This window comes from Paraburkholderia sp. BR13439, from assembly GCF_040948805.1.
GTDB classification, from domain to species: Bacteria; Pseudomonadota; Gammaproteobacteria; order Burkholderiales; family Burkholderiaceae; genus Paraburkholderia; species Paraburkholderia youngii.
Genome location: NZ_JBFPKN010000015.1, coordinates 115,344 through 226,263, shown reverse-complemented (window position 1 = coordinate 226,263; position 110,920 = coordinate 115,344). Strand labels below are relative to the sequence as shown.

Sequence of the window (110,920 nt, the reverse complement as noted above, 5' to 3'; positions counted from 1 at the left end):
ATCGAGGTCGTCTATCAGGACCTCGCGCTTTGCGACAATCTGACGGCAGCCGCCAACGTCTTCCTTGGCCGCGAACTGCGGATCGGGTTCGGACCTATCCGCGTGCTCGATCACGCGACCATGTATCGGCGTGCGGGTGATCTGTTCAAGCAACTGAAGTCCGAGACGCGCCCGCGCGACCTCGTCAGGCAAATGTCGGGAGGGCAGCGGCAAGCGGTGGCCATCGCCCGCACGCGCCTCTCCGAAGCGAGGCTCGTCCTCATGGACGAGCCGACCGCCGCGATCAGCGTCCGCCAGGTCGCCGAGGTGCTCGATCTCATCAAACGCCTGTCCGAACACGGTATCGCCGTCATCCTCATCAGCCACCGCATGCCTGACGTATTCGCCGTCGCCCACCGGGTGGTTGTCATGCGGCGCGGGCGCAAGGTCGCGGACAAGAAGACCGAAGAGTCCTCCCCGGAAGAGGTGACTGGTCTCATCACCGGCGCCATTGCCGCTGCCTGAAACTGCCTTGCATCGGAGCCCCACATTGAACGACGCGTCGCGAAGGCCCCCCACAATGCCGCCATTGCTCGATGATCCACAGTCCGCGAGGACGCATACTCGCTGGTCGGGACTACTCGCAAGCCAGGTGTTCTGGGTCGTGCTGGCAACGATCGTTGCCTGTATCGCCCTATCGATTGCGACCTCGACCTTCGCGACCTCCGAGAATCTTTTCAACGTTACGCGAAACTTCGCCTTCGTCGCCATCGTGGCGCTGGGAATGATGGCGGTGATCGTCACGGGCGGCATCGACATTTCGGTTGGCTCGACCATCGGCATCAGCGGTATCGTGCTCTCGGTCGTCATGAACGCGGGCTACCCGATCTGGGCCGGCATCGGCATGGGACTACTGACCGCCGGGCTGGTCGGCCTCGTCAACGGCTTGCTGATCGCGTATCTCGGCATGCAGCCTTTCGTCGTGACGCTCGCCATGCTGAGCGTCGGCCGCAGCCTCGCACTCGTGATTTCCCGCAGCCGGACCATTTTCGATTTCGGCCCCGACGGCAGCAAACTCCTCGCGCTCGGCGGCGGCGCGACGCTCGGCGTCGCCAATCCGGTGTGGTTCCTGATCCTGCTTGGGCTGTTGTTCTGGTTCGCGTTCGGCTGGACGCGCTGGGGCCGCTACGTGTTCGCGATCGGCGGCAACCGTCATGCGGCGACTCTCACCGGCGTACCGGTACGCCGCATCGTTTGCAGCGTCTACGTGCTCTGCGGCCTGATGGCGGGCGTCGCGGCGATTCTCGAAGTCGGCTGGCTGGGCGCAGTCACGACAGGCCTCGGCACGGGCGACGAGCTGCGGGTGATCGCGGCCACCGTGGTCGGTGGGACCAATCTGATCGGCGGGGTTGGCAGCGCCTTCGGCACGATCGTCGGCGCGGCGCTCATCGAGGTCATCCGCAACAGTCTGATCCTGCTCGGCGTCGACGCGTTCTGGCAGGGCACGGTCGTCGGCAGCTTCATTGTGGTCGCAGTGCTCTTCAACCGGCTCGGTGGCGAGCGGCAAGGGGATTGAAGTGTCTCTGGACGCACCGGCCGCTTTCGAGCCGGTGCGCAGGACGCGGGACGCGTTACGAAGACTGTGTAAGCCGACATGGGCACCGTAGAGCCGGCGCCCAACAGGAGGAAGCTATGAAAAAACTGTGGATGTGTCTTGCTGCGGCTGGAGGACTCGCGATGCTGGCGTCCCCGGGCTTTGCGGCCGATAAGACCCTTGCGCTGGTCGTCAAGGGTCTCGACAACCCGTACTTCGACCTTATGCATCAGGGATGCGAACGGGCGAACAAGGAACTCAACAAGCAAGGCTACAACTGTTATTACACTGGTCCCGCGACCGCGGCGGACGAGAGCGCGCAAGTGCAGATCATCGACGACCTGCTGACCAAGGGCGTCGCGAGCATGGCGATCTCGCCCGCGAACGCGCCGGCCGTGGCGGAGGTGCTGCGCCGCCGCGGCGGATCGGTCCCGGTCATCACCGCGGATGCCGATCTGCTGCCGAAGGATGCGTCGCTGCGCAAGAGCTATGTCGGCACCGACAACTACGAGCTGGGCGCCAAGCTTGGCGAACAGTTGAAGATGCTGATGCCGAAAGGCGGCAACGTCTGCCTCGTGATGGGCAATCCGGCAGCGGAGAACATCAATCAGCGGGCCCAGGGCGCACGCGACGTGCTATCCGGCAAGAAAGGCGTCACCAAGCTCGCTGGCGAGAACGGCTGGCATGAGATCAGTGGCTGTCCGCTCTACGTGAACGACGACGCCGCGAAGGCGAACCAGATGATGCAGGACACGCTGACCGCCAACCCCACGGGCCTCGACGCCTTTCTGCTGGCGGGCGGCTGGCCGCTCTTCGCTCCGCAGGCCTTTTCGCAGGTCGTCGCCCCGATCATGGACAAGATCAAAAACGGCAAATTCGTGATCGTCTCGGCTGACACGCTCGGGCCCGAGCTGCAGGCGCTCAAGGACCGCAAGGTGAATGTGCTCGTCGGCCAGCGGCCCGAGGAAATGGGCTACCGCGCCGCGATGGTCATGCGTGACCTCGCGGAAGGGAAGTCCGTGCCTCCGGTCATTCACACGGGACTCGACGTCTGCACGTGGAAGAACGCCGACACTTGCCTGAAGCATTGAAAGCCGGTGACCACGGCGACGACGAAGCCGTACTTCGCGAGTCCCGGATGAAATGGCCATCGAAATGGATGAGCGCGGTCCTGGCAGTCGTCGCGGTCGCTGCACTGCTTGCCGTCCCGTTGCCTGGGCCGGTCAATCTTACGACGAGGATTGCCACCGTGATCTCGATCGAGCGACCGGATACGGTGGTTTTCGACTACGTAACGACACCCGCTCACTGGCCCCGCTGGCACCCGTCTTCGCTATCGGTAAGAGGGGCGATCGACCACTCGTTAAACGTTGGTGAACAGGTTGCGGAAGAATTTCGCGTGGCGGGTCGCCGGGGAAGCGTCCTGTGGACCGTCGCCGTACGGGACCGTCCGCGCAAATGGGCGATTGTCGGCACGATAGACGGGAAGCCAGCAGGCACAGTGAGCTACGCTCTGACGCCCGTAGCGTCCGGGACACGATTCGAGCGCGAGTTCGTGTACCGCGCACCGACACTGTGGTTTGCGGTGTTAAATGTCTTGTTCGTTCGAACGAGAATCCAGCAGGAATCCGACGAGGCAGTCGCGCGACTGAAGAAAGCGTTGGAAACAATGCCGTAGCCCGGATTTTTTCCGAATCTTTTGTTCACACACATTGCACTACAGAACCTGGAAGGCGGCGAATGCGCCGCCCGCGAATACTTGCTGGGAGAAGATCTGCCAGATGCCGCCCACTCGCACGCCAAGCATGCACATGTATTGGAGTGGATTCGCGCCAGCGCCCGGCACTGGGTAGCCATTCGGAAAGCCGGGGATGTTGCTGTGCCCCGCGCCATAGACCATGAAGGGAGCGGCGCCGGCATGATTCGCGAAATCGCCGGCGCCAACGTTAGCATTCATTCCGCAGAGCTGCTGGGCCATGGCAGGGCCGACGTGCGGATTCGGATGCCCCGGAATGCTGGGCGAAATATGAGCGCCATAGATCACCCCTCCCACGTCCTTCATGCAAAAACTGCAGCCGGTGAACTGCGTCGTGACCATCACGTCTGAGCCATCGAGACGGGTACCGTCGATGGCGCCAAAGCTGGCAGCACCCGGCGGTGGCCCCGGATTCACCACGATTCCTCTACCGGGCACGGCAGTCCAGTGCACGGCGCGCACGCTCGCTGCTGTAAAGCCATACGCGCCTGCGGGAACCGGAACCCCTGCGACAGGCACGAACATGTAGCGATCCTGGGCCGCGTCGTAGGTGAAGTAAAAGTTCACGAGATTGCGGTCTAGCGCATCCGGCGCATAGGCCGTCGAACCACGAACCATAATCTTGTTGTCCGTGAGAAACTGCAGTGGCGCGGCCGGGATAACGGTCGTCAGCAGATTTCTGCTGCCGTGATCGCGCGCATGATGTGCATCCTCTACTATCCTGGCCTTCTGCAACAGGCGGCGATACTCAGCTGCCAACAATCCGGCACCGAGCGTCGTAGCCCGATTTGCGAGCGTTGTTTCCAATGGCATGCCACAAGAGATAAATCGCGCGTCGCATTTCGCGCTGGGTCTCGTTCCCCGCGTTGTGCAGATTCTTCATCGACATCCCGTTTGAGAAATTCACGTAGCCGGCCTGGTGCGCGTTGGCCGGGGGATAGTGGTTCTGAATATAGGAACTGGCCAGAGCGTGCGCGCAGGCGTTCTCGGCGAAGGTCCCGATTCCCGAGGTTTGAATGAATCCAAGCGTGTCGTTGATCCTGACAGTCACGTCTTTCATGGCTATTCCCAAAGTGTCGTGTGCCGCAGCAAGGGTCTCGCACCGATCCGTCCGCCCTCATGCATCGCCACGGTGATTCAAACCACGTGAACGAAATCCAGGTACTTGTCCAGGATGTGAAGATGATCGCTCGGCGTCTGGATATCTTCTGTCACGGCGATCATCATCCCGTCCCTCCCCTCTCGCTTGAGGTTTTCGCTAACGGCGTCATGATCACTGGCGGTAATGGTCACCTTCGACGACCGCTTGATCCCGATGGTGGGATTGCGCTTGCCGGTATGAAACGCAAAAGTGCAGAGATCGGAGGTGGGGCCAGGCGTGAAGACTTTCCCCTTTCGCGCCTGGAAGGCCTGCTGGTTGACCAGATCCCCGCTGTGTTTGTTTTTGACGATGACATCAGCGTTGTGGTAGTCGAGCACATAGGTCGCCACATCGGCGCATCCCACCGCATTCTGAATCTGGCTGATGTTGTGATATTCCTTGCTTCCCACGTTCCAGCCGGCGATATAGAGTTCGTAGACCCTGTCACCGCCGATCAACGCGACGGCGCGCGCGAACAAAGTGTTTGTGCTGCCGCGCCAGCCCTGGGTTTTGTGGACGCCCACGAGCCGGTCGGCGAGTACGCAGATGATCGCGGAACAGGTCGACATCGTGGGAAATGCGAGCGCTGTGCCCTCTCCCGTCTGATCGTCGTGAATCGACATCACGGTCCTGGTAATCGGCATGACGTTCTCCTCGATTCCCCCTGCAATCTTCGACATCGGCCGGCCGGTAATCGCACGCAAGCCCGGGCCACTGGCGCTGCCGCGGCCGCGGGGCCGCTCGCTGCGTCAATCAGACTTCTCTTCCGCCTCGATCCAGGCTTTAGTGGGTCTGGTCCGGTTATCCGTCGCCACTACCCCCACGCATTTGAACTTGCTGTTCTCCTGTTCGAGGCAATTCTGCAGATTTTCGGCGTCCGTCGTCTTCGCATCGACCAGCATGCCGGGCGGGATATAGCCACTCAGATTCTCAACCACGGGTTTCAGGGCTTCATAGATGAGGCTGTAGCGGTTTCCCTTTTTCAAGGCCATGAAATTTTTGCGGGCCCAATAGAAAGTCCTTCGCGTCCTGAGATTGCAGGGACATGTTGTGCAGCGCCGCGTGCAGGCTGGCTGCCTGAAAACAGTACGTGACGAACTGCGAGCAGCTGATTCCCTTGCGACTCGAAAGCTTCACGCCCGTGATCCCGCGGTGCCAGGCTCGCACCGCGCGGACCAAAGAGGCGGCAGTCCAGGCTTCACCGGTCTGGTATTCATCTCCGCGCCGTCCGAAGGGAACGGTCGCCTTCACGACCTGTTGTTTCGTTTCGGCATATTTCACCATCGCAACCACCATCGGATCGTCACTGCGCGTGGCCCATCTTGCGGCGAACCACGCTGCCGCCTCGGCCACGGCGGAACTCTCATAACGATAGACGAGGTACTTGATGTCGTCGTCGGTGACCGCCAGCGCACCGACGGACTGCTGCACGACTCCCTGCAGGTTCCCCACGTCCTTGCTGTGGATGATGGTTTTTCCCCCGGCGTCAACCACCCAGATCAGCGCATGCTTCGCTTCGTCGGTACTGTCGTCGTACTCGATAATGATGTCGCCGGGGGAAAAGTCCATGTCTCGATCGACTGATCTGAACGGCCGTTGCTGTTGCGGAAATGTGTGCCTGAACTGTGTGCCTGAACTGTGTGCCTGAACTGGGTGCCTGAATTGCAGAGGCACCGTCATCGTATGCAGAGGTCGGCCTTGATCAGAATCGCCGGCTTGATCCCGCCACGCTGGACGATCTGAACCACGATTGCACGCCCCTGCCCCGCCTGCGACGAATATTCAACGGGTTCCTCGACGACGACACCTTCGCTCGCATCGATACTGTGACGAAAGCGCACCGCCTTGCCTTCCTTGGTGGTGGTCACTTTGAGTTTTCCGTTACCGATGTCTGTCACGGAATGGGTAATCTGAAATCCTGAGCATGGCGCAACCGTCCACGGTTTCGTGCCATAGACGAAGACCTGGTATAGAACCATGTCACCCGGGCCGGTAAGTGCGATCAGGGGAGAAAAGCCGTGCTCATCGTTGCTTTGTCCCAGGTGCGTATCCACCTTGCTGGAAACATGAAAGCCGAGATTGGCGAAACAGCCTGTGGCCTTTATCGGCGCGGATATGAGCTCGTTGCTGAACACCCCCGTGAGGCTCGAAAGATTGCCATCGGCAGAGTCCCAAAGCATCTGCACATCCATTCCACATTTATCCTTCATCACCGTAAGCGGCACGAAGTGATTAAAACGGTAGTTGCAGGGATAACTGGAGACTGTCTTAGGGATGGTGATGGTTAGCCCACGTTTGTTGGGTGTAGACATGTCCGCCCCTTCCGCTGAGTATCACACGGCCCGCACTTAAGCCCGGATAAAAGGATAGGTAAACTGCACCGCCCAATCAACAAGATCAGACGTTTGCGTCAAGTCGACTCCAAAGGCTGCCAGAGACGCATTTTTCCCGTTCCCAAGCGGCATACGTTCCGCATAACTTAGGCTTGTGCCGCCAGAAACGAACGACAACGCGTGCGCGTAAGCCGCGTCGCGAGAATGTTGCCGGTGCCCCCAGGCGCAGCGACACGTCGAGTTGCACGAGCGGTATGCGCCCGATCCGCCCACGTCTTCTAGCGCTCGCGCCACACCACGTCTTTCGGGCTGATCGTGTAGCGCAGCATCCTTTCGCGCGATGCTTCGAGCAGACGCGTCATCGCGGCGGACGCGGCATCCGGCTCGCGCGCAACGATCCGGCGACGCACCGCGTCATGCAGCTCGATATCTTCGCTCGGCCGCGCCGCCTGCCGCAGCAGCATCTCCGACGACCCCCGCAACGCCGCCTTGATCGCACTGCCGATCGTAATGAACATGCCGTTCTGCGACATCACGATGATCGCCATATGAAATTCCAGCACCGCTTCGCTCACCGCGCGCACATCCGAATGCGCCGACGGCGAAGCATAAGCGCTCGCCAGCTCGCGATAGCGGCGCTCGATCAGCTGAAGGTCGTCGTCGCTGCCGTGCCGCGCCGCCAGAAAGCTCGCGCGCGGCTCGAAACAGATGCGCATCTCGAAGATGTCCTCGACGATCTTCGAATCGAATTGCGCATTGAGCCGCCACGCGAGCACGTCACGGTCGAGCAGATTCCAGTCCGAAAACGGCAACACGCGCGTGCCGATCTTCGGCGTCACTTCGATCAGGCGCTTGCCGGTGAGCTGTTTGATCGCCTCGCGCACGGTCGTGCGACTCACACGGTACTCGGTGCACAACTCGCTTTCGACAGGGAGCAGATCACCAGGGCCGAATTCGCCCGAGACGATCCTCATGCCGACGATCCGCGCGACCTGCGCGGTCATCGTCCCTACGACGGGCTCACGCTCGAACATCACCCCTCCTTCGTAGACTTCCCGTGCGAACCACCTAGCCGCGCTTTGCCGCAGTCGTGACGATCACGTTCCACGAGCCCGGCTTCAGGCGCGCCGTCAGTTTCTCGCCATCGACCGAGATCTTCTCGTTGGTTGCGGGCACGACCGTCAGCGGCGCTTCACGCGTATTCACCGCCTTCATGTTCGGGTGGTGAAGTTCGAGCGCGTGATCGAGCGTGCGCTGCACGCCGAGGCCGCGCAATTCGATGCTGAGGTCCATCTCGTCGGTCAGGTGCCGGTTCAACGCGAAGATCGTCGTGGTGCCGCTCGCGCGGTCGTCGACCACGGCGGCGCACAGGTAGGCGATTTCGGAAAAGGTCTCGGCCTCGTAGGCCGGCGATTCGATCACCGGCTTGAGCACGCGGCCGTGACCGAACTTCGACGCCTGCGAGAACGGATAAAAGATCGTCTGCCGCCAGGCGGCTCCGCCCGGCTCGGTCATGATCGGTCCGATCACGTTGACGAGTTGCGCGAGGCACGCCGTTTTGACGCGATCCGCGTTGTTCATCATCGTGATCAGTGCGCCGCCGACCACCAGCGCGTCCTCGGCGTTGTAGACTTCCTCGATCAGGCGCGGCGCGCTTGGCCAGCCCGGCTTGCGCAGATCGTTGATCGAGCGCGCCTTGTACCAGACATTCCATTCATCGAACGACAGCATGATGCGTTTGCTCGAATGCTTGCGCGCCGCCACGCTGTCCGCAACGGCGGCGATCTCCTTGATGAACAGATCCATCACGTCGATGTTGCCGAAGAATTCGGCGGTCGAGTCATGACGGTTCTCGAAGTACGTGTGCAAGGAGATGAAGTCGACCTGATCGAAGCAGTGTTCGAGCACGCGATCTTCCCACGCTCCATAGGTCGGCATGTCATGGGTCGACGAGCCGCACGCCGCGAGTTGAATGGTGGGATCGACCGCGCGCATCAGTTTGGCCGTTTCGAGCGCGACGCGGCCGTACTCGTCGGCGGTCTTGCGGCCGATTTGCCAGGGGCCGTCCATCTCGTTGCCGAGACACCAGAACTTGATGTCGTGCGGCTTCGCATAACCATGTTCGCGACGCAAGTCCGACAGCGCGGTGCCACCGGGGTGATTGCAGTACTCGACGAAATGGCGCGCTTCGTCCGGTCCGCGCGTGCCGAGATTGACTCCGTACATAGGCTCGATATCGAGCTCGCGGCACCAGTCGATGAATTCGTTGGTGCCGAACTGATTGGTCTCGACCGAATACCATGCGAGATCGAGCCGCTTCGGCCTTTGCGCCTTCGGGCCGACACCGTCTTCCCAGTTATAGCCCGACAGAAAATTGCCGCCGGGATAACGGACGATCGTCGGCCCGAGTTCGCGCGTGAGCGCCATCACGTCTTTTCGATAGCCACGCTCATCCGCGTCGGGGTGATCCGGCTCATAGATGCCGGTATAGACGCAGCGGCCCATATGTTCGACGAACGTACCGAACAAGCGCCGGTCAAGGTCCGCGACGACGAAATCCCGGTCGACGACAAGGCGGGAGGTAATCATTGTGATAGGTCCTGTGGTGAGATCGCCTGCGCGTGCCGCGCGATGCGGCACGCCGGCTTTTGAGCTCGGTTGGATTCGGTGAGGTTCCGTTGAGTTCGGGTCAGGCGTGCGGCCACTACCTGGACAGCAGCTTGTTGACGCGGTCTTGCGCATCCTGTTCGACGGCGGCGATCGGCTTGCCTGAGGTCAACATATTGCTGACCTCGCTGCCGACGATCTCCTGAATCGCGAACTGACGCGGCACCGTGTTCGGCAGCGAATAGCCGGTGGACGAGATCTCCTTGATCTCCGGGCGATGCGGCAACGCGTTGAACGCCGCGCTATCGACCACCGACTGCCGCGCCGGCAGATGCCCGGTGCGGGCCCAGTCGGCGTCGTGGTCGTAGAGGAACTTGAGGAACACGAACGCGGCGTGGCGGCTCTTGTCGTCTTTCGCGCCGCCCTTGAGCATGACCCATGAGTGGCCATCGGCCCACACCGCTTTCTTCTGGAACAGGTTCGGGAACGGCACGACCTCGTAGCCGTTGTTGGCGAGCGGCGAATCGGTTTTCTTCGACAGATTGGTCAAGTCCTCGATCACCCATGTGCCGCAGATCAGCACCCCTGCCTTGCCGTTCATGAACGCCTGGTTCGACGCACCATAGTCGAGGTTCGGGGTGATGTCGCCCGCCTTCATCAGCCCATCCAGCAATTGCAGTGCGTTGGTCACGGGCTTGACGCGCGAATCGATTTTTGTCGGGCCCGACGGAAAGAGCGTGCCGTTCTGCTGATAGACCATCGTGTACAACGAGCGCGTCTGTGCAGCGCTTTCGTTGGCGATCGGCATCGTGAGGTACGGCAGCCCGGTCTTGTCCTTGAACTGTTTCGCCTGCTTCAGCAGTTCGTCGGGCGTGCTCGGCAGGATCGGCTTGCCGCTCGCGTCGACGAGACCCGCCTTCCTGAACAGATTGATGTTGATATGCCACAGCCACGAATGCGTGTCGAACGGCAACGCGTAGGTCTTGTCGTCGAACGTGACGCCGCGGCGCGCGTGATCCGTGAAGTCCTTCGTATCGATCCCCACCGATTTGAACCCGGTGTCGAGCGGTTCGACGAGCTTGCGCTTCACATAGTCGCCGAGCACTGCTTCGTGCATGACCGAGATCGTCGGTACGTCGTGACTCAGAATGCGCGCATCGATCTGCGTATAGTAAGGAGACCATTCGATGATCTGCGGCTTGACGACGATGTCTTCCTTGTTCGTCGCATTGAACTCATTGACCAGCGTCGTGATGATTCCGCACTCACCCGCGGCCTTGCTCACGTCGTTCACATTGCCGTATTCAGCGTCGCAGGCGCCGAAAAAGCGCGACAGCGTAATTTCGGTTTTGGCCTGAGCGGGAGCCGCGAGGCCGGCCGTCAGACTCAGCAAGGCAAGCAAAAGCGCACCGCGTACGAGCGATCTCTTCATGGTTGTCTCCTGTCGAATACTCGATGAGCCGCGTATTTCCGATCGACACCGCGCGGCCGCTATGGGTTACCGGAGTGACCGGTTCTTTTCAAGCAAGGCGCCGATGTCTGGAAACATCGGTGTGCCGGCGGTTCAGCGCACCGTGGTGCCCGCCACGGCGGCCACGATGTACTTCTGGAAAAACAGGTACAGCACGAAGATTGGCAGGCCGGCGAACACGGCTTGCGCCATCAGGTAGCCAATGCCCTCGGACTGCGCGAAATTGCCTTGCGTCGACGCGAGGCCGATCGTCAACGTATACATCTCCGGCTTCGACGCCGACACGAGCGGCCACAGGTAGTCGTTCCACGCGCTGAGGAAGGTGAAGATCGCAAGCGTCGCCTGTGCCGGAATCGACAGCGGCAGCACGATGCGCCAGAACACCTTGAAGCGCGACGCGTTGTCTAGCAGCGCGGCTTCCTCGATTTCGACCGGCACGGCCTTGAAGTACTGGGTCATCAGGTACACGCCGAACGGTGACGCGAGCCGCGGCATGATCAGTGCGCCATAGGTGTTGTGCCAGTCGAGCGACGCGAACACGCTATGCAGCGGAATCACGAGCGCCTGCTCGGGAACCGCGAGCCCGGCGAGGCAGACCACGTAAAGCCAGCGCTTGCCCGGAAACGTCGTGCGCGCGAAGCCGTAGCCAGCGAGCGATGCGATGACGAGCGTCAGCAGGGTCTGGCCCAGCGCGACGATCGCGCTGTTGATCAACCAGCCGCCGACAGCTGAGGTGCCGATGATGCTGGCGTAGTTCTGCAGCGTGAACGGCGGCGAGAACAGCACATCGGTATGCTGCTGCAGGAAGGCGTTCGGCTTGAACGACAGCGCGAACACCCAGACCAGCGGCGCGATCCACACGAGCGCGAGCAGCACCACGGCGCCGAGCATCACGCGCTCGCCGAGACGACCGGCCAACGAACCGCGCGAACGTTCGGGACCAGCCGGATTCGAAGCGGACTGCATTGCGGCGGTACTCATGCGGGGTCCTTTCTGCGTACGATCCATGACTGCACGGCGATACCTAGCAGCATCAGCGCGAACAGCACCTGGGCCGCGGCAGCCGAATAGCCGAACAACCATTGGCGGAAGCCGGATTCGTAAATGAACTGGACGAGCGGTCGCGATGCATTGTTCGGTCCGCCGCCGGTCAGCAATTGCGCCTGACCGAACAGCTGGAACTGGAACACCGCTTCGATCACCGCAACCAGCGCGACGGTGCGCCGGATCGACGGCAGCGTGATCGCTACGAAGGTGCGCCAACGGGTCGCGTTATCGAGCGCAGCCGCTTCGTATAACTCCTGCGGGATCTGCTGAAGCGCGGCGAGAAACAGCATCATCGGCAGGCCCACGATCCACCACACGGTGACGATCGCGATCATCGGCAGCGCCGTGGCTTCATGGACGAGCGGCACGTACTCGGGGATGTTGAGCGCGCGGCTGACGTCGGCCAGCAGCCCATGACCCGGCATCAATACCAGCTTCCAGACGAGCGTGACGATCGTCACCGACAGCACCGACGAACCGAAGAAGATCGCACGCAGCGCGGCGCAAAATCGGCCCGGCCGATTGAGCACGAGCGCGAGCGCAAGACCGAGCGCGACGAACATCGGCACGGTCATGAACACGAAGTAGAACGTGTTGCGCACGGCGCCGCGAAAGATCGGATCGGACGCGAGGTCGAGATAGTTCTTCAGGCCGATGAACTCGGACGTGCCGCCGAGCAGATCGACGTTCTGCAAGCTCAGCCACCAGCCGTACACGAGCGGCACGACCAGCAACAGCACGTAGACGATCACGAACGGCAATACGAACAGCCCGTTCGACCAGGACGCGAGGGGATAGTTGAAACGGCGCTGCCGCGCTTTCGGCAGACCGGCGTTCAGCGGGCGATCAGCAGCCATGATGCGCGCTCCCGTTGGCGTCGAACAGATGCAGATGGGCAGCATCGAGATTCATACGAAGCGGGTCGCCGGGCTGCAATTCGTACTCGCGCGGAATCTCGATGACGATCAGCTGATTGCTGGACAGGCTCACGTGCGCGAGCGAACGGTCGCCGAGGCGCTCGATGAATTCGGCGCGCCCATTGAGCGCGCCGGCCGCGTCGATCACCACATGCTCGGCGCGGATGCCGAGCGTGAGTTGGCCCGGAGGCAATCTGCCGGCCGCGATCGTGGTCGGAATCACGACGTTGTCGACCGGCAGGCGCACGCGCAAACGGCCGCCGTTTTCGCCGGCCGGTTCGACATCGATGAAGTTCATTGCCGGCGCGCCGATGAAGCCGGCCACGAAGCGCGTGGCCGGACGCCGGTAGATATCGAGTGGCGCGCCGATCTGCTCGATGCGGCCGCGGTTCATCACGACAATGCGTGTGGCGAGCGTCATCGCTTCGATCTGGTCGTGTGTGACGAAGACCATCGTCGAGCTGAGGCGCCGATGGATCCGCGCCAGTTCGACCCGGGTACGCGTGCGCAACGCCGCATCGAGGTTCGACAACGGCTCATCGAACAGGAACGCTTCCGGTTCCTTGACCACCGCGCGGCCAATCGCGACCCGCTGACGCTGACCACCCGACAGTTGCGCGGGGCGGCGCTTGAGCAGCGCATCGAGTTCGAGCATGCGGGCGGCCTCGGTAATGCGCCGGTTGATCTCGCTCGCGACGACGCCCGAGTTGCGCAAGCCGAACGCCATGTTGTCGTAGACCGTCATGTGCGGATAGAGCGCGTAGTGCTGAAACACCATCGCGACGTCGCGCCTCGCCGGCGGCAGGTGCGTGACCTCGCGGCCACCGATGCTGATCTGCCCTTCGCTGACGGCCTCCAGCCCGGCGATCATGCGTAGCAGCGTCGACTTGCCGCAACCGGACGGGCCGAGAAAGACGAGGAATTCGCCTTCATGGATGTTCAGGTCGAGACCGGTGATCACTTCCGTCTCGCCATACCGCTTTGTCACGCCGTTGAGCTGAATGCCCGTCACCGTGCCTCCTTGGGTTATGTCCCGGAACTGCCGTCTCTGTTTGTATTTGTCTGCTTTGATATTATGAAAATATAGTAATTTCGATTGCTTTAATTCGTCCAATCCCTATTTCGATATTGATCTATTCGGATTTGGTATCGGGATATGCGTTTGGAATTGCCTTCGCAATATGCAATTCAAAAACGAGAATTTGCGGCCCATGCCGAAGCGCTTTCTACGCCAAAGACAAGCTAGTCGCCCGCCGGCTTCCTTCGGACAATCCGAAGACAATATTGGAAAAACCGCATTGCGCCAGTTCTCGGTTGAAGACTGAGCGGATCAGCGGGAAGACGATTATTCAGGTTCGTCCATGAGCACTCAGGGAAGGTCGAGCGGCGCTGCTCTCCACCTTCCCCCATTCGTGGGCGCGGAACAGGAAAGGTTACCGGCGGGCTTCCGTTGCCATACGGACTGCAAGGCCCGCTAGCACTGTGCCCATCAACCAGCGTTGAAGCGTAATCCACGTCGGGCGGCTCGCGAGAAATCCGGCAATCGAGCCAGCCATCGTCGCAATGGCTGCATTCACGCAGACGCTGATCACGATCTGCGTTGCACCCAGCGCAAGCGATTGATGAAATATGCTGCCGTGCGACGGATCAATGAACTGAGGCAATAGCGACAGGTAAAGCACGGCGATTTTGGGGTTCAGCAGATTGGTGGTGAACCCCATCACGAACAGTTTGCGACGGCTGTCCACGGGAAGATCGCGGACCTGAAATGGTGAGCGTCCGCCGGACTTGACTGCTTGCCACGCAAGATAGAGCAGATACATCGCACCGCCAAAGCGGAGGGCATCGTAGGCGTAGGGTATAGCGAGAACCAGAGCGGTGATGCCGAATGCGGCACACAGCATGTAGAAGACGAAACCAAGGGCGACGCCAGCCAGGGAGATAAGTCCAGCTTGACGACCTTGGCAGATGGAGCGTGAAATCAGATAAACCATATTCGGTCCGGGTGTAAGCACCATGCCGAATGCAACGAGACCGAATGAAAGGAAATGGCTTAGATTGGGCATCGAAAACTCCAAAGTTACGCGTATCGAAGGTGGCGAATTTTCATCCGTGATTTTCCATTAGTTTTGCGGGTTGCCGCCAGCAGATGTTTTGCGAGACTCAAGCGAACGGATGCAGCTTCAGTTCGAGACCCAGGACGATGAGGAATAGGAGAAAGCAACGGCGGAAGGTTTTTGGACTGATCTTCTGCCGCATGATCGAGCCCAACCACATTCCAGCGAGAGCGGGAACGACAGCCAGCAGCGACAAGCCGATCTGGTCAATCCCGAACGCGCCATGGGCGAGCATATGAGATTCGATCTCGCGGATCTGCGTCTGTTCGTTTGCGTGGTCGATGCTGGCAGCATTGCAGCCGGGGCCCGACAGGCAAACCTCGCATTGGCGTCGGCAAGCGAGCGGATCAGTAACATCGAGTCGGATGCAGGTGCCGTTCTGCTTGAAAGAAGCCGCCGGGGCGTAGTGACCACCGAGGCAGGAGAGGCGCTCTTGCACCATGCGCGTCTGATTCTCCGACAACACAGTCTGTTGCAGGGGGAACTACGCGACTTCGGTGCCGGTGCACGTGGTACGTTGCTGCTGTACGCAAATACGGCCGCGCTTACTGGCCTCTTGCCGCACGCAGCCGGCGATATTGAACGCGCCCCCGCAATCGACCACCGCTGCGGTGGCGCCCAGTTTCGAGGAGTTACCATGCCGCTCGCCACCGCCTCCGCACGGCTCGCCGCCGATGCCCCCAACTATCTCGTGGCCCTCGAAGCCGGCCGCCATGCGCTCGCTGGCGACGAAGGCCCGCACGAAGGCGGTCAGGATCGCGGGCCTGCCCCTTTCGAATTCGTGCTTGCGGGTCTCGCCGCGTGCACGTCCGCGACGCTGCGCATGTACATGCAGCGCAAGGGCTGGCCCGACGGCGCCATCGATGTGACCACGACGCTGCACGCGGACCAGGAGCGCAACCCGTACATTCGTCGCACCGTCAACGTGGATGCGCCGCTCGACGCCACGCAACGGGCTCGACTCGCGGAGATCTGCGAAAAGACGCCCGTCACGCTCTTCATCAAGCGCGGCACGCGCATTGACACCACGATGATAGAGCGGTGAAGAGCGGACGAACGCGTACTGCAGGCTAGTTCCCGTCATTGCTCTCATATGGTCGATGCGCTTCGGCAACTGACGTTTGCATCCCAGTGTTGCCAGAACAGGGCGGCCGGCTGCATACAGCCATCGGAGGGACATACGCAAGGGATTTATTTAACCCTTCAAGTTCCATCCAATCGTGCCGCGCATCGAACAAGAGCCGCATCGGCGACAATAAAAAAAGCGCGTCAATCCATAAGCGGTTGCCTGCGTCAATCAACATCGGCTCATCAACTTCGCCGCGACATTCTCACCTTGCGTGGGGCGCATTTCTCATTCAGATTGTCGCGCCACACGATCGGGATTACCCGTCGGATAGCCGCTATGACCTTCGTCTCGTGCACGATGATTGCGCGGCCGAAAACGAGGCGGCGGATTACCTTGACCCGCCCGAGCCCGAACCGCCTCCGCCGTAACCGCCTCCGCCCGAACCGCCTGAGCCGTGACCGCCTCCACCCGGACCGCCTGAGCCGTGACCACCCGCGCCCGAACCGCCTGCACCCGAACTGCCTGCACCGTGACCGCCCGCGCCCGAACTGCCTGCGCCCGAGCCGCCTGCGCCCGAACTGCCTGCACCCGAGCCGCCTGCGCCCGAGCCGCCTGCGCCCGAGCCGCCTGCGCCCGAGCCCCCTGCCCCCGAACTGCCTGCACCGTGACCACCTGCGCCCGAACTGCCTGCGCCCGAACTGCCTGAACCCGAACCGCCTGCGCCCGAACCGCCTGCGCCCGAACTGCCTGAACCTGAACTGCCTGAACCCGAACTGCCTGAACCCGAACTGCCGGCACCCGAACTGCCTGCGCCGTGACCGCCTGCGCCCGAACTGCCTGCACCCGAACTGCCGGCACCCGAACTGCCGGCACCCGAACTGCCTGCGCCGGAGCCGCCTGCGCCTGAACCGCCTGCGCCCGCGCTGCCTGCACCCGAATTGCCTGCCCCGTGACCGCCTGCACCCGAACTGCCTGCGCCCGAGCTGCCTGCACCCGCACTGCCTGCGCCCGAACTGCCTGCGCCCGAACCGCCTGCGCCCGAACTGCCTGGGCCCGAGCTGCCTGCGCCCGAACTGCCTGCGCCAGAACTACCTGCGCCCGAGTTGCCTGCACCCGAGCTGCCTGCACCCGAGCTGCCTGCACCCGAACTGCCCGCACCCGAACTGCCCGCACTAGAACTGCCCGCACCGCGACCGCCTGCGCCTGAACTGCCGGCATTCGAGCTGCCGGCACCCAAACCACCGGCACCGGAACCGGCTGCGCCTGCGCCGGAGCTGCCTGCACCTGCACTCGAGCCACCGGCACCTGCACCAGAACCACGTCCACCCGAACCGGCCGCGCCTGCACCTGAGTTGCCGGCATTCGAACCGCTCGCACCCGGACCGGCTGCGCCTACCCCTGAACCGCCCGCGCCCAAACCGCCTCCTGCGCGAGCGCCTGCAGGCTGCCTTTGAACCAGTTGCAGTGAAGCAGAATTCCGAGAAGGTGCGCCGCGAGTATTCGGAGAAGATGCACTGCGGTGATCGAGCGAAGCGGAAGACCCGCGTGGGGCATGCTCAGCACTGCTAGTTGCAGATCCCAGCGCAGGAACTGGCGATGGTCCCGCGACATGATCGGACGCAGACGCTCGTGGCGTCGGCGATCTGGGTCCAGTGATCCCGCTCGCATGCCGCTCGATTGCTCTCACGTCCGGCGCCGAATGGCGGCGAACTTGTGTAGCGGTATAGCTTGCGTGGTCGGGCCCTCGCGCAACCGACTGCGGCGCAGCACTATCCGGAGTAGCTTTAGCGCCATGATCGGACGGAACGGAAAACGCAGGCGGGGCGAGTTCAGCACTGCCAACCGCGCTTGGGTGAGTGGGAGGCGACGGCGGCAGCGCGACATGCCCGAACCACGTCGTGTGTGGCGCTGGCGACGTAGTTTCGATAATCCCGAGCGCCTGATCATCGTCGAACCGATCGATTTGCGCGACCACACCCATGACCGCGACAGCCAACGCGCTTGCCGACCCAGCCCAAAGCGCGAGATGTCTGCCACGCGAAGGCTGTGCGGTATTGATGTCTGCATCCGGGCTACCTGCACCCGAACCCGGATGCCCGGTCTGCCTGAACATTCCAACACGCTTCGGATCGTTTCGCCTGGTCCTTCCATTCACTACGTTCATCTGCCGTCCCCTTACGGAGAGCTCATCGAAATGAGCCGCGGTTCGGCCTGTTCGCCCGCGGTTCCGTCACGGCAATGGGCAGCCGTGAACCAGCTTTTCTATCCTAAGCCTTTGAGCTATGAAAACGCCCGCCATCTTCGTGGCTGATCTGGACTAGTGGCCGGAATCGCCGTCCGGCGCACCTCTGCGAAATCCCTCCAAAGTCGGCGGCGACTCATGCAGACGGAGCATTCACTGTGCCTGATCGGTCGCATCCCAATGAAGCTATGAGATCGTGGACATAGCATGGGCATACACGGCTCAACAGGGTCCGTGCCGGGCGGGGTTGCGGTTTGTGTCGCCTTAATCACGCTTGCGTTATGAGGCACTTTGCATGCGTATCACGCAGCGACGGTCACCTGAGCGTGACGGAGACAAACCGGCGAGCATTTTGACGCTGGATCAGCACCGATATCGCTTTCTTCGCCTTTTCTTCCACTGCGCTCGCTTGCTCCCGGGATTCGATCAGCTCGCCATTGAAGGACAGGACGATATCGCCAGTGCGAATGCCAGCCGTCGCCGCAGGTCCAGTCACCTGGTCCACCATCATCCCTTCCGGAAGATCATTCGCCCGCTTCTCGTCGTTGTTCAGCGGATGCATCGTCAAGCCAAGGCGATCCGGTGCGGCGCTTGCGCTTTGGGCCGGAGGGGGATTCGACGCTGCGTCAGGGGTTTGCACGGCGCTTGGGGTTGCGCCGGGCGCGCCGACGATGATTTCAATCGTCATCGGCTTTCGGCTGCGGATCAGCGTGAGCGTCGTCTTCGTTCCGGGCTGCAGCCCGGCGGCATACTGGGACAGTTCGGCCGAGCGAGCGATCGTCCTGTCGCCAATCTGCATGATCACGTCGCCAGGCCTAATGCCACTCGCGGCGGCCGGCGTACCAGGCGTGACGACGTTGACGAGCGCCCCGGCCGGCCGTTGCAGGCCAATGGCCACCGCCAACCCAGCTCCGACGTCCTGAACCTCTACACCAAGAATGCCCGCCGGGCCATTGCTCTGGGTTTGCAACTGCGCTCGCACCTTATTCGCCGAGTTGATCGGAATCGCAAAGGTCAGGCTCGGGTACCGCTCCGCGTCCGGATAAACCTGCACGTCGATGCCGATCACATCGCCCGCCCGGTCAAACAAAGGACCGCCCGAATTGTCGGGACTGGCGGCGACCTCGGTCTCGAAAAAGGGAAAACTGCTGCCGTCGGGCAACAGGCGCGACGTGGCGCTAACAATGCCAGTCGTAACGGTGTTCTGGTAACGGTCGGGCGATCCGATCGTCAGCACCTGTTCACCGACGCGCACGCGCGACGAGTCACCAAGCTTGACGGTCGGCAGCGTCGCAGCATCGATCTGAATCACCGCAACGTCGCTATCCGTGTCGACGACGAGCACCTTGCCTTTGAACTCCCGCCGGTCGGTCAGACTGACCGTGACTTCGTCCGCCTGATCCACCACATGTGCGGTGGTCAGAATGAGGCCATCGGGGCTGATGATGAAACCGGAGCCGGTGCCCGTTGTCACGCGAGCAATATTGCGTTGCGGCTCCGGGGATTGCGGCGCGACGCCGCTGAAAAACGCGGCAATCGGATCGTGGGGGCCGATGTCCTCAGGGGGCGGCGCCGATGTTTGCTTCTCTGCAGCCGTTGCGCGGATATGGACTACAGCGGGCCCGTATCGCTCGACCATGGTGGGGAAGTCAGATGGCGTCGTGGCATTGGCCGGTGCAACCAACTTCCCCTGGGCGGACTTGGGTGAGGCGTTGTCGGCGGCGAGCGCAGCTGGCAAGAGGCACGGACAGCCGCCCAGAAGTCCAGCTATCACCGCAGCATGGAGCAAGGTGCGATTCAAGGTCCGGCGGAACACGGCGCCTCCGAGGCGGTCGTCATCGCAGCGTATCGAAGTCTGAAGCGACCAAGGCTAACAGCGATGGCGAACAGGACAGACGCTGATGAAATAATTCTATGCCTCTGGCGGCGCTCCGGTGTGACACGGCTCACCACGAAGGCAAAATCACCCAGTTCTGGCGCGCCAGAATATAGAGAATGACGTGGATGGCCGAGACAGCTCGATACAACCCAGACCAGCTACGGATTTCGCGAATCGCTTGGCCACGGACCGGTGCAATTTCGTACTTCGTGACTAAAAGCTTAGCCGTTGACCGCTCCCGCCGCGCCGGGTTGTTTGCTTTTGCGGCGCAGTTCTTCGGTCGTTTCGCCTCCGCCGTTCGGCAGCCAACCCGGCGGCTGGATCACGTGATTGATCGCGATCCACGGGCTCTTCGCGTTGACCATATCGCGAATCAGCGTGGCCCAGTGCTCGAACTCGACGACGAGCGGGTTGCGCGACGTGGTCGGCGTCACGAGACCGTACCGACACGGTTCGTCAGCGCGTTCTTCCACGTAGGTGCCGAACAGCCGGTCAAAGATGATCAGCACGCCACCATAGTTCGCGTCCAGATAATCGACGTTCGATGCATGGTGCACACGGTGGTGTGACGGCGTATTGAACAGATATTCGAACCAGCCCAGCTTGGGAATGTACGTGGTATGCAACCAGCCCTGGTACATGAGATTGAGGAACAACGTGAGCAGCACGACCTCGGGCTTGATCCCCAGCCATACGAGCGGCGCGAAGAACAGCGTCGAGCCAGTCAGTTTGCCGGTCAGGCCGAGACGATAGGCCGTTGAAAGCGTCAACTGGTTCGGCGAATGGTGCACGGCATGCGTGGCCCAGAAGAAGCGCACGCGATGCGACGCACGGTGATACCAGTAGTAGCAGAACTCCATTCCGATGAAAAGCGCGAACACCATGAGCGCGCTATTGATGCCGACCGTAAAGATGCGATGGTCGTAGACGAAGCTGAAAACTGGCGTCGCGACCGAGATCGGCAGCAGCGACATCAGCCTGCGCGCGGCCAGGTCGAACAGTGAGATCCACACCTCGTGCCAGGCAAATGGTGAGGACGCACTCTTCCTGCGGCTCAGCACGACTGCTTCGATCAGCGAAACGACAACGACGACGCCGGTGATGGCAAGAAGAAGTTTTGTGAAGGATTCCATGACGATGCCATATCGGGTGGTGGCGGGAGGTATCGTCTGCGGTGGTGAGGGGTCAGTGCATCGCATCGATACGCGCACTTTAGAGAGGGTTCGCGTGACTGGCCACGCAAAAGGTATTTCACCGTGTGTCATGGGATCACTATTCACGGGTCGCGGCGAACAAGGCGATCTGCCGCCGCTTCGCCCTCGTTGACTTCGAGAGCATCCTACCGAATTATTTCAACAAACTTACATCGTGACTGCGCGATTCTCGGCAAGACGGCACGCGTAGCCTTCCCGACTCTTTTATTCACAGACGCGAACCTGTCCCCTTCCCCGGCAATATAAGTTGCACCCTTTTGAACTAGACTTGGAAAATGGAAAATCGGGAACGGGAGCGTTAGCCATGAGTGAACCGTGCATCATCTCCGTTGCGATCACTGGCTCAGTTCCGCGCAAGAAGGACAACCCGGCTGTGCCGATCACGATCTCCGAGCAGATCGAAAGCACCCAGGAAGCGTACGAAGCCGGGGCATCCCTCGTTCATCTGCACGTGCGCGACGAACAGGAGAACTCGAGTTCCGACCGATCGAGTTTCGCCGCACTTCAGGACGGCATCCGGAAGCACTGCCCTGACATCATCATTCAGTTTTCGACAGGCGGTCGCGGCCGTTCGTTCGAGCAACGCGGCGCGATGCTCGACCTGCGCCCGGATATGGCGTCGCTCGCAACGGGCTCCGTCAATTTCCCGACTACCGTCTATGAAAATCCGCCGGACTTCGTGCGCGCGCTTGCGCAAACGATGCTCGACTACGATGTCAAACCGGAAATCGAAGTCTTCGATCTGGCAATGTTGTACAGCACGGCAGATCTCGTCCAGCAAGGGCTGCTGAAGTCTCCTGTGCACGTTCAATTCGTGATGGGTGTAAAGAACGCGCTGCCTGCGCGCCGCGAGATTCTCGAGTTCGAGGTCCAGCAACTCAAGACGCTATTGCCGGATGCAACATGGACCGCCGCTGGTATCGGACGGCACCAGTTGGAGGTCAATCATTGGACTCTTGAAATGGGCGGGCACTGCCGCACCGGTCTTGAAGACAATGTGCGCTGGGACAAGGACACGCTGGCAAAGAGCAACGCGCAACTCGTTGCACGGGTGGCCGCTTTGTGTGATGAATACGGCCGGCCGGTGGCAAGTGCGGCCAAAGCGCGCGAAATGCTCGATCTTCCCGCGAGATAGGCCGACTGGGCGGGCCACTCGCTCCCGTCCGGCGTCCGCGTAAGGCGGCGCCTGAATGCGCTACTCAACCCGACCGGGGCTCCGAGCCGTAGGTATTCGCTCAATGCTCCCGGCGTCGGCTGTCGCTACGTTTCCTGGTTTGGCAGCCCGACCGCATAATCGCGCTACGATACGCGTCGCACTTTGTCGAATCTCATACTCCGTCATGCTCGAACGCTTTCATCTCACCCTGATCCGCGAAGTGGACCGGCAGGGCTCGCTCACGGCGGCAGCCGGTGCGCTGTATCTGACGCAATCAGCGTTGAGCCATACCGTCAGGAAGCTCGAGCAGCAACTCGGCACGCCGGTCTGGGAACGTGACGGCCGCAACCTGCGCCTCACGCAGGCGGGCCAGTATCTGCTGTCGCTCGCCGATCGGCTGCTGCCGCAGTTCGAGCACGCCGAAGCGCGCATGAAGCAATACGCGAACGGCGAGCGCGGCACACTGCGCATCGGCATGGAATGTCATCCGTGTTACCAGTGGCTGCTGAAGGTCGTGTCGCCGTACCTCGCGCGCTGGCCCGATGTCGATGTCGACGTCAAGCAGCGCTTCCAGTTCGGCGGCATCGGCGCGCTGTTCGGCTACGACATCGACGTGCTCGTCACGCCTGATCCGCTGAAGCGGCCCGGCCTCAGCTTCGAACCCGTGTTCGACTACGAGCAGGTGCTGGTGGTGGCCGACGGGCATCGGCTGGCCAGCGCGCGTTACGTGGAGCCCGAACAGCTCGTCGATGAAACGCTGATCACCTATCCGGTCGACACCGACCGCCTCGACATCTACAACCTGTTCCTGCGCCCCGCCGACGTCGCCCCGCGCCGTCACAAGACGATCGAGACCACCGACATCATGCTGCAGATGGTCGCAAGCAAGCGCGGCGTGGCCGCGCTGCCGCGCTGGCTCGCCGAGGAATACGCCGACCGTATGCCGGTGGTCAGCGTGAAGCTCGGCAAGGCCGGCATCGCCAAGCAGATTTTTCTCGGCACGCGCGATGCGGATGCGTCGCTCGACTATCTGGCTTCGTTCGTCGAGTTCGCACGCAAGTCGAACTGGAAGGGCTCGAAGCCGCGGCGCTAAAGGTTGCATGTCGCGGGTCACACGCGGACCCGCGTTCCGTCATAGCGCGCGGCACGCTTCCGCGCAACGGCGACACGCATCGCTGCAATCCTGGCAATGCTGCGCCGGATGACGCGCGCATTCGTCGGCGCAGACATCGCACAGGCGCGCGCAGAGGTCGCAGAAATCGCGCATGAACTGCGTGTCGCGCGCGAGGGCCTCCGAAGTCAAGCGGCACAGCGACGCGCAATCCATGTCGAGCCGGATGCATTTTTCCATTTCATCGAGATGCCGCTCAGCGATGCACGCGGAGTAACACCGGGTACAGGCGCTCGCGCAACGGTCGAGCGCGTCAATACAGTCCTGGGGGGTCATTGCGGTTCCTTGGCACATGATGGTGCGGCAACTCCGCGGCTGCGCGCGTCAACCGTCCTCGCCCACTTCCTGCGGCTCGGGCAGATCGGGGAGCTCTTCGGTGGTTGGCGGCTCCGGTTCGCCCGGCATGTTCGGCAGGTCCGTGTCGTCGTCGTTGGCGGGCGTCTGTTGCACGGAATGCTGCGTTGCGCTCATGGTCTGCTCCTTCAGGTTTCGTTCGATATGCCTGTCAGTGAGCATGCGGCAGACCCGCGACGCGCCACGATCGGCCAGGGACGCCGATGTGGCGCATGTGCGTCATCGGATCGGCATCGGGCGATTGGTTGCCGCTCTGTCCCGAGCGCCGTTTTCGAGTGTCAGCAGGCGGCCTATGAGCTCGCCCTTGAGCTGATGCAGCAGCGACAGCTCCCCGCGAGTCGTGTCGAGCGCATCGCGCAGCAGGGGCTCGTCGCTCCGGGCGAGGCTTCCTTCCATTTTGGCCAGCGCGGATGTTCGCACCCTGATCTCGGTGCTTACGTTGATCATCTCCCCCAGCACATCTTCAATCCGTTCCGTCATCGTCTCCCCCAACCTTCGGGTTATTTACCTCACATTCGACGCGTAAGCCTCCTTTGAGCGGTGCTCCGTGAAAAAAGGCGATCACCCGACATTGCGACGTGATCGCCATTAAGCGTTTGTGGAGAAACGCTGTCCCCGAATCCGTAGGGGACGTCGCAGTATACGAACACTATGTGGCGTCGTGCTGTGTCCTTAAGTATCGAGTAACGGACACTTGCGGCCCGGCATCCCCGTCCACAACTCATGAGTTATCAACATGCGGTGCGTATGTCTGCGCGCCGCTGGCGCGACTATCATGAAGGTGGGCACGCGCTTATCATGCCCTTCAGGCGCTGCCCGGGTGTAATTCAGCGGCCGGCACAGGTAACGATGCCGGCCTTTTTGTGTCAGCGCCGTTCACCGCGTGGCCGTCAGCACGCGCACCGGAATCGACTTGGCACCCGGCACCTTGCTCTCTTTCGCGTAGTGCCACAGCGGCAGCAGCGGATTGCATTCCGGGTAATAGCCGCCGATGCATCCCTGCGGCACATCGAACGGCACGACGCTCAGCCCGTCGACGCGGCGCTCGACGCCGTCGTCCGCGATCGTCTCGAGGCCGATGCGGTCACCGTGCGCGAGCCCGCGCTTCTCCATGTCGGCGGGATTCATCAGGATCACCATGCGCGAACCCTTGATGCCTCTGAAGCGGTCGTCGAGGCCATAAATGGTCGTGTTGAACTGGCTGTCGCTGCGCAGGGTCATCAAGCGCAGCGAATCGGGCTCACGCTCGGGCATGTCCGGATCTTCGCCGATCGAAGTCGGCACCATGAACTCGGCCTTGCCGCTTTTGGTCTTCCACTTGCGCTCGCGCGCGGGCAGCGGCCGTATCACACCGCCGGGTGTCCACATGCGTGACTCGAAATCACCGAACATCTCGGGCCACGTCTTCGCCATTTCCAGCCGTACCCGAGAATAGTCGTCGCGCCACGCATCCCAGTCGACGCTCGAGCGCTCGCCGAGGGTCGCCTTCGCGATGCCCGCGACGATGAACGGCTCCGAGCGGATCGTCGGCGCGGCCGGTTCGGCCATGCCACGCGAACCATGAAAGTGCGCCGTGCTGTCCTCCATCGACACCGCTTGCGCGCCGCCCGCCTGCCGGTCGATCTCGATGCGGCTCAGGCACGGCAGCAGATACGAGCGCTGGCCGTGCACCAGGTGGCTGCGATTGAGCTTGGTCGCCACATTGACGGTCAACCCGAGCGCGGCCCACGCCGGTTCGGTGCGCACCCGGTCAGGCACCGAGCGCACGAGGTTGCCGCCGAGGTTGATCATCGCGTTGACCTTGCCATCGAGCATCGCCTCGAAGGTTTCGACGATGCTCATGCCTTTCTCGCGCGGCGGCTCGAACGAAAACTGCCTGGCCAATTGATCGAGCGGCGCGAGTTCCGGCTTTTCGGTGATGCCGACCGTGCGCTGACCCTGCACGTTCGAATGCCCGCGCACCGGCGACGGCCCCGCGCCCGGCTTGCCGACATTGCCGCGCAGCAGCAGCAGATTGCACAGCATGCGCACGTTTTGCACGCCCATCCGATGCTGCGTGAGACCCATGCCATAGTGGATCATCACCGCGTTCGCCTTCATGTATTCGTCGGCGGCTGCTTCGAGCGCGGCGCGCGGCAAGCCGCTCACGCGTTCGATGTCGTCCCAGCTCGCCGCGCGCGCGTACTGCGCGAACTGCTCGTAGCCGTTCGTATGCTCGCGGATGAAATCGACATCGAGGACGCGCGCGCCGCCCGTACTGACCGCGCGATCGTCCGCTTCGATCACGAGTTTGCAGATGCCGAGGATCGCGGCGGTATCGCCACCCGTCTTCACCTGATGGTATTGCGTGCTGATCTGCGTATCGGTGGGTGTGAGCATGTCGACCGGTGACTGCGGATTTGCGAAATGCAGCAGCCCCGGTTCGCGCAAAGGATTGAACGTGATGATCGGCACGCCGCGTTTGCGCGCGTCCTGCAACTGATGCAGCATGCGCGGGCTGTTCGTACCGACGTTCTGGCCGAAGAAGAACATCAGGTCGGTCTTCTCGAAGTCGTCGAGCGAGACCGTGCCGACGCCAACGCCAATCGCTTCCTTGAGCCCGACGCTGGTGCTCTCGTGGCACATGTTCGAGCTGTCGGGCAGATTGTTGGTGCCATACATGCGCGCGAAAAGCTGCAGCATGTACGAGGTTTCCAGCGATGCGCGGCCCGACGTGTAGAACACCACGCTGGCCGGGTCGAGCGTGCGCAGTTCGGCGCCGATCGCATCGAATGCCTGCTGCCACGACACCGGCACGTAGCGGTCGGTTGCCGGGTCGTAGCGCAGCGGCTCGGTGAGCCGCCCCGCTTCCTCGAGATCGTGATCGTGCCACTTCGCAAGCTCGCTGACAGTGTGGACCTCGAAGAAATCCGGCGTTACGCGTTTGGCCGTCAGATCCCACGCAGTGGCTTTCGCGCCGCTTTCGCAGAACTCGAACGTATGCGGATCGGCCGGCTTCGCCCACGAGCAGCTGACACACATAAAACCGTCGGGCTTGTTCTGATGCATCAGAACCTGGCTATCCTTCAGCGGTGCTTTTTCCCGAAGCAGGATCGTCGCGACCGCCTTGACGGAACCCCATCCACCCGATGCGTAGGGATATGCAGCGCTTTTTGCTTCATTGCTCATGACTCCACCCGTCTGGTCAAAAATGTCACGTCATGATGGGTCAGCACGTCACGTTCCCGGCTGCGGCGCCGGGCGGTACGGTGATTGCTGCGCCGCTGATTGCGGATGAAGGACCGGTTCGACAAGCTGTCGCTAGCCAGCATCGGCCCACTGGAAGGAGAAGATCATGACAACTGTTGCAGAAGTGATGACACGCAATCCAGCGTCCGTCGGACTCCGCCTGACCATAGGAGAAGCTGCACAATTGATGACTGAACTGAACGTCGGCGTGCTACCCGTTTGCGAGGACGGGGAGGTGGTGGGCATGCTGACCGACCGGGATATCGTGACGCGCGCGGTAGCGCTAGGAGCGTCGCCCGAGGAAACGATAGAAGGAATCGTCAGTGGTGAACCGAGCTGCGGCTACGAAGACGACGACGTCCAGGCCGTCAAGGACAGGATGGCGGACGCGCAAGTCCGCCGGATTCCCGTCGTGGATCAAAGCGACCACCTGATCGGAATCCTTTCCCTCGGGGACCTTGCCACGCGCTCCGATGACGAAATTTCTTCAACGCTGGGGGCGATTTCCACGCCTTGCGAACCGGAGCGCTAAAGCAGCAATACGCGCCGTGAACTCAACAGCCAGCCATTCGACGGGGGTGTCCGCGTCGCGTGATCTATCCCCGGCGTACGTAGTGATCGGATACGACGTGGCGCCCATCGATCCAGGCGATCGCGAGTTCCGTCGCCTGGACATGAGCGTCGTTCGGCTCCGCGAAATCGCCGTCGACGCCCAGCGTCCGCGCTTCGCCTGTCTGGTCGGTCACAATGGCTGCCGCCCTATAGCGATCGCTGTCCGCGGGAGTAACGACTGATCGGATCAGCAAACCGCGGTACTTGGTAACTTGATCGGTTTTCATAGAGTCTCCCTATGGTGAAGGTCTCTTTCATGAAGCGCTGTCGTCGTCGCGCGCGTCGCGCACCTGCAGCACACCAGCCTCGATGCGCACCGGAAACACCGCCACGTCTTCGTAGGCCGGCGGAGCCAGCACCTTGCCGGTCCTGATACAAAAACGGGCGCCATGACGAGGACATACCACTTCATCATCCTCGACGGCACCGCCAGTCAGGATGCCGCCGTCGTGCGGACAGGTATCTTCGATCGCGTAGCAGACGCCATCAAGATTGAACACCGCCACCTGTGTGCCGTCCACATCGACGCTGCGTACCGAACCCGGCGGGAAATCCGTCATCGCCGCGACTTCGACCCAGTTTGTCATGTCAAAGCATTCCCAATTGCAGACGAGCGGCTTCGGACATCCGCTCTTTCGTCCACGGCGGTTCCCACACCAGCTCGACGCGTACCGTATTGACGCCTGCCACCGAATAGACGACATCTTCGATCGTCGCCGGAAAGGTCTGCGAGACCGGACAGCCCGGCGCCGTTAGCGTCATGCGAATGGACACGTTGCCCGTATCGCCGTCGACGTCCAGACCGTACACCAGCCCCAGATCGTAGATGTTCACGGGAATCTCCGGGTCGAACACCGTACGCAACGCGTCGATCACACGCGAGCGCAGGTCGCCGTCGCCGGGCTCCGGCCCATCTGCCCGTTTCAGCCAGTCGAATGCGCTCATCCTGTTCACCTCACTTCCTCCACTAATCATTCCGTCGAGATGGTGCCGCACTCGTCATGCAATGCTGCATGGAGCGTATGCCATGCGAGCGTCGCGCACTTCACGCGCGCCGGAAATTCGCGTACACCCGAGAACACCGCGAGCTTGCCGAGGTGAGAAGACGCGTCCGCCGGCGGCGCCGTTATCATCATGTCGTGAAACGCCCCGAAGAGCGCCTCCATTTCCGATTCCGTGCGCCCCTTGAGCGCTTCGGTCATCAGCGATGCCGATGCGATGGCGATTGCACAACCTACACCCTCGAACCCAACGTCCGCCACGACGCCATCCTCGATGCGCAGATAAAGCGTGATGCGATCTCCGCACAACGGGTTATAGCCCTCCGCCTTGCGATTGGCATCCGGCAGCCGGTGACGGTTTCTCGGTCTCCGGTAGTGGTCGAAAATCACTTCCTGGTACAGGTCGCGCAGACTGCTCATTGCCCAAATACCTCCTGCACGTGCGCCATTGCCTTGACGAGTGCCTCCACGTCGGCCCGCGTGTTGTACAGCGCGAATGACGCGCGCACGGTTGCCGGCACGCCGAAGCGCTGCATGACGGGCATCGCGCAATGATGGCCGGCGCGCACCGCGACGCCGTACTGATCGAGAATCGTACCGACGTCGTGTGCATGCACGTGGTCGAGCACGAACGATAGAATGGCCGCCTTTTCGGTTGCGGTACCGATCAGCCGCAGATGTGGTGTCGCACGCATTGCATCGGTCGCATACGCGAGCAGCCCGGCCTCATGTGCGCCGATCGTTTCGCGGCCGATTGCATTCACATAGTCGAGCGCCACCGCGAGCGCGATCGCCCCGCTAATGTCCGGTGTGCCCGCCTCGAACTTCCAGGGAATGGCGTTATAAATGGTCTTGTCGAACGTCACCGAGCGGATCATGTCGCCACCGCCCTGCCACGGCGGCATCGCTTCCAGTCTGTCCGCCTTGGCGTACAGCACGCCGATTCCCGTCGGTCCATACACCTTGTGCCCGGAGAACGCATAGAAATCGCAATCGAGCGCGCGCACGTCGACAGGCAGATGTGCAACCGCTTGCGCGCCGTCGATCAGGACAGGCACGTCGCGCGCGTGCGCGGCCTCGATCATCCGCGCAACCGGGTTGATCGTACCGAGCGCGTTCGATACATGCGTGATCGCCACGATGCGCGTACGCTCGGCGATCATCTGCCGGTAGGCATCGACATCGAGCGCGCCGCTGTCATCGATCGGCACGACCTTCAACACCGCGCCCGTCTGCTCGCATACGAGTTGCCACGGCACGATGTTCGAGTGATGTTCCATCGCGCTGATCAGGATCTCGTCGCCGGGCTTCGCGAGAGGACGCACATAACTCTGCGCAACCAGGTTGATCGCTTCCGTCGTGCCGCGCACGTAAACGATTTCCTCCGCGCGCGCCGCATTGATGAAGCGCGCAATCCGTTCGCGCGCACCTTCGTACGCGTCCGTGGCGCGCTGCGACAACTCGTGCACGCCGCGATGTACGTTCGCATTTGCATGCTCGTAGTAGTCGCGCTGCGCGTCGATCACGGCCGAAGGTTTCTGGGTAGTCGCGCCGTTGTCGAGATACACCAGCGGATTGCCGTGTATGAGCTCGCGAAAAATCGGGAAGTCGCTTCGCCAACGCGCCACCGTCTCGTCGTCCGGGATCATCACAGGTTCGATCGGTTTCATACCAGTCCCCGAATGCGCTCACCTTCCGGCGTGCGCGCGAGCAGCATTTGCGTCAGTCGGTCGCGCACCGCCTCGATACTCACGTGCTCCAGACTGCTGCGCGCAAACGCCCAGATGAGCAAAGCCCGCGCCACGCGTTCGTCGATGCCGCGTGAGCGCAGATAGAACAGCTGGTTCTCGTCAAGCTGGCCAACGGTTGCGCCATGCGTGCACTTGACGTCGTCGGCGTGGATCTCCAGTTGCGGCTTCGTGTCGATCTGCGCATCGCGCGACAACAGAAGATTGAAGTTTGACTGATGCGTGTCGGTCTGCTGCGCGTGACGATGCACGATCACGTTGCCGTTGAATACGCCATGTGACGCACCGTCGAGCACCCCGCGGTAGTGCTCGCGGCTCGTTCCGTGCGGTTTCTCGTGATCGATGCGCGTGTGATGATCGACATGCTGCCTCGCGCTCGCGATATACAGCCCGTTCAGTTCGGCGCGGGCATCGGCGGCCTGCAGCCGTGTGTCGATCTGCGTACGCGAGAGTGCCCCACCGAATGCGAACGAGTGCGACGTGAAGCGGCTCGCCCGCTGTTGCGAGACGTCGACATGCGCAATGTGGAACGCGCTGCGTGCTTCATGGTGGACGCGGCAATGCTGCACGTCGGCCTCGTCGCCCGCCACGATCCTCGTGACGGAATTGACCAGATACGCGTCGTCGGAGAAACCGGCAAACTGCTCGACGATCGAGCACCGCGAGCGCCCGTCCGCCAGTACCGTGTTGAACGGATGTATCGCGAGGCCGGCTTCGTCTGTCAGGAACAGCATGACGAGCGGCGCATCGATCGCACAGTCCGGCGGCAGCAGGACCACGTAACCGTCGCTCAGGAACGCCGTGTTCAGGGCCGCGAAGCCATCGGGCGCTGCCTGATGCGCAATGACGGCTTTCAGCCGCTCCGGTATCTCACGAATGGCACGCGTGAGACTGCCGACAAATGCGCCGTCCGGCAAAGGCGGCATGCGCGACAGCTTCGGCATATGGCGGCCGTTGACGAACACGAGCCGACCCGCTGTCCCGTATGGCACGAGATCGTCGACGATGCGCTCCACATCCAGGTCGTCGCTGCGCCGCGACGTGAAATGCCATGACCGCCTCGCGATGGTCGCCACATTCGTGTACTTCCAGTCTTCGAGCCGAGTTGTGGGAAAGCCAAGCCCTTCGAATTTTTCGAACGCCTGGCGCCTCGCGCTGCGCAACCACGGAAGTTCCGCGCCGGGCAGCGTACTCGACAGGGTCTGGAAAGACTGATGGAGGTACTCGAGCGCCGGTTCACTCATTTGACGTCTACTCCTCGCGATATCACGTATGACCGCCTCGTGTCAGAACGGGTTAGGTGGCCCAGAATCCGGCCCGTTCGGCGCATCCGCATCGAGCCATCCATAACCCTTGCGCTCCAGTTCAAGTGCCAGCTCGCGCGTTCCGGATTTCGCAATACGCCCCTTTGAAAGCACGTGCACGCAATCGGGCACGACGTATTCGAGCAAGCGCTGGTAGTGCGTCACCAGGACGATTGCGCGGTCCGCATGGCGCATCTGATTGACGCCTCGCGCAACCACTTGCAACGCATCGATATCGAGCCCCGAATCGGTTTCGTCGAGAATCGCGAGGCGCGGCTCCAGCACCGCCATCTGCAGCACCTCGTTGCGCTTTTTCTCACCCCCTGAAAACCCTTCGTTGACCGCGCGATGCAGCAGGCTTTCGTCCATCTGCATGAGCGCCATTTTCTCCTTCACCAGTTGCAGGAATTCCATTGCATCCAGTTCGGGGTCGCCGCGGTGCGCGCGCTGTGCATTCAACGCGGCCTTCAGCAGATACACGTTGCTGACACCCGGTATTTCGACAGGGTATTGAAACGCGAGAAAAAGCCCTTCGCGTGCACGCTCTTCCGGCGCGAGCGAGAGCAGGTCACGGCCCGCATACTGCACGCTGCCACCTGTTACGCGGTAATGCTGGTGGCCCGCCAGCACGTTGGCAAGCGTGCTCTTGCCCGAACCGTTCGGGCCCATGATGGCGTGCACCTCGCCCGCGTTCACACACAGATCGACCCCGCGCAGAATCGGCTTGCCTTCTACTTCAACGCTCAGTTTGCTGATTTCTAGCATGACCGTTGTCCCTGTCAGCCCGTGCTGCCTTCAAGACTTACGCCGAGCAGCTTTTGTGCTTCGACGGCGAACTCCATGGGCAGCTCCTTGAGGACCTCCCTGCAAAAGCCGTTGACGATCATCGACACCGCTTCTTCCTCCGAAAGGCCTCGCTGTCGGCAATAGAAGAGCTGGTCCTCGCCGATGCGCGACGTCGATGCCTCGTGCTCGACCTTCGCGGTCGGGTTTTTCACCTCGATATACGGAACCGTGAGTGCACTACATCGATCACCGAGCAGCAGCGAATCGCACTGTGTGTAGTTGCGCGCGTCCTCCGCCGAGCGGGCAATTTTCACGAGCCCACGATAGGCGTTCCTGCCGTGGCCGGCGGAAATGCCCTTCGACAGGATCGTGCTGCGCGTATTGCGACCCAGATGCGCCATCTTCGTGCCGGTGTCGGCCTGCTGATAGTTGTTGGTGAGCGCCACAGAATAGAATTCGCCGACCGCGTTGTCGCCTTGCAGGATCACGCTCGGGTATTTCCACGTGATGGCGGAGCCTGTTTCGACCTGCGTCCACGAAATCTTCGAGTCTGCTTCACGGCAATCGCCACGCTTGGTCACGAAGTTATAGATGCCGCCCCGCCCGTGCGCATCGCCCGGATACCAGTTCTGCACCGTCGAGTAGCGGATTTGCGCACCCTCCAGCGCGACCAGTTCCACCACTGCAGCATGCAACTGGTTCTCGTCACGCATCGGCGCGGTACAACCCTCCAGATAACTGACGTAGGCTCCCTTGTCCGCGATGATCAGCGTTCGCTCGAACTGTCCCGTGTTCTGCGCGTTGATGCGGAAATACGTGGAAAGTTCGATCGGGCAACGCACGCCCGGTGGGATATAGCAGAACGACCCGTCGCTAAAGACCGCGGAGTTCAGCGCAGCGAAAAAGTTGTCGGTATGCGGCACCACTGAGCCGAGGTATTGCCGCACCAGTTCAGGATGAGTCTGCACCGCTTCCGAAAACGGACAGAACACGATGCCGAGCGCGCCAAGCTTTTCACGAAACGTCGTCGCGACCGACACGCTGTCGAACACCGCATCCACCGCGACGCCCGCGAGCATCTCGCGCTCCTCCAGCGGAACGCCGAGTCTCTCGTACGTGCGCAGCAGTTCCGGATCGACATCCTGCAGACTCTTCGGGCGATCCTTCGGAGCAATCGGCGCCGAATAATACGCAATGTCCTGATAGTTGATAGGCGGGTGCTCAACCGATGCCCAATGCGGTTCGTTCATCGTGAGCCAGTGCCGGTAGGCCGAGAGGCGCCAGGCGAGCATGAAGTCGGGTTCATTCTTCTTTGCTGAAATCAGGCGGATGACATCTTCAGACACACCGCGCGGCAACGTATCCGACTTTACATCGGTCACAAATCCGTGCCGGTATTCGCTCCGGATCAGCTCGTCGATTCTCGATACACTTGAACTCATGCAGACCTCCGCTTTCAGCGTTGCGGCGGCCCGATCGCGCGCTTGGGGCGATCAAGGAATCACTGTGCGTAGCCGCTGGCCGGCTGTCCTGACGGCTCCAATTGCGTCAAACAGCGTGATCCGCCTGGCGACTGCCGTAGCCAATAGCGGATAGCCGTGCATCGGCGAGGCTGCCAATACTCTCCACGGTGTCCGGATCGCGTGCCATTGTGATCGTGATCACCGTGACATAGTCGGCAAGCCTGCTCGTGCGCAACATGATTAAGCCTCCGCGAACCGTACCTGTCTGGTCTGGTTTCACATTCAACCCTAGCACCGCGTCGCCGCTGATAAAAGAAAGACATCACTGCGCGTGTACGTTCTCGCTGCTGTCGTCAACTCGGCCTTGTCGCGGCTTGCGTCGAGGTATGACGATTGCTGAGCTTGAACTCCCGCGAAGGTGCCTGAAAAGCTACGAGATCGGTGCGGGGCCGGTGGTGTTCGCGCAAGGCGAGTCGCCCTACCATCTCGTCGCCGGTGTAGTTCTTCTGATCTTTGACACCAGAGAAGTGTAGTGCGCCGGACCCTAGGGTAGTCGAATGCCGGTGCTCGGACCGGATCACGCGTCGAGGCGAATTACCGGGAACAACGTTCCAAAGCAGCTACTGCTCTGTGGGTCGCTTCGACGATTTCCACGCACTCGGCGTGACGACGGGTGTGCTCGATCGCTGAACACTCACCGGCGCGGCTCACTTGCGCCAGATCGGCGCGAGCTTTTTCCAGCGCCGCCGACGGTGACCCATTGTCTGCAATCAGCTTCGCCAGATCGAAGACCGTGCCGGAAGACAGTTCCACGTATGCCGGGCAAGCAGCGCTGGCGGCGCCGCTGTACACCGAGAACCCCGCAATGGCAAATACGACGCGTCGTGCGACGCTTGCAGTCAAATTACTCATGGCAACATCCTGTTTGCTCCTTACTGGGCCCAAGCCGATTCGTGTGTTGTTTGTATAACTCCAGCGTCCACGAAATGGCCTGCAAAAATAGCCGCGTCAGTGCCGAAATTCCCCGCAAGCTTGCGCCTCACTTCCAACCTGGCGCTCCGTGGCCGCCGCATCCTGCATTCCCGCTCTAACTCTACGCGATGGAAGATAGGCGCGAACGCAACACAAACGCGCTACCAACGAACTAAAAGCTTACTCGGACGCAGGGTTCTGCGGGTCGATCGGGGCGCTGGCATGTTGCGGTGTCGCCCGACGTGGCGGTGCGATGAGTTTGGCGCTTAGGGGCTTCGCCGGAATGTAAGACACCGTCGAACTAGGGGAATCTACCGAATATTTCGCGCTTGCGTTGTCAGGGTACCTGATATCAAATACGGAACATCACGACGAACGGACGGGCGCGTTTTTCAGGACGCGCTTAATTTTAACCATAATATCAGCCTACCTGATATTTAACTGCCACGCTCTCACCGCTGCGCCGGCTTAGAGCGAAAGACCAGGTCGTACCCAAGATCCACAACCGCAGCTCAACAAAAAAAGCAAACAACAGGTCCGGAGATATCACCATGCAATTGAAGTCGACTCACGTCCTCATGTTCGGTGCGCTCTGCGCGCTGAGCGCAGGAGCCTCGGCGCAATCGAGCGTCACGTTGTACGGCATCGTTGACACAGGGATCGAGTATGTCTCGCACGCGAACGCGAAGGGCGATAGCGTCGTTCGCATGCCATCCGTTACCGGTGAGTTCCCATCGCGCTGGGGGCTGCGTGGCAACGAAGATCTAGGCGGCGGCTACAGCGCTGTGTTCACTCTCGAAAGCGGCTTCAACCTGCGCGATGGCAGTTCCGGACAGGGCGGCAGGTTGTTTGGACGCCAGGCGTTCATCGGCGTGAAGAGCCCGTATGGAACGCTCGCGTTCGGCCGTCAGTACACGATGACCTATCTCGCGGTCCAGGGCGCCGACATCATCGGTCCGGACATCTACGGCATGGGCTCGCTGGATGCCTATGTGCCCAACGCGCGCACCGACAACTCGATCACCTATCTCGGCTCGTACAAAGGCTTTACGTTGGGCGTGGGTTATTCATTCGGACGGGACGCTGCGGGTACCGGCAACTCGCCGGGACAAGGAACCTGTACCGGCTCCGTTCCAGGCCACGCCACGGAATGCCGCGACTGGTCCGCAATGCTCAAGTACGACTCGCAATATTTCGGCGCTGCCGCGTCGTACGAGGAGCAACGAGGCGGCGCGACAGCAGCCGCCAACTTCTTCGACGGTGTTGCGCCGACACCGCTGATCAACGCCGCGGACAAGGACGCCCGTACGCAACTGAGCGCCTATGCGCAGTACGCAGGCGCGAAGATCGGCGCCGGTTGGATTGGACGCCGCGTAGTGACCCAGTCGCCGAGCGTGCCCAATATCCGTTCGGACCTGTTCTTCCTCGGCGCTTCGTACATGGTCACGCCTGCATTCCTCCTCGATGGCGAAGTGTTTCGCATCATCAATAGCGACCACGATACCCGCGCCACGATGGGAACGTTACGCACCACCTATCTGCTGAGCAAGCGTTCGTCGGTCTATGCGCAGGCTGCATATCTGGCGAACAGTGCGAAGGCGCGCTATTCGGTCAGCGGCGGCGGGAGCGGGACCACGCCGGGCGCGGGCATGGGTCAAACGGGCGTGATGGTCGGCATCAAACACATGTTCTGATACGGGTCGAAAATGAAACGAACTTCAATTGCTGTATGCGTATCGGCCGTGTCCGCGATGCTGGCGGCCTGCGGCGGCGGTTCCGACTCCCTCTCCACCAGTGCGACGCAATTGCCTCGGCTCTCCGCCGCACAACCCGCGACGCTGTCGGGAGACTGCGCCGCGCTCGCCGCCAGGTTGACGTTTGCCAACACGACCTTCACTTCCGTCACCGACGTGCCGGCCGGAACGCTCACGGTGGCCGGAAAGTCCGTCCCCGAACATTGCGTGATCGAAGGAAAAATGAATCAACGCACGAGCGCCGTTGACGGCCGGACTTATGCGATCGGTTTTGAAATGCGGCTGCCAATTGCGTGGAATGGCCGCTTTTTCTATCAGGCCAACGGTGGTCTCGACGGCAATGTGACGCCTGCGACGGGAGTGCTCAGTGGCGGCGGCCCGCTGAACAACGCGCTGAACATGGGCTTCGCCGTGATCAGTTCGGATGCAGGTCATTCCGGGTCGCAAAACCCGCTGTTCGGTCTCGATCCCCAGGCGCGTCTCGACTATGGCTACAACGCCGTCGCTACGCTCACGCCGATGGCCAAGCAGGTGATCAGGTTGGCCTATGGCAAGGGCCCCGACCGCAGCTATTTCGAAGGCTGCTCGAACGGCGGCCGTCATGCGATGGTGGCGGCAGCCAGATCTTTCGCGGATTACGACGGCATCATTGCCGGTGACCCCGGCTTTCATTTGCCAAAGGCAGCGATTGGGGAGTTGTGGAGCGCGCAACAGCTCGCTACCGTCGCGACCGCGACGACCTCGTCCGGCATTGCCGATATCACCACCGGCTTGACGACTACTGAAAGGCAGCTGATCGCATCGAAGATCATCGCGAAGTGTGATTCGCTCGATGGTGTAGCGGACGGAATGGTCCAGGACATCAAAGCGTGCCAGGCGAACTTCAATCTGGCCACCGACGTACCGACGTGTTCGAGCAATGGGCGCGACGGCAGCTGTCTTACGGCGGCTCAAAAGCAGGCGGTTGGAAATATTTTCTCCGGGGCGAAAAACAGCGCCGGCACGGCGCTCTATGCGAGCTTTCCGTATGATGTCGGTATCAACGGATCAGGCTGGGCCGCGTGGAAGCAAGGCAATTCCATCAGCCTTGATCCGGCCGCGGCAGCCTTCGTGTTTACGTCGCCGCCGCAAAGTGCTTCGATCCTCGGTTCGATGGGTGCCTACGGTCTGAGCTTCAGCATGGACAATGATGCGCCGAAGATCTTCGCCACGAGCGGGATCTATTCCGAGTCTTCGTGGTCATTCATGACCCCGCCGAACGAGACCGATCTGAGCGGTCTGCGGAGCCGGGGCGCGAAGTTGATCGTCTATCACGGAACGAGCGATCCGGTGTTCTCGTCGAACGATACGACCGACTGGTATCAGCGCCTATCGACGGCTAGTGGCGGAGACGCAAGCAATTTCGCGCGGCTCTTCACGGTAGCGGGGATGAACCACTGCAGCGGCGGTCCGACGGCCGATCAGTTCGACATGCTGACGCCCATGGTGGCATGGGTCGAGCAAGGGCAAGCACCGAACCAGGTCATCGCAACGGCTCGCGACACCAGCAACGCGATTCCGAATAGCGAAGTGCCGACTAGCTGGGGTGCCGGGCGCACGCGTCCGCTGTGCGCCTATCCGAAGGTGGCCCGCTACACGAGTGGAGACGTGAACTCGGCGAGTAGTTTCACTTGCAGCTAAGGCACTGACTCTGACTTGGCGAGGGAATCGGCGCAGTCGGCCCCGGCCGATGCGCTGCCCCGTCCGTGCGGAACGCGCCATGCTGCTCCTTGGGCATACCTCTGTCCGCGATCATCGGGCGTGCGTTTGCGCGCCCGCACTGGAGCGCTGCCATGAAAATGCGCGAGTACAAAATCGGTTCGCCGTGGTATCAGGCCGCCTGTGCGACGCTACGCCGGGCCGTCCCATCGGGGCTGTTGTCCGGGTGCCTGTCGGCGGCGACGGCCTCGGCGGCATCCGCGGACGCATCGGGCAGCCCGCTAGCGCCGATCAATGCGGTTACCCACTCCGTGTGGCCGCAACGCGCGTTGCGCGAACGCGGCTTCAGCATCCGCCATACGGTGACCGGCTTCGCGATCCATCAGGCGGCCGCCATCTTCTGGGCATTCCTGTTCGAGCAACTCGTTGACCGGATGGCCGGCCCTGTCCCGTCACGACGGCCCGGCGTCGCCGCGCTAGCCGCCGCCGCGACGGTGGCAAGCGCGTATGTGGTCGACTACAAGGTGGTGCCCAACCGGCTCACGCCGGGATTCGAGGCGCACCTGTCGCGTCGCTCGCTCGGCAACGTCTACCTGTTGCTCGGCGCCGGCCTGCTCGCGGCCGCGCTGCTGCGGCGGCCGGATCGATGAAGACTGCGCGCGCAAAAAAAGCGACCAGCCTTTGACCGGCATGGTCGCCACAAGCGCATTTGAGAACGCTGTCCCCACGAGTCCAAGCGGAGGACAAATCGAGTATAGGAAACAGGTCCGCACCGCAGGCTGTCCGTAAGCCCTGCGTCGCGGACAGTTCTCTACGCGAAACGCGTCGCGCACCATCATCCTGCCATCTGCTCCGCCGGCACCGCCACTGAACGGCCCGCGAGCCGCTCGAATTCATCGACGTCGTGGCTGCAAAAAATCCTCAGCGCGGGACTCGCCCGCTTCGCCAGATCGCGCAGTCGGCGCTGATTGTACAGTCGTGCCGCGCGGTCCTTTTCGAGCATCCACTGATGGAAGCGCAACCCGGCCGAGCAATGCGGACGCACCGGGTCGAGCTCGCCGTTGTCGAAGTAGGCGTCGCCTGCGAGCAGCAACCAGCCGCCGTCGCCGTTCACCGCGACGCCCGAGTGACCATAGGTATGGCCTCGTAGCGGCACTAGTGCGATCTCGTTCGCGAGTTCCTCGATCGGATGCACCTTCGCGAAGCCTTCCCAGCGCTCGGTGTATTGCGGCGAATGCACGCGCCACATGTTCTGATATGACCACTGCTGCGGCCTGAAGCGCTGCCGGTCGAGCCAGGTCTTCTGCTGTGCCGCGTACTGACGCTCGCTCGCGAGCATGTGCACGGTCGCGTGCGGAAAGTCATCGAGGCCGCCCGCGTGATCGGAATCGAGGTGCGTCATGACGATATGGCGCACCTCGGCCGGGTCGAAACCAAGCCGCTCGATCTGCCTGATCGCCGTCATTTCATTCCGGAACTCGGGCTTCAGCAGCCTCAGAAAGAATTTGCCGAGGCGCGAATAGGGATCGGCGACATCGCGCAGACCGAAACCGGTATCGACGAGCACGAGCCCCGCCGAACTTTCGACGAGCAGACAATGGCAGACCAGATGCCCGCGGCGAATCAACGATTCGGGTTGCCCGTTGAACAGCATGCCGCACAACGGGCAGGTCGAAATGCAGTTCAGATGGTGCACTCTCATGCCGCACTCCCCGTCTTGGGAACTGCATTCCTGCTTGACGCTTCCGCGGCAACTGTTGCGCGGCACTCGCCGTATGCGTCATTCAGCGAACAGATCTGGCCCGAACACCTCGTAGTGAATCTTCGACTCGTGAATGTCCAGGTTTTTCAATGCGTCGTGCTGTAGCCGCATGAATGGAACCGGCCCGCAGATGTAGTAGTCGGCGTCGGGCAACAGGATCTCGTCGCGCAGCTTGCCGAGGTCGATGAAACCGGCGTTGTCGTAGTCGCGGCCCTGCACGTCGGTATCGAGCGGCGCGTCATAGAACACGATCGCGCGGAAGTTCGGCTGGGTGGCGGCGGTCTGCTGCAGACGGTCGCGCATCGCGTGCACCGCGCCGTTGCGTGCACCATGAATGAACACCACGCGCCGCTGCGGGTCCTGAATCGCGCGCTTCAACATGCTGACCATCGGCGTCAGACCGACGCCGCCGCTGATCAGTACGATCGGCGTCTTCGCATGGACATCGATGTAGAACGTGCCGTACGGCGCTGCCAGCTTCACCTCGTCGCCGACGTTCACGTGATCGTGCAGCAGCGAGGACACATAGCCCGCCGGCCGCCCGGCCTCGCCGCTCTCGCGCTTGACCGAGATCCGATAGCTATGGCCGTTCGGCACGTCGGACAAACTGTATTGCCGGATCTGCTGCAGGCCGAGCGCGGGCACATCGACGGCAATGCCGATGTACTGTCCCGGCTCGAAGTTGGCGAGCGGCTGTCCATCCTTCGGTTCGAGGATGAACGACGTGATCACGCTGCTCTCGGGCCGCTTCTCCTTGACGACGAACGTGCGCCATCCGGTCCAGCCGCCTGGCTGCGCCGCGCGCGTTTCGCGCAATTCGGACTCCATGCCCATCAGCACGTCCGCGAGATTGCCGTATGCCTGCGCCCACGCGGAGATGATGTCGTCGGTCGCGGCGTCGCCGAGCACGTCCTTGATCGCGCCGAGCAGATGTTCGCCGACGATCGGATAGTGCTCCGCTTTCACGTCGAGGCTCGCGTGCTTGTTGGCGATATTGCGCAGCACCGCGGCGAGACTGCCGGGGTCCTCGATGTTCTCGGCGTACGCGTACACGGCGCGCGCGAGCGCTTCCTGCTGCTGCCCCTGCTCCTGATGCGCCATGTTGAAAACGTTTTTCAGTTCGGGATGCGCTTCGAAGAGCCGTCTATAGAACCGTTGAATGATCGTATAGCCGTGCGCGGCAAGAACCGGGGCCGTCGCTTTTACGATGTCCCTGGTTTTCTGCGTCAGCATTTCTTTCCTCCTGCAGTAGGACGACTGGTTACCTCGCTCGTGCGCGCAGCTCGAAAAAGTGTCGATACCGCGGCGCGACTATCTGAGTCGAGTGCCTCGCTCACCTGCAAGTTCCTGGGGCATTCGCCCGCTGCTTCAAGCCTATCCAGGCGACCATGCTGCTCCAACCGATGCCGGCTGTCCATATGCCGAAGGCCACGGACACGCCGATGACGCACAGCGCGCGCACGAGGTAGGCGATATCGGCCGCCGCGCACGCCATCGCGGGCCGGCTGACGACGCGATGCGAGCCGCCCAGGAACGCTGCATGCGAGGCGATCCACGCGCCGCTCGCGACGAACGGCGCTCCGCACGCGTGGCACGGCGGATGAAAGACCCAAGTACCAACTCCAATGGAGGTCACGATGTTCATGCACAACAAAAGGCTGCAATACACGGTTCGCGTCGGCACGGCCAATCCCGGGCTTGCGAATCTGATGCTGGAGCAGTTCGGCGGTCCGCAAGGCGAACTGGCCGCCGCGATGCGCTACTTCACGCAGGCCGTTGCGGAAGAAGACCCCGGGCGCAAGGACATGCTGTTCGATATCGCCACCGAAGAGCTGAGCCATCTCGAGATCATCGGCTCGATCGTCGCGATGTTGAATCGCGGCGCGAAAGGAGAACTCGCCGAAGGGGTCGAGCAGCAAGCCGAGCTGTATCGCAAGCTCAACGGCGCGGGCAACGACAGCCACCTTACGCAGGTGCTATACGGCGGCGGACCGCCGCTGACGAACTCCGGCGGCGTCCCGTGGAGTGCCGCGTACATCGACACGATCGGCGAGCCGACCGCGGACCTGCGCTCGAACATCGCCGCCGAAGCGCGCGCGAAGATCATCTATGAACGGCTGATCAACGTGACCGACGATGCCGGCGTGCGCGAGGCGCTCGGCTTTCTGATGACCCGCGAAGTCGCGCATCAAAAGTCGTTCGAGAAGGCGCTGTATGCGATCACACCGAGTTTCCCGCCGGGCAAGCTGCCGCCGAGACAGGAATTCGCGAGCGTCTACTACAAGATGTCGCACGACGGAGCGGTGATCAACGCACCGTGGAACAGCGGCACCGGTCTCACGATAAGGACCGGTGAGCCGGCGGTGGATGGCGGCGACGGCAATGCGTCGGTGAGCCTCGAAGCGCAACAGCAAGCCGCGGTTACCGCGATGGCCACGCGTCTGCGATCCGACCCGTCGAGCGATCCGACGACCGGTGCCGAAATAGGCAGCGAAGTCCCGCGCGGCAATGAGGTCGGTTGATCGCTCAAGGCGCTGCCGCGGGTATCGTCAAGGTCCGAAAAACGTGTTGCAGAACTTGCCGGCCACGTTGCAGGTCGGTTGACCCGAAGGCTGCGCGGTGCCGGGTTCGGGCGGCGTCGCGCACGCGGCCGTCGCGGCGATCGCGAATGTCATGACGAGCGCTGTGCGCAGCGCCGGCGCGCGACGGTTTTTCGCAGCGCGCGCCGCGTCGCGGTTCGGATCGCACCTCGCGGAATTTTCGCGCTCCCGCGCATCGATGGCGCGAGGGCAGCCTTGTCGGACGTCAGGCATTGCGCCCTCCTTCAACCGCCATTCACATTGACTACGCTACGCCAAATCGGTCGCGAACGGGTTTCTTCGAATTCGCGCGAAGGCGGGGCCGCGCGTCCCGCATGGCTGTCCGCAATGTCAGAGTTTCGGACATACGCCTCTATGCACCTTCTTGGGGTTGCCGGCGTATGCTGATTCCGGCGTTTTCCGACACGTCGACAGACCGGTACGACTTACTGTCGACAACGCGAAAAACGTACGTTCCGTGAAAAATTGACCGCTCCAGGAAAGACCATGCTGAGCCCTCATGAATTTGCGGTTTTGATGCTGGTGAAGGCATCGCCGGAGTACACCGATAGAGCGCGCGAAGAATTCGACGCGCTGCTCGAGCGCCAACTGGTCGCGCTCGAAAGCACACCGTCAGGCGCGCATCGTCCGCGCGTGACGAACCACGGCGAATCGTTGCTCCAGACCCTGATGCGAAAACGTTGAGGCGGTACAGGCGCGCCGAGCGAGCGACGCGGTAGGGTCGAAACGCTGACTCACGACAACGACTAACAACAAATCGGAGGGAACCTGTGAATGCCGCGCGTAACTATAACGACGCCGCCAACGAACTGAAGCACATCGGCACGATGGTCCAGCGCCTCGAACAGCTCTTTCACCGCGACCGCGTCGACTGGCAGGGCACGGTAGTTGCAACGCCCGCTTACTGGCGCGCGCGCATCGAGGCCAATGCCGAACTGCCGCCGGCGCTGCAACCGCAAGCGCGCCTGCTGCTCGCGCGGCTCGCCACGCTCGAAGCACGCAGCGAGCGCCGTGGCCGTCGCGCATGATCGGCGCGCACCGGCGCGATCACACACTTACGCGACGAAGGACATGATGATGATGCGGACCTACGAATACCACGGGTTCACGATCGAGGTGACCGTCGAGGCGGATTTCACGTTGCGCCCCGCCGGGCGCGCGGCGGTACGCACGCGCTATGCGGCGGTGGTTCACATCTATCAGGCGGGTGCCGCGGTTGCCACGTTCTCGCCGCTGCGCTTCGACATTGCCGGCGGACGGCCATTCGACACCGAGGCCGATGCGTTGATGGGCGGATATAGCGCGGCGCGCCGAATCGTCGACGATCTGTTCGCCCATGCGGCGGATGCCACGGACTCCGCCTTGAGCGCACTGTCGAGCAGCAAAGAGCTCCGCTAGCGGGCGCTGGCGCACGATTGACCCATTGTGGGGCGTCAGGAATGGCGCATGCGGTATCCGCGAGCACCCTTTCCGTGGAGAAACGCCATGACCAATGACGCCTCATCGTTGTCGCCGTCGATTACGTCGATGATCCGCCTCGACCATATGCACGTGCTCGCCGCTTCGCACCGATACCACGCGTCCACGCCGTGGTGGCGAAAACGCGCGATCGTCAACGGCGTGTGCGATGCGCTTGAAATCCACGCGCTACTGGAGGAAGAAATTTTCTACCCGGCGCTAGACCGCGCGCTGGGCAACGACGAGACACTGACGAAAAGTCGTTCCGAGCACGACGAGATGCGCGCGACGATCGCAAAGCTGCGCGCAATGGGCCCCGAAAACGCCGCGTACGACGGGCTGTTTCTTCAACTGATCCGCGAAGTCGCCCATCACGTCGCCGACGAGGAAACCATCCTGCTGCCCGACGCCGAGCGCGTGCTGAAAAACGAACTGCAGTCGCTCGGCGCCGCGATGACGCGCCGCCGGATGCAGTTGCTCGGAGAGCGTCCGATGAACATTGCGGTGAATGCGGCGGGCACGTTTCCGATCGCCACGCTGCTACTGGGATCGACCTTATTGCTCGCGTTGCGGCGCAGCCTGCCGAGGTCACGTCGCGCGGCACGGACGCAGCGTCAATATGAGTAGCCGATGCGCGAACGACTGGCGCAAGCGGGCATCAACGATTCGCGCCGGGCGCCGCCGGCGTCCGCGCGCGCCGCTGTTTCGTCTTGTCGAGCGTGCCCGGGTCGACGAGCGTGGCCGCGACGCGGCGCGCATTCTCGGCCGCGATGTCCTGCGCGTCGCCCCACGACACGTGGCCACACGTCCCGCGTCGCTCGAAGACCGTGCCATGTCCGCCGCCCCGCTCGGTCACGAGCACGATCCATTGGAAAGCACCTTCCGAATCTCTGATGACGGTCCAGCTTACGAGGAAGTCGGCCATCTCTATCGCCTGCACACGCATGTTCGGCTCCTTCGGTCCGTTGCATCGGACCGTTTTGAGCGGAGATGCGCATTGCGCGTGCCTGGCGCGGACCGCCCGCGCGTCGCGTTGCAATCCCCGCCTCACGGCCGCTGATCCGTGTCGGACCGACGCGGGTCGGGGTCGTCGCGACTTTGCGGCGAGCCTGTCAACACCGCGGGCAGCGAAGGATTCTCCGGTTGGGTGTAGCGCGCGTGGATCGCCGCGCGGATGCGCGCGAGGCTTTGCGCGGCATCGAGCGCGCTGTCCTGCTCGATGCCGCGTGCTTCGTCGGCCAGGTCCGCGTCGCCGATCTGCTGTTCGAACCAGCGCGAATAGTCGCCACGCTGGCGATGAAACTGCCATGTCGCCGCATCGACACCCTCGGCAATCTCGACGAACAGCACGAGGTTGTGCGCGCGCAGGTTCAGCGCGTTGTGCTCGCCGCGAAAGTAAAAGCTGCGCTCGGGAATCAGCAGCCCCTCAGCGTACTTGCGACGATGCCGGCGCTTTTCCTTGCGACCGGGCTCGAGCCGCACGAGCTGCGGCGGCGCGGCGGCGCTGACGCGCCATAACAGCGCGTCGCCTTTGGCGAGTTGCGCCCCGTCGCCGCTCGACGCTGGCGGCTCACGTCCACTTGCCGCAGCAAAGCGCTGCAAGGCCGCATGCGCGCCGTCGCCCATCGCGAGCACGGTGCCGACCTGCTCCAGCAACACCGGCGATAACTGCTCCGGCGACACGGTGACCGCGAGCGCCGTTTCCAGCGCATCCGGAATCGCCTGGTTCGCGCCGGCCCATTGCGCGGGAAACACGTGATGCGCCTCTTCGAACACGAGCCAGTGCGGCCGCCCGGTGCGCGTGCGCAGACGCTGCACCTGCAACAGCAGATTCGCGCAGAACAGCGGCCGATCCGACGGCGGCACCCGCAGCAGATTGAGCGCGATGGCGGGCCGCGCCGGACGGCGCAGCAACTGCATCGCCTCGTCGATCGACGGTGCATTGCCCGCATCGCCGAGCACGAAGGTCGCATCGTCATTGTCATAGTCGCCTTCAGGATCGACGATGCACATCTGGCAGCCCGCGCCCGCGAGCCGTTCGAGCAGGCCCGCCGTCGCGGTGGACTTGCCGCAGCCCGATTCACCGACGAGCAGCACGACGCTGCCGTACGCGGGCAACGACAGCGGCTCGCTGTCCGGCGCATCACAGCGAGGGCCGAGCACGATGCGATTGCGCGGCGACGCGTCGGCGATGCTGCGCAAATCGTCGGCAACGAGGGCGTCGATCAGTTCGGCGACGCCCGCGCCCGCGACGCCGCCCGTCACGATATCGGCGTGCTTCTGCAACTCCGGCAAGGCGTTCGCGACAGTCGCCGCGAGGCCGCACGCGTCGAGCAGCGCATGGTCGTTTTCCGCGTCGCCGATACCGGCCACGTTCAGCGGCGACAGTTCGAGATCGGCGAGCGCCGCGCTCAGGCCGCTCGCCTTCGACACGCCCGGCGCCACGATCATCACCGCGTCGCCGTTGAAGATGATCCGCAACTCGAGCCCAAGGTCGCGAATCACATCGAGCGCGACATGCTCATGGGGCTTCATCGTCGCGACCAACGTCTGGCTGACACTGAAAGCGTTGGGCGCGCGCCGCCGTAACTCCGCGACGAAATTCTCCGGCGGTGCGGGCGCGAGCAGACGGCGCGCGCCATCGGCCGGGCAATACAGCACGCCGCCGTTTTCCGCGACCACGCGCGAAAACAGCTCGATGCGCGGGCAGATCGCGAGCAGGTCGTCGAGCTCGCGTCCGCTGACGAGGATCGCGTGACGGCCCGACGCGCGCAGGCGTTCGAGCGCGGCCCACGTCGAATCGGCGACCTGGCCGTCGGTGGCGAGCGTGTTGTCGTAGTCGGTCGCGAGCGCAAAAAATCGCATGGTGCACGACTCCTTCGATCGATTCATGGGTCCGTTCAGCAAGCGCTATACCTCACGACCCGCGCCCAACGGTATGGGGCTTGCTCAGGGTCCTTGCTGCAGGTCGTGTCGAAGCGGCGGAGCGCCGCCGCCAGCCTGCCCCGAGGAACCATGATGTCCATTCCCATCGATGCCGTGACCCTCGCGCGACTGCAATTCGGCTTCACGATTGCTTTCCACATCATCTTTCCGGCGCTGTCGATCGGTCTCGCGAGCTACCTCGCCGTGCTCGAAGGCGCATGGCTCGTCACCCACAAGCCCGTATATCTCGCCGTCTACCGCTACTGGCTGACGATCTTCGCGGTCGTGTTCGGCATCGGCGTCGTGTCGGGGCTCGTGATGTCGTATCAGTTCGGCACCAACTGGGCGGGCTTCGCGTTTCGCGCGGGTCCGATCGTCGGGCCGCTGATGGGCTACGAAGTATTGACCGCTTTCTTTCTCGAGTCGGGCTTTCTCGGCGTGATGCTGTTCGGCATGAAACGCGTCGGCCCGCGTCTGCACTTTCTCGCGACCGTGCTCGTCGCGATCGGCACGCTAATGAGCGCGTTCTGGATTCTCGCCGTCAATTCATGGATGCAGACGCCGCAGGGCTATGCGATCGTCGACGGACGCTTCTTTCCGGCCGACTGGTTGCGCATCATCTTCAACCCGTCATTTCCGTTCCGGCTCGTACACATGGCGCTGGCCGCGTATCTGAGCGTCGCGTTCCTCGTCGGCGCGGTCGGCGCCTGGCATCTGCTCGGCGATTCACGCAATGTCTGCGCGCGCCTGATGGTGTCGATGGCGCTATGGATGGCCTGCATCGTCGCGCCGATCCAGATGGTGGTCGGTGACCAGCACGGTATCAACACGCTCAAGCACCAGCCGGCCAAAATCGCCGCGCTCGAAGGCGACTGGCTCGCGCGTCCCGGTCAGCCGTTGATTCTGTTCGGGTTCCCGAACATGCGCACGGAGACGACCGACTATGCGCTCGAAATACCGCATCTCGGCGCGCTGATTCTGACGCACACCTGGGACGGCTCGATCGCGGGCCTCAAATCGTTCCCGCCGTCCGAGCGCCCGTTCTCGCCGGTCGTGTTCTGGGCATTTCGCGTGATGGTCGGACTCGGCATCCTGATGGCGCTGCTCGGACTGGGCAGTCTCGCGTTGCGCTATCGAAGGACCCTGTACGAAGCGCGCTGGATGCAGCGGATCATGGTCGCGATGGGGCCGGCTGGTCTGATCGCGTTGCTGTGCGGCTGGACCGTCACCGAAGTCGGCCGGCAGCCGTACACGGTGTACGGTCTGCTGCGGACGGCCGACAGTGTGTCACCGATCGCCGCGCCCGGCGTCGCGGTATCGCTCGCGAGCTTCGGCGTGGTGTACGCGATCGTGTTCGGCGCGGCCGTGGTCTTTCTGTTCCGGCTGATGGCGGCGACGCCCACGCTCGACACGCCCGGCCCCGCGAAGGACAAGCCGCATCGCAGCGCCGGCATCACACCGGGCCCAGCACAGGCACCGTCCGTCCCATCAACTCCGGGGAGTCACGCCGATGACGACAGGAACGTTTGATCTCGCTTTGGTATGGGCCGCGATCCTCGCGTTCGCGGTGCTCGCATACGTGCTGCTCGACGGCTTCGATCTCGGCGTCGGCATCCTGTTCGCGGTCGAGCACCACCGCGACGACCGCGACGTGATGGTGAATTCGATCGCACCGGTATGGGACGGCAACGAGACGTGGCTCGTGCTCGGCGGCGGCGGCTTGTTCGCGGTGTTTCCGCTTGCCTACGGCGTGATTCTGCCGGCGCTCTATCCGCCGATCATCGCGATGCTGCTCGCGCTGGTGTTCCGCGGCGTCGCTTTCGAATTCCGCTTTCGCGCGATAGGTCGCGGCCGCGCATGGTGGGACGCCGCGTTCTTCGGCGGCTCGGCGCTCGCGGCGCTGTGCCAGGGGCTCGTGCTCGGCGGCCTGCTGCAAGGTATCGAGGTCTCGGGGTTCTCGTATGTGGGCGGCTGGTGGGACTGGCTGACCGGCTTCACGATCCTGTGCGGTCTCGCGGTGATGGCCGGTTACACGCTGCTCGGCTCGTGCTGGCTGATCTGGCGCACCGAAGGTCCGTTGCACGAGCGTTGCCGGCGACACGCGCGCACGATGGCCGTCACCGTGCTCGCGCTGATCGTGGTGGTCACGCTATGGACGCCGATGCTGCCCAACTCGCTGACGGCTCGCTGGTTCCGTTGGCCGGACCTGCTGTTCACCGCCTGGGTACCGGTGCTGGTCGTTCTGCTGGCCTTTGGATTTTTCCGCAGCCTGTCCGCGCGCCGCCATCTGTTGCCGCTGCTGTTTGCGTACGGCATCTTCGTGCTGTGCTACGCGGGGCTCCTGATCAGTCTATATCCGAACCTCGTGCCACCGTCGATTTCGTTCCGCGCGGCGGCAGCGCCGCATGCGAGCCTGCTGTTTCTGCTGGTCGGCGCCGCGATCACGGTGCCGATGATTGTCGGCTATACCGTGTATGCGTACTCGGTGTTCAAGGGAAAGTTGCGCGCGGGCGAGGGGTACCACTGACATGTGGCGCCGCCTTGCGTGGTTCGCCGGCCTATGGCTCGCCGGCGTCGTCGCGGTCGCGACGGTGGCGGGTGTGTTGAAGCTTCTGCTGCACGCGGCCACGCATTGAGCGTGGCGCGCGCTGGCAGTGGGATTACCGCGGCGCGACTACGGCAACGTATAGGCGACCACGGGAGTCGCGCTGCTTCGTGCCGAGCGAGCCATGTCCGCCCGCTACCACCAGCACATACTGCTTGCCGTTGCTGTCGGCATAGGTCGATCGGCGTGTCTTCGTAAGTGGTTTCGGTCGGGTCACCCGGACCGGCTTTGTCGCCGGTCTCGATGCGCCATGCCTTCGCGCGGCGCGGCGGGCGGCCCGAGCGCGAGCCGCTTGCTCACCGGTGGCAGCAGCAGCCAGATCGCGAGCGCGACCCACACCCAAAGACGTGGCAGCAATTGCCAGAAATCGAAGCGCGCCTCGACCGCCGCCCAGATCGTCGATGCGAACAGCACGATCGCGAACACGAACAGCGCGGCACGCCGGCGCAGCCACATCAGCACGCCGGTCGCCGCGATCGCGGCCGGGAGCCGGGAGCCGCGCTCCACGCGCGGACCGGGTCGCGGGTGAGCCTTGACCTGGCGGGGGCGGCGATGCAGTTTGCGGGCTATTCATTGCCGACGCCCTTCGAGACTTCGGCGGGGCTCTGATACTGCTGGTCGGGCAGATCCTGGAGCCGTTGCAGCACGTCGTCATCGGCGCCATTGGCTTTCGCGGTTTCGATGAGGCTGTCCTTGTCGGCGGGATAGGAAGCGCCCTTCAGCGCTTTCTGCACGTCGATGAACGGGTTCAGCGGGCGCTCGCCCGTGGTCGAACGGGAATTGGTCATTTCGTTCCCCTGATGGGTTGCGTGGAAGGAAGTTCAAGTGCTGGCCGGGATGGCGCGTCACGGCGGCGCCGAGCCCGGTGCTTGCACGTCCGGCGTGTCGCGTACCGGCTGCTGCTCCGGCTGTACGTCCGTGCCGGGCATCGCTTCGGGCACGCGCGGATGCTCGTGCCTTCGCATCCGGCGTGCCTGTAGGACGCCGGGCTGCGCGCTGCGATGCGCGCTACCGGTCTGCCCGACTCGTGCCCGCCGATCGCGATACGCTCGGGCCGCTGCGCGCGTGCACCCAGCGGCCGCGTGACCCGTGGATCTGTCCCATGCTCCGTGGCCGTCAGAGCCGATGGCGTTGGTCAAGATTGGCGTGCCGCGTTAGAAAAAATCCACGCTCGCGCAGGCGTCGTTGCGCTTCAACGCTCCGACGCCAATAGCTTCCGGTACACCTCGATGTACTCGTCGGCCATGCGTGCCGCGGTGAAGCGCCGCTCGAAGGCTTCGCGACAGCGCGCGCGGTCCAGCTCGCCGATCCGGTTCACCGCATCGACGGCCTCGTCGACACTATCGACGATGAAGCCGGTCACGCCGTCGTCGATGATCTCGCGGACCGAGCCGCGGTCGAATGCGATCACCGGTGTGCCCGCCGCCAGCGCCTCGACCAGCACGAGCCCGAACGGCTCGGGCCAGTCGATCGGAAACAGCAGCGCTCGCGCGGCGCCGATGAAGCGATCCTTTTCACGGCCACCCAGCTCGCCGCGATAGCGCACATGCGGTTGCCGCATCAGCGATGCGACCTCGTGCTCGTAGTAGTCGCGATCGCCGTCGTCGATCTTGGCCGCGATTTCGAGCCGCGCGTTCGCACGGCGCGCGATCTCGATCGCGAGATCGGGTCGCTTGGTCGGCGCGATGCGGCCGACGAATGCCAGGTAGTCGGACGGCGTGCGGCTGAAGGTGTGAAGGTCGCGCGGCAGGCCGTGATGGACCGTGCGCTGCCACGCGAGTCGCGGCAGCGGCGCGCGCTGCGCGTCGGAGATCGATACCAGTGGTACGTCGCAAAACTCGCGGTACAGCGCCTCCAGACCGGGGATGTCGAGCCGCCAATGCAGCGTCGTCACGTGCGCGCAGCCGAGCCGCCTGCCGAACGGGAAGCTCGTGTAGTCGGTATGGAAGTGCACGATGTCGAAGTCGGCCGAACGTTGCACGACCTGTTCGAGCATCGCGACATGAAACGCCTGCGGGTCGGCGGTGTTCTCGAGCCCGCGCAGCGGCCGCGGATAGACGGACACGAGATGCGCGCGCGTCAGCGAGTCGCCGCTCGCGAACAGCGTGACCTCATGGCCGAGTTCGACCAGCGCCTCGGTCAGCCACGACACGACGCGCTCGGTGCCGCCATAGGCGACGGGCGGCACGCGCTCGTAGAGCGTCGACACTTGCGCGATGCGCATGCGAGCCTCCGTCGTTCTTCCGCCGTGCAGACCTCCGTCGTCGAGCATTCACCATTCCAGACGCGCGGTGGACGATGGTATGGCGCTTGCGGGTTGTCGATCGAAGCGTGTCATCCGTCCCGCTTCGATTCATCCCGTTCCACTTCGTAGAGGAGAAAAACATGAAGCGCGTTACCGCCATTGCCGCACTTTGCTGTGGGCTTGCCGCTATCCCTCATATCGCCGGCGCGCAAACCGAGGCCGCCTCGACCACGAGCGCCAATCCGCTGCCTCAGGCCGACAAGGACTTCGTGCAGGCGGCGAGCATGTCGTCATCGACCGAAATCGACGCGGCCAAGCTCGCGACGAAGAACTCCAGCGACAAGGATGTGAAATCGTTCGCGCATCACATGATGCTCGATCACACGAAGCTCACGATGCAACTGAAGATGGCTGCACCACACGGCGTCGCGGTGCCGAAGGACAATTCCGACACCACGGTGCTGGACTCGCTGAAGAGCCTGCATGGCAAGGCATTCGATCAGGCGTATATCCAGAAGGTCGGCATGCAGGGACACGAGGACGCGCTGAGCGCATTCAAGAAAGAAATCTCCGATGGCCAGAACGCTGATCTGAAGAAGGCCGCGCAAAAAGCGCTGCCTACCATCGAGGAACACTACAAGATGGCGCAGGATCTCGCGACGAAGAAGGGGGTGACGAAGTAGCGCCGAAGGCAGGTATCCGCGCCATTCGTGTAGTCCGGCAAGCAGTCCGCGCTAGAAACTCATCGCGAATCCGAACGACACGCCGTGCACGTTGCGACCGAACACGTAGCGCACCATCGCGCGCGTGCGGGTGACGATGACGGGATACCTGCTGCTATCGAGTTCCAGGCCGACTCCCAGCGACGTGAGGTCGTTGAATCCCAGCACCCCGGCGCTGTCGCCGAAGTAGTGCGAGTAAGCGGCTTCGAGCACATAGCGGACTGGCCGGTCCAGCGCGTGCCAGCCGGTGGGTGCGCGCCAGCGTGTCCATAGGCTCACTTGCTGGGCCGTGGCCGAGCCCTGAACGGCCTGCGATGAACCGCCGAAACTGCGCAGGTAAATATCTGTCGCCCGCAATTCCGCGTCGATTTCGTAGTTTTCGCGGTAGTGCTCGTAGTCGAGCATCAGGGAGCCGCCATAGCCGTAGGCATTGAGCGAGCCGTTCTCGAGGAACTGCAGGTTGCTGTCGGTGACGTGATTGAACAGCGTCTGCCCGACCTTCAGGTCACTCGACACGCGCCCGATCGTACCGTTCAGGATCGGACGGAATGCCAGTTCGTCCGTGATGCGGAAATCCCAGCCCAGGCCGACCGTGCCGCTGAAGGTGTTCCACTTGGTGGGCACCGCACGCTGCTGGGCGCCATCCGTGGCGATGAAAACCGGATCGTAGCGGCTGTAGGCGAGCGTGCCCTCCATGTACAACGGAAACGACCTGCTGAGCGTGAAGCCGCCGCCGAATTGCGTCTGCCCGAAGCCGGGATTACCGGTCAGCCCGTTATTGACCGACAGGTTGCTGGTCGTGACGTCCGGGACCGTCGTGTAGCTCATGATCGCGAGCACAGCGTCCGCGTGCTGCTTTACATTGCCGCCGATCACGGTATTGCTCGACAATTGCCCCGGCACGACCTGCGCTTGCGACGGGCAGGACAGCAGGCTCAAAGGCAGAGCGGCACCCGCGCCCAATGCGCGAAGTGACCAACGCTTCCGAAGTGCCGGCATAGTCAAACAACCTCGCCATTTGTCGACGACCAGATTGCAGACTGACTTGCAGGCTCACTTGCACGCTCACCCACGGCGTATCCAACGAGCATCATGCACTCCTGTCAGTCGGCCAATTGTGTTCGTCTTCCGCGAAGTCGCGATTCCGCTGCACTGAAACAGGTGTACGCAGTCGATGCGACTCCGGCGGGCGTTGCGCCGCTCACAGCACCTGGAAGGTCTGCGCTAGTATGTATAGAAATACCCGAAGTGAAGTTGTACGGCAATACGGGCATTTCTTCAGTCGCTTGCCTTGGCGCTCGGGCAAGGGACACCCCCCACTTCTCCACGGAGCATCGTTATGTCCACCCATTCGGTCCCGAACGACAAACCCGTCAAGATCCCCGGCCCGGATCATCCGATCACGATCGAGCAGCACCGCGCGCGCGTGATCGTGATGGCTGGCGGCCAGGTGATCGCCGATACACACGACGCGTTGACGCTGCGCGAGGCCCGCTATCCGGCCGTGCTGTACATCCCCCGCAAGGACGTGGACATGACCCGGCTCGAACGCACGGCGCACGCGACTTATTGTCCATACAAAGGCGATTGTGCCTACTTCTCGATTCCATCGGCCGGCGAGCGCGGCACCAACGCGGTGTGGACCTACGAGCACCCTTACGACGCCGTCGCGTCGATCCGCGAACACCTCGCGTTCTACCCCGACCGCGTGGATTCCATCACGCAGGAGCCGGCCGCTCATTAGGCGGACTCGCGCGGGTTATTGCCCGGCAATCCGGCGCGGCGTGGCGGTCCCTATTCCGCCACGCCCTCGCGGCATTTGACTACCGACCGACGAAACGGCACGGACTGCGATAACCCGTGCCGTTTTTTATGCTTGACGACTCGCGCGGATCACGCGCGGAATCGAAGCCGATTCACAGCGCCCGCGCGTCGAACGGATCACACCGACCTTAACAAGACCTTAAGACTTCAGTATCGCCAAATAAAAAAACCAAGGTCACGTAAATGACTTTTTTTACGGTTCAAATTCGTCCCGCTTTACCCAAATTCGTTGTTAAGCAAAGGACGAGACATGAAACCGATTACGAAATGGAAGCGTAAGCAAAACGCAATGTACGCCGCCGTCGCACTGCTCGCCGGGCTGTACTCGGCAGTCGCGACCGCAGGCGACGATCACGATCACGGCCGCGATCACGAGCGCGATCGCGCGTCGGTCAAGCATGTGCTGCTGATCAGCTTCGACGGTCTGCATGAGCAGGACGTCGCGCGTTGCATCGGCGCGAACACCTGCCCCAATCTGGCGCTGCTCGCGAAGTCAGGCACCACGTACACGAACGCGCATACACCGGGACTGTCGGATTCGTTTCCGGGCCTCGCCGCACTCGTGACCGGCGGCTCGCCGAAGTCCGCGGGCCTGTTCTACGACGTCTCCTACGACCGCACGCTCTATGCGCCGTCCGATACCAGTTGCACGGGCCCGACCGGCTGGAATGTCGTGTTCGATGAAACGACCGGCATCGACGGCGAGAACGGCGGCGCGCTGATCCATCTCGACGGCGGCGGCGCGTTCAATCCGCAGGCGATTCCGCATGCGCTCGTCAATGGCGTCTGCACGCCCGTCTATCCGCACAACTATCTGAAGACCAACACGGTCTTCGAAGTGATCAAGGGCAACGTGAACGGCGCGCGCACCGCGTGGGCCGATAAACACGCGTGGGGCTACGACTGGCTCAACGGACCGTCCGGCACGGGTGTCGACGATCTTGCGCGCACCGAAATAAATTCGATCGATCCGGATACCAATAGCTACTACCTCGACACGTACACGCACACGGAGAAGTTCGACAACTACCATGTGCAATCGCTGATCCATGAAATCGATGGCAAGGATTCGACCGGTCAAAAGAACGTCGCGGTGCCGACCGTGTTCGGCGCCAACTTCCAGACGCTGAGCGTCGCGCAGAAGGCCACGGTCGCGTCGGGCGGCGGCTATCTGGATGCGAGTTTCACGCCGGGTCCGCAGGTGGCCGGTGCGATCGCGTATATCGACGACGCGTTGGGACGCATCGTGTCCGAACTGAAGCAACGCAATCTCTATTCGTCGACGGCGATCATCGTGACCGCGAAGCATGGCCAGTCGCCGACCGATCATTCGAAGCTGGTGAAGAACGGCGATACGCTGACCAAGCTGCTAGAAGCCAACAACTATCTGGATTCGGGCGGCGCTTTTGGGCAAAACGCTACGACGAGCGGCAACCTGAACGATGGCACCGGGCTCGTCGGCACCGGCATGGTGCAGACCGACGACGTCGGTCTGATCTGGCTGCGCGATCAAAGCCAGACGGCTGCGGTCGTGAAGACGCTGAAAGACAATCTGAGCTGCAACGCGCCGGGGATTTGCGCGGACGGTCCGCAGGCGTACATCCTGTCCGGCCCGCAACTGGCGAACCGGTTCGGCGATCCGTCGCGCGGCCGCACGCCCGACATCATCGTTCAGCCGAACCCGGGCGTCATCTATACGTCGAGCAAGTCGAAGGACGAGGAGCATGGCGGCAACGCGCCCGACGACAGCCATCTCGGTCTCGTGATGTACGTGCCTCATGCGCATCATGCCGGGAAGGTCAACGACGAGCGAGTGCTGACCACGCAGGTCGCGCCGACGATCTTGCGTCTGCTCGATCTGAAGCCTGAGCTGCTGCATTCGGTCGCGATTGAAGGAACGCGTCCGCTGCCGGAGTTCGATCGCGAAGACTGAGTGCTTACTGTAGTCGACGTATTCGAGTAGCGAGCTGCGCCGCGATCGGTGTTGGAACGATCGTGGCGCGGTCGTTTTTGCCGGGGTCCAGCCGCGCGGACCTCGCGTGTCGGCGCGTGCGAGAATGGGAGCCGCCTGATTTTCGCCAAACAGGCGTGCGTCGATCGCCTGACAAGGAGCCGCGCTGCCATGAACAACATTGCTCTCGGATGCGTAGCGGTGTTGGGGCTGCTGTTATTCGGCCTCGGCTTGTCGGTATCGATGCTGCGTTTTCGCGAACGCACCACTGCGGGCTGTGCCGATGATCCGGCCGACCTGTTGCACAAGCTGGTTCGGGCGCATGGCAACACAGCGGAATACGCGCCGTTTCTGGCGGTGCTATTTCTCTTTCTGGGCGCGAGATCGCCGTCCACGGTGACGGTGTCGCTGATGGTCATCGCGACCTTGTGCCGGTGCTTGCTCGTCGTAGGGCTTGTCGCGTTTCCGACGATGGCGAAGCCCAACCCTTTGCGCTTCGTCGGTGCGATTGGGACTTATGGCGCAGGGATTGCATTGTGTTTGGCGTTGATGCGCTGAGGCGCCGTGCTGCGGATCGCCGGCGCGCTCTACCTGATCTGGCTCGGCATCAAGATGATCGTGACCGCGGCGGCCATTGTCCGCAGGCGTCGGCAGCGCCGCGTCCGGCTGGGCCGCGACGAAGAAAGGCTATTTCGTCAGCATGACGAATCCGAAATCCATCGCGTTCTACGGCAGCATCTTCGCGTTGATGGTGCCCGCGCATGCACCGTTGTAGCTCGATATCACGGTCGTGGCGCTGTCGATCGGCATTTCGTGCGCGTGGTACTGCGCGATGGCGTTGCTTGCATCGCATCCGGCGGTTCGGCGCACGCTGGTTCGCCGCAAGGCCGTGCTCGATACCGCAGCGGGTGCGTTGCTGGTCGGAGTCGGCGGGCGGATGTTGGTGGGGCGTTGAACAGCTACGGGCGCACGAAGTGATGCCGCGTTCGAACGGTCAGGCGGAATCGGCTTGCGGCGCACCGCCGCGAATCACGAGTTCCATAAACCCCGTCTGCGGATCGGGCTCCCGCGCGAACGAATAGCCCGGAACCGACACGAGCAACAACTCGACGGTCGTGCGCACCATGCACCCGCGCGCCACATGACCGCCGAACACCTGTCCGCGTGCATCAGCGATCGACATGTGCAGATGAGCGCCATCGGGCGAGACGGAGCCTGCGAGGGTCAATATTTCGAGGTCGCCGCGAATTTCCGTTGGCGCTTGCGCGCCAGCGAACCTCAATGCCGCAACGTGAAGACTGCCGATGCCCTGGACGACGAAGGCCGCTTGCAGCTCGCGTTGATGAAGCGCGTCTTCGATGGCGACGCGAAGGTCGTCGCCGGGCGAGAGCCGGAGGGGATGTGCTTGCATGCCTGGGCCGTTTGAAACGCGGTGGACGCAGGGACTTTGCGTGGATGAGGAAGTATCTCACAGGCACTTGTACGCGAGCCGCCCGCCGCAATCAAAGGCCCGCAGCCAGTTCGTCGCGCCAACTCGTAATCGGGCGCCGGCTCACGCTTTTGCTAGTCCCTTTCAACACTTCGAATTCTGTGCTTCCGTCGGTTCGCGTGAACCGGATATCGAATATCTGCGCGCCTACCTTGAGGTTTCGCAAGGTCAGCGTGTCGATCCAGGGGGGCAGCACCGGGTCGACGTACAGTTGCCTGCGCGGCGCGTCGGGCTGAAGACCCAGGATCGCATACACGAGCGAAAAAATCGATCCCGCGGCCCATGCCTGCGGCACATTTGCGCGCATGTACTGCACCGGAAAGCTCGCCTCCGTGCGCTGGAGGCCTGCAAATAGCTCGGGTAACTGGTTCAGCGCGAAATAGCCGCCTGCATCGCAGATGTCTTTCGCGATCCGTCCTGCCTCGTCGGCAAAACCATAACGCTTGAACCCTTCGGCGATGAGTCCGTTGTCATGCGGCCACACGGCGCCCTTCTGATAAGAATGCGGATTGAAGGCCGGATGTTTCGACGACAGTGTGCGCACGCCCCATCCGCTATACATGTCCGGCTTCAAGAGTCTTTGCACTACTCGGCTCGCGCGCTCGGGCGGAACGATTCCCGACCACAAACAGTGGCCCGGATTGGAGGCGATGCTCATCACCCGTTGCTTGTCGCCATCGAGGCACAGTGCGTAGAAACCAGTGCGTTCGTCCCAGAACGCGTCATTGAATCGCTCGTACAAGTCGGCGGCTTTGGCGCGCAGCCTGGATGCACGGCGCTTCTCATCGAGCAGGTCGTAGACCGCGGCCATACGAAGCCATGCGTCATACACGTAGCCTTGCAGCTCGCAGAGCGCCTTCGGTCCTTTGACGAGCATGCCGTCGGGGTACACCACGGCATCACCGGCATCTTTCCAGCTCTGGTTTTTCAGGCCGTTCGTCGAACGCGTCTCGTACTCCTGGAACCCGTCGCCGTCACGATCGCCATAGTTGTCGATCCATTTCAGGCACCGTTCGGCATTGGGCAGATGACGGATCAGCAATTCACGGTCGCCGGTGCAACACCATGCGGTATGGAGCACGATCAGATACAAAGCCGTCGCGTCCGCGGTTCCGTAGTACGGCGTATGAGGAACGAGTCCAAGCTTCGCCAGCTCGCCCCGACGCAGCTCGTGCATGATTTTGCCCGGCTCGCCGTCACGAAAGTCGTCACGCTTCGTGGCTTGTCGTGCGCCGAGCGCTGCAAGCGTGCCGCGCGCGAACCCCGAGTAAATCAGCGCCGTCTGCAGCGAGGTGATCAGACTGTCACGTCCGAACAGCGCGACGAACCACGGCAAGCCCGCTGCGGGAATCATTAGACGCCTGCCATTGACGTGCTCCGGCACGCGCAACGCCGCGACATCATCGGTAGCCTGACGAAACAGACGGTTGAAGGTTTCGTTGCTGCACTCGAGCGACGGAATCGCGCGTTTCCATTGTTCGAGCCGCTTTCCTTCGGGCGACAGTTCGCCGGCCGCGCCGCAGCGCTGCGGCGCGCGTACGGCCCGGCCGTCATCGTCGATGTCGTACTTCAAGCAACAATGCCAACGCGCGCCGGGTCGCAAGCTCACACCAAATGTGATCCGGCCGTTTGCATAAGCGCCTCGCGTGTGGCTATCGTGCACGCTCAGACTGATGCCACGGCCAAAGTGCCCATTCTGGTAACTGGTCTTCAGGTGTTGCGTGTGCTCATTCCAGGTGGTCACGACACGACCGCGACGAACCACATGCCCGGCCTTGACTTCGAAGATGTCCGCGAAATCGCTACGCACCGCGATCTCCAGATTGAACGACACCGTATGCAGGCCGTGATTGGTCATGTCGATGTCCTCGTGGACTCCACCGCCGACATGACGGGTCAGAATCAGGCTGACCGTATGTTCCTCGATGAGCCCGTCCTCGCTGTCGAGCGAACGATTCGCGAGACACGCCCGCATCAAAAAGGACTGCAGCGCTCCCGAGCTGAGCAGATCCCAAGGCTCGCCATTGGCGAAGATCGTCCAGTTGCTGATAAGACGCGTGTCCTGGAAATACAGACCCTTGCGCGACCCGCTGATGATCTGCCCGTCCGGCTGCGTGAGCAGGACCGTATGCCCCTGATGGATGGCAATCTGCGGCGGGCCAATCCTTACCTCGAGCGACATGTCAGTGCCCTCTAAACGACCAGGCGAAATTGCGCATTGCACTCAGGCTTCCACATGGATGTTTCGGAACCTTCATGTGATTAGAGACAGCAACACTCGCGCCGCCTTCACTCAGGAAAGGTACGGGGTGCACCGCGCGTGTTCGGGACCGCGTTATGCTGCCGGCCTCCATTCAAATCGGAGAGGTGGTGGTTGCCTTGCTCATCACCGTTGTCGGTGTACCGATCGCAGACGATCGGGCTCGTCGTGCTCCACCGGAAAACGCCGCGCGTAAATCGGGGCTATGGAGGAGGTGGGCAGTGGGATATCAGCGCACATCAAAGTCTGCGACAAAAATTCCCGCTGAAGCCCATTCCACCGTCGCACTACGCGCTACCAAATATCACAAAGTTTGACGCAACCGGTTGTCGCCGCAAATCCAATCGATTTGCGGAAACACAATGTCTGCTCGAAACCCGCAGCTCAATGGTCCGCTTCGCCAGTGCGCCGACCGCCCGCCAGCCGCTGTAGTGCGCGGTTGCTCAGGTAGTTGCATGTTCGAGAGCATCTTGCGCCGCTGTATCGAGGAGCGGTCTGCGCGCCGGGCTCGGGGGCCAGCTATCGCCCCACTCAGCCGGTATGCGCCGAATTTGCGCGACAGTGAAGCAGTTGCCGGAGGATGACCCAGCGCGTGACGACGAACCCGAGCGCCGCGGTGTACACGGCTTTCAGAATAACGAATCCGGCAAAAGAAAGCCCGGCGGACCCTAGCAAAAGGAACGTCGCGGACATGAGTGCGGTGATCACGGCGGCGGCAACAACACCGATCACCAGCCCGAAAGACCAGGCTTTGCTTGGCAAATGCGCGAGCACGCCGCTCTCCGCGAAGACCGTGTCGCTCCCTGTGAGCCGACCGGCGCGAAACTCCCCGCGCGCCGCCGGTGTGACAAACAGGGATACCAGCAGCGACAGCACGACGGACGTCACTGCGATATCGATGATGATGCCACTGTCTCCGAAGAGCGGCACGAATGCCATCCGCCGATTGCCGAGCCACGTAATAGCCGGGTTGAGCACGGCATTAATGACGGCGCAGGCCGCGCCTTGTGCGCGGATATAGGATTGGACAGGCTGCATCATCTTTCCACGCAGGTTAAAGCCGTCCTTGGCGCTGAGCTGAGCCGAATCCAGCTGCCTGTCCAGGCCGTTTTCCATGCTAGCGGTCAGGAGTATACTGCTCCCAAATTCGCGGCAGAGGAATGCTGAACATGAGTTGCGATTTTGAAGCATTGTTTGGCGAGATAGTGGGGAGAGGAGCGCAAGCCACGGTGTATGCGAAGGGAGAGCACGCGGTAAAACTGTATCGCGAAGGTTATCCAAAGAGGAACGTCTTCAGCGAAGCGTACATCATGGCGAATCTGGAGCTCGTGAATTTCCCCGGGCCGATGATTTACGAAATACTCCTCGTAGACGGGCGATATGGTTTACGCATGGACCGGGTAAAAGGCGAAGTGATGTCGGAGGAGTTCCGCGATCCGGCGCGCCGCGATCCGGTGCGATGTAAAGACACGCTGGATGTTCTTGTGGCTCTCCAGTGCCGCTTGCAAAAGTATGACAAGACTGGGTGGATGCCGGATCTCAAACAGCGTTTTCACGACGACTTGGTGATTAACGACAGGCTTTCCGCTGATCTCAAGAAAAACCTCCTGGGGGTTCTGGGCGGTCTGCCGGATGGTCAGGCGTTATGTCACTGCGATTTTCATGCGGGCAACGTTTTTTTTGACGGCGCGAAGTACACGGTTATCGATCTGCTCCAGGTCAGCAGGGGCGATCCGGCGGCGGATGCCGCTTGCTCGTATGTAGCGTGGAGTTTTACCGGTACGGAAATCGCCGAATACTATTTGAACAGGTATTGCGGTGAATCAGGGATTTCCGAGAAAAGCGTTCGGCAGTGGCTCAGGGTGTATGCTGGAACGCTGTTGGGACAAGTGCCTGAAAAATTTACACCGATTATAGAACGGTTCATCGCGGGTTCGTGATGGCGCGCAGCTGTACCCCGAATCGTTTCGCTTTCGGGTCTACCTGTAGAGACCAGTGGCATGAGCCTGCGCGCAGGGATGTACACGCGGTCGTAAGTCATCCCATTTCACGGATATCCACAGACATCACATATTGATCGGCTTCGCGCCTGCCACATTAACCTGCGTGTGTTCGGCCGGCATCAAACTGAGCTTTTTACAGCCATCCTCTCGGCCATCCACGCTTTCAGCGCCTTCACACCTGGTTGAAGCTCGTCCGCATCGGGGTGTACGAGATAGTATCCCTCGCACAACGGCAACGCTTTTCCAAACGGCTCCACAAGCGAACCCGCAGCAAGCTCGCCTTCCACCAGAATCGCACTGGTCAGGACGACCCCTTGCGCACGCACCGCGGCGTCGATCGCCATCAACGACTGGTCGAACTCAATGCCGACGATCGCCTCGATCTGCTCATCGGCAAGATTGCTGAATCGTGTCAACCACGCCCTCCAATGAGGATGCAGCGTGTTGTGAAGCAGCGTCGCGGACTGGAGGTCTTCGGGCCGCTTCAATCTTAACTTTTTCGCGTAAGCCGGACTGCAGAATGCTCGCGCTTCGTCGGTACACAGAAGTTGCACGGCAAGCCGCGGGTCGACGCCATCGAAGTGCCGGACCGCGAGATCGACGGCATCGAGCTCGAAATCGACCATTGTGGCGGATGTGGAGAGACTGAGCGCGAGCCCCGGATGCGCCTGCAGCAAGTCTGCCATTCGCGGGGCAAACCACTTTGCGGCAAAACTCGGCGGCATCGAAATCCTCAGATTTTTATTTTGACGTTCCCGCAACCGGCGGCTCGCATACACGATCTCCGTGAGTGCGGGCTGGATTCGCGCGAAATATGCGCGACCTTCAGGAGTCGGAGTCACCTGCCGTATCTGCCGTACAAACAGGGCGACGCCCAACCATTCCTCGAGCTTCTGGATTTGCTGGCCCACTGCTCCGGGCGTCACGCTCAGTTCCTCGGCCGCCCGAGTAAAACTCTCCAAGCGCATCGCAGCTTCCATTGCCACCAAGGCTTTCATCGGTGGAATGAGCTTCATGGCATAGTTTTCCTATAGCATCGGCAAGTTTAAATCATTTGTACCGCATCGTCGGCGTGACCACAATGAAGAAACGAAACTTTCTTCGAGCTCGCCAAAATGAACCCCGCCTACCTCGCCTTCGCTGCTCTCGGCCTCATCTGGGGCACTAACTTCGTGTTCATGAAATGGGCGAGCGTTGACCTATCGGCGTCCCAGATCGTCTTTCTCCGGACCTTGTTCGGCTTCCTTCCTATTCTCGCCCTGGCCCTGATCAGGGGTGAGCTGAAATGGCGGCATCTGCGCCATGCACATCATTTCCTCGTGATGTCCCTGCTTGCCACCGTGGTCTACTACTACGCATTCGCGAAGGGAGCGGCACTGCTGCTCTCCAGTGTGGCGGGCATGCTAAGTGGAGCAATCCCGCTATTTTCTTTCGTCGCCGCGTGGGCACTTTTGCGCCAGGAGCGTCCAACTGCGCGGATGATCGTAGGCATTGGGTGCGGCTTCCTTGGCGTGTTGACGATCGCGCAGCCATGGAATGCGCATGGAAGTGGCGTGAGTTTGGTCGGTGTCTTTTATATGGCCGCCGGTTCGCTCAGCGTCGGATGCTCGTTCGTGTACGCACGACGGTTTCTTTTCGATCTGGACCTTTCGCCACTGGCGCTTTCAACCTGGCAAATCGGCTTCGCACTGGTCTTGCTGAGTTGCGTCACGGAATTCCATGGCATGGGCCGCGTGACGGATGACGCACGAGCGGCGCTTGGTCTTGTCATGGGGCTCGGGCTGTCAGGGACGGGAATCGCCTACATCCTGTATTACTTCATCGTCGGACGGCTCGGCGCAGTCGCGGCTTCCAGCGTGACGTATATCCCGCCTGTCATTGCGTTACTGCTGGGATTATCGATCGGTCACGAACCGATGCGGCCACTCGATCTGATCGCGATGGCGGCCATTCTCGCAGGAGTCTACCTGCTCCAGAAACGGCCGGGTGCGAAGCCAGTTACCGCACCACAGACTCGATCGGCAATCGGTTGAGCGCGGTCGCGATGACCGGAACACTGTCAGTCTGGTCGTTTGATTTGTTTGGGGACTTCGATGAAACCGCCGACCTCCTCCCGCCCCAATCAGGCGAAATTCTGGTACGAGCCGTCGTTCGCCGGCTCGGAATTGCTGCGGGCCGCATACCGCACGCACCGGTTCCCTCCTCACGCGCATGATGAATTCGCTTTCGGCGTGATCGAACGCGGCGCGCAAGCCTGGCTGGACGGACATGGGAGGCGCGTCATCATGCCTGAAGGCACGATCTGTGTGATCAATCCAGGCCACTTGCATGAAGGCCGCCCAGCTACCGAGGGCGGGTGGGACTACCGGATGATCTACATGCCTGCAACGGGCCTCACAGGCCTGCTCAGGGAAGAAATCGAGAATTTCTCGGGGACCTTGTACTTCCCCGCGACCGTCATAAACGATCCCCAGACAATGGCGCTGATACGGGAGGCACATGTCTGTTCTGAGTCGAATGACGCCACACAACTCGAGAAGACGTCACGCCTCGCAACGGCGGTCGCACAACTGGTGCGACGTCACGGGCAGATGTCCCACCCGATACCACGACTGGCCACGATTCCGGGGGCAGTGAAGCGCGCCCGCGAATATATCGACGCGCATATCGCAGAAAATCCAACACTGGACATCATTTCGCAGGCCGCCGGCATGAGTCCCTTTCACCTGCTTCGCGCATTCAAAGAGGCGATTGGCGTAGCGCCTCATGCTTACCTGGTCCAACGACGCGTAGAGATGGCAAGACATCTTCTTCTGAAGGGCCACCCGTTGCGGCAGGTCGCAATCGCCGCCGGATATTACGACCAGGGGCATCTGAGCCGGGAATTCCGTCGATTTTTTGGCGTCCCACCTGGCGTAGCGCGCCAGTGATATTCGCAAGTTTGTCCAAATCCAGGGCGGATAGCCAGCGCACTATCTGGTGACCGCATGCCTCTCTCATGGAGCCAAAGATGATTGATCTGCGCAGCGATACCTGTAGCCAGCCGACCGACGCAATGCGTCAGGCGATGGCGTCCGCGGCTGTGGGCGACGACGTCTACGGAGACGATCCGACCGTCAAGGAACTGGAGCGTGAAGTTGCAGCCCTTCTCGGAAAAGAAGATGCCGTATACATGGTCACGGGCACCATGACGAACCAGGTCGCAATCCGGGCCCATACGGAACCAGGCGATGCGGTCTTGTTCGACCAGCACGCGCACGTTTATATCCTCGAAGGCGGCGCGCCGGCTGCCTTCTCTGGCGTACTGCCTCGCCTTCTTGCCGGCGTTCGGGGAGTCTTCTCGCCCAAAGACGTTCTCGATGCACTGGGTAGCCCACATCGTTTCTTCCCCAGTACGATACCGGCCCCCATCAAGCTGCTTTGCCTGGAGAATACCCACAACATTGGCGGTGGAAAAATCTGGCCGATTGACCGGCTTGCGAATGTTTGCGATGTCGCGCGATCGAAGGGAATCGCATTGCATCTGGACGGCGCACGCTTGTGGCACGCGAGCGCAGCGACCCACATTCCCGAGCGCGAATATGCGAAGCACTTTGATACCGTCAGCGTGTGCTTCTCCAAGGCGCTGGGCGCTCCAATCGGATCAGCACTCGCCGGCCCCCGCGACTTCATCGCCCGGGCACGTCGTTTCAAGCAACAGATCGGCGGCGGGTTCCGGCAGGCAGGCATCATTGCTGCCGGCGCGCTCTATGGGCTACGCAACCATCGCGAACGCCTGCAAGAGGACCATGAGCAGGCACGGCTGCTTGCGAACGGGATCGCCGGACTACCCGGCATCTCGCTTGACGTTGCAACAGTGGAAACCAACATCGTCCGGTTTGGGATCTCATCGCTTCCGGCCGGCGAATTCGTTGATCAGCTGTACGCAAGGGGACTCTATGTGCTGCCATCCGGTGCAGACGGCGTCCGCGCCATCCCTTATCTCAACATTTCGCGTCAGCAGATCCTGGAAGCAATCGACATCATTGCGTCCGTCGCTGAGGAACACGCCACTACCGCGAACAAATCGACGTACGCGGTCGGCGTCCAGAAAGGAGCCGTGTACTAGCCGCCAATAGAAACGTGAACGCCTGCCCGGCGCTGTTGCGGAGCATGCAATTCGGTTGCCGACTCAGAAAGTGCCAATGCTCCCGACTTGTTTTCGACGCGACTGACGTCGCATTCCATATGTCCCGATGCACCGCTTGATGGAGTTCCAGATGCCCACCTATCTCGTCTCAGCAGCTGCAAACCGTCTGACCGCACAGATGAAGCAGGACATTGCTTCCCGTATCACTGAATCGCACAGCGGGGCCACAGGCGCCCAGGGCTTTTTTGCCCAGGTCATCTTTCAGGATATCTCCCAGGGCAATCATTTTCTCGGCGGACAGCCGCTGAACGCCGATCATATTTTTGTCCACGGGCATATCCGTGCCGGACGGACGGCGGATCAGAAGCGGCGACTCCTGGACGCCATCGTGAGTGCGATCGCAGATGCAGCCAGGACGCAGAGCCGCTACGTCTGGGTATACCTTTCCGAGCTGCCTCCATCACAGATGGTCGAATACGGCAAAGTCCTTCCTGAGCCAGGGCGCGAGGCCCAGTGGCTTGACGCGTTGTCAACTGAAGACAAGGCGTACCTCCTCGGTCGCGGCTAACCATCTCCTAAGCAACGCTGACACTTCTGGCTTCATTTCATATTGATGATCAAATGGAAGACAACCGCTTTCCCCAATCGCCATCTCGCCGTCGCCTTGTTGGCGCAGCGGCCGCGACCATCGCTGCAGGGTCATTGAGCAGGCTCACTTTCGCGGACACGGATCAGGCAATTACCAAAATTGTCGAACCGGGGAACGGCGACAAGAGCGCGATTCGCGCACTGCGCGTGCACGTTCCCGAACCACAACTCATCGACCTGCGGCGACGCATCAAGGCAACCCGGTGGGCCGAGCGCGAAACGGTCACCGATGACTCGCAAGGCGTGCCGCTTGCGATGATTCAGGAACTCGCGCGATATTGGGCGACCGATTACGACTGGCGCCAATGCGAGGCAAGACTGAACGCGCTGCCGAATTACGTAACCGAAATCGACGGGCTGGATATTCACTTCATCCACGTTCGCTCGAAACACGACGATGCAATGCCGCTCATCGTCACGCACGGATGGCCAGGCTCGGTCATCGAGCAGCTCAAGGTTATTGACCCTCTTACCAATCCCACGGCATATGGCGCGAGCGCCTCAGATGCTTTTCATCTGGTGATTCCGTCGTTGCCCGGCTACGGATTTTCCGGCAAGCCCACCACGCCAGACTGGGGCGTCGAGCACACCGCACGTGCCTGGGTCGTTTTGATGAAGCGCCTGGGCTACGCAAAATTTGCATCGCAAGGCGGCGATCTGGGTGGGATAGTTTCGAACGTTATGGCCAGGCAGGCGCCTCCGGAGTTGCTGGGCATTCACACCAACTTCCCCGCAACGATTCCTCCGGAGATCGTCAAGGCACTGCAAGCGGGCGATCCGCCTCCCGCCAACCTCGGAGAAGAAGAACGACTTGCGTATGGGCAGTTGAGTGCGTTGTCCAAACGGCGCGCCTACGCGGTGGAGATGGGCACTCGCCCGCAAACGCTCTACGGCCTGGCGGACTCCCCGGTCGCGCTAGCAGGCTGGCTGCTTGACCATCCCGACGGATATGGGCAGCCTGCGGCGGCACTCACGTCGGCCGTGTATGGGCGAACAATCAACGATCACCTGGCGGGTACCGTGACGCTGGACGACGTGCTCGACGACATCACGCTTTACTGGCTGACGAACACGGGAGTTTCCGCAGCCCGCTTCTATTGGGCGTCGCAGTTCAACTTTTATGCAGCCGTAGGCGCTACCGTGCCCGCTGCCGTGAGTGCCTTTCCTGGCGAAAACTATCAGGCCCCACGCAGCTGGTCGGAACGCGCGTACCACAACCTCATTTACTACAACAGACCCGACAAGGGTGGCCACTTTGCGGCGTGGGAGCAACCGCACCTGTTTGCGCAGGAGGTACGCGCGGGTTTGAGACCCTTGCGCAAAGCGTAGGAACTTCGCACCACTAGCGCGCTCTCCGCTCAATTCAACGAAACCAGGTTATCGACTTTTACCAGTATTTAGTACTACATTTTTATATGACTTACGCTTTCGCGACAATCAAATGCAGGGTTGACTCGGGCGTGCTGTTTGCGGCGATCGACAATCCTCCGATGAACCTCATCGACCCCTCTCTGGTACGCGATCTGGTCGACATGCTCGATCAGCTGGAGCACGACGAAAACATTGGCGTCGTCGTTTTTTCAAGCGCTGACCCAGAGTTCTTTATTCCGCACGTCGACATCACGCGCGTGCCGGAATACACCGGCGAAGCCGCCAGGATAGGCGGACCAGCGAGCGGTGGACTGGGTGGCTTGCTGCGGCGTCTTAGCGACGCACGCCCGGTGACAATTGCACAGGTTGCCGGGTACGCAAGAGGCGCAGGTAGTGAATTTGCGCTCGCATGCGACATGACCTTTGCGTCTCGTGAGCGTGCCGTATTCGGCCAGTTCGAAGCCGGTGTCGGATCGTTACCCGGTGCGGGTGCAATTCAACATCTGTCGCGCCTGCTAGGCCGCAACCGGACGATGGAGGCCATCCTGTCAGGCCACGACTACGGCGCTGTCCTGGCAGAGCGCTATGGCTGGATCAACCGGGCCTTGCCTCATGACGAGTTGGCGCCCTTCGTCGAAAGGCTGGCGAAGCGATTGGCCGGCTTCCCCCGAACGGCATTAGTGCGCAACAAGCGTCGCATCAATGACGTCACACTTCCCCCGCTTGCGGATGTGCGGCACGATGCCGCGTTGTTCCAGCAATCCGTGCAAGAACCTGCAGTACGCACTCGTCTCGAGGAGCTCGTTGCGGGTGGAATGCAGACCCGAAGCGAACTCGAGCGCAATTTCGGCGATGCGCTGCTGGGCCTTGGCAGCTGACTGGCGATGTTTGAGCGAATCGGCATATGTGGCTCGAGCTTCACGGGCGGTCACGCGCTCGTATTGGGTGCCACTGACCGCAGAATCAAGGCTGTCGTCGCACAGATTCCCACCATCAGTGGATACGCTTCCGGCCTGCGACGTGTATCGGCCGACAAGCTACCTGAACTTCATGAGCGTCTGGCAGAAGACGACCGTTCCCGTTTGCGTGGTGACGGACCGATCTACCAAAAAGTCGCGAGCCACGACACAAGCGATCCGGCCGTGTACTACAACAAGGCGATCGTCGATTTTTACCTGCAGGACCTGTCGGAAGGCTCCTGGGAAAACCGCATTACGTTGCGTTCGATACTCAACGCGCGAATGTACGAGCCAGGACACTGGATCGATCGCATATCGCCTACGCCACTCCTGATGGTGGTGGCGAAGGACGACACCATCGCTCCGACGGACCTGGCGCTGGCTGCCTATGAGAAGGCGCTCGAACCCAAGAAGCTGGCCCTCGTCGAAGGTGACCACTGCGATCCATACCTTGACCAATTCGAGGCATCTTCGACAGCCGCCCTTGAGTGGTTCATTCAGTATCTTCGGCCAGACTCCCGTGCTTAGTAGACCGACCTCGAGGGGACAAATTATGCCCAGCAAAAGCTATCCAGATTCAGCCGCCCGCCGCCGATTTTTCAGTGTGGCAGCGGCGACGGCCGCGGGGACGCTGCTTCCGTTCGATTTTGCCCAGACAAGTCAGGCCGCAACCGAGGCCACGATTCAATCCAGCGGTCAAACTAGCCGTATCCATCCCTTTCGTGTTCACTTCTCCGACGTGGAGCTCACGGAACTGCGAAGGCGCATCAGGATGACGAGGTGGCCGGACCGCGAGACGGTCCAGGACGATTCACAAGGCGTGCGACTTGCGATGATGCAGGAGCTCGCACACCATTGGGCGACGGACTACGATTGGCGCAAGTGCGAAGCAAAGCTCAATGCGTTACCCCAGTATGTCACTGAGATAGATGGGCTCGATATTCATTTCATTCACGTTCGATCAAGGCATGAAAATGCACTACCTCTCATCGTCACGCACGGCTGGCCAGGGTCGATAGTCGAGCAGTTGAAGATCATCGGTCCGCTTGTCAATCCAACGGCATTTGGGGGGAGTGCATCGGATGCATTCAATATCGTGATCCCGTCTCTTCCCGGATATGGTTTTTCAGCAAAGCCAACCACCGCGGGCTGGGGTCCAGAGCGTATCGCGCGGGCGTGGGTCGAGTTGATGACGCGGCTTGGATACACCCGCTTTGTGTCGCAAGGCGGCGATTGGGGTGCCATCGTTTCGAATGTGATGGCGAAACAGGCGCCTCCAGAACTGCTGGGCATTCATGTCAACCTGCCGGCTACTGTGCCTCCCGAAATTTCAAAAGCGCTCCAGAATGGCAGTCCGCCACCGGCAAGTCTTTCATCCGATGAAAAGCTCGCGTATGAGCAGTTGGGCAATCTGTACTCCAGGCATCTTGGCTATGCCCTTGAAATGAAGACACGCCCGCAGACGCTTTATGGATTGGCGGATTCGCCCATTGCCCTCGCGGCATGGCTTCTTGACCACGGTGACGGCTATGCCCAGCCAGCGACGACACTCACCTCCGCCGTGCTAGACCGTACAGAGGATGGCCATTCCGCAGGAGAACTGACGCGTGACGATGTCCTCGACAACATCACCTTGTATTGGCTGACGAACACCGGGATTTCATCCGCACGGATTTATTGGGAGAGTCACCTACGGGCACTCGATGCGGCTGACGTTTCCATCCCGGCTGCCGTGACGGTCTTTCCGGGAGAGCTTTATCAGGCCCCCAGAAGCTGGACCGAGCAGGCATACCACAAGCTCAACTACTACAGCAGGCCGGCATACGGCGGACACTTTGCGGCGTGGGAGCAGCCGCAACTGTTTGCAGAGGAAGTTCGCGCGGGGTTTCGACACTTGCGCACGTAATCAGCGTATTTGCTGCAACACAGTTTGTCTTGCCAATCTCTCGGGAGGATTCCACATGGAACCCCAACCGTATAGCGCCAAGTCGACCGCATTACTGCTCGTCGATCCATATAACGACTTCCTGTCAGAAGGTGGCAAGGTCTGGCCGTTTATCAAGGACATTGCACACGAGGTGAGGCTGCTCGATAACCTCCGCGCCATCCAGAAGGCTGTACGGGATGCAGGTATCCAGGTCGTGATCGTCCCGCATCGTCGCTGGCAACCGGGTGACTACGAATGCTGGTGCCACCCGAGCCCAAGCCAGCAGAAGATCATGCAAGGCCATCACTTCGCCAGGGGCGAATGGGGTGGCGACTGGCATCCCGAATTCGCTCCTCAACCCGGCGACATCGTGGCGCAGGAGCATTGGGGCTCAAGTGGTTTCGCCAACACCGATCTCGATTTCCAGCTCAAGCAGCATGGCATCACACACATCGTCGTAGTGGGATTGCTTGCCAACACCTGCATCGAGGCCACCGCGCGATATGCAACGGAACTCGGCTATCACGTCACCCTGGTCAAGGACGCCACGGCTGCCCTCAAACGCGAAATGATGCGCGCAGCGCACGAACTGAACGGACCGACGTACGCGCACAATATCGTCAGCGCACGCGAGCTCATTGCGGCCTTACCTACGGTCTGAGTCTCCCGAAAATACGTGCAGTTGGTGCGAGAGAGCGGACTCGCCCGTGCCTGGCCACGGGCGCTCATTCAACTCACCATTTCCACGCGATGTCACAGCGACCTGTCTGTGTGCCGGCGAGCGTGATCTCCCGTCGCCCGCTCTTGCTGATGGCGATAAGCTGTGCGCTCGCCGTCTCGGTCATTTACTACCATCGGCCGTTGCTGCCACAGATAGCATCGACGTTCGGTGTGTCGCCGACGCGCGCAAGTCTAATTTCTTCGCTGACCCAGCTCGGATACACAGCGGGCCTGTTATTCATCGTGCCGCTCGCAGATCGCGTTCAGTCACGCAAGCTCGCTTCCGATATGCTCGCGCAAAGCGATTCAAGCGCAGTTCCGGTCCCAGTGCGGCGAGAAGGACAACGTGGTTTTCGCCGATGCCGCAGACTTTGTTGCGCACCGATAGTGAGACCTACGAGGCTTCCTCACTCTCCTTGACATGCAAGCAATCTGTTGCCTATAGTAAATGCAACAGATCACTTGCCTATAGCCGTTCATGGCCGAGCTCCCCGACGACACAGACCTGCTATTCAAAGCCCTCGCCGATCCGAGCCGGCGCAAGCTGCTGGACGTGCTGCATGGGCACGACGGCCAGACCCTGAACGACCTGTGCGAGCACCTCGACATGACACGGCAAGGCGTGACGCAGCATCTGGGCCTGCTGGAAGCGGCGAACCTCGTCGTGACGGTGCGCAGCGGGCGCGAGAAATTGCACTTCCTCAATCCAGTGCCGCTGCAGCAGATCTACGAGCGCTGGATTGCCAAGTTCGAAAAACCGCGCCTGAAGGCGCTCTCTTCCCTGAAACGACGCCTGGAGAAAGGCAATGACTAGATCGACATTCGTCTACGTGACCTATATCCGCACCACGCCGGAACAGTTGTGGTCGGCGCTCACCGACGCGGAGTTCATCAAGCAGTACTGGTTCGGCATGCACTGCGATAGCGAATGGACGGCGGGCTCGTCGTGGAAACTCGTGTCGAGCGCGGGGGAGACTTTCGACGCGGGCGAGATCATCGAGGCTGTGCCGCCGCGGCGCCTCGTGATTCGCTGGCGGCATCAAAAACGGCCCGAGCTGCAGGCCGAAGGCGATTCGCGCTGCACGATGGAGCTCGAACCGAGCGGAACGGCGGTCAAGCTGACGCTCACGCACACGATCGAGCGCGATCAGTCGAAGTTCATCGAGGCGGTGTCGGGCGGCTGGCCGAAGATCATGTCCAACCTCAAATCGCTGCTGGAAACCGGCTCGATTGCGTTGCAGGAGGCTTATCCAGCCAATGGCGGCAGTCATGCCGGGAAGGCATGAAGCGGGGCCACACTGAAGCGCAGCAGGCATCGCTTGATCGCAGGCTCGATAGCCGTCCGTCCGCGAAATCGCGCTGATAGAATCGTCTGCCTACCCTCGCCCGTCTCAGGAAACCAGCATGGAAATCCAACCCTATCTGTACTTCAACGGCCGTTGTGAGGAAGCCATTGCGTTCTATCGTTCGGCGCTCGGCGCGCAGGAGTTGCTGAAGCTGCGCGCGAAAGACGCGCCACCCGATCCCGCTCACCCGGTCGCGCCCGAACACGCCGACAAGATCATGCACGCGACGCTCGTCATCGGTAACACGCACGTGCTGATGTCGGATGGCGATTGCCGCGGCGGCGATACCGTGCATGCGGGCTTCAGCCTGTCGATCACCGCCGACGACCAGGCGTCCGGCGAGAAATATTTCAACGCGCTGGCGGATGGCGGACAGGTCACGATGCCGTTTCAGCAGACCTTCTGGACCAGCGGCTTCGGTACGTTGATCGACCGCTTCGGCGTGCCGTGGATGGTCAACGTGCGGCACGAGGAGCCTGCGGCATAGCCTTTGGAGCGGGCCTTCGTTGAGTCACCTGCTGCGCGCGGTTCCGCGTCCCGTTCCATCCGGGCGAAACCGGGACGAAATCGATAAGAGCAGGAGCCCCCGAGCGCATGGAACGGCGCATGCTGCGCCGAAAGCGAACCAGCCAGGAGAACCGTCGATGCAGGAAGTTCATCTCCACCGCGGCTTCACCATCACCGTGCTCGTCGAGGACGACCCGGCCGGCGGTTCGTCGATCACCACGCGAATCGATCGCACTGGTACCGACGCTCGCGACCTCGAAGCCTGGACCGCTCCGCGGCATGCGCGCTCCGCGCTGCGCGGCAAGCCCGCGATCGGCGAGGCCGTCGACAATGCCCAGCGCCCGATCGACTCCGCATTGGGCGACCCCGATCCGTTGGACGAATAGTTCTGTCATGCGCCGCGCCTGAGCGACGCCTACTGCGTCGCGGACGCCCCGCTCGCCGGCGTGCTGTGGACCGCCGCGGCGTGGCTCGCGGCGGGCGATGCGCTCGCTGCCGCGCCCGCCTCGTCGTTCGCACGCTTCGCCGCGTCGCTATCGCCGGGTGTGCCACGCGGGCTCGCCGAATTGCTCATCACGCCGCTGCTCATCTGGCCCGTCGAGATGCGGCCGTTCTCGGCCGACCGCTTGCAGCCGGACGCGCCCGCCATCAACGCAATGGCCGATAGCGCGATCAGCATGTTTGTCGCAACTTGTCGCATGATTCGCTCTCCCTGGGATGACTCGGCTCCCGTAGCGAAGCATTCGACATGCCCATCGCAGCCCTGTGCGGCTGGATACCCGCGCGCGTACACGGACCAGGTCGAGAAAACGAGCTTTGGGACTTGCCATCGAGAGCGGGGCCTTCAGGCCCCGTCGTCTTCTCCGACGACGCCGAACTCGGCCGTCGTTTTCACGTAGAACAGATGCAAACCCTCAGCGCGCAGACGATCGAACAGCCGATCGGCTTCGTCGCTCGTCACCGCCATCACGACGGACAACGGTTGATCGGCAAGCTCGAAGAAGTGCGCGGAGTGAATGCGGTGATGATGGCCGATGCCTTCGCAAGCTGGAATCACGGTCGCGCCGCGCAGGCCGAGTTCGCCCGCGAGACGCACGAGCCAGTCGGCAAGCGGCTTGCCATGATGGCTGCGCCCCTGCTGGGTGAAGAACGTGATCTGAAAGCCGTGCATGTCAGTACCTCCCCAATGCGGGTCGGGCCGGGGAAGCGCCGGTTGCAGCCGATTCGCCATACCGGCTCGCCACATCACGGCTCAGGAAGGTCATGACCACAGTGTAGATGTCGGGCCGCGCGAGTGCCAGGTCGAAGCTGGCCACGTGCCGCGCGGTCCCGGCTCACTGACCGTACACGTCGAAATCGAAATACTTTTTCGCAATGCGGTCGTAAGTGCCGTCGGCGCGGATATCGGCAATGGCTTTGTCGATCTTTTCCTGCAGATCGGTATCTTCTTTACGCAAACCGATCGCCGTGCCGCTGCCGAGCGTTTTCGCGTCGTAAAGCGGATTGCCGGCAAATCCGAAGTCCTTGCCGCGCGAGGTGCGCAAAAAGCCGATATCGGCTTGCACCGCGTTCTGTAATGACGCGTCGATACGGCCGGCGAGCAGATCCGAATACACCAGATCCTGATCCTGATACGGCACGATCACCGCGCCGGCCGGCTCCCAATACGTCTTCGCGTAGGTTTCCTGAATCGAGCCCTGCTCGACGCCGATGCGCTTGCCCTTCAGCGCTTGCGGCGTCGGCTCGATCGGTGAGCCCTTCTTCGCGACGAGACGCGTCGGAATGCGGAACACCTTCGACGAGAACCCGATCTGCGCCTGACGCGCGGGCGTCATCGACATCGTCGACAGCACGCCGTCGAATTTGCGGCCTTTCAGCGCGGCAATCATGCCGTCGAACGAATTCTCGATCCACACGCATTTCGCGTTGAGCCGGCGGCAAATCTCATTGCCGAGATCGATATCGAAGCCGACGAGCTTGCCGTCGGCGGCTTTCGATTCGAACGGCGGATAGCTCGCGTCGACCCCGAACCGCACGGTCGACCAATCCTTGGCGATTGCGCTCCCGGACGCTACGGCCAGCAGTGCAATCGTCAGGGTGGCCAAGGTGGCTTTCATTGTTGCTCCTTATCGGTCTTTTTTAGATGAATTCAAAAAGGCGGCGCAGCGTTATACGCCCGCCGCGAGAAACCCAACATTCGACCTTGTTCCGGCCGTCTGCGCAAATTCATTAAAAAAATCAATTCATGCAGGCCGCGCATAGGCCGACATCGGGCTTCGGCGGGCAAATAGCTCTTGGTTCTTTGCAAATAAAACCTGTTCCGGAGCAGTGAAACCAGTCGCTTAACTCAACAGCATTACCACTTCGGCGGGGTTTTCTTTTTCCAGTTACGGGATCACTCATCCCAGCCGAAAATGGCGAGCGTGGATTCCCCTTCCCGGATGCGACGCATCTGATCTGCTTCCCTGGCCTCACGAGCTTGCGCAGCGGCAATCACTTCAGCAACACGGGCTACCGGAATCGCGACCACACCGTCTTCGTCAGCGACGATAAGATCACCGGCTTCAACCGTCACATCGTCGAAGCGGGTCGGCGCATTGATCCAGCCACGGGCCCCGAAGTCCTTGCCCGTACCCCGGATGCACAGGCCACGCGCATAGACCGGGAAACCCATTTCTGCGAGCAACCGCTGGTCGCGTACACAGCCATTGATCACGAGGCCGCCGAGACCGCGCGCAAGAGCCGCAGTGGACATGACCTCGTCCCAGTAGCCATACTCATAGGCGTCCCCCACGGACCAACCAGAACGTCTCCCGGGTCGGCTGCATAGATCGCACGATGCAGCCACAGGTTGTCGCCGCCCGGTGCGTGAACGGTGAGCGCAGGTCCGCAGATCCTGCATCCGGGGGTCACGGGTTTGATCGCGGGGGGCATGACCCCGATCTTGCCCGCTGCTTCGTGGAGCGTCGCGGCAGGAAGAGCAGAAGCCTGCGCCAGAAGATCCGGGCTCGGACGCCTGATATCGAGCCTGGTGGTCGTCTTCGGATTGAAACGGGGCTCGCTCATACCTGGTCTCCGGTGCGACGCGTCTGTAACTGGTGATACTTGAACTGGGCGCGAGCGTCATCGAGGCGCATGCCGGTCGCGACCGCTTCGCGAATCGATTTTTCGGCGGCTTCGATTTCTTCGGCAGCGGCAAGCACGCGTTCTTCGTGTTCCTTCGGAATCGAGATCACGCCGTCTGCGTCACCGCGCAGCAGATCGCCGGGCGCGACACGCACATTTCCTATCGTGACCGGTACGTTTGTGCCCTCTACCTGCACGCGATCCTTGCCCGTGCGCATCCAGTTGTCTTTGGAGAACACCGGATAGCCGAGCGACAGGCATAGATGGACGTCGCGGTTGATGCCGTCGATCACTGTGCCCGCGATGCCGCGACGATGCGCGATTTCGGTCAGGATATCGCCCCATACCGTCGCATCTTCACGACCGCCGTTGTCGAGCACGATGACCGATCCCGAAGGCACATCGTCGATGAAATCACCGACCGTACCAGCGGGCGAACCAGCCGGACCGTAGAGTATGGTGAACGCACGGCCAGCCATACGAAACGACGGGTCACGCGGTTTGATCTTGTAACACTGGCCGGGCAGGCCCAGACGATCGAGTGCATCGCTCAGCGTCGCGGTTTCGAGTTTTGCCGCGCGCTCGACATTCTTGTCGACTTCGATTTCAGACATGATCAATCCTTGAGCATGAATTCGTAGTTGCTGGCCATCACTTCGTGGACGGGAGTGCCGGCCAACACTGCCTTGGCCATCAGCGCTTCCTTGCCGACGATCATTTCGGCAGTTTCGATCACCTTGGCAATATTGGCGGCGCTGATGAAGATCACGGCGCTGCTGTCCGCAATGACATAGTCGCCGGCATTCGTCGTGATACCAAAAACCGTGACCGGTTCGTTGACCGATTTTTCGACGATGCGCGAGCGTGCAGTTCGCGACGTCAGTTTCTGCGTGAAGACCGGGAATCCGATTTCGCGCGATTCGTCGATATCGCGAACCGGACCATCGGCGACGACGCCGGCGATTCCCTTGACCTTGGCTGCGAGCGATAGTATGCCGCCCCAGCACCCGGCGTCCACGCCGCTCGTTTGCTCGATGACGATCACGGAATCGGGATCCCCGAATTCGACGGCTGTCGTGCCCAGATGGCGCGGCGGTCCCGGAGGCGGCTCACCCGGCGCGAGTTTCATCGTGATCACGCGGCCTGCGATGCGTTTCGATCCCGATGCCTGGGGGACGCCGGTCACGACGCCCGAAAGCCCGAACTTGTCGAGCGCGTCTGACACTGCACAGCAGTCCAGCCGCCCCAGGCGATGGACAATTTCATCTTTCGTTGTCGTCGATTTTCCTTTGTGGACCATACAGCTTCTCCGACGAACTATGGTCGTTCAATTTTCCGCGCTCTTGAGGGCGTCGATCGCGATTTCGCGCACTAATGCGAGACTCCCGCGCAGACGCGCCACTTCGGACGATGCCAGGCACGAAAAGAATTCTTCTTCAGCTTTGTTCACGGCTTCGCTGCAACGCATGAACGTCTCCCATCCGAGTGGTGTGCGTTGAATGCGGAGTGCTCGCGCGTCGTTCTCGCTTGCCATTTTTTCCAGAAGCCCACGCTGTTCCAGCGCTTTCACCGACTCGCCCATAGCCTGGGCTGTCATGTGAGCACGGCGCGCCAGTTCTGCACTGGAGCATGGTTCATGGTTGGACAGCAGATCGAGAAGAAGGAATTGGCGGGCCGTGATGTTCTCGCCGTTCAGTGTCTCGTCGATGCGACTGACGACCAGCCGGTTTAATTGTTGAATCAGGAAGAAAATTCGAATGGATGTGCTCATTTTTCGGGCCTTGGAAAAGATTGCGCCTCGATCGTAATAGTAGAACGTTCGTGGACTGTCATTGTAGCCGCAGTCGCGTCCCCATGTAACGCTAATGTCGCCTTATGATATACGGGTCAATGCGCAGCTAAACCCGCATATTTAAGGGAAAGTACTTGGTCGCAATACTACATGACGTTGATATTATCTGTTGCGACCCTGGTCGAGACCCTGGCCGGAAACCTGGTCGAGGACCGGCCATGCAATTCGGAACACTGGAGAACACAACATGAGCGACGCGGGTGCCGAAATATCGAATCTGGGCTACGTGGTAGTCGGTGCACAGGACCTTGAAGCGTGGTCCAGGTTTGCGAGCGACATCCTCGGGCTCCAGGTGAAGGCCGCGCCGGACGGTAATTCGTTGACGCTGCGTATGGACGAGTACGTGCAGCGGATTCTCGTTCAGAAAAGCGACGACGAAGACATCTTCGAAGCGGGCTGGGAGTTCGAGACTCCGGAGAAACTCGAAGCCTACGTCGAACGTCTTCGGGGTATCGGTCAGGCCGTCGAGCGAGGAGGTCCGGCACTGTGCGGGGAACGCCGGGTCGAGATGCTCTACCACTGCGACGATCCTTCGGGCTTCCGTCACGCGTTCTACACCGGGCCTCATATCGCTCCGATGACCGACGCCTGGCATTCGAAGGTCATGCGCGGTAGTTTCGAGACCGGCAGGCTCGGAATCGGCCACATCGTGATCCGGTCAAAAGACCTCGATCAATCTGTCGATTTCTATCGCAAGGTCCTGGGCCTCAAGCTCAGCGACTATATCCGCGCAGAACTTGCGCCCGGCGTCAAAGTCGATGTGACATTCATGCACACGACTGGTGGGCGTCATCATTCGCTGGCCACAGGCACGATGCCAGGCAACAAACGTCTCGGTCACCTGATGCTCCAGGTTCAGGACATGAACGACGTTGGGCTCGCATACGATCGCTGCATCGCTGCCGGTCTGCCGATGCTCATGCATCTGGGCCGTCATCCTAACGATCTCACGTTCTCGTTCTATGTCAAATCGCCTTCAGGATTCGCCGTCGAATACGGCCATGGCGGGATCGTCGTGGACGACGCAACCTGGAAGGTGTCCACGCACCCGCGGTTGAGCGACTGGGGTCATAAATTTGGCTGATCGAATGACTGCATAAAAAAAGGAAATATTATGAACAGTAGAGAAGTCGCGACGCAGATTCCGACAGAAGATGAACTGGTGGCGCGTGCTCGCGTCATGATTCCGTGGCTGCGCGAGCGAGCTGCTGAAGTCGAGGCCGCACGTTCGGTCCCCGCCGACATCATCGAAAAATTCGTTGAAGCAGGTTTTTTCCGTATCCTCCAGCCGCGTCGCTGGGGCGGCTACGAGATGAATCCGGCTGTGTTCTTCAAGGTGCTGATGGAACTCGGCCGCGGCTGCTGCTCCAGCGCCTGGAACATGATGATTCTGGGCGTCCATCCGTGGGAATTCGGGCTCTTTCCGCAGCAGGCCGGTGACGACGTATGGTCGGCCAAGGATGACGTGATTGTCGCGTCATCCTATGCGCCGGTCGGTTCGGTCAAAAAGGTCGAGGGCGGCTACATCATCGACGGTAAGTGGCCGACTTCGAGCGGTACCGATCACGGTGAATGGGTGATTCTCGGCGCGTTCGAGCGCGACGATGAAGGCAAGCCCATCGACAAACTCAGCTTACTGCTTCCACGATCCGACTACCAGGTCATCGATGACTGGCATGTCATGGGTCTTTGCGGCACCGGCAGCAAGAGTCTGCTTGTCGAGAAGGTCTTCGTTCCCGAACATCGGACACACAGTATTTCCGATTACTCGATGGACCCTCGTGGCTCCGCGTTCCTGTTCCCGTTCGTGCAGATTTTCGCGGGTTCGGTATCGGCGGTCACAGTCGGTATGGCTCAGGGCGCGATCGATCACTACATCGAGCAGATGAAGTCGCGGCGGAATGGCACGACCGGCAAGCCCGTCAGCTCGAGCCCCTACGTCAAGGACAGGCTGGCCAACGCAGTGCTGCTCGTGCGCTCGGCGCGCGCCCGTCTGCTCCAAATGATGATCGAAACGACAAAGATTGTGCAACGTCGTGAACTGATCCCGATTGAAGACCAGGTGCTGTACAGGCTCGATGTCGCATCGGTCGGTCGTGACTGTCAGGAAGCGGTGCAATTGCTGTTCACGGCAACTGCGGCGAAAGGGCTTTTTAACGACCAGCCGATCCAGCGCATCATGCGCGACGTGATGGCGGCCGCAAATCACATCACGCAGAACGCGGACGATAACGCAGGGACGCTCGGCGGTTTCCTGCTCGGTGAGGCACTGCCGCCGTTGCAATATTCCCGCTAATCGTCGGGCACTAATTTCTAAATCGGATATTTCTGGAGCACACCAAATGTCCTTTACCGAAGCAGGTACCAGCCAGTTCGTGACGATCAACGAACCGCGCCTCGAGAATTTCAAGCTCCACTACAACGACATGGGCGCTGGCCCTGCGGTCATCATGCTCCACGGCGGCGGTCCGGGTGCGAGCGGCTGGAGCAATTACTACCGCAATATCGAAGCACTGGCGGCAGCGGGTTTCCGCGTCATCCTGCTCGATCAGCCTGGCTTCAACAAATCCGATGAACTGAAAATGACGGACACGCCGCGCAATGTGCTGAACGCACGCGCAATCAAGGGCGTGATGGATGCCCTCGGTCTCGACAAGGCGAATCTGGTCGGCAACTCGATGGGCGGCGCGACGGCCATCGCATTCGCTCTCGACTTCGCTGATCGCCTCGACAAGATGATTCTGATGGGCCCCGGTGCGCAAGGTCCGAGCCTTTTTCAGCCGCAGCCAGCAGAAGGCATCAAGCGTATGTCGCGTCTTTACGCGCAGCCTTCGTACGAGAACTTCGAGGCCATGCTCGAAGTCTTCGTCTACAACCCGGCTGGTATTACTGAGGAACTGCGTCAAGGCCGCTGGAACAATATCCAGTCGAACCTGAACCACCTGAAAAACTGGGCAGAAGGCGGCAAGATCATGCCCTCGACATCGATGGACCTGTCGGCACGTTTCCCCGAGATCAAGCACAAGACGCTCATCACGTGGGGCCGTGACGATCGTTTCGTCCCTATCGATCACGGTCTGCGCATGATCAACACGATGCAGGATGCACGCCTGCACGTATTCCCGAAATGCGGCCACTGGGCACAATGGGAACACGCGGAAGAGTTCAACCGTCTGATCATCGACTTCCTGCGCGACTGATTCGCACCGCCTGCTGTGCGTAATGAGCCCTGACAGATCGAAATCTGTCAGGGTTTTTTGTTTTTTGTTGTTTTTTATCGACGCAACGTCGACAGCGTTCGCGCAACTAAACCTGTTTGTTGGTCTCACGAGACGGCTGATGTCGGCTTCGGTGTACTTCAGTTTGTTTCGGGTCGTGAACGTGTCCTCTGCGTGCCTGACGGTTTTGCTGCGCTCTGCTGCTTGAGCAGATCGAGCGCGACGTCGACGATCATGTCTTCCTGCCCGCCGACCATGCGGCGTTTGCCCAGTTCGACCAGGATGTCGACAGTGCGCAGGTCGTATTTCTTCGCGGCGACTTCCGAGTGACGCAGGAAGCTCGAATACACTCCGGCATAGCCGAGCGCGAGCGTCTCGCGGTCCACGCGCACCGGGCGGTCCTGCAGCGGCCGCACGATATCGTCGGCCGCATCCATCAGCGTGTATAGATCGGTGCCATGGTTCCAGCTCATGCGCTCTGCCGCGGCGATGAACACTTCCAGCGGCGCATTGCCGGCGCCGGCGCCCATCCCTGCCAGCGATGCATCGATACGGTCGCAGCCCTCCTCGACCGCGACGATCGAGTTCGCCACGCCTAGGCTAAGGTTGTGGTGCGCATGAATACCGGTGCTGGTTTCCGGCTTCAGCACCGCCTTCAGCGAGCGGAAACGGCTGCGCACATCGTTCATGCTCAGCGCGCCGCCCGAATCCACCACGTAGATCGTGGTCGCGCCGTAGCTTTCCATCTTCTTCGCTTCCTGCGCCAGATTCTCCGGAGAGGTCATATGGCTCATCATCAGGAAGCCCACGGTATCCATGCCGAGTTCGCGCGCATACTCGATATGCTGCTTCGAGATGTCGGCCTCGGTACAGTGCGTGGCCACGCGCACGATGCGTGCACCGGCGTTGTATGCCGCCTTCAGGTCATGGATGGTGCCGATACCCGGCAGAAGCAGCGTGGCGATCTGCGAGTGCGTCACGACGTCGGCCACCGCCTCGATCCATTCGATGTCGCTGTGCGCGCCGAAGCCGTAGTTGAAGCTCGAGCCCTGCAGGCCGTCGCCATGCGCGACTTCGATCGAATCGACCCGGGCTTTGTCCAGCTCGCGGGCGATGTCCTGGGCGTTCTTGATCGAGTACTGGTGGCGGATCGCATGGCTGCCGTCGCGCAGCGTCACGTCGGAGATATAGAGTTTCTTGCTCATGGGTAAATAGTCCTTTATGCCGCCGCTGCCGAAGCCGCAATGCGCTCCACCGTTGCCAGCGCCGCCGAGGTCATGATGTCGAGATTGCCGGCATAGGCTGGCAGGTAGTGCGCCGCGCCTTCCACTTCGAGAAAGATCGAGGTCTTGAGACCGCTGAATTTGCCGAGGCCCGGGATAGTGAGCGGCGCGCTCTCGGGGATCACATCGAACTGCACCTTCTGCTTGAGGCGATAGCCAGGCACATAGGCATTGACGGCTTTGGCCATCTGCTCGACCGAGGCTTGGACTTCGGCCTGACTGGTCGCTTCGGACAGCACATACACCGTGTCGCGCATCATCACCGGCGGCTCGGCCGGGTTCAGGATGATGATGGCCTTGCCCTTGGTGGCACCGCCGACCACTTCGATGGCCTTCGAGGTCGTTTCGGTAAATTCGTCGATATTGGCGCGCGTACCCGGGCCTGCCGACTTGCTGCTGATCGAGGCGACGATCTCGGCGTAGTGCACCTTGGCCACGCGCGATACGGCCGCCACCATCGGGATCGTGGCCTGGCCGCCGCAGGTCACCATGTTGACGTTCGGCGCTGCCAGGTGCGCTTCGAGGTTCACCACCGGCACGCAATACGGGCCGATGGCCGCCGGCGTCAGGTCGATCACGCGTATGCCGGGCTTGTGCTGGCGCAGGAAGGCGTCGTTCTTCACATGCGCTCCTGCCGAGGTGGCGTCGAACACCACATCGATGTCCTTGAACATCGGCAGGTTCACCAGACCCCGCACGCCCTCGAACGTGGTCGCCACGCTCAGACGCGCGGCGCGTGCGAGGCCGTCCGAGTTCTGGTCGATGCCGACCATCGCGCCCATTTCCAGATGCTTGCCGTGCCGCATGATCTTGATCATGAGGTCGGTGCCGATATTGCCGGACCCGATGATCGCGGCCTTGAGTTTTGCCGAAGCCATGTGTTTTCCAGAATCCTGAAGAATTGGTTGACGAGACCTGCGCAATGACCTGTTATGCGAATGTCGCGCGCACGCTGCCGAGGCCTTCGATTTGCGCCGTATAGGTACCGGGCTGCGTGACCGCGACCATCGGTCCCAGCGCGCCAGTCAGCACCACATCGCCGGCGCGCAGCGGCGTACCGAGCTGCACCATGCGGTCGGCCAGCCAGATCGCGGCATTGAGCGGATTGCCAAGGCAGGCCGCGCCGCTGCCCTGCGACAGCACTTCGCCGTCGCGTTCGAGCGTCATGGCGGCCTTGAACAGATCGAGGTCCGCGAGCGGTACCGGGCGGCTGCCGACCACGAAGGCCGCGCTCGAGGCGTTATCGGCCACGGTATCGACGAAACGGATATCCCAGCCACGGATGCGGCTGTCCACCACTTCGATCGCGGCCAGCGCGTAATCGGTGGCGTTGATCAGGTCTACATAGGTGTGCTTGTCGCACTTCAGGCCCCGCCTGAGCACGAGTGCGATCTCGGCTTCGACCTTCGGCTGGATCAGACCGGCCAGCTGAATCGGCTGGTGGTCGCCGTAGGCCATGCTGGCAAACAGCGCGCCGAAATCGGGCTGGTCCACGCCGAGCTGTTTCTGCACCGGCAGCGAGGTCAGGCCGATCTTGCGGCCGACGATGCGCTCGCCTGCCTCCACGCGTGCATCGACGTTGGCCTGCTGTACCGCGTAGGCGGTCGCCATGTCGTCCAGCGGTATACCGCCCTGCGGAATGCCGCCCAGCGCGACCTCGCGGCGCACCGGATCGATCGCTTCGCGGGTATGTTCCGCTTCGCGCAGACGCGCGGCGATGGCCTCAATGTTCTCCTTCGTCATCCTTTGTTCTCCTCTCGCTCCGGCTGCGGTTCGGGCTCTGATGCAAATAGCTCCGGCGAATCGGTTAGCGTGTCGGACTGAACAAATAGAGAGCCGACTAGAACAAGCAAGCCGAAAAGCCGGGAGGAATTGTTCGCAGGTCGTCACTTCGACCGCGAGGTGATCATCGTGTGTGTCCGCTGGTACTTGCATTACAAGCTCAGTCTGCGGGCTCTTGTGGAAAATATGGTAGAACGAGGTTTGTCGCTGGCCCACACGACGATGCTGCGCTCACGAGAGCTTTGCGGTTTCGTTCCCGCTCGCCCTGCTCAGCAGCGCTTTCTATGCGATTCCTGTTCATTGGTTCGCGATTTATGCTCCGCGCTTCCTCCCCACATTCGGTCGCCCTCGCGCAGTTGCGCTTCACTTCATTCACTGTGACCAGCTTGTGGCGGGACTTGCACCCGCAGGAATGCGCCCTTGCTGGGCGCACACGAAAAACGACCCGGGCGCGCATGCGACCGGGTCGTCAAATCCCGCCCTTCGCGTTAGTCCGTACGGTACGGTAGAAAAAACATTAACTGAACGGCATTGCCGCCGAAGCGGGGGTTCTTGTTACCCGGATTCAAATCACTTCGAGCGCCCGATACTCCTCGCCGCAGCAAAGAACGACCACGTTGCGATCGCGACCATGATGATCGGGGCAATCATTGCATACCGCAGACCTTGTGTACCTGCCACGTGGCACGATGCGGCCACTGCGTCAGCGATCGGAGCCTTGCAGGCCGCCGCATAATCACCGCTACCGGTAAAGATGTTCGATGCGAACCTGTCGCTCATCCAGCCCACCCATGCCGGTCCCAGTCCTTGGCCGACAAGGTTCATCAGCAGGAACACGAGTGCCGAAGCCGTGGCGCGCATACGCGGTTCGAGTCGGCTGTGAATCACCGAAAACGAAGGACCGTTCCACACGTTCAGCGAAGTCGCCATCAAGAACATTGCGACGGTGGAGACCGCGAAGTTCATCGACGTAAATGAAATGATCGTGAACGGAATACCCAAAAGCGATCCGACCGCCGGAATCCAGCCGTACCAACGACGGTCACGTTTCGCCATCAAGTCCGAACCATAGCCACCGATCAAGCCGCCCACGAATGCGCCAACGCCATTGACGATCGCAAGCGTCAATCCCGCCTGTTGCATATTCAGGCCAAACGTGCGACCCATATAGATCGATTGGAACATGAACGTGCCGTAAATCGAAATTGAGGTCGTCACGATACCGAGAGACATTTGCCAGAACGGCTTTTCACGCACGAACGCGGCAAGGACTTCCCTGAGCGCCGGGACATGCTTGGACTCGATGGAGTCGAAGTTGCCACGCTTCGGTTCACGCAGCGTGAAATAAGCAATCAGGCCCAGGATGATACCCGGGAAACCGAATGCGTAGAACGCCATGCGCCAACCATAAAGGTGGGCAATCGTACCACCGCCGAATGCGCCAATGAAAACGCCAACTGCCGGTCCCAGTGCGTAGATACCGTAAACGGTTGCACGCTTGGACGGTGGAAACTGATCCGAAAGCAGCGAGTGCGAAGTCGGAGTCGAGCCCGCTTCACCGATACCGACGCCCAGACGGTAGACCATCATCGAAGCGAAGCTACCTGCGGTACCGCAAAGCATCGTCATCAGAGACCAGGCAACAATCGAAACCGAGATCATCAACTTGCGGTTATAACGTTCAGCCAGTCGCCCAATTGGAATACCGAGCGTCGCGTAGAAAATCGAGAACGCGAGACCGCTGAGCAAACCAAGCTGGAAATCCGAAAGCCCCATTTCACGTTTGAGCACCGGACCGACGATTGCGACCAGAATGCGATCCGTCATACTGGATGCATAGATTAAAACGAGCAAAAACAACAACCATCGCTCGTAACCTCGAGTCCGGGTCGAAATCCGGGTTGCTTCTGCGGTGGACATCTTCAGTCTCCTGTTACGCTCAGAATCTGAGCATTTATATCGATTAATTCATTCTTTTATTTGCTGCCCTTTACGCCCAGGTAACAAACCCTGCGCCGACGCCGGTACCTGCGGGAGTTCGCCTAAGCGGGAAATACTCGGCACTCTGCACATTCAGGTGCTCGAGCGCGCCCGCCACCGTTACCCAGTTCAGAATTTCCGAGGAACCGGAATTGAGTGCGCCTCGCGGGATGCTCTGGAGAAAATCGGCGTCCTTGTTCTCGAAGGCCGCAATGATCTGACGGTCGAGCGGTTCATCGACCACGAAGTGGCTCAAACCGCCGCTCGCGATGACCATTACGCGCTGGTCGCCCGGGATCGTTTCGACCACACGACGAATTGCACGGCCCACGTTGTAGCAACGACGCGAGGATGGGACGTTCGGACTGAAATAGGTATTCAACAGCACCGGTACGATCGGAATCGCGAGACCGGCAAACAGACGTTTGACCACGAAGCCATAGGCATGACCAAAACCCTTGTCCAGTGGGTCCTCCACGTGGTCCGAAGCCGCGACATCCACCTCTTCATCGATCAGTCCTTTGATCAACGCGAGCGCCATCTGGGGATCACAAGGCAATCCGTGGACCTGATCGAGCATATAGCCTTTGCGCACCGTACGTAGCCAATCAGGCGTCGTCGGCTCCTGGAGCTTGTCGATCGTGTATGCGGTCTGTCCGTGGTAGATCGCGAACGCCGGTTGATTGGCGCTGTTGAAAAGTTCTGCCTGATCGTCACCGACGATGATCGCGACATCGGGCTTGACTTGAGCAACGAATGCCGCGAGCTTGTCTAACGCGTCATTGCATTGCTGCTCCTTTTTTGCCAGCGTCGGAACATCCACTTCGTTCTCGTAGCGCGGCCCTACTTCAGTCAGCAACTGCGAATACGTCATCAACCGTCCATCGGACGTGTTGAGCTCCGGGTTTTCATAATCGACATTTGCCCGATGAATCCATTGTGCAGCTCCGAGCGTCAGAAGGGGCGTATGAGAAGTCGCGACGCCAGCAACGATTTTGGCCATGATGTTTAATCAATTCCGAATTTGCTTACGACAAAGCGCGGGACCGATGTCCCGCGCCGCGTTTCTCTGCCGATCGATTACTCTTCGCCGGTACGAAAACGCGAATACAGCTTCATGCAGTTGCAGCGGAAGATGTTGTTCTTGTCCTCTTGCGAGAGCATGGCCATCGATTCGATAACCGGCTTCAGATCGTCGAGGTCCAGACCCGTTTCCGGATCGACGGCGCTGCCGGTGCCTGGCTTTTCAGTGGCGAACAGTACCCGATCCGCACCCACCTTTTTGATCAGGAGTTCGAGCGAATCCTTGTCGTAATTGGTGGTGTCGTAGTGGAGTTGACGCAGCTTTTGTTCGAAAGGCATAACACCGCGACGGATGTTCCAGGCACGGAAACGGCCCATCTGGTACGGAATTGCGCCACCGGCGTGCGGGACGATCAGCTTCAGGTTCGGGAAACGATCGAACACGTCCGATTCCATCAGCGACAGAATGGCGATACTTTCTTCGTTGATAAATTTCAGCGTGTACGACTCGCGCGGCTGGCAACTGCCGGCTGAGTGGATCAGCGCAGGAATATCGAGTTCGCACAGCTTTTCATACAGCGGGAACCAAAACGGATCCCCCAGTCCCGGGGGCGGCGTGTCATCGCCTTCAGTCGGATCCGGATTCAGCAGACAACCGATAAAACCTTGCTCCTTTACGCGGAATTCGAGTTCTGCGAGGCAGTTGACCGGGCGCTCATTACGGTACTGCGGCAAACCTGCTACCTTGCGAAAACGCGTGGGCCACATTTCGGCGGTCTGGTGAACCAGATCGTTCATGTGCTTCGTCCATAGCGCCGTCACCTTCGCGGGCTTGATCGAATGCATCTGCATGTACGGACGCGGCGACAGGAACTGAATGTCCGTACCGACACGATCCATGATCTCGATGATCGTCTGACCGGCTTTGCGCACCGCGTCATCGCTCAACCTGGGCACACCGACGTGCGGATTAGCGCGGTGAGACGCGAGTTCGGCCATGAATTTATAGCTTTCGCCTGGAATCACGACGTGAGCATGCGAATCGATGATAAGTGACATTTTGGATATGACTCGTAGGGAAAAGATTTCAAATTACAAGGTTGTTTGCCATTGCTGGTCGTTCTCGTAGACGCCGCCCAGCGGCATGATCGACCTATAGTCGATCTTTTCGTGCTGTGCCAGTTTCGGCACTGAACCTGCCGAAAATTCGGTTAACGAATTCATCAGGCAGCGACGGACCTGCATCACCGCACCGTCACCGGCACCGAGATATTCTTTGGTGCGATCCTGGAGCGTACCCATACTGAGAAGGATTGCGAAATCTTCGGTACCAAGCGTTTGCGGGAAGCCAGAAAAGTGACCGTTCTTCATCGCTTCGCGATCCTGGCCCCAGAGATCGTCGGCCGAACGCGACGAAACCGGAGGCCAGTTGTCGCGATCGGCGGGAAAGATGTAATCTTCGTGCGGAACTGGCTTGTCCAGGATGAACGTCATGTGCCAATACCACGTGTTCTCGTCATCAATAGGCACAGAGAAGAACATCTGCGAGCGCGTGGTGTCACCGGCCTTACGCGGTGAAATCATGCCGTACCATGGCATGACGAACGAATTGGTGCGCACATATGACCTGCCATCTCCGAGTGCGCGTACAGCCGCGTAACGGAAGCCGTATTCCTTCTGCCTGATTTTGTAGACTGGAGCCTGGTTGACCGAGGCATTGGTCATTTCGTGTTCGAGCCACGACTGGTGAAGAACACCGACGTGCGCCGAGTCCATCGTTGTCTCGACCGCTTGCAGCCAGTTGCATTCGATGCGCTGACGATGCACCACCACCTGATCGACGGGCAAGCCCACGAACGGCAAATCAGCGAATTTCGGGGGTTCGCCCTGTCCGAGATAGACCCACGCGATGCCACCCGCTTCCTGAGTCGGATAGTGCCTGAGCGGCACGTGTTTGCAATACTCAGCTTCGTTATTTGGCTGCGTCGGCACCGTGACAGTCACGCCTTCGGAATTGAATTTCCAGCCGTGGAAGATACAACGCAGCGCGTTGTCTTCGTTGCGGGCGAGTGCCAGCGAAGCACCACGGTGCGGGCAAGCTTCGTCAAAGAAGCCGACCTTGCCATTGTCACCACGGAAAGCTACGAAATTCTGACCGAAGAGTCGCACACGCTCAGGTCTTCCGCTAGCGACGAGCGACGCCGAACGCAGCGCCGGAATCCACCAGTTCTGGCGAATCATTTGACCCATCGGAGCGTCGCCCGAGACCCTGGTCAACAATTCGTTCTCGTCTTTAGTCATAGCACACCTCCTTGGAACTGAATTCTGAATACCTAATCACCGAGCACTGCGATCACTTCAAGCTGGATCTGCATGCCGCCGGGCAGATCCACGATCTGGGCGTGACGCGCCGGACGATCTTCAGGATCGGGAAACATTTCAAGCCAAGGTGGGTTGACGATCGGACGAAGCGATCCGTCTTTGAGAAATACCGTGACACGCACAATATCGTTGACGGTACCGCCACCTGCTTCGACGAGCGTCCGCATATTCTGGAACGCGAATTTAGCCTGCGATTGCGCATCTTCAGGCAGCGTATCCGTCTGCGGATCTTTACCCGCGATGCCTGACGAAAAGATGAAGTTACCCTTTCTGGCACCCATCGGAATGGGCGTCTGCCCATGAGTCACGCCCGGAACTTCAATCGATCGTTTGCCTTCGTATTTCATCACCATGCCTGATAATAATGGTTTCGCCCGAGTCTCGGTTACAGAGCCGATTCGACTGTATTTATGCAACATTACGGAGGCGTCGGGTAATCGAGACAAACAAGTAGCCTTATGAATACTATCAGTCGAAAATCAATCGATAAGTAGGGGTGTTCACCTATGCAGCGCATCGAGTAATAAGAAAGCCAGACTTATCGTGAGATAAGTCTGGCTTCGTTACTGCTTCAACCTATATCAGTTACGACGCGCGATCAGAACAGCGTGCGAATGCCGGTGTTCACGCCGACCGTGGTGACAGACGGAGCAAACAGCGTGGTCGCACCGTCGCTTATGTTCAGGCCGAGATTGTTGTTGCCCTTGTTGTTGACGAATGCAACCTGGGCGTATTGAGCGAGGCTACGCGGGTCGAGTTCGAACAGCACGTCGAGTAGTGTGCGAAAGGCAAACACCAGGGAGAAAACGCTGGCCCGGCCTATTGATAAAGGCCTCTTGTATGCTCAACCAAGAGGCCTTTACCGATGCTTAAGCCTCTATCACTATCAGGTTCGGGGCCTCGACAACATCGTAAAGCGCCTGGACTTCGATTACCCTCGATTCCAGGACCTTCCGCTGATTGATGTAACCCTTGTCGTTAGTTTCCCCCCGATCCATGGACGCCGGCTGCTCCAGCAGCCACAGGCGTTTCATCTTCATGCTGGACCCGGGGTTGCGCTCATTATGCGCCTGGAGTGCGGAACGGAGCGCGCGCCTGATATCCGGATTCTTTACCAGATCGGAAAACCCGAGGCCACTCTGTTTCAGATACATATTGCAGGCTTCGATGTTCAGCCACGCGAGTGCACCCACATAGGGACGATCGGCGCCCGTGATCACCATGTCGCGCACGAGAGGGGCACACGCGCTGACGCATTCAGCTTTGAGACACGAAACGCGAACGAATATACCGGACGTAAGTTTGAATTCTTCTGCCACCCGACCCGCAAATACCATCCCTTCTTCGGGATGCTCCGGATCGACAAATGTCGCCGCGTCGCCCATGATAAAAAAGCCTTCCTCATCGAATGCCTGCGCCGTCAGCTCCGGGTTTTTCAAATAGCCGGGTGTCACGGCTTCACTACGGACCCGGATTTCATAGCGGGTCCCATCCTCGAGCGGTACGAGCTTGATTTCGACGCCCGGATGGGGAAGTCCGATCATACCCGTGCGATCGGTTGCCCAATGCACGTACGTCACAGCGGCTGAGGTCTCGGTCGAACCGTAAGCCGAAACGAACGGAATCTTGCGGCCCGAGTACTTGATGGCTTCGCGTTGCATAGCCTCATACGTCGCGTCCGGCAGACGGGAGCCCGAATACGTCATACGCTGCATATTGCTGAACATTGCGGATCCGAGTTCCGGGTCCTTTTGCAATGCATCGACAAGCATCGCATATGCGACAGGGACGCCACTGAAACGTGACGGCGAGACCTCGCGCAGATTGCGCAATGTCTTCGCGAATTCGGCCGGTGTCGGCCGGCCATCATCGAGATACATCGTGCCGCATTCCTCAAGCACGCAGTTGAAGATCGAGTGACCGCCGGCAACGTGCGACCATGGGAGCCATTCGAGCAGCACCGTTTCCGGCATTGCGCCCGGCTCCCACGCGAACATCTGTTCCGTCATCATCAGCGAGACCGTGAGCATACGCTGCGTCACAATCACGGCCTTCGGAATCCCGGTCGATCCTGACGTGAATTGATACTTGGCAATCGTATCCGGCTTGATCGAATCAATCGAAATGCGTACCTGATCCGTTGCTTCGGTCGCGATCACCTGATCCCAGGTCACGACATTAGGTGCATCGATCGGATCTTCGACGCAGATTACGAGTGCTTGATCATCGATTGCCTTGACGGCCCGCTCATAACGCTTGCCGCTCTGGACGAAAATCACAGCCGGTTCGAGAAGTGCGGCCATCGCCTTCAGCTTCTCGTGATCTCCACTCAGCAAGGAATATGCAGTCGTGATCGGCGAATATGGCATATGCGCTTGCATCGCCGCGATTTCGATAACGCCATGCTCCGGCGAATTCTCGCTCAGTACCATCACGGTCCGACCGTGCTTGTTCAGGTCGAGCAAAAATTGAGTCGCGGCCTGAATCTGCGATCGCCCTTGACCGTAGGTCAGTGCTTGCCATTCGTTATCAGGTCCGCGTCGTTGAACCAGCCACGGATGATCAGGCCGACGATCGGCGCTCCGATGCAACAGGAACGGGACATGCGGCACCGCTGATTTGAGTTCGATACTGCTCCTGAGAATCAGTGTCCCGTCTTTGCGCTGCTCGAGGTTAATGTCACGAGGCAAAAACGGGACGTGGCGAAACTGGGCGTCTTTCAGATCAGTCGTCATAGCCAAAATGGTGAGTCTTGAACAGCACATGACAAAAGTACCCGGCAATTTTCATCACCGAGCCTTATGTACGTAAATTTCGAATCTATTTCAGAGCAGCGCACGCCACCCGGCTTCGTCTTCGAACGTACCCGACGCCGGGGCTGCGCTCTTGTAGTCGATCTCTGCGTGACGTGCGAGCTTCGGGGTATCGCCGTTCATGAACTCCTTGACGGAATTCATGAGGCAACGACGAACCGCCAGGACAGCACCGTCACCGGCACCCAGGTATTCCTTCGTCCGGTCCGAAATCGGTCCCATGCTCATGATGACCGCGAAATCCTCGGTTCCCAGCATCTGCGTGAAGCCCGTAAAGTGACCGTTCTTCATGGCCTCACGATCTTGACCCCAGTTGTCCTCAGCCGGTCCCGGAGGCAGCGGGGGCCACGAATCGGCGTCGTCGAATACGAGCGTAGGATTTAAGACCAGCTTACCGTCCGTGCGATACGTGAGTTGGTAGTACCAGATATTTTCGTCATCGATCGGCACGGAGAAAAACATCGAACCGCCCCTGATCTCCGAATTATTCCCAGAGATAACGCCATACCACGGCATGACGAAAGAGTTGACGCGCACATACGAACGGCTTTCTTTCAGCGCGCGGACCGCCGCGTAGCGAAAGCCAAACGCTTTCTGCACGATGTGATAAACCGGAGCCATATTCGCGGATGAAAGCTCAATATCACCGAACCCCTTGAGCCACTCCTGGTGCAGGACACCCAGGTGCGCGGAATCCATGGTCGTCTCGACGCCCTGTAGCCAGTTGGCATTCACTTTTTGACGGAACACCACGAAGTTTTCGCGCGGGAGCCCGACACATGGCAATTCGGGGAACGCCGGGGCCTGGCCTCCCTGACCGAGCCATGCCCAGACCATGCCGCCTTCTTCGCGCACCGGGTAGTGCCTGAGCGGCACGTGCTTGCAATACTCGGCTTCGTTGTTGGGTTGAGTCGGCACCGCAACGGTCACGCCTTCGGCGTTGAATTTCCAACCGTGGAAAATGCAGCGCAAGCCATTTTCCTCATTGCGGCCAAGTGCCAGCGACGCGCCCCGATGCGGGCACGCCTCGTCAAAAAAACCGATCTTGCCGTCAGTGTCGCGAAACGCGACATAGTTTTCACCAAACAGACGAATACGTACGGGCTTGCCGTCCGCTTCGAGTTTGTCGGATAGCGCCACCGGCATCCACCAATGCTCGCGCAACATTTTTCCCATCGGAGCGTCGCCGCATACGCGGGTCAACAAATCATTGTCCGCTTTAGAAGGCATGATATCTCCTTGTGAATCAATCTTGGGTTTGATTGCGACGTTCGTTGAAGAAATCGGTGATGCGCTTGTCGGCACCCGTGTTGGCGGCTCGTGTCATCGTCGTCACCATCGTTTCGGCAAACAGGCCCTCGCCAAGCGGCATTTCCGAAATGCGGGTGATACCGTTGATAATCGCGTAATTCGTGGCCGCTGCATTGGCCACGATTCTGGACGCGAGTTCGCGCGCCTTGTCAAGGCCTGCACCATCTTCCGTCACATAGTGCGCGACGCCCATGCGCTCGGCCGCCAAAGCGTCGAACGTGCTACCCGTGAGCATCATTTCGGTGACGCGGGATGCGCCGATCAGACGAGGAATGCGAACCGATCCGCCGCCACCGAGAAAAATGCCGCGTTGACCTTCGGGCAACTGGAAGAATGTCGACTTTTCTGCGACGCGCACATGCGTGGCAGCCGCGAGTTCGAAGCCTCCACCGATCACGCCGCCCTTGAGCACACTGATAACCGGAATTTCACCGAACTGCATCAGGTCGAACGTTCGATACCATCGACGCGAACGACGCTGGCTCACAATCACGTCGGAACTTCGATTCGCCATCAGTTCGAAGAGGTCGAGGCCGGCACAGAAATGCTCACCTTCGCCGTGAAGGATCACAGCGCGTGCGCCTTCGAGACCGGATACGAAGATCATATTCAGTTCATCGAGCAATGCATCGTTGATCGCGTTGCGCTTCGTCGCGCGGTTGAGCTTCACGAGCGCGACATCGCCTTCGCGTTCGACCTGTATCAGGGTTTCAGTGTTTGACATAGAGTGACAGCGCGTTAGTCGTGGATGGATCAATCATAAGCCTATATTACTTATAGAGAGCCGTTAATTCGGTACAAACCCTTGCTATCATGGAGTCAGGCTTTGATGGAGAATCATACTATATAAAGTAGCCTTACTAATAATGATCGGATTCAAGGAGCCTCCCCATGGGTAGTAAAGGTGGTGCGTACATTGCTGGTATCTATGAGCATCCCGTGCGTCGTGCTGATGGGATCTCGACGGCACAGCTTCATGCGCAGGTTGCGCTAGGCGCGCTGAAGGATGCGGGCCTGACTCTCGATGATGTCGATGGTTATTTCTGTGGTGCGGACGCTCCGGGTCTTGGAGGTCTCACCATGGCTGAATACATTGGCCTGCGTAATCTGCGGCACATCGATACCACCGAGAGCGGGGGTTCGGCCTATCTTTTGCACGTGGCGCACGCGGTTGAGGCGATCCGCGCCGGTCACTGCAATGTGGCGCTTGTGACAATGGCAGATCGCCCGCTCTCGTCGGGCACGGGTACCGCGCTTGCGGGTGTCGATCGCTCGACGATGCCAAATCTGGCCTTCCAGTCGGCGGTGCCCCCTCCCCCGATGTACGGCTATGCGATGGTTGCGCGTCGCCATATGCACGAATTCGGTACCACGAGCAAGCAACTGGCGTGGGTCAAGGTCGCGGCTTCCCATCACGCGCAGCACAACCCAAACGCGGTGCACCGTGAAGTTGTGACTGTGGATGATGTACTCAGCTCACCGATGGTTGCCGATCCGCTGCACCGTCTCGATTGTTGCGTTGTCACCGACGGGGGCGGCGCGCTCGTGATCGTGAATCCCGCAATTGCGGCCCAGCTGAAGCGTCCGAAAGTTGCGGTTGTTGGAACTGGCGCCGCCGTCAAGCATCCTGACGCGGGGAGAATCGATCTACTGACTTCGGCGGGCGCTCGATCGGGGGCCAACGCATTTGCCCAGGCCGGGATCACACCCCGGGATATCGGATATGCATCGCTCTACGACAGCTTCACGATCACGGTGCTGATCCAGCTCGAAGACCTCGGTTTCTGCGCCAAGGGAGACGGTGGCAAGTTCGTAATGGACGGCAATCTCATTTCAGGCGTCGGCAAGCTCCCGTTCAATACCGATGGCGGGGGCCTGTGCAACAACCATCCGGGCAATAAAGGTGGCATGACCAAGATTCTCGAGGCGGTGCGCCAGTCTCGGGGTCAAGCGCATCCTGCGGTCCAGGTCAAAAACCGCGATTTCGTACTCGCACATGGCACGGGCGGCAATCTGGCGAGCGCACACGCCGCGGGCACCCTCATTCTGAAAGCGGAGTAATCATATGGCGCAAAAGCGGAATCTGCCTCCGGCACCTGTTCTGTTTCCGGGCGACGAGCCCTTTTGGGAGGCAATGCGTTCGGGTCAGCTGCTGGCGAAACACTGTCAAGACTGCGATACGTTGCATTATTATCCGCGTTCGCACTGCCCATTCTGCGGCAGTGAAAAAACCGAATGGCACTCATTGTCTGGGCGCGGCACCATCTATTCCTATTCAATCGTTGAACGCAGCCCCAAGCCTTTGGCACCCGCAATCATCGAACTGGAAGAAGGATTGCTCATCAATTCGGTGGTCACCGACGCGGATGTTCGAAGCCTCAATATTGGCGATGAGGTCATTCTGCATTCGATGCCGACTCAGGATGGACCACCCGCCCCGGCTTTCACGACCGTACGTGCGAACGCCGCACGCGAATATACGAAAGCCGCGTATACCGCGCTCGAGTGTCGGATTTCGGATCAGCCGCGGCTGTTCGAGCGGGGCGCGGTCATCGGTAGTGGCAATATGGGGATCGGCATCGCGACTGCCCTTCTCAATGCCGGACTATCGGTCCGACTGATTGATCAGTCGGACGACTCGCTTGAGAACGCGGTCACCCGTATCACGGAATCACTGAACCGTGACGTGGAGCGCGGAAGGCTGACCGAAAACGAGCGCGATGCGCGACTCTCGGTGTTGACGGCGGATCGAGATCTATCGGCAATTGCGAGCGCTGATGTTGTAATCGAAGCCGTGTTCGAAGACATGGAGGTCAAGCAGAAACTATTTGCCGAAATCGATCGATATGCATCGCCTTCGGCGCTTCTGGCGACCAATACCTCGACCCTCGACATCGACCGGATTGCCGCGGCGACGATGCGTCCGCAATCGGTAATTGGCCTGCATTTCTTCAATCCGGCCAACCTGATGAAGCTCGTCGAGGTCGTCCACACAGACACGACATCGGCGGACACGCTCGCTGCCGCGCTCCAGTTTTCGGCTCAAATCAAAAAGACGGCCGTCCCGGTCGGCGTATGTGACGGCTTTGTTGGCAACCGTCTGATGATCGCGCGCGAACGTCAGGCATCGCGTCTGCTGCTCGAGGGTGCGCTCCCCGAACAGGTAGATCGTGTGCTGCGCGAGGTCGGCCTTCCGATGGGTACGTTTGAACTCCAGGACATGACGGGCGGCATTGAACTCATGTACCGATCGCGCCAGCGTCGCGGTCAGAAAGACTGGCTACTGGATGAACTGTATAACCGGGGGCGCACGGGCTTGCGCGCCGGCCGTGGCTTCTATCGCTACGAACCGGGCAAGAAGCGGCCGCTAATCGATCCGGAGGTCACGACTTTGATCGAGGAAGCATCGTGCGTCGAAGGCATCGAACGACGCGCGATTTCCGATCAGGAAGTGCACGATCGCCTGATTCTCCCAATGATCAATGAGGGCGCGAAACTTCTCGAAGAGGGCATCGTTGATCGCGCGTCCGACATCGATCTGATCTGGCAACTGGGTTACGGTTGGCCCGACTGGAAGGGCGGACCGATGTACTACGCGGACCAGATCGGCCTGCCCGAACTGGTGCGCCGACTCGCCGCACTCGAAAAGCACGGTGACGTATTCAAACCCGCTGATCTGTTGGTTGAACTCGCGGGAGCCGATGCGGCTCGTATTTCCGATATTAAAATTTCTGATTAAACGATGGCGAACTATCGAGCCCCGGCCAAGGACTGGCTTTTCATTCTTCATGATTTCCTAAAGATCGAAGACCGGACCGATCTTCCTGGTTTTACGGATCTCACACCCGATTTCACGTCCGCCGTTATCGGGGCAGCCGCCACTTTTCACGAAGAAGTGCTGCACCCGCTTGATCAGAAGGCGGATGAGGCAGGCGCGCATTTTCACGACGGCCGGGTTTCGACTCCGGCCGGATTCAAGGCCGCATGGGATGCGTACCGCGAAGCGGGTTGGCATTCATTGAGCCTGGCAGCCGAACTCGGTGGAGGTGGCCTGCCGCCCGTTATGTCGGTGCCGATTTCGGAAATGCGTGCCGCAACCGCTCATTCATTTTCGATGTACGGCAGTTTCTGCTCACCTGCGGCGTATATGCTGGGCACACTTGCTCCGGACTGGGTCAAGACACACGTGGTGCCCAAACTCGCGAGCGGCGAATGGACGGCGACCATGAGCATGACGGAGCCACAAGCCGGTACGGATCTGCGTCAGATCACGACACGCGCTGTGCCTCAGGAAGACGGAACGTGGCGCATTACCGGCAACAAGATTTTCATCTCTGGCGGCGACCATGATCTGACGGACAACATTGTCCACATTGTGCTCGCGAAAGCCGTGGACGAAGAGGGGCGTGTTCCTCAGAGCCTGAGCGCGGTAAACGTGTTTCTCGTATCGAAGCAGAATATCGATCCGCAGACGGGCGCACTGGGTGATCGCAATGGGGTGCACGTGCGTTCAATCGAGCACAAGATGGGTATCGAAGCGAGTGCCACCTGTGCGCTGGATTTCGAAAACGCCGTTGGCTACCGCATAGAGAGCACCGAAGGTCGGGGAACGACGGCCAACATGGCGCCAATGTTCCACCTGATGAATTACGCTCGTGTCGGTACCGCCGTATCGGGTATCGGCCACGCGGAGATCGCGCGCCAGAATGCGGTGGAATATGCTCGCGAACGTCGTTCAGGACGCGTGGCCAGCAGCTCTCGTGACACGAAAACGGTTGCCGATCCGCTTATCGCGCATCCGGATGTTCGACGCTTACTGCTCGAATCATCGGCATTTGCCGAGGGCGCACGTGCGGGTGCAATGAAGGCCGCCGTCCTGCAATCCGAAGCCCGATACTTGAGCGACAGGGCAGCACGTCAGAAAGCGGCTGATATTCTTGATCTGCTCACTCCGGTGATGAAAGCGTTTTTCACCGACCGGGGTTTCGAGACCACCGTCGCATGCCAGCAGGTTTTCGGCGGTCACGGTTACGTCAAAGACTATGGAATCGAGCGATTGGTCCGTAATTCGCGAATCACGCAGATTTACGAAGGCGCGAATGGTATCCATGCGTCCGATCTGGCGAGCCGAAAAATCATGGCCCACGACAGACGTATGTGGAACCATTTTGCGACCGCGATTTCGGAATTTATTGCCCGGCATTCCCAGGATAAAAGGCTCGATGATTATGTGCAGCCACTCGAGTACGCGTTGCAACGCCTGGAAATATCGTTGGAACGCCTGACACACATGAGCGCCCGTAATATGGGGGCGCTCGAGGCAGGGGCATACGATCTGATGACCGCTGTCGGGGTGCTTTATCTCGGATGGATGTGGGCGGAAATTGCGGCCATCGTAACAGACGGTCGAACGACGCGCTTCGTTGACGACCAGACGCGGATTCGCAAACTCGCACTGGCCGAAGTTTGGATGCAGCGTCAAATGCCGCTCATCGATAGTCTGTGTCGGCGAATCGAGAGCGGAAATGCTGGGCTGCTAAACCTTCCAGACAATCTGATTTAAGTAGCGGACGGTGCAACGCCGCCTCCCCTGCCCCAGATCTTCTGAAAACTATCGCTTTTAAAGGTGTAACTTGAGTGACGATTCTTTTATCGACGTGCGAATCAAGTCCATGACTTGGGAGTCGAAAAATACTATCAGTCTGGTGCTCGAGCGCGTGGATGGCTCCGATTTGCCGAAAGCCGAGGCCGGGTCACACATTGATATCAGGCTGGGCTCACGGCTGTCCCGCTCTTATTCCATTGTCAGCGCACAAGGAGCGCCCCGGGTCTACGAAATCGCGATCGCAAGGGACGCGAACAGCAGGGGCGCGTCGCAATACGTCCATGATTCGATGCGTGTCGGCGACCTAACGAAGATCAGCACACCTCGCAATCTGTTTCCGGTCGATCCGGGTGCCCGTGTCAGCATTCTCTTCGCTGGCGGCATCGGCATCACCCCGATCTGGTCGATGGTTCGCCAGCTAGAGGCGCTGGGCCGCGAATGGCATCTCCATTACTCGGCGCGCGACCGGCAACACGCGGCCTACCTCAAGGAGATCGAGCGGTTTGTGCAGGGCTCAACTGTGGGACGGCTCTACACCTATTTTGATGAGATTCCCGGCGGCACGCGCGTGAACATGGCGACGGTGATCGCCGAATCACCGGCTGACGCCCACGTCTACTGCTGCGGTCCCACCGGTATGCTCGACGCGTTCGAGGCCGCGGCGTCATCAAAGCCTGGATCGCAAGTTCATCTTGAACGGTTCTCGGCTGCGGAGCCTCCATCCACTGGCGGGGTTTCCGAATTCGATGTCGTGCTCGCGAAATCGGGGGCAACTTATCGAATACCTGAGGATCGGTCTATTCTCGACGTGCTGCTCGACCATAACGTGGACGTTCAATACGGCTGCATGCAAGGTACCTGCGGAATGTGTGAGGTCAAGGTCATTGACGGCACACCGAGCCACGCGGACAAACTCCTGTCGGCCGAAGAGAAGGCCGAGCGTCAATGTATGCTCGTCTGTTGCTCGCGCAGTGCGAGCCCGACGCTCACACTCGATCTCTGATCATCACGGAGCCTGAGCAATGTTGTGTCTGCCGAAGTAAAGCCCAGCAAGTGACTCGGGCAAGCGCTCTGATCTTATGCACTTGGGGCGTATCAGCCGGAAGGGTCTGCTGGCAGGTTGGGCGTCCGGCTTTTGAAGCATGACGACGTCCGTTTGGCGGGGCTTACGTCCCTAACCTCCCCTTTAATGTGTTTTACTCGACTCCGATCGCGTCTTTCAACTGGCGCAATACCTCAGGCGGCTGACCGATCGAGAAAACAAAATTCGTGAGGTGGCGTTTAAAATTCTCATTCTGCATCCACTGCTCGCGAGGTACGGCCTTAAGTTGTTCATCGGGGAACGCGACAGGCAGGCTCACATTTTTGGCTTGTTCCGGATCGCGGATCAGTCCCTTCGGATCGCGACCTTCCGCAATCGCCTGAAGGTCGGCCTCGAACCGGCGACGCAGCATTACCACGCCCTTGTCGCTTGAACCCAAAACCTCTTTCGTGCGATCGGCAATCGTACCTTGCCCGACCCAAGCCATGAAATCCTGGTTCAGAATATGCGAATCATGGTATTTGCCATTCGCATCCATGACAGGCGATTCCCACGTCGGGATCTGGTCCTGTACATAGGGCCGTGCTTCAGCGGGAACTGGAAGATAAAACCAGGAAATACTCAGGGTATGCCCGTCATCGACCGGCACGCGCCATTCGAAGTGCTCACCGAGGAAGAACCCATTTGGGTACAGACAGACGCGGCCCGTGGTCCATAGCGGATGCTCAGCATTGGTGTCCGTGCGCTGCCGCTTATACTGATAACCGAATTCGAACTCTGTGAAATCGAGTGCTGTGTGCCTCGGAACGTATTTCTCTTTCGTGCCCCCCATGCGACGCACCGAATAATTCGAGTGCTGCCATTCGAAATGAATAGGGTCGATCGAATTCTCCTGGCACTGGAGCCAGTTGCAATTGATGACCGAGGTCACGATCTGGCAAAACCCGTTTTGCCAATTGAAGGGCTCCCAGACAGGCAGTTCGGGCATCGTCTCAATCGGACCCATATAGGTCCAAAGCATGCCGCCTGCGACCCTGACCGGGTAGCTCGTGATCTTGAGACCGGCTCTGGTCGTCGCGTCGGGAACCGCTGTATCTTCGTAGGGACGCTCGGAGCACTTGCCATCCGCCTCGAATTTCCAGCCGTGATAGGCACAGCGGATGCCTTTGTCCTCAACGTAGCCAAATTGGAGACTCGCACGACGATGCACACAATGACGATCGAGAAGGCCGTAATTGCCGCTCAAATCCCGGTATAGAACCAGATCTTCACCAAAGAGACGCATTGGCTTGATCAACCTGGTATCGAATTCCGAAACCCCGGCGATCGGATGCCAATAGCGACGCAGGAACTCACCCATCGGTGTGTCTTTCGACGTCGCAATCAGTAGCTCGTTCTTCTCTTTGCTCAGCAATTGCGTCTCCTGTTGGGGAATGTTGGCCTGATCTTGAGGTGTATCAGTTGGCGCCCGCGATCGCAGCGTATTTGCCTGCGTGGAAAACTAGTGGCGATGCCGGACCCTGGTCTTGAACAAGCGCCGTGACCTCGCCCACGAACAGTGTGTGATCGCCACACTCATAGGCGTGACGCAGAACGGTCGCAATCTGAACGTTTGCGCCTTCCACGATTGGCATATGTTCAAGTTGTACGAAATTGGGCACCAGGACAGGATGCGTTTTGCCCGCGAAATGGTTTGAGCACCATTCCTGATCCTGAGCCAGGATGCTGATGCCAAAGCTCTGCGCTTTGGTTATCCGTTCGTGCATTTTTGCTGATTTCGCGATCGAAACCAGAACAAGCGGAGGTTCGAGCGAGCCGGACATAAACGAGTTGGCCGTCATTGCGTGGACTTCGCCCTCCGTGTTAGCGGTGACAACGACAACACCAGTCGTAAACTGACCCATGGCATTGCGAAATTCACGGCTCGTAAACGGCAACGTGACTCCGGACTCTGGTGCAACAGTCAAACTCATGGTTAATCCAATCTATGTAAACGACACAAATGCAAAGCCAATTAATGGTCGATCAAGTAGTTGATTGGAAGGTTGCCTTAGTTTTTAATGGTCAGGAATTCGGGTATGTACCGACCGGAAGTTCAAAAGCGCCGCGGATGCAAAAAGGCGAACGGGTCCGCCTTTTTGCGCAAGCAGTGAACCACTTAGTGGCTCGCTCCGGCAGGCACTTTAGCCGGGGGGTTCTGAGCCTTGTCCGGATAGTCCGTATACGAATCGCTCTGACCGCCCTGTGCCCCGACTCTCTTCAGTTCAGCATTCTTCGCTGCCCGCTGTTCCTTGCGCGCTGCTTTGCGCTGTGCCTTGATCTCGGCTTTCGTCATCGAGGCAGCCGGAGCCGATGAGGACGCTGCGGCCGGCGCGCTGGCAGGCTTGGCCTGAGTCTGGGCCGCGAAGCTGATGCTCAAGGCGGTAATCGATGCGGACAATACCAGCTTGCGATAGAGTGAAAAGGTCATGTTTTCTCCTTCTGGTGCGGGTTCAAGTGCCGGAGTCCCGGGAGGCCCGGCACGTAACATAGCTACGTGTATGGGATAAAGCGCGCCGGCCCGAAGGCTGCGGTGCTTAGAACATCTGCCTGATGCCGATCTGCACTGCGGCCTGGTTGCTGCCGCTCGAAAACCCGGCAGCCGCCCCCGTCGGCCCGATACCGGTGCCGGCCACGGGACCGAAGACCGGTGCGCCGGTCACGAGGAAGTTGCCGGCCGGCTGGTTGCCGGCGAAGGCGTGCTGGAACGTGCCGAATGCGTAGATACTGGTCCGCTTCGACAGCAGGTAGTCAATCCCTGCGCTGGCAATGCCGAATTTCTGCGTCGGCGTCAGGCCCTGGACGTTCACGCCGCGCTGCATGAAGTACGAATAGCCGACGCCAGCATGCAGATCCGGTGCGAACTCATACTTTCCACCAATTTCGAAATCCTGAGTAATCATCGACGAACCGAGCGGAAGCGTCAGGTTCGTGTACGAATACACAGCGTTCAAGTACGCATTGTTGGCAACCTGGAGACGCGCGCCCGCGGCGACCGTATAAACCTTATCGCCGTGGAACACGATTTGGGCAATCGTTGCGTCGGTCGTCGGTGACGAGCTCCCATTGGTGCGCGTGTATGCCAGCGATCCAGAGAAAGGACCCATCAGCCCCTGCGGCGCATAGGAGAGCCCGGTGCTCAACACATGGTTGGAATTGCCGTTGCTAAACCCGTACATGACGCCTGCCCGGAGGCCGCGATAGTTCGGCGTCTCGTAGTCGACGGCGTTCGCAACCGCTTCCCCAGCGGTGCGGTCGATGTCATAGGAGAGGTGGAACGAATAGGCAGGTGCAAATTGCACGCCATTCGTATAGAACGTCACGTCGCGGTACAGGTAGTCGAACATCTGCCCCATCTTGACCGTCCCCAATTGATTGCTGGTCAGGCCGACGTACGCGTCGCGGTTGAAAATCTTGCCGGCCGCAGTCATGTTGCCGTTCGTCAGGCTAAAACCGCTTTCGAGCTTGAAAAGCGCCGCCAGTCCACTGCCCAGATCTTCCCGGCCGGTTAAACCCCATACGTTTGGCCGGTCGATCCCGCTGTCGAGTTTCCAGACCGAGTGGCCGCCACTATTGCTAATGTAAGTGACGCCTGAATTCACAACCCCGTATAACGTCACGCTGCTTTGTGCATATGCGTGTCCAACGCCCAGCAATGACAGCGCTGCTGCGCAACTGATTTCCTTCAGTTTCATGCGATCTCCTCCGTGGTTATAAACGCCATAAACTTATTAAATCCATCCAATTCAATGCAACGCTTAGTAATGCGCATTCACCTAAGGCCAGTGGCCGATAAAATCATTCGGGAGCGTCATCAAAGAAGCTCGCGTGGCGCGCTTGCCTGGTGCCGCCTTAAACGACCATAGCTACCGGCGGTCATGTCAGGCGGATGGAACTCATGAGCTCTGGCTGACCTGCAGGCTGCATTGCCGTTCAGAATCCTTGAGCCGTGCGTATTTGCAACCCGCCATCCAGTAGTGAACAGCGGCCCAGAGCAGGATCGAAACGGCGCTCAGCAAGACATACTTGATGCCCGTGGCACTCGCGGCCCGCGCGCATGGACACCAGCTGATGCGCCGTAGCAGTGATTGGCAGAGCCCGAACCCGAGGCCGATACCGGTACCTGCAGGAGGAGTGCGATAGACCGGGATGTATTGGTCGTAGACGCAAGATCGTCTTTAGCGCGTCGCTGCCAGTTGTCTCCAGGCAGATTCAGGATCGGGCTGTGCGAAGTACCGATGCCAAGTGTGATGCGGGCCATATTAGATTCCCCACATAGAGCGGACCGCACGGTCAGCTTTAGAAATTGTCGAGGACGACGATCCAGTTGTCCGGCACGGTATCGGTAATGCCGAGACGATCGAGCGCTTCGGGGACAGCGCACGTGTCGAGCCGCTGCAGGCGTTGTGTGAGACCGTTGTTCATAGCAGCGCGCGCCACTCAGCCTCGTCCTTGAACACGCCCGACATCGGGCCGGTGGTGTGATAGTCGAACTCTTCATGGCGCGCGAGCGTCGGCAACGAGTTGTCCATGAATTCGGGCGCGCTCTTCGAAAGGCAGCGCCTCACCGCCACAACCGCGCCGTCCCCGGCACCGAGGCATTTCTTCGTTCGATCCACGATCGGCCCCATGCTGAGCATGACGGCAAAGTCCTCCGTGCCCAGCATCTGCGTAAAGCCGGCAAAGTGTCCTGGTTCATGGCTTCGCGGTCTTGGCCCCGGTTGTCCTCGGGCGGGCCTGGCGGCAACGGCGGACACAAATCGGGGTCCTCGTATGCGTGCATGTGGCTGAGCGGCCAGATTCCCGTTGACGCGATAGGTGATCTGCCAGTAATAGAGATGTTCTCGTCGTCGATTGGCACCGCATAGCGAAAACCGAACGGCTTTTGCTCGATGTGATACACGGGCGCCATGTTTTCCGACGAGAGTTCAATGCCGCCGAAGCCCACGAGCCAGCTCTGGTTAAGCACGCCGAGATGGGCGGAATCCATAGTGGTCTCCACACCCTGCAGCCAGTGGACGTTGACTTTCTGCCGGTAGACAACGAAGTTCGTTCGACGACGCGAACATGCGGTGAGTTCAGCCAGCAATGCGTCGTTGATGGCGTTGCGCTTGTCAGCACGATTCAGTTTGACGAGCGCGATCTCATCTTCGCGTTGGATCTCGATCAACGGCCCGGCTGTGGTGGACGTATCGGTGGTCATGATCTTTGTCGGAAAACTCTCGGAATACTATTCTTCGATTGTCACGACGTTAGCGCCGGGTTTGTCCGCGTATAGCGCCGCTATCGCGCTCGCGCGACGCGCGAGAACGGCCCGCTGATTGATATAGCCCTTGTCGGTTATCTCACCGCCATCGATCGATGGCGGTTCGTTCAACAGCATCACACGGCGTATGCGCATGCTGCTACCGGTGTAACGTCCGTTGTGGCGCAGCAGTGATTCGCGCAACGCGTCGTGGAATGGCGCGTGGCAGGAAAGCGCCTGCGCGTCGCGCAGGCCGAAACGTTCGTGACATGCTTCCTGGTTGGGCCATGCGAGAAGTGCCACATAAGGCAGATCGGCGCCCGCGACGACCGCGTCGCGCAGCAGGGGGGCGGCGCTGCTGATTACCTCGACGCGCAGCGTACCGACGCGCACGAAGATGCCCGACTGCAGTTTGAATTCTTCTGCGACGCGACCGGCAAAGGCGAGTCCTTCCTCCGGTTTTGTCCGATCCACGAAGGTCACGGCATCGCCCAGACGGTAGTAGCCTTCGTCGTCGAAGGCGAGACGCGTCAGCCCCGGCTGTTGCAGATAACCAGTCATGACAGAAGCCGCACGCGCACGGATTTCATAGCGTTCTTCGTCGAGCGGCACTAGTTTCAGTTCGACCCCAGGCTGCGGAAGACCAACCAGACCGGCCTGCCCGGTGGGCCAATGTACTACCGTGGTGGCAGCGCACGTCTCGGTCGAGCCATAGCTGGCCACAAACGGAACGCGGTGCCCGAGGTGGCGAACGGCCAGCGCTTGCAGACGTTCGTAGAGACTGTCGGGAAGCTTGGCGCCAGATGAGGTCAGGCGCCGCAGGCGCCGGAAGAACTGCTGACCGAACGTCTCGTCCGCCTCCAGCGCATCGGCAAGCATGGCGTAGCCTGCAGGCACGCTGTTGAAATTTGTCGGCGAAACCTCCTTGAGGTTGCGCAGCGTCTTCGCGAACTCGCCGGGCACAGGGCGTCCATCGTCGATGTACATCGTCCCGCCATCGTGCAGGACGCCGTTGAAGATCGCCGTGCCGCCTGCCACGTGGCTCCATGGCAGCCATTCGAGCAGCACGGATTCCGGAGCGGCGGGATTATGGCGCACAGTCTGCGCGTGCATGGCCATCGACACGCACAGCATGCGCTGCGTAACCGGCACGGCCTTGGGCTCACCAGTCGAGCCTGATGTGAAGAGGTACTTGGCCACCGTATCGTGCGTAATGGTGCCGATCGACGCCTGCACCTCCGGGCCCACCGGCGTGGCGAGGACCGCGTCCCACGCCGTGGCGTCGATGTCATCCGCCGGTTCATCGACGTAAATGACGCGCGCGTCACATAAATCGACGGCGTGCAGCGCCGCGCGGAACTGGCTCGCGCTTTGCACGAAGATCACTGCGGGGTTGATCAAGGCGACCATCGCCTTGAGCTTGGCGTAACCGGTGCTTAGCAGCGAATAGGCCGGGGTCACCGGTACATAGGGCATGCGCGCCTGCATGGCCGCGAGCTCGAAGACCGCATGTTCGAGGGTGTTGCCGCTCAGCACCATCACGCTGCGTCCGTCGAGACGTTGTGACAGCAACCACTGCGTCACGGCGTCGACCTGGAAAGAGGCCTCGCCGTACCTGAGCATGCGCCAGTCTCCAGTGCGCGGGCAGCGCTGTTTCAGCCATGGCTGCTCGGCGCGCTCGACCGCACGATGCCTCAGGACGCCCGGCAGATGCGCCTCGACCGGACCAAGTGGCACCTTGCTGCGCATATGGACCGCGCCGTCGGCGCGCTCGACGACCTCGATATTGCGCTCGAGGAAGGGGAGATCGATGAAAGGAAACTGGGCAATCATGTTCACGAAAGACTCTGAAAAGGAGCAACGGCACGATCGGACCACGTAATAAGGCAACCTTATATGCGTTTCAGCGCCGAATCTACATGGTAGAAACACTTAATAGGCCAGGCGCCGACTATTTTTGAATTTCGCAGTGGCACATGATATAAGGTCACCTTATACGTGCGACACGACGGCTCCTCACTGGCTCGAACTTGCACACGAACCACGGAGGAATCCTTACCATGAGTACCGCAAGCGCCGCATATATCGCGAGGATCCACGAACATCCCATTCGCCGGGCCGACGGACTGTCGACAGCCCAGATGCATGCGGACGTCGCGCGCGGCGTACTGGAGGACGACCCGGTGACGCTGCGTTTCGTGCCGACGCACGATGGGCCGCCCGTGCCTGCCTTCACCACGTCTTGCGCCGAGGCCGCGAGGGCCTATTCGCAAGCGGCGCGCTGAGATGGAGGCGCATGCGCTACGCAGCGAGCGTGTGTTCAGTCTCGCCGTGGCGATCGGCGCGGGCAACATGGGTGCCGGCATTGCAATGGCATTGCTGGCGGGCGGCCTTGCGGTGCACCTGATTGACCGGGCGGAAGCGTCGCTTGCCGCCGCGATCGGGCGGATTGGCGAGTCGCTCGGGCGCGACGTGGAGCGCCAACCAGAACATGTCCCTTCTTGCCTCCCTGCTCGGACGGCGTGTACCGGACCGCATTGACCATCATATTTCGGACGATCCTGTCCAACGCATGTCGATCCGTACGGACCAGATCGGGGCGGTTATGGAGTCTCAACCTCAGTCCTTGCGGTCCAGGCGGCAGATATCCAGTGCCCCGTTAATCATCCCTTCCATCGCAGCCACTTGCCTTTGCGCAATCGCGACGTCTTCGACCAGACTGGTCGATTTAATGCTCCGCTCGATAAAACTCAACTTCAGGCCGAGCGTGGTGAGCGGTTGGCGCAAGTCATGGCTTATCGCAGCGATAAACTGGTTCTTCTCCGTCGTTGCCGCTACGGCCTGAGATCGGGCCTCCTCGAGAACGACCTCTTTTACACATACGAGCCCACCAGAACGATGTCAGCGTGACCAATGCAGCCCATGCCCAGTGCATCTGCTCGACCGCGCTGACGCCGGCGTGCTCCGGGAGCGTCATGGTCTTTGTCAGTAAGTAAGCTGCGAAGGGAGACAATACGAACATTTACACTCCAGAAAACGAACATTTAATACCGAACATCAAACTATCGACGCAATCACAACTGACACAGTTACGCGGCGTGATAATGCAAGACAATTTGACACAAGGAGCGCGTCAATCACTATGCAACGGGCTCGCCTTTATCTCTGCCTTTATCTCTTATCGAGTGCCTGTTGTGAGTACGCCTCTATAACCGGCCGGCGCGAAAAACGCAGTGCGCACATGCGCGACGTTTTGCCGAGTTAAGCCAACTGAGTCGCGGACGAGACTCCATTCCCCATATCAACAACAACTTCCCGTCTGTTTTCAGAATTTGCTGCGTGTTCTATTAGGTATCTGGTCGGTTAAGTTGGCCATTTATCAAGGAGCTCTATCATGAAGACCCTTGCATGCCTAGTCCTCGCCAGCTGTGCACTGTCCAGCCCAGTCGTCAGCTTCGCTCAGGGCACCGCGCCCGTCACCCGTGCGCAGGTGCGTGCGGAACTGATCCGTCTCGAGCAGGCCGGCTATCACGTCGGCGACGGCGATCAAACGAAGTATCCCGAGCCAATTCAGGCTGCTGAAGCGAAGATCGCTGCACAGGACAGCCAGCAGGCCGGCAACCGTGACATTGGCGGCGCGACGACCAACGTCGCTGCACAGGAGAGCCAGCAGGCGGACAACAGCGACGCTGGTGGCACGACCGACGGCACCTCAGCTTCCGGCGGTGTCCGGCATGTGTCGAAACCATCGCCATCTTCGTGCGTCGGCCCAGCAAGTTACTGCAACCTTTTCTTCGGCAATTGACCCCGATAGCTCGCCCGATACCGCCCCGACGATCAGGGTAGATTGCCTGCCGAATGGTATTGACCACGTTGACTTCGCCGCTTAAACCATTCCAGCATCAAGCCGCTTTCGATGCACTTTCGCGAGTTACGCGGGCGGTCTGACGAGCTATGTCAATCCGGCACATGCGTTCCCGCCGAACCCATGGGTCTTCTTTGGCGCCGCGCCGGGGCCTGTCCTGAAAAAGGACGTTCTTGATTTTGGAGCATCGTCTATGGGCGCCCGTATCGCCGCGGTTCCGGATAGACAACTATGAGGGGGTGCATCATGAACTCGCTTATCCAGGCAGTTGTACTCGCAGCTGCGAGCGC

General features: G+C 60.7%; 121 protein-coding genes and 4 pseudogenes (2 of these 125 only partly in view). 53 read left to right on the top strand and 72 right to left on the bottom strand.

All coding sequences use genetic code 11. From position 1 onward, the window contains the following. From AB3X96_RS27670 to AB3X96_RS27655, 4 genes are all read left to right on the top strand, one after another. Positions 1-504: the 3' portion of an ATP-binding cassette domain-containing protein gene (locus tag AB3X96_RS27670; RefSeq protein WP_368592232.1), read on the top strand. It extends 237 nt beyond the left edge of the window; 504 of the gene's 741 nt are visible here — the last part of the coding sequence; its start codon lies off the left edge, out of view; its stop codon occupies positions 502-504. Between the two features lie 55 nt (positions 505-559). Beyond that, positions 560-1,555, top strand: a complete 996-nt coding sequence (locus tag AB3X96_RS27665; RefSeq protein WP_368592231.1) for an ABC transporter permease — start codon at positions 560-562, stop codon at positions 1,553-1,555. A 116-nt stretch (positions 1,556-1,671) separates the two neighbouring features. Then, positions 1,672-2,664: a sugar-binding protein gene (locus AB3X96_RS27660; protein WP_176111705.1), complete on the top strand. Its 993-nt coding sequence runs from the start codon at positions 1,672-1,674 to the stop codon at positions 2,662-2,664. Positions 2,665-2,711: 47 nt separating this feature from the next. After that, a complete protein-coding gene (locus AB3X96_RS27655) occupies positions 2,712-3,251 on the top strand; it encodes an SRPBCC family protein (protein WP_368592249.1) in 540 nt (179 codons plus the stop codon). Between the two features lie 39 nt (positions 3,252-3,290). Here AB3X96_RS27655 and AB3X96_RS27650 read toward each other — a convergent pair whose 3' ends face one another. The 14 genes from AB3X96_RS27650 to AB3X96_RS27585 form a co-directional block, all read right to left on the bottom strand. After that, positions 3,291-4,136 carry a hypothetical protein gene (locus tag AB3X96_RS27650; protein WP_368592230.1) on the bottom strand — a complete coding sequence of 282 codons (846 nt, stop codon included), beginning with the start codon at positions 4,134-4,136 and terminating at the stop codon, positions 3,291-3,293. Further along, entirely contained in the window at positions 4,078-4,389 is a 312-nt protein-coding gene (locus AB3X96_RS27645) for a hypothetical protein (protein WP_368592229.1), read from the bottom strand. The genes AB3X96_RS27650 and AB3X96_RS27645 overlap by 59 nt, the downstream gene beginning before the upstream one ends. Positions 4,390-4,466: 77 nt before the next feature. Beyond that, positions 4,467-5,150 (bottom strand): hypothetical protein, encoded by a 684-nt coding sequence (locus AB3X96_RS27640; RefSeq protein WP_368592228.1) that lies wholly within the window; start codon positions 5,148-5,150, stop codon positions 4,467-4,469. A gap of 69 nt (positions 5,151-5,219) precedes the next feature. Further along, positions 5,220-5,462, bottom strand: a complete 243-nt coding sequence (locus AB3X96_RS27635) for a hypothetical protein (RefSeq protein WP_368592227.1) — start codon at positions 5,460-5,462, stop codon at positions 5,220-5,222. Beyond that, positions 5,422-6,039, bottom strand: a complete 618-nt coding sequence (locus AB3X96_RS27630; protein WP_368592226.1) for a hypothetical protein — start codon at positions 6,037-6,039, stop codon at positions 5,422-5,424. The genes AB3X96_RS27635 and AB3X96_RS27630 overlap by 41 nt, the downstream gene beginning before the upstream one ends. Positions 6,040-6,146: 107 nt before the next feature. After that, positions 6,147-6,782 carry a hypothetical protein gene (locus AB3X96_RS27625; RefSeq protein ID WP_368592225.1) on the bottom strand — a complete coding sequence of 212 codons (636 nt, stop codon included), beginning with the start codon at positions 6,780-6,782 and terminating at the stop codon, positions 6,147-6,149. 299 nt (positions 6,783-7,081) lie between these two features. Continuing rightward, positions 7,082-7,837, bottom strand: coding sequence for a FadR/GntR family transcriptional regulator (locus AB3X96_RS27620; RefSeq protein WP_368592224.1), 756 nt, complete (start codon positions 7,835-7,837; stop codon positions 7,082-7,084). 34 nt (positions 7,838-7,871) lie between these two features. Next, positions 7,872-9,392: an alpha-N-arabinofuranosidase gene (locus AB3X96_RS27615; RefSeq protein WP_368592223.1), complete on the bottom strand. Its 1,521-nt coding sequence runs from the start codon at positions 9,390-9,392 to the stop codon at positions 7,872-7,874. Positions 9,393-9,507: 115 nt separating this feature from the next. After that, on the bottom strand, positions 9,508-10,842 hold the full coding sequence (locus AB3X96_RS27610; protein WP_368592222.1) for an extracellular solute-binding protein: 1,335 nt from the start codon (positions 10,840-10,842) through the stop codon (positions 9,508-9,510). A 132-nt stretch (positions 10,843-10,974) separates the two neighbouring features. After that, complete coding sequence (locus AB3X96_RS27605) at positions 10,975-11,862, bottom strand: carbohydrate ABC transporter permease (RefSeq protein ID WP_368592221.1); 888 nt, start codon at positions 11,860-11,862, stop codon at positions 10,975-10,977. Continuing rightward, positions 11,859-12,785: a carbohydrate ABC transporter permease gene (locus tag AB3X96_RS27600; protein WP_368592220.1), complete on the bottom strand. Its 927-nt coding sequence runs from the start codon at positions 12,783-12,785 to the stop codon at positions 11,859-11,861. The genes AB3X96_RS27605 and AB3X96_RS27600 overlap by 4 nt, the downstream gene beginning before the upstream one ends. Further along, a complete protein-coding gene (locus AB3X96_RS27595; protein ID WP_368592219.1) occupies positions 12,775-13,857 on the bottom strand; it encodes an ABC transporter ATP-binding protein in 1,083 nt (360 codons plus the stop codon). Before AB3X96_RS27595 ends, AB3X96_RS27600 begins: the two co-directional genes overlap by 11 nt. 421 nt (positions 13,858-14,278) lie before the next feature. After that, a complete protein-coding gene (locus tag AB3X96_RS27590; RefSeq protein WP_368592218.1) occupies positions 14,279-14,911 on the bottom strand; it encodes a LysE family translocator in 633 nt (210 codons plus the stop codon). 97 nt (positions 14,912-15,008) lie between these two features. Beyond that, on the bottom strand, positions 15,009-15,197 hold the full coding sequence (locus tag AB3X96_RS27585; protein WP_368592217.1) for a TSUP family transporter: 189 nt from the start codon (positions 15,195-15,197) through the stop codon (positions 15,009-15,011). Here AB3X96_RS27585 and AB3X96_RS27580 point away from each other — a divergent pair. The 4 genes and pseudogenes from AB3X96_RS27580 to AB3X96_RS27565 all read left to right on the top strand — a co-directional run. Beyond that, positions 15,186-15,329, top strand: a pseudogene (locus AB3X96_RS27580) (LysR family transcriptional regulator); the annotation flags it as partial. The gene AB3X96_RS27585 and the pseudogene AB3X96_RS27580 overlap by 12 nt on opposite strands. Before the next feature lie 270 nt (positions 15,330-15,599). Beyond that, positions 15,600-16,007 carry an OsmC family protein gene (locus AB3X96_RS27575; protein ID WP_018435075.1) on the top strand — a complete coding sequence of 136 codons (408 nt, stop codon included), beginning with the start codon at positions 15,600-15,602 and terminating at the stop codon, positions 16,005-16,007. A 360-nt stretch (positions 16,008-16,367) separates the two neighbouring features. Beyond that, entirely contained in the window at positions 16,368-17,207 is an 840-nt protein-coding gene (locus tag AB3X96_RS27570) for a hypothetical protein (RefSeq protein ID WP_368592216.1), read from the top strand. Positions 17,208-17,913: 706 nt separating this feature from the next. Next, positions 17,914-18,342 carry a hypothetical protein gene (locus AB3X96_RS27565; RefSeq protein WP_368592215.1) on the top strand — a complete coding sequence of 143 codons (429 nt, stop codon included), beginning with the start codon at positions 17,914-17,916 and terminating at the stop codon, positions 18,340-18,342. Positions 18,343-18,589: 247 nt separating this feature from the next. Here the strand turns inward: AB3X96_RS27565 and AB3X96_RS27560 are convergent, their stop codons facing one another. Together AB3X96_RS27560 and AB3X96_RS27555 are read right to left on the bottom strand one after the other, a co-directional pair. Continuing rightward, the gene (locus tag AB3X96_RS27560; protein ID WP_368592214.1) at positions 18,590-20,089 is read right to left on the bottom strand and encodes a trypsin-like peptidase domain-containing protein; all 1,500 of its coding nucleotides are present in this window, start codon (positions 20,087-20,089) and stop codon (positions 18,590-18,592) included. Between the two features lie 284 nt (positions 20,090-20,373). Next, a complete protein-coding gene (locus AB3X96_RS27555) occupies positions 20,374-21,285 on the bottom strand; it encodes a sterol desaturase family protein (protein WP_368592213.1) in 912 nt (303 codons plus the stop codon). Between the two features lie 385 nt (positions 21,286-21,670). Here AB3X96_RS27555 and AB3X96_RS27550 point away from each other — a divergent pair, with 385 nt between their 5' ends. Further along, positions 21,671-22,501 (top strand): 3-keto-5-aminohexanoate cleavage protein, encoded by an 831-nt coding sequence (locus AB3X96_RS27550; RefSeq protein ID WP_368592212.1) that lies wholly within the window; start codon positions 21,671-21,673, stop codon positions 22,499-22,501. A 205-nt stretch (positions 22,502-22,706) separates the two neighbouring features. Then, entirely contained in the window at positions 22,707-23,615 is a 909-nt protein-coding gene (locus tag AB3X96_RS27545; protein WP_368592211.1) for a LysR family transcriptional regulator, read from the top strand. A 39-nt stretch (positions 23,616-23,654) separates the two neighbouring features. On the opposite strand, the gene AB3X96_RS27540 is transcribed toward AB3X96_RS27545, so the two are convergent. From AB3X96_RS27540 to AB3X96_RS27525, 4 genes are all read right to left on the bottom strand, one after another. Further along, positions 23,655-23,969, bottom strand: coding sequence for a four-helix bundle copper-binding protein (locus AB3X96_RS27540; protein WP_176122768.1), 315 nt, complete (start codon positions 23,967-23,969; stop codon positions 23,655-23,657). 48 nt (positions 23,970-24,017) lie between these two features. Then, positions 24,018-24,164, bottom strand: a complete 147-nt coding sequence (locus AB3X96_RS27535; protein WP_368592210.1) for a hypothetical protein — start codon at positions 24,162-24,164, stop codon at positions 24,018-24,020. A gap of 102 nt (positions 24,165-24,266) precedes the next feature. Then, positions 24,267-24,527, bottom strand: a complete 261-nt coding sequence (locus tag AB3X96_RS27530) for a hypothetical protein (protein WP_368592209.1) — start codon at positions 24,525-24,527, stop codon at positions 24,267-24,269. A gap of 396 nt (positions 24,528-24,923) precedes the next feature. After that, positions 24,924-27,215 (bottom strand): FdhF/YdeP family oxidoreductase, encoded by a 2,292-nt coding sequence (locus AB3X96_RS27525; RefSeq protein WP_368592208.1) that lies wholly within the window; start codon positions 27,213-27,215, stop codon positions 24,924-24,926. A 166-nt stretch (positions 27,216-27,381) separates the two neighbouring features. Here AB3X96_RS27525 and AB3X96_RS27520 point away from each other — a divergent pair, with 166 nt between their 5' ends. Then, on the top strand, positions 27,382-27,807 hold the full coding sequence (locus tag AB3X96_RS27520; protein ID WP_368592207.1) for a CBS domain-containing protein: 426 nt from the start codon (positions 27,382-27,384) through the stop codon (positions 27,805-27,807). Between the two features lie 64 nt (positions 27,808-27,871). Here the strand turns inward: AB3X96_RS27520 and AB3X96_RS27515 are convergent, their stop codons facing one another. The 10 genes from AB3X96_RS27515 to AB3X96_RS27470 all read right to left on the bottom strand — a co-directional run bounded on the left by AB3X96_RS27515 (position 27,872) and on the right by AB3X96_RS27470 (position 35,101). After that, positions 27,872-28,114, bottom strand: coding sequence for a hypothetical protein (locus tag AB3X96_RS27515; protein ID WP_176111688.1), 243 nt, complete (start codon positions 28,112-28,114; stop codon positions 27,872-27,874). 27 nt (positions 28,115-28,141) lie between these two features. Beyond that, positions 28,142-28,474, bottom strand: coding sequence for a non-heme iron oxygenase ferredoxin subunit (locus AB3X96_RS27510; RefSeq protein ID WP_176111687.1), 333 nt, complete (start codon positions 28,472-28,474; stop codon positions 28,142-28,144). 1 nt (position 28,475) lies between these two features. Beyond that, entirely contained in the window at positions 28,476-28,832 is a 357-nt protein-coding gene (locus AB3X96_RS27505; RefSeq protein ID WP_176380504.1) for an SUF system Fe-S cluster assembly protein, read from the bottom strand. A gap of 26 nt (positions 28,833-28,858) precedes the next feature. Continuing rightward, a complete protein-coding gene (sufU, locus tag AB3X96_RS27500) occupies positions 28,859-29,308 on the bottom strand; it encodes a Fe-S cluster assembly sulfur transfer protein SufU (protein WP_368592206.1) in 450 nt (149 codons plus the stop codon). After that, positions 29,305-30,558 carry a SufS family cysteine desulfurase gene (locus tag AB3X96_RS27495; RefSeq protein WP_368592205.1) on the bottom strand — a complete coding sequence of 418 codons (1,254 nt, stop codon included), beginning with the start codon at positions 30,556-30,558 and terminating at the stop codon, positions 29,305-29,307. The genes sufU and AB3X96_RS27495 overlap by 4 nt, the downstream gene beginning before the upstream one ends. Then, entirely contained in the window at positions 30,555-31,880 is a 1,326-nt protein-coding gene (sufD, locus tag AB3X96_RS27490) for a Fe-S cluster assembly protein SufD (RefSeq protein ID WP_368592204.1), read from the bottom strand. Before sufD ends, AB3X96_RS27495 begins: the two co-directional genes overlap by 4 nt. 42 nt (positions 31,881-31,922) lie before the next feature. After that, positions 31,923-32,705, bottom strand: coding sequence for a Fe-S cluster assembly ATPase SufC (gene sufC / locus AB3X96_RS27485; protein ID WP_368592203.1), 783 nt, complete (start codon positions 32,703-32,705; stop codon positions 31,923-31,925). Positions 32,706-32,719: 14 nt separating this feature from the next. Beyond that, positions 32,720-34,168 carry a Fe-S cluster assembly protein SufB gene (gene sufB / locus AB3X96_RS27480; RefSeq protein ID WP_368592202.1) on the bottom strand — a complete coding sequence of 483 codons (1,449 nt, stop codon included), beginning with the start codon at positions 34,166-34,168 and terminating at the stop codon, positions 32,720-32,722. A gap of 106 nt (positions 34,169-34,274) precedes the next feature. Continuing rightward, complete coding sequence (locus AB3X96_RS27475) at positions 34,275-34,427, bottom strand: hypothetical protein (protein ID WP_368592201.1); 153 nt, start codon at positions 34,425-34,427, stop codon at positions 34,275-34,277. Positions 34,428-34,783: 356 nt separating this feature from the next. Next, a complete protein-coding gene (locus AB3X96_RS27470) occupies positions 34,784-35,101 on the bottom strand; it encodes a hypothetical protein (RefSeq protein ID WP_368592200.1) in 318 nt (105 codons plus the stop codon). A gap of 611 nt (positions 35,102-35,712) precedes the next feature. Here AB3X96_RS27470 and AB3X96_RS27465 point away from each other — a divergent pair. From AB3X96_RS27465 to AB3X96_RS27455, 3 genes are all read left to right on the top strand, one after another. Continuing rightward, positions 35,713-36,855, top strand: a complete 1,143-nt coding sequence (locus AB3X96_RS27465) for a porin (RefSeq protein ID WP_176365450.1) — start codon at positions 35,713-35,715, stop codon at positions 36,853-36,855. 12 nt (positions 36,856-36,867) lie between these two features. Further along, a complete protein-coding gene (locus AB3X96_RS27460) occupies positions 36,868-38,595 on the top strand; it encodes a tannase/feruloyl esterase family alpha/beta hydrolase (RefSeq protein WP_368592199.1) in 1,728 nt (575 codons plus the stop codon). A gap of 152 nt (positions 38,596-38,747) precedes the next feature. Next, positions 38,748-39,263 carry a hypothetical protein gene (locus AB3X96_RS27455; protein ID WP_368592198.1) on the top strand — a complete coding sequence of 172 codons (516 nt, stop codon included), beginning with the start codon at positions 38,748-38,750 and terminating at the stop codon, positions 39,261-39,263. Positions 39,264-39,448: 185 nt separating this feature from the next. Here AB3X96_RS27455 and AB3X96_RS27450 read toward each other — a convergent pair whose 3' ends face one another. The 3 genes from AB3X96_RS27450 to AB3X96_RS27440 form a co-directional block, all read right to left on the bottom strand. Next, positions 39,449-40,315, bottom strand: a complete 867-nt coding sequence (locus AB3X96_RS27450; protein WP_368592197.1) for an MBL fold metallo-hydrolase — start codon at positions 40,313-40,315, stop codon at positions 39,449-39,451. 78 nt (positions 40,316-40,393) lie between these two features. Then, on the bottom strand, positions 40,394-41,608 hold the full coding sequence (gene hmpA, locus AB3X96_RS27445) for an NO-inducible flavohemoprotein (RefSeq protein WP_368592196.1): 1,215 nt from the start codon (positions 41,606-41,608) through the stop codon (positions 40,394-40,396). A gap of 100 nt (positions 41,609-41,708) precedes the next feature. After that, positions 41,709-42,011, bottom strand: a complete 303-nt coding sequence (locus AB3X96_RS27440) for a hypothetical protein (RefSeq protein ID WP_368592195.1) — start codon at positions 42,009-42,011, stop codon at positions 41,709-41,711. A gap of 1 nt (position 42,012) precedes the next feature. On the opposite strand from AB3X96_RS27440, the gene AB3X96_RS27435 reads away from it, so the two are divergent. After that, the gene (locus AB3X96_RS27435; RefSeq protein ID WP_368592194.1) at positions 42,013-42,897 is read left to right on the top strand and encodes a manganese catalase family protein; all 885 of its coding nucleotides are present in this window, start codon (positions 42,013-42,015) and stop codon (positions 42,895-42,897) included. Between the two features lie 27 nt (positions 42,898-42,924). Here the strand turns inward: AB3X96_RS27435 and AB3X96_RS27430 are convergent, their stop codons facing one another. Then, a complete protein-coding gene (locus tag AB3X96_RS27430; protein ID WP_368592193.1) occupies positions 42,925-43,188 on the bottom strand; it encodes a hypothetical protein in 264 nt (87 codons plus the stop codon). Positions 43,189-43,461: 273 nt separating this feature from the next. Between AB3X96_RS27430 and AB3X96_RS27425 the strand changes: the two genes are divergently transcribed. The 4 genes from AB3X96_RS27425 (at position 43,462) to AB3X96_RS27410 (ending at position 45,060) form a co-directional block, all read left to right on the top strand. Continuing rightward, a complete protein-coding gene (locus AB3X96_RS27425) occupies positions 43,462-43,659 on the top strand; it encodes a hypothetical protein (RefSeq protein WP_368592192.1) in 198 nt (65 codons plus the stop codon). Positions 43,660-43,745: 86 nt separating this feature from the next. Further along, positions 43,746-44,003, top strand: coding sequence for a hypothetical protein (locus AB3X96_RS27420; protein WP_368592191.1), 258 nt, complete (start codon positions 43,746-43,748; stop codon positions 44,001-44,003). A gap of 49 nt (positions 44,004-44,052) precedes the next feature. After that, entirely contained in the window at positions 44,053-44,373 is a 321-nt protein-coding gene (locus AB3X96_RS27415; RefSeq protein ID WP_254905908.1) for a hypothetical protein, read from the top strand. Between the two features lie 87 nt (positions 44,374-44,460). Continuing rightward, positions 44,461-45,060: a hemerythrin domain-containing protein gene (locus tag AB3X96_RS27410; RefSeq protein WP_368592190.1), complete on the top strand. Its 600-nt coding sequence runs from the start codon at positions 44,461-44,463 to the stop codon at positions 45,058-45,060. A 31-nt stretch (positions 45,061-45,091) separates the two neighbouring features. Here AB3X96_RS27410 and AB3X96_RS27405 read toward each other — a convergent pair whose 3' ends face one another. Both AB3X96_RS27405 and AB3X96_RS27400 read right to left on the bottom strand, forming a co-directional pair. Next, a complete protein-coding gene (locus AB3X96_RS27405) occupies positions 45,092-45,379 on the bottom strand; it encodes a hypothetical protein (RefSeq protein ID WP_176380489.1) in 288 nt (95 codons plus the stop codon). 101 nt (positions 45,380-45,480) lie between these two features. Beyond that, entirely contained in the window at positions 45,481-47,298 is a 1,818-nt protein-coding gene (locus AB3X96_RS27400; protein WP_368592189.1) for an HAD hydrolase family protein, read from the bottom strand. Between the two features lie 153 nt (positions 47,299-47,451). Here AB3X96_RS27400 and AB3X96_RS27395 point away from each other — a divergent pair, with 153 nt between their 5' ends. The 3 genes from AB3X96_RS27395 to AB3X96_RS27385 are packed head-to-tail and all read left to right on the top strand — an operon-like array spanning position 47,452 to position 49,994. Further along, positions 47,452-48,888, top strand: a complete 1,437-nt coding sequence (locus AB3X96_RS27395; protein ID WP_368592248.1) for a cytochrome ubiquinol oxidase subunit I — start codon at positions 47,452-47,454, stop codon at positions 48,886-48,888. Further along, positions 48,869-49,885 (top strand): cytochrome d ubiquinol oxidase subunit II, encoded by a 1,017-nt coding sequence (cydB, locus tag AB3X96_RS27390; RefSeq protein ID WP_368592188.1) that lies wholly within the window; start codon positions 48,869-48,871, stop codon positions 49,883-49,885. Before AB3X96_RS27395 ends, cydB begins: the two co-directional genes overlap by 20 nt. A 1-nt stretch (position 49,886) precedes the next feature. Further along, entirely contained in the window at positions 49,887-49,994 is a 108-nt protein-coding gene (locus AB3X96_RS27385; RefSeq protein WP_368592187.1) for a DUF2474 family protein, read from the top strand. Positions 49,995-50,176: 182 nt separating this feature from the next. Here AB3X96_RS27385 and AB3X96_RS27380 read toward each other — a convergent pair whose 3' ends face one another. From AB3X96_RS27380 to AB3X96_RS27370, 3 genes are all read right to left on the bottom strand, one after another. After that, a complete protein-coding gene (locus tag AB3X96_RS27380; RefSeq protein WP_368592186.1) occupies positions 50,177-50,470 on the bottom strand; it encodes a hypothetical protein in 294 nt (97 codons plus the stop codon). A 59-nt stretch (positions 50,471-50,529) separates the two neighbouring features. Next, positions 50,530-50,751, bottom strand: coding sequence for a DUF2795 domain-containing protein (locus AB3X96_RS27375; protein WP_176111663.1), 222 nt, complete (start codon positions 50,749-50,751; stop codon positions 50,530-50,532). Positions 50,752-51,155: 404 nt separating this feature from the next. After that, positions 51,156-52,187, bottom strand: a complete 1,032-nt coding sequence (locus tag AB3X96_RS27370; protein ID WP_368592185.1) for a glycosyltransferase family 4 protein — start codon at positions 52,185-52,187, stop codon at positions 51,156-51,158. A 161-nt stretch (positions 52,188-52,348) separates the two neighbouring features. Between AB3X96_RS27370 and AB3X96_RS27365 the strand changes: the two genes are divergently transcribed. Next, positions 52,349-52,891 carry a DUF4142 domain-containing protein gene (locus AB3X96_RS27365; RefSeq protein WP_176111662.1) on the top strand — a complete coding sequence of 181 codons (543 nt, stop codon included), beginning with the start codon at positions 52,349-52,351 and terminating at the stop codon, positions 52,889-52,891. 51 nt (positions 52,892-52,942) lie between these two features. Here AB3X96_RS27365 and AB3X96_RS27360 read toward each other — a convergent pair whose 3' ends face one another. After that, positions 52,943-53,929 carry a hypothetical protein gene (locus AB3X96_RS27360; RefSeq protein WP_368592184.1) on the bottom strand — a complete coding sequence of 329 codons (987 nt, stop codon included), beginning with the start codon at positions 53,927-53,929 and terminating at the stop codon, positions 52,943-52,945. A 340-nt stretch (positions 53,930-54,269) separates the two neighbouring features. Here AB3X96_RS27360 and AB3X96_RS27355 point away from each other — a divergent pair, with 340 nt between their 5' ends. From AB3X96_RS27355 to AB3X96_RS27340, 4 genes and pseudogenes are all read left to right on the top strand, one after another. After that, positions 54,270-54,674, top strand: coding sequence for a DUF427 domain-containing protein (locus AB3X96_RS27355; RefSeq protein WP_176122800.1), 405 nt, complete (start codon positions 54,270-54,272; stop codon positions 54,672-54,674). A gap of 330 nt (positions 54,675-55,004) precedes the next feature. Beyond that, a complete protein-coding gene (locus tag AB3X96_RS27350) occupies positions 55,005-56,687 on the top strand; it encodes an alkaline phosphatase family protein (protein ID WP_368592183.1) in 1,683 nt (560 codons plus the stop codon). Between the two features lie 189 nt (positions 56,688-56,876). Continuing rightward, on the top strand, positions 56,877-57,263 hold the full coding sequence (locus tag AB3X96_RS27345; protein WP_176365437.1) for an MAPEG family protein: 387 nt from the start codon (positions 56,877-56,879) through the stop codon (positions 57,261-57,263). Between the two features lie 9 nt (positions 57,264-57,272). Continuing rightward, positions 57,273-57,660 (top strand): annotated as a pseudogene (locus tag AB3X96_RS27340) (LysE family translocator); the annotation flags it as partial. A gap of 39 nt (positions 57,661-57,699) precedes the next feature. Here the strand turns inward: AB3X96_RS27340 and AB3X96_RS27335 are convergent. The 3 genes from AB3X96_RS27335 to AB3X96_RS27325 all read right to left on the bottom strand — a co-directional run bounded on the left by AB3X96_RS27335 (position 57,700) and on the right by AB3X96_RS27325 (position 61,570). Next, complete coding sequence (locus AB3X96_RS27335) at positions 57,700-58,116, bottom strand: PPC domain-containing DNA-binding protein (protein WP_368592182.1); 417 nt, start codon at positions 58,114-58,116, stop codon at positions 57,700-57,702. Positions 58,117-58,207: 91 nt separating this feature from the next. Further along, positions 58,208-60,376: a glycogen debranching N-terminal domain-containing protein gene (locus AB3X96_RS27330; protein ID WP_368592181.1), complete on the bottom strand. Its 2,169-nt coding sequence runs from the start codon at positions 60,374-60,376 to the stop codon at positions 58,208-58,210. A 609-nt stretch (positions 60,377-60,985) separates the two neighbouring features. Next, on the bottom strand, positions 60,986-61,570 hold the full coding sequence (locus tag AB3X96_RS27325; RefSeq protein ID WP_368592180.1) for a hypothetical protein: 585 nt from the start codon (positions 61,568-61,570) through the stop codon (positions 60,986-60,988). Positions 61,571-61,623: 53 nt separating this feature from the next. Between AB3X96_RS27325 and AB3X96_RS27320 the strand changes: the two genes are divergently transcribed. After that, a complete protein-coding gene (locus AB3X96_RS27320; protein ID WP_368592179.1) occupies positions 61,624-62,394 on the top strand; it encodes a phosphotransferase in 771 nt (256 codons plus the stop codon). A gap of 182 nt (positions 62,395-62,576) precedes the next feature. On the opposite strand, the gene AB3X96_RS27315 is transcribed toward AB3X96_RS27320, so the two are convergent. Further along, a complete protein-coding gene (locus tag AB3X96_RS27315) occupies positions 62,577-63,473 on the bottom strand; it encodes a LysR substrate-binding domain-containing protein (protein ID WP_368592178.1) in 897 nt (298 codons plus the stop codon). A 99-nt stretch (positions 63,474-63,572) separates the two neighbouring features. On the opposite strand from AB3X96_RS27315, the gene AB3X96_RS27310 reads away from it, so the two are divergent. The 13 genes from AB3X96_RS27310 to AB3X96_RS27250 all read left to right on the top strand — a co-directional run bounded on the left by AB3X96_RS27310 (position 63,573) and on the right by AB3X96_RS27250 (position 74,450). After that, complete coding sequence (locus AB3X96_RS27310) at positions 63,573-64,490, top strand: DMT family transporter (protein WP_368592177.1); 918 nt, start codon at positions 63,573-63,575, stop codon at positions 64,488-64,490. Positions 64,491-64,550: 60 nt separating this feature from the next. After that, entirely contained in the window at positions 64,551-65,387 is an 837-nt protein-coding gene (locus AB3X96_RS27305; RefSeq protein WP_368592176.1) for an AraC family ligand binding domain-containing protein, read from the top strand. 80 nt (positions 65,388-65,467) lie between these two features. Beyond that, positions 65,468-66,565, top strand: coding sequence for a low specificity L-threonine aldolase (locus tag AB3X96_RS27300; protein WP_368592175.1), 1,098 nt, complete (start codon positions 65,468-65,470; stop codon positions 66,563-66,565). A gap of 151 nt (positions 66,566-66,716) precedes the next feature. Then, positions 66,717-67,154 (top strand): tautomerase family protein, encoded by a 438-nt coding sequence (locus AB3X96_RS27295; protein ID WP_368592174.1) that lies wholly within the window; start codon positions 66,717-66,719, stop codon positions 67,152-67,154. 53 nt (positions 67,155-67,207) lie between these two features. After that, the gene (locus tag AB3X96_RS27290; protein ID WP_368592173.1) at positions 67,208-68,563 is read left to right on the top strand and encodes an epoxide hydrolase family protein; all 1,356 of its coding nucleotides are present in this window, start codon (positions 67,208-67,210) and stop codon (positions 68,561-68,563) included. Between the two features lie 86 nt (positions 68,564-68,649). Then, entirely contained in the window at positions 68,650-69,483 is an 834-nt protein-coding gene (locus AB3X96_RS27285) for an enoyl-CoA hydratase/isomerase family protein (RefSeq protein ID WP_368592172.1), read from the top strand. Between the two features lie 6 nt (positions 69,484-69,489). Beyond that, complete coding sequence (locus tag AB3X96_RS27280) at positions 69,490-70,092, top strand: alpha/beta hydrolase (protein ID WP_368592171.1); 603 nt, start codon at positions 69,490-69,492, stop codon at positions 70,090-70,092. A gap of 25 nt (positions 70,093-70,117) precedes the next feature. Further along, positions 70,118-71,470 (top strand): epoxide hydrolase family protein, encoded by a 1,353-nt coding sequence (locus AB3X96_RS27275; protein WP_368592170.1) that lies wholly within the window; start codon positions 70,118-70,120, stop codon positions 71,468-71,470. A 55-nt stretch (positions 71,471-71,525) separates the two neighbouring features. After that, complete coding sequence (locus AB3X96_RS27270) at positions 71,526-72,152, top strand: isochorismatase family cysteine hydrolase (protein WP_368592169.1); 627 nt, start codon at positions 71,526-71,528, stop codon at positions 72,150-72,152. A gap of 537 nt (positions 72,153-72,689) precedes the next feature. Next, positions 72,690-73,025 (top strand): ArsR/SmtB family transcription factor, encoded by a 336-nt coding sequence (locus AB3X96_RS27265; RefSeq protein WP_368592168.1) that lies wholly within the window; start codon positions 72,690-72,692, stop codon positions 73,023-73,025. After that, positions 73,018-73,497: an SRPBCC family protein gene (locus AB3X96_RS27260; protein ID WP_152852848.1), complete on the top strand. Its 480-nt coding sequence runs from the start codon at positions 73,018-73,020 to the stop codon at positions 73,495-73,497. The genes AB3X96_RS27265 and AB3X96_RS27260 overlap by 8 nt, the downstream gene beginning before the upstream one ends. A 118-nt stretch (positions 73,498-73,615) precedes the next feature. Next, positions 73,616-74,044 (top strand): VOC family protein, encoded by a 429-nt coding sequence (locus AB3X96_RS27255; protein WP_368592167.1) that lies wholly within the window; start codon positions 73,616-73,618, stop codon positions 74,042-74,044. 157 nt (positions 74,045-74,201) lie between these two features. Further along, on the top strand, positions 74,202-74,450 hold the full coding sequence (locus AB3X96_RS27250) for a hypothetical protein (RefSeq protein WP_368592166.1): 249 nt from the start codon (positions 74,202-74,204) through the stop codon (positions 74,448-74,450). A 29-nt stretch (positions 74,451-74,479) separates the two neighbouring features. On the opposite strand, the gene AB3X96_RS27245 is transcribed toward AB3X96_RS27250, so the two are convergent. The 7 genes and pseudogenes from AB3X96_RS27245 to AB3X96_RS27215 form a co-directional block, all read right to left on the bottom strand. Further along, the gene (locus tag AB3X96_RS27245) at positions 74,480-74,764 is read right to left on the bottom strand and encodes a hypothetical protein (RefSeq protein WP_368592165.1); all 285 of its coding nucleotides are present in this window, start codon (positions 74,762-74,764) and stop codon (positions 74,480-74,482) included. 144 nt (positions 74,765-74,908) lie between these two features. Continuing rightward, positions 74,909-75,235, bottom strand: a complete 327-nt coding sequence (locus AB3X96_RS27240) for a DUF190 domain-containing protein (protein ID WP_368592164.1) — start codon at positions 75,233-75,235, stop codon at positions 74,909-74,911. Between the two features lie 163 nt (positions 75,236-75,398). Further along, positions 75,399-76,181, bottom strand: a complete 783-nt coding sequence (locus AB3X96_RS27235; RefSeq protein ID WP_368592163.1) for an ABC transporter substrate-binding protein — start codon at positions 76,179-76,181, stop codon at positions 75,399-75,401. A 278-nt stretch (positions 76,182-76,459) separates the two neighbouring features. After that, positions 76,460-77,130 (bottom strand): annotated as a pseudogene (locus AB3X96_RS27230) (4-carboxy-4-hydroxy-2-oxoadipate aldolase/oxaloacetate decarboxylase). Continuing rightward, positions 77,127-77,804, bottom strand: coding sequence for an RraA family protein (locus tag AB3X96_RS27225; protein WP_368592162.1), 678 nt, complete (start codon positions 77,802-77,804; stop codon positions 77,127-77,129). Before AB3X96_RS27225 ends, AB3X96_RS27230 begins: the two are co-directional and overlap by 4 nt. A 2-nt stretch (positions 77,805-77,806) precedes the next feature. Then, the gene (locus tag AB3X96_RS27220; RefSeq protein ID WP_368592161.1) at positions 77,807-78,490 is read right to left on the bottom strand and encodes an RraA family protein; all 684 of its coding nucleotides are present in this window, start codon (positions 78,488-78,490) and stop codon (positions 77,807-77,809) included. A 27-nt stretch (positions 78,491-78,517) separates the two neighbouring features. Then, a complete protein-coding gene (locus tag AB3X96_RS27215) occupies positions 78,518-78,961 on the bottom strand; it encodes a MarR family winged helix-turn-helix transcriptional regulator (RefSeq protein WP_176380463.1) in 444 nt (147 codons plus the stop codon). Positions 78,962-79,229: 268 nt separating this feature from the next. Between AB3X96_RS27215 and AB3X96_RS27210 the strand changes: the two genes are divergently transcribed. The 3 genes from AB3X96_RS27210 to bphD are packed head-to-tail and all read left to right on the top strand — an operon-like array spanning position 79,230 to position 82,242. Next, the gene (locus AB3X96_RS27210; RefSeq protein ID WP_368592160.1) at positions 79,230-80,126 is read left to right on the top strand and encodes a VOC family protein; all 897 of its coding nucleotides are present in this window, start codon (positions 79,230-79,232) and stop codon (positions 80,124-80,126) included. A gap of 30 nt (positions 80,127-80,156) precedes the next feature. After that, a complete protein-coding gene (locus AB3X96_RS27205; RefSeq protein ID WP_368592159.1) occupies positions 80,157-81,338 on the top strand; it encodes an acyl-CoA dehydrogenase family protein in 1,182 nt (393 codons plus the stop codon). Between the two features lie 46 nt (positions 81,339-81,384). Next, complete coding sequence (gene bphD, locus AB3X96_RS27200; RefSeq protein WP_176380460.1) at positions 81,385-82,242, top strand: 2-hydroxy-6-oxo-6-phenylhexa-2,4-dienoate hydrolase; 858 nt, start codon at positions 81,385-81,387, stop codon at positions 82,240-82,242. A gap of 158 nt (positions 82,243-82,400) precedes the next feature. Here bphD and dmpG read toward each other — a convergent pair whose 3' ends face one another. From dmpG to AB3X96_RS27185, 3 genes are read right to left on the bottom strand one after another with little or no spacing between them, the layout of a single operon-like run. Continuing rightward, positions 82,401-83,465, bottom strand: coding sequence for a 4-hydroxy-2-oxovalerate aldolase (gene dmpG / locus AB3X96_RS27195; RefSeq protein WP_368592158.1), 1,065 nt, complete (start codon positions 83,463-83,465; stop codon positions 82,401-82,403). Positions 83,466-83,479: 14 nt separating this feature from the next. Further along, positions 83,480-84,421, bottom strand: coding sequence for an acetaldehyde dehydrogenase (acetylating) (locus tag AB3X96_RS27190; protein WP_368592157.1), 942 nt, complete (start codon positions 84,419-84,421; stop codon positions 83,480-83,482). A 52-nt stretch (positions 84,422-84,473) separates the two neighbouring features. Further along, complete coding sequence (locus tag AB3X96_RS27185; protein WP_368592156.1) at positions 84,474-85,286, bottom strand: 2-keto-4-pentenoate hydratase; 813 nt, start codon at positions 85,284-85,286, stop codon at positions 84,474-84,476. A 129-nt stretch (positions 85,287-85,415) separates the two neighbouring features. On the opposite strand from AB3X96_RS27185, the pseudogene AB3X96_RS27180 reads away from it, so the two are divergent. Further along, positions 85,416-85,556: pseudogene (locus AB3X96_RS27180) on the top strand (IS6 family transposase); the annotation flags it as partial. A gap of 339 nt (positions 85,557-85,895) precedes the next feature. Here the strand turns inward: AB3X96_RS27180 and AB3X96_RS27175 are convergent. The 9 genes from AB3X96_RS27175 to AB3X96_RS27135 form a co-directional block, all read right to left on the bottom strand. Continuing rightward, positions 85,896-87,245: a spinster family MFS transporter gene (locus tag AB3X96_RS27175; protein WP_368592155.1), complete on the bottom strand. Its 1,350-nt coding sequence runs from the start codon at positions 87,243-87,245 to the stop codon at positions 85,896-85,898. A gap of 70 nt (positions 87,246-87,315) precedes the next feature. Next, positions 87,316-88,308 (bottom strand): protocatechuate 3,4-dioxygenase, encoded by a 993-nt coding sequence (locus tag AB3X96_RS27170; RefSeq protein WP_368592154.1) that lies wholly within the window; start codon positions 88,306-88,308, stop codon positions 87,316-87,318. Positions 88,309-88,385: 77 nt separating this feature from the next. Further along, on the bottom strand, positions 88,386-89,387 hold the full coding sequence (locus AB3X96_RS27165; RefSeq protein WP_368592153.1) for an amidohydrolase family protein: 1,002 nt from the start codon (positions 89,385-89,387) through the stop codon (positions 88,386-88,388). Between the two features lie 33 nt (positions 89,388-89,420). Then, positions 89,421-90,629: an aromatic ring-hydroxylating dioxygenase subunit alpha gene (locus tag AB3X96_RS27160; protein WP_368592152.1), complete on the bottom strand. Its 1,209-nt coding sequence runs from the start codon at positions 90,627-90,629 to the stop codon at positions 89,421-89,423. Positions 90,630-90,661: 32 nt separating this feature from the next. Continuing rightward, positions 90,662-91,057 (bottom strand): RidA family protein, encoded by a 396-nt coding sequence (locus AB3X96_RS27155; protein ID WP_176111635.1) that lies wholly within the window; start codon positions 91,055-91,057, stop codon positions 90,662-90,664. Positions 91,058-91,308: 251 nt separating this feature from the next. Next, positions 91,309-91,506, bottom strand: coding sequence for a hypothetical protein (locus AB3X96_RS27150; protein ID WP_368592151.1), 198 nt, complete (start codon positions 91,504-91,506; stop codon positions 91,309-91,311). Between the two features lie 73 nt (positions 91,507-91,579). Continuing rightward, the gene (locus AB3X96_RS27145; protein ID WP_368592150.1) at positions 91,580-93,445 is read right to left on the bottom strand and encodes an AMP-binding protein; all 1,866 of its coding nucleotides are present in this window, start codon (positions 93,443-93,445) and stop codon (positions 91,580-91,582) included. A gap of 90 nt (positions 93,446-93,535) precedes the next feature. Continuing rightward, positions 93,536-94,753 carry a Rieske 2Fe-2S domain-containing protein gene (locus tag AB3X96_RS27140; RefSeq protein WP_368592149.1) on the bottom strand — a complete coding sequence of 406 codons (1,218 nt, stop codon included), beginning with the start codon at positions 94,751-94,753 and terminating at the stop codon, positions 93,536-93,538. Between the two features lie 16 nt (positions 94,754-94,769). Continuing rightward, positions 94,770-95,558 (bottom strand): crotonase/enoyl-CoA hydratase family protein, encoded by a 789-nt coding sequence (locus AB3X96_RS27135; protein ID WP_368592148.1) that lies wholly within the window; start codon positions 95,556-95,558, stop codon positions 94,770-94,772. Positions 95,559-95,725: 167 nt separating this feature from the next. On the opposite strand from AB3X96_RS27135, the gene AB3X96_RS27130 reads away from it, so the two are divergent. The 4 genes from AB3X96_RS27130 to AB3X96_RS27115 all read left to right on the top strand — a co-directional run bounded on the left by AB3X96_RS27130 (position 95,726) and on the right by AB3X96_RS27115 (position 101,442). Then, positions 95,726-96,895 carry a thiolase domain-containing protein gene (locus tag AB3X96_RS27130; protein ID WP_368592147.1) on the top strand — a complete coding sequence of 390 codons (1,170 nt, stop codon included), beginning with the start codon at positions 95,726-95,728 and terminating at the stop codon, positions 96,893-96,895. A 4-nt stretch (positions 96,896-96,899) separates the two neighbouring features. Further along, complete coding sequence (locus AB3X96_RS27125; RefSeq protein WP_368592146.1) at positions 96,900-98,573, top strand: 3-hydroxyacyl-CoA dehydrogenase NAD-binding domain-containing protein; 1,674 nt, start codon at positions 96,900-96,902, stop codon at positions 98,571-98,573. Positions 98,574-98,576: 3 nt separating this feature from the next. Next, positions 98,577-100,397 (top strand): acyl-CoA dehydrogenase family protein, encoded by a 1,821-nt coding sequence (locus AB3X96_RS27120; RefSeq protein WP_368592145.1) that lies wholly within the window; start codon positions 98,577-98,579, stop codon positions 100,395-100,397. 70 nt (positions 100,398-100,467) lie between these two features. Next, positions 100,468-101,442 (top strand): 2Fe-2S iron-sulfur cluster-binding protein, encoded by a 975-nt coding sequence (locus AB3X96_RS27115; protein ID WP_368592144.1) that lies wholly within the window; start codon positions 100,468-100,470, stop codon positions 101,440-101,442. A 193-nt stretch (positions 101,443-101,635) separates the two neighbouring features. On the opposite strand, the gene AB3X96_RS27110 is transcribed toward AB3X96_RS27115, so the two are convergent. The 8 genes from AB3X96_RS27110 to AB3X96_RS27075 all read right to left on the bottom strand — a co-directional run bounded on the left by AB3X96_RS27110 (position 101,636) and on the right by AB3X96_RS27075 (position 108,598). Further along, the gene (locus AB3X96_RS27110) at positions 101,636-102,895 is read right to left on the bottom strand and encodes a Rieske 2Fe-2S domain-containing protein (protein WP_368592143.1); all 1,260 of its coding nucleotides are present in this window, start codon (positions 102,893-102,895) and stop codon (positions 101,636-101,638) included. 43 nt (positions 102,896-102,938) lie between these two features. Beyond that, the gene (locus AB3X96_RS27105) at positions 102,939-103,454 is read right to left on the bottom strand and encodes a flavin reductase family protein (RefSeq protein ID WP_368592142.1); all 516 of its coding nucleotides are present in this window, start codon (positions 103,452-103,454) and stop codon (positions 102,939-102,941) included. Positions 103,455-103,639: 185 nt separating this feature from the next. Continuing rightward, a complete protein-coding gene (locus tag AB3X96_RS27100) occupies positions 103,640-103,951 on the bottom strand; it encodes a hypothetical protein (protein ID WP_176110690.1) in 312 nt (103 codons plus the stop codon). Between the two features lie 106 nt (positions 103,952-104,057). Continuing rightward, on the bottom strand, positions 104,058-105,215 hold the full coding sequence (locus AB3X96_RS27095) for a porin (RefSeq protein ID WP_368592141.1): 1,158 nt from the start codon (positions 105,213-105,215) through the stop codon (positions 104,058-104,060). A gap of 604 nt (positions 105,216-105,819) precedes the next feature. Next, positions 105,820-105,945 carry a hypothetical protein gene (locus AB3X96_RS27090; protein ID WP_368592140.1) on the bottom strand — a complete coding sequence of 42 codons (126 nt, stop codon included), beginning with the start codon at positions 105,943-105,945 and terminating at the stop codon, positions 105,820-105,822. After that, the gene (locus AB3X96_RS27085) at positions 105,942-106,160 is read right to left on the bottom strand and encodes a hypothetical protein (protein WP_368592139.1); all 219 of its coding nucleotides are present in this window, start codon (positions 106,158-106,160) and stop codon (positions 105,942-105,944) included. Before AB3X96_RS27085 ends, AB3X96_RS27090 begins: the two co-directional genes overlap by 4 nt. Beyond that, the gene (locus AB3X96_RS27080; protein WP_368592138.1) at positions 106,085-106,723 is read right to left on the bottom strand and encodes a hypothetical protein; all 639 of its coding nucleotides are present in this window, start codon (positions 106,721-106,723) and stop codon (positions 106,085-106,087) included. The genes AB3X96_RS27085 and AB3X96_RS27080 overlap by 76 nt, the downstream gene beginning before the upstream one ends. Before the next feature lie 27 nt (positions 106,724-106,750). Continuing rightward, positions 106,751-108,598 (bottom strand): AMP-binding protein, encoded by a 1,848-nt coding sequence (locus tag AB3X96_RS27075; RefSeq protein WP_368592247.1) that lies wholly within the window; start codon positions 108,596-108,598, stop codon positions 106,751-106,753. A 227-nt stretch (positions 108,599-108,825) separates the two neighbouring features. Between AB3X96_RS27075 and AB3X96_RS27070 the strand changes: the two genes are divergently transcribed. Then, a complete protein-coding gene (locus AB3X96_RS27070) occupies positions 108,826-109,050 on the top strand; it encodes a hypothetical protein (protein ID WP_368592250.1) in 225 nt (74 codons plus the stop codon). Continuing rightward, positions 108,977-109,306, top strand: a complete 330-nt coding sequence (locus AB3X96_RS27065) for a 3-hydroxyacyl-CoA dehydrogenase NAD-binding domain-containing protein (RefSeq protein ID WP_368592137.1) — start codon at positions 108,977-108,979, stop codon at positions 109,304-109,306. Before AB3X96_RS27070 ends, AB3X96_RS27065 begins: the two co-directional genes overlap by 74 nt. A gap of 78 nt (positions 109,307-109,384) precedes the next feature. On the opposite strand, the gene AB3X96_RS27060 is transcribed toward AB3X96_RS27065, so the two are convergent. Next, entirely contained in the window at positions 109,385-109,573 is a 189-nt protein-coding gene (locus AB3X96_RS27060) for a histidine kinase dimerization/phospho-acceptor domain-containing protein (RefSeq protein WP_368592246.1), read from the bottom strand. A 586-nt stretch (positions 109,574-110,159) separates the two neighbouring features. On the opposite strand from AB3X96_RS27060, the gene AB3X96_RS27055 reads away from it, so the two are divergent. Continuing rightward, complete coding sequence (locus tag AB3X96_RS27055) at positions 110,160-110,570, top strand: DUF4148 domain-containing protein (protein WP_368592136.1); 411 nt, start codon at positions 110,160-110,162, stop codon at positions 110,568-110,570. A 306-nt stretch (positions 110,571-110,876) separates the two neighbouring features. Beyond that, on the top strand, positions 110,877-110,920 hold the 5' end (the start) of the coding sequence (locus AB3X96_RS27050) for a DUF4148 domain-containing protein (RefSeq protein ID WP_368592135.1). 268 nt of this gene lie beyond the right edge of the window; the window shows 44 of its 312 coding nt (coding positions 1-44); its start codon is at positions 110,877-110,879; the stop codon falls past the right edge of the window.

Bases quoted from the DNA above. Each gene is read 5' to 3' on its own strand.
- AB3X96_RS27665 (WP_368592231.1), top strand. From the start codon at position 560: ATGCCGCCATTGCTCGATGATCCACAGTCCGCGAGGACGCATACTCGC.
- AB3X96_RS27660 (WP_176111705.1), top strand. From the start codon at position 1,672: ATGAAAAAACTGTGGATGTGTCTTGCTGCGGCTGGAGGACTCGCGATG.
- AB3X96_RS27655 (WP_368592249.1), top strand. From the start codon at position 2,712: ATGAAATGGCCATCGAAATGGATGAGCGCGGTCCTGGCAGTCGTCGCG.
- AB3X96_RS27645 (WP_368592229.1), bottom strand. From the start codon at position 4,389: ATGAAAGACGTGACTGTCAGGATCAACGACACGCTTGGATTCATTCAA.
- AB3X96_RS27640 (WP_368592228.1), bottom strand. From the start codon at position 5,150: ATGTCGAAGATTGCAGGGGGAATCGAGGAGAACGTCATGCCGATTACC.
- AB3X96_RS27635 (WP_368592227.1), bottom strand. From the start codon at position 5,462: ATGGCCTTGAAAAAGGGAAACCGCTACAGCCTCATCTATGAAGCCCTG.
- AB3X96_RS27630 (WP_368592226.1), bottom strand. From the start codon at position 6,039: ATGGACTTTTCCCCCGGCGACATCATTATCGAGTACGACGACAGTACC.
- AB3X96_RS27625 (WP_368592225.1), bottom strand. From the start codon at position 6,782: ATGTCTACACCCAACAAACGTGGGCTAACCATCACCATCCCTAAGACA.
- AB3X96_RS27620 (WP_368592224.1), bottom strand. From the start codon at position 7,837: ATGTTCGAGCGTGAGCCCGTCGTAGGGACGATGACCGCGCAGGTCGCG.
- AB3X96_RS27615 (WP_368592223.1), bottom strand. From the start codon at position 9,392: ATGATTACCTCCCGCCTTGTCGTCGACCGGGATTTCGTCGTCGCGGAC.
- AB3X96_RS27610 (WP_368592222.1), bottom strand. From the start codon at position 10,842: ATGAAGAGATCGCTCGTACGCGGTGCGCTTTTGCTTGCCTTGCTGAGT.
- AB3X96_RS27605 (WP_368592221.1), bottom strand. From the start codon at position 11,862: ATGAGTACCGCCGCAATGCAGTCCGCTTCGAATCCGGCTGGTCCCGAA.
- AB3X96_RS27600 (WP_368592220.1), bottom strand. From the start codon at position 12,785: ATGGCTGCTGATCGCCCGCTGAACGCCGGTCTGCCGAAAGCGCGGCAG.
- AB3X96_RS27590 (WP_368592218.1), bottom strand. From the start codon at position 14,911: ATGCCCAATCTAAGCCATTTCCTTTCATTCGGTCTCGTTGCATTCGGC.
- AB3X96_RS27585 (WP_368592217.1), bottom strand. From the start codon at position 15,197: ATGCTCGCCCATGGCGCGTTCGGGATTGACCAGATCGGCTTGTCGCTG.
- AB3X96_RS27575 (WP_018435075.1), top strand. From the start codon at position 15,600: ATGCCGCTCGCCACCGCCTCCGCACGGCTCGCCGCCGATGCCCCCAAC.
- AB3X96_RS27570 (WP_368592216.1), top strand. From the start codon at position 16,368: ATGACCTTCGTCTCGTGCACGATGATTGCGCGGCCGAAAACGAGGCGG.
- AB3X96_RS27565 (WP_368592215.1), top strand. From the start codon at position 17,914: ATGCCCGAACCACGTCGTGTGTGGCGCTGGCGACGTAGTTTCGATAAT.
- AB3X96_RS27555 (WP_368592213.1), bottom strand. From the start codon at position 21,285: ATGGAATCCTTCACAAAACTTCTTCTTGCCATCACCGGCGTCGTCGTT.
- AB3X96_RS27550 (WP_368592212.1), top strand. From the start codon at position 21,671: ATGAGTGAACCGTGCATCATCTCCGTTGCGATCACTGGCTCAGTTCCG.
- AB3X96_RS27545 (WP_368592211.1), top strand. From the start codon at position 22,707: ATGCTCGAACGCTTTCATCTCACCCTGATCCGCGAAGTGGACCGGCAG.
- AB3X96_RS27540 (WP_176122768.1), bottom strand. From the start codon at position 23,969: ATGACCCCCCAGGACTGTATTGACGCGCTCGACCGTTGCGCGAGCGCC.
- AB3X96_RS27535 (WP_368592210.1), bottom strand. From the start codon at position 24,164: ATGAGCGCAACGCAGCATTCCGTGCAACAGACGCCCGCCAACGACGAC.
- AB3X96_RS27530 (WP_368592209.1), bottom strand. From the start codon at position 24,527: ATGACGGAACGGATTGAAGATGTGCTGGGGGAGATGATCAACGTAAGC.
- AB3X96_RS27525 (WP_368592208.1), bottom strand. From the start codon at position 27,215: ATGAGCAATGAAGCAAAAAGCGCTGCATATCCCTACGCATCGGGTGGA.
- AB3X96_RS27520 (WP_368592207.1), top strand. From the start codon at position 27,382: ATGACAACTGTTGCAGAAGTGATGACACGCAATCCAGCGTCCGTCGGA.
- AB3X96_RS27515 (WP_176111688.1), bottom strand. From the start codon at position 28,114: ATGAAAACCGATCAAGTTACCAAGTACCGCGGTTTGCTGATCCGATCA.
- AB3X96_RS27510 (WP_176111687.1), bottom strand. From the start codon at position 28,474: ATGACAAACTGGGTCGAAGTCGCGGCGATGACGGATTTCCCGCCGGGT.
- AB3X96_RS27505 (WP_176380504.1), bottom strand. From the start codon at position 28,832: ATGAGCGCATTCGACTGGCTGAAACGGGCAGATGGGCCGGAGCCCGGC.
- sufU (WP_368592206.1), bottom strand. From the start codon at position 29,308: ATGAGCAGTCTGCGCGACCTGTACCAGGAAGTGATTTTCGACCACTAC.
- AB3X96_RS27495 (WP_368592205.1), bottom strand. From the start codon at position 30,558: ATGAAACCGATCGAACCTGTGATGATCCCGGACGACGAGACGGTGGCG.
- sufD (WP_368592204.1), bottom strand. From the start codon at position 31,880: ATGAGTGAACCGGCGCTCGAGTACCTCCATCAGTCTTTCCAGACCCTG.
- sufC (WP_368592203.1), bottom strand. From the start codon at position 32,705: ATGCTAGAAATCAGCAAACTGAGCGTTGAAGTAGAAGGCAAGCCGATT.
- sufB (WP_368592202.1), bottom strand. From the start codon at position 34,168: ATGAGTTCAAGTGTATCGAGAATCGACGAGCTGATCCGGAGCGAATAC.
- AB3X96_RS27475 (WP_368592201.1), bottom strand. From the start codon at position 34,427: ATGTTGCGCACGAGCAGGCTTGCCGACTATGTCACGGTGATCACGATC.
- AB3X96_RS27470 (WP_368592200.1), bottom strand. From the start codon at position 35,101: ATGAGTAATTTGACTGCAAGCGTCGCACGACGCGTCGTATTTGCCATT.
- AB3X96_RS27465 (WP_176365450.1), top strand. From the start codon at position 35,713: ATGCAATTGAAGTCGACTCACGTCCTCATGTTCGGTGCGCTCTGCGCG.
- AB3X96_RS27460 (WP_368592199.1), top strand. From the start codon at position 36,868: ATGAAACGAACTTCAATTGCTGTATGCGTATCGGCCGTGTCCGCGATG.
- AB3X96_RS27455 (WP_368592198.1), top strand. From the start codon at position 38,748: ATGAAAATGCGCGAGTACAAAATCGGTTCGCCGTGGTATCAGGCCGCC.
- AB3X96_RS27450 (WP_368592197.1), bottom strand. From the start codon at position 40,315: ATGAGAGTGCACCATCTGAACTGCATTTCGACCTGCCCGTTGTGCGGC.
- hmpA (WP_368592196.1), bottom strand. From the start codon at position 41,608: ATGCTGACGCAGAAAACCAGGGACATCGTAAAAGCGACGGCCCCGGTT.
- AB3X96_RS27435 (WP_368592194.1), top strand. From the start codon at position 42,013: ATGTTCATGCACAACAAAAGGCTGCAATACACGGTTCGCGTCGGCACG.
- AB3X96_RS27430 (WP_368592193.1), bottom strand. From the start codon at position 43,188: ATGCCTGACGTCCGACAAGGCTGCCCTCGCGCCATCGATGCGCGGGAG.
- AB3X96_RS27425 (WP_368592192.1), top strand. From the start codon at position 43,462: ATGCTGAGCCCTCATGAATTTGCGGTTTTGATGCTGGTGAAGGCATCG.
- AB3X96_RS27415 (WP_254905908.1), top strand. From the start codon at position 44,053: ATGATGCGGACCTACGAATACCACGGGTTCACGATCGAGGTGACCGTC.
- AB3X96_RS27410 (WP_368592190.1), top strand. From the start codon at position 44,461: ATGACCAATGACGCCTCATCGTTGTCGCCGTCGATTACGTCGATGATC.
- AB3X96_RS27405 (WP_176380489.1), bottom strand. From the start codon at position 45,379: ATGCGTGTGCAGGCGATAGAGATGGCCGACTTCCTCGTAAGCTGGACC.
- AB3X96_RS27400 (WP_368592189.1), bottom strand. From the start codon at position 47,298: ATGCGATTTTTTGCGCTCGCGACCGACTACGACAACACGCTCGCCACC.
- AB3X96_RS27395 (WP_368592248.1), top strand. From the start codon at position 47,452: ATGTCCATTCCCATCGATGCCGTGACCCTCGCGCGACTGCAATTCGGC.
- cydB (WP_368592188.1), top strand. From the start codon at position 48,869: ATGACGACAGGAACGTTTGATCTCGCTTTGGTATGGGCCGCGATCCTC.
- AB3X96_RS27385 (WP_368592187.1), top strand. From the start codon at position 49,887: ATGTGGCGCCGCCTTGCGTGGTTCGCCGGCCTATGGCTCGCCGGCGTC.
- AB3X96_RS27375 (WP_176111663.1), bottom strand. From the start codon at position 50,751: ATGACCAATTCCCGTTCGACCACGGGCGAGCGCCCGCTGAACCCGTTC.
- AB3X96_RS27370 (WP_368592185.1), bottom strand. From the start codon at position 52,187: ATGCGCATCGCGCAAGTGTCGACGCTCTACGAGCGCGTGCCGCCCGTC.
- AB3X96_RS27365 (WP_176111662.1), top strand. From the start codon at position 52,349: ATGAAGCGCGTTACCGCCATTGCCGCACTTTGCTGTGGGCTTGCCGCT.
- AB3X96_RS27360 (WP_368592184.1), bottom strand. From the start codon at position 53,929: ATGCCGGCACTTCGGAAGCGTTGGTCACTTCGCGCATTGGGCGCGGGT.
- AB3X96_RS27355 (WP_176122800.1), top strand. From the start codon at position 54,270: ATGTCCACCCATTCGGTCCCGAACGACAAACCCGTCAAGATCCCCGGC.
- AB3X96_RS27350 (WP_368592183.1), top strand. From the start codon at position 55,005: ATGAAACCGATTACGAAATGGAAGCGTAAGCAAAACGCAATGTACGCC.
- AB3X96_RS27345 (WP_176365437.1), top strand. From the start codon at position 56,877: ATGAACAACATTGCTCTCGGATGCGTAGCGGTGTTGGGGCTGCTGTTA.
- AB3X96_RS27335 (WP_368592182.1), bottom strand. From the start codon at position 58,116: ATGCAAGCACATCCCCTCCGGCTCTCGCCCGGCGACGACCTTCGCGTC.
- AB3X96_RS27330 (WP_368592181.1), bottom strand. From the start codon at position 60,376: ATGTCGCTCGAGGTAAGGATTGGCCCGCCGCAGATTGCCATCCATCAG.
- AB3X96_RS27325 (WP_368592180.1), bottom strand. From the start codon at position 61,570: ATGGAAAACGGCCTGGACAGGCAGCTGGATTCGGCTCAGCTCAGCGCC.
- AB3X96_RS27320 (WP_368592179.1), top strand. From the start codon at position 61,624: ATGAGTTGCGATTTTGAAGCATTGTTTGGCGAGATAGTGGGGAGAGGA.
- AB3X96_RS27315 (WP_368592178.1), bottom strand. From the start codon at position 63,473: ATGAAGCTCATTCCACCGATGAAAGCCTTGGTGGCAATGGAAGCTGCG.
- AB3X96_RS27310 (WP_368592177.1), top strand. From the start codon at position 63,573: ATGAACCCCGCCTACCTCGCCTTCGCTGCTCTCGGCCTCATCTGGGGC.
- AB3X96_RS27305 (WP_368592176.1), top strand. From the start codon at position 64,551: ATGAAACCGCCGACCTCCTCCCGCCCCAATCAGGCGAAATTCTGGTAC.
- AB3X96_RS27300 (WP_368592175.1), top strand. From the start codon at position 65,468: ATGATTGATCTGCGCAGCGATACCTGTAGCCAGCCGACCGACGCAATG.
- AB3X96_RS27295 (WP_368592174.1), top strand. From the start codon at position 66,717: ATGCCCACCTATCTCGTCTCAGCAGCTGCAAACCGTCTGACCGCACAG.
- AB3X96_RS27290 (WP_368592173.1), top strand. From the start codon at position 67,208: ATGGAAGACAACCGCTTTCCCCAATCGCCATCTCGCCGTCGCCTTGTT.
- AB3X96_RS27285 (WP_368592172.1), top strand. From the start codon at position 68,650: ATGACTTACGCTTTCGCGACAATCAAATGCAGGGTTGACTCGGGCGTG.
- AB3X96_RS27280 (WP_368592171.1), top strand. From the start codon at position 69,490: ATGTTTGAGCGAATCGGCATATGTGGCTCGAGCTTCACGGGCGGTCAC.
- AB3X96_RS27275 (WP_368592170.1), top strand. From the start codon at position 70,118: ATGCCCAGCAAAAGCTATCCAGATTCAGCCGCCCGCCGCCGATTTTTC.
- AB3X96_RS27270 (WP_368592169.1), top strand. From the start codon at position 71,526: ATGGAACCCCAACCGTATAGCGCCAAGTCGACCGCATTACTGCTCGTC.
- AB3X96_RS27265 (WP_368592168.1), top strand. From the start codon at position 72,690: ATGGCCGAGCTCCCCGACGACACAGACCTGCTATTCAAAGCCCTCGCC.
- AB3X96_RS27260 (WP_152852848.1), top strand. From the start codon at position 73,018: ATGACTAGATCGACATTCGTCTACGTGACCTATATCCGCACCACGCCG.
- AB3X96_RS27255 (WP_368592167.1), top strand. From the start codon at position 73,616: ATGGAAATCCAACCCTATCTGTACTTCAACGGCCGTTGTGAGGAAGCC.
- AB3X96_RS27250 (WP_368592166.1), top strand. From the start codon at position 74,202: ATGCAGGAAGTTCATCTCCACCGCGGCTTCACCATCACCGTGCTCGTC.
- AB3X96_RS27245 (WP_368592165.1), bottom strand. From the start codon at position 74,764: ATGCGACAAGTTGCGACAAACATGCTGATCGCGCTATCGGCCATTGCG.
- AB3X96_RS27240 (WP_368592164.1), bottom strand. From the start codon at position 75,235: ATGCACGGCTTTCAGATCACGTTCTTCACCCAGCAGGGGCGCAGCCAT.
- AB3X96_RS27235 (WP_368592163.1), bottom strand. From the start codon at position 76,181: ATGAAAGCCACCTTGGCCACCCTGACGATTGCACTGCTGGCCGTAGCG.
- AB3X96_RS27225 (WP_368592162.1), bottom strand. From the start codon at position 77,804: ATGTCTGAAATCGAAGTCGACAAGAATGTCGAGCGCGCGGCAAAACTC.
- AB3X96_RS27220 (WP_368592161.1), bottom strand. From the start codon at position 78,490: ATGGTCCACAAAGGAAAATCGACGACAACGAAAGATGAAATTGTCCAT.
- AB3X96_RS27215 (WP_176380463.1), bottom strand. From the start codon at position 78,961: ATGAGCACATCCATTCGAATTTTCTTCCTGATTCAACAATTAAACCGG.
- AB3X96_RS27210 (WP_368592160.1), top strand. From the start codon at position 79,230: ATGAGCGACGCGGGTGCCGAAATATCGAATCTGGGCTACGTGGTAGTC.
- AB3X96_RS27205 (WP_368592159.1), top strand. From the start codon at position 80,157: ATGAACAGTAGAGAAGTCGCGACGCAGATTCCGACAGAAGATGAACTG.
- bphD (WP_176380460.1), top strand. From the start codon at position 81,385: ATGTCCTTTACCGAAGCAGGTACCAGCCAGTTCGTGACGATCAACGAA.
- dmpG (WP_368592158.1), bottom strand. From the start codon at position 83,465: ATGAGCAAGAAACTCTATATCTCCGACGTGACGCTGCGCGACGGCAGC.
- AB3X96_RS27190 (WP_368592157.1), bottom strand. From the start codon at position 84,421: ATGGCTTCGGCAAAACTCAAGGCCGCGATCATCGGGTCCGGCAATATC.
- AB3X96_RS27185 (WP_368592156.1), bottom strand. From the start codon at position 85,286: ATGACGAAGGAGAACATTGAGGCCATCGCCGCGCGTCTGCGCGAAGCG.
- AB3X96_RS27175 (WP_368592155.1), bottom strand. From the start codon at position 87,245: ATGTCCACCGCAGAAGCAACCCGGATTTCGACCCGGACTCGAGGTTAC.
- AB3X96_RS27170 (WP_368592154.1), bottom strand. From the start codon at position 88,308: ATGGCCAAAATCGTTGCTGGCGTCGCGACTTCTCATACGCCCCTTCTG.
- AB3X96_RS27165 (WP_368592153.1), bottom strand. From the start codon at position 89,387: ATGTCACTTATCATCGATTCGCATGCTCACGTCGTGATTCCAGGCGAA.
- AB3X96_RS27160 (WP_368592152.1), bottom strand. From the start codon at position 90,629: ATGACTAAAGACGAGAACGAATTGTTGACCAGGGTCTCGGGCGACGCT.
- AB3X96_RS27155 (WP_176111635.1), bottom strand. From the start codon at position 91,057: ATGAAATACGAAGGCAAACGATCGATTGAAGTTCCGGGCGTGACTCAT.
- AB3X96_RS27145 (WP_368592150.1), bottom strand. From the start codon at position 93,445: ATGACGACTGATCTGAAAGACGCCCAGTTTCGCCACGTCCCGTTTTTG.
- AB3X96_RS27140 (WP_368592149.1), bottom strand. From the start codon at position 94,753: ATGCCTTCTAAAGCGGACAATGATTTGTTGACCCGCGTATGCGGCGAC.
- AB3X96_RS27135 (WP_368592148.1), bottom strand. From the start codon at position 95,558: ATGTCAAACACTGAAACCCTGATACAGGTCGAACGCGAAGGCGATGTC.
- AB3X96_RS27130 (WP_368592147.1), top strand. From the start codon at position 95,726: ATGGGTAGTAAAGGTGGTGCGTACATTGCTGGTATCTATGAGCATCCC.
- AB3X96_RS27125 (WP_368592146.1), top strand. From the start codon at position 96,900: ATGGCGCAAAAGCGGAATCTGCCTCCGGCACCTGTTCTGTTTCCGGGC.
- AB3X96_RS27120 (WP_368592145.1), top strand. From the start codon at position 98,577: ATGGCGAACTATCGAGCCCCGGCCAAGGACTGGCTTTTCATTCTTCAT.
- AB3X96_RS27105 (WP_368592142.1), bottom strand. From the start codon at position 103,454: ATGAGTTTGACTGTTGCACCAGAGTCCGGAGTCACGTTGCCGTTTACG.
- AB3X96_RS27100 (WP_176110690.1), bottom strand. From the start codon at position 103,951: ATGACCTTTTCACTCTATCGCAAGCTGGTATTGTCCGCATCGATTACC.
- AB3X96_RS27095 (WP_368592141.1), bottom strand. From the start codon at position 105,215: ATGAAACTGAAGGAAATCAGTTGCGCAGCAGCGCTGTCATTGCTGGGC.
- AB3X96_RS27090 (WP_368592140.1), bottom strand. From the start codon at position 105,945: ATGAACAACGGTCTCACACAACGCCTGCAGCGGCTCGACACGTGCGCT.
- AB3X96_RS27085 (WP_368592139.1), bottom strand. From the start codon at position 106,160: ATGCTCAGCATGGGGCCGATCGTGGATCGAACGAAGAAATGCCTCGGT.
- AB3X96_RS27080 (WP_368592138.1), bottom strand. From the start codon at position 106,723: ATGACCACCGATACGTCCACCACAGCCGGGCCGTTGATCGAGATCCAA.
- AB3X96_RS27075 (WP_368592247.1), bottom strand. From the start codon at position 108,598: ATGATTGCCCAGTTTCCTTTCATCGATCTCCCCTTCCTCGAGCGCAAT.
- AB3X96_RS27070 (WP_368592250.1), top strand. From the start codon at position 108,826: ATGAGTACCGCAAGCGCCGCATATATCGCGAGGATCCACGAACATCCC.
- AB3X96_RS27065 (WP_368592137.1), top strand. From the start codon at position 108,977: ATGGGCCGCCCGTGCCTGCCTTCACCACGTCTTGCGCCGAGGCCGCGA.
- AB3X96_RS27055 (WP_368592136.1), top strand. From the start codon at position 110,160: ATGAAGACCCTTGCATGCCTAGTCCTCGCCAGCTGTGCACTGTCCAGC.